A 110450-nucleotide genomic window follows, 5' to 3' on the forward strand; every position below is an offset into this window, starting at 1 on the left:
GCATTGACGAAGCGCAGCCGGGCGGGCGCGGCACCCGCGGCGGGCGCGGTGCGGCAGCGGCCGGTGGCGCTGGCCTCGCCGGCGATCCGGAAGCGGTAGAACCAGGGCCGGCCCGGCGTCAGGCCGCCCACCTCCACATGTACCGCATGGGCCAGTTCCGGCCGCGCGAGCGCGGTGCCGGCGGCGGCGATGCGCGCGAAACGCTCGTCCTCGGCGACCTCCCATTCGACGGCCAGGGCGGCGCGCGGCAGGCCGCCATCCGGGGCATGGGGTTCGGGGGCGAGGCGCGTCCAGATCACGAAGCCGTCCGGCGCGGGTTCCCCGCTCGCGACGCCGAGGGTGAAGGGAAAGCCGCGGAAGGAGGGCTGGGCCAGGGCGCGCCGCGGCATCGGCCCGAGCGCGGCCAGGGCGGCGAGCCCTGCGGCGCCACGCAGCGCCCCGCGGCGGGAAAGGTCGAGGATGTGCCGGCGCAGGCTGTCCACGGCGTGCCCCTGGGTTGCGGCACAGCCCGCGGCGTGCCTGTCCGGCGCAGCCTGCGCGACGCCGGCCGGCGGCGCCAGTCGGTGTTCGCGCCATGTCGCCGCAGCGACCGCGCCGGGGACGCCGGACGAAGGGGGGCAGGATGGCACACGGTCCCCTTCGGTGGCTGGCGGTGGCCGTCGCCTTCGGCGCATGGCGGCGCCGGCGGCGCGCCGTTCGGCCGACCCGGCCCGCCACGGCCTCAGGCCGCCAGGGGCTGGGCGGGGCGCGGCGCCTTGCCGTCGCGGGCCTGTGCGCCCGACCGGCGCAGGAACCGGCTTTCGAACCAGCGATGCGATGCGGCGGCGAGCGCCAGCGTGACCGCCATGGCGACGAAGAATAGCCCGATCCGCCCCGGGACGCCGAAGGCAGCAAAGGGCAGCAGGGCCTGCAACGCCATCAGCACCGGCAGGTGGAACAGGTAGCCGCCATAGGAAACCCGGCCCATCGCCTGAAGCCCCGGCACCCGGCACGGCGCCAGTGCCCAGCGGCGGCCTGCCAGGATGGCCAGCAGCGCGGCTGCGGCGGCCGAGACCGGCAGCAGGTAGACCGTAACTTCCCGCCCGTCGCCCACCAGGATGCCGGAGACGATGTTGCGCAGCGCTTCCGTCCCCACCCCGTGCCGGGCGATGCCGAGCGCGAGGAAGGCGCCGACGTGGGCGACCGCGATCAGGGCGGCCGCGGCCGCAGCGAGGTGCGCCGCGCGCGGCCGTATCGCGCCCGCATGCCGCGCGAGCGCGATCAGCGCCCCCGCCGCGAAGGCGTCGAAATGCGCGGGCGCGAGGGCATAGGCCGCGAAGGCCGCGCGGCCTTCGCCCCAACCGGCGCCGAGCGCGGCGGTCGCCGCAACGTGGCGGATCGCCGGCGCCGCGACGGCAAGCACGACCAGGGCCCAGACCATCATCCGCCGCGAAGGCAGCAGCAAGACGAGAGGCAGCACCAGGTAGAACTGCTGCTCCACGGCAAGCGTCCACAGATGCCCGAAGCCCGTCCAGGCTTCCGGCCCGCTCCAGTCGACCAGGATCATCCGCATGTTGAAGGTGAAGGTGGCGAGCCATGGCAGGTCCTGGATCCAGCCCCGATGACCGGTCCAGGCAAGCCATCCGACGGCCAGGCCGAGATAGGCGAAGTAGAGCGGCCAGATCCGCAGGGCGCGGCGGCGGTAGAAATCCCGCACGGCTCGCGCGGCCGACCGCCCCCGCCCCTGCGCAAGCCAGGAGGTGGTCACGGCGAAGCCCGAGATGACATAGAACGCCCAGACGCCCATCCATCCAAAGGGCAGGATGCCCGAATGGATGGCGACCACCGCCGTCATCGCGATGCCCCGCAGGGCATCGACTTCCGGGATGTAGCCAGGCGCTCTGAGCTGCGGCCCGGCGGTAATCGGGATGGACGGCGCTTGGTCCATTCCACCCTGCTAGGGCGTGTCAGGACCCGGGCGCAATGAAGGCGCCAAGAAACTCTTCGCGTCATCGCAGCTGGCGTTCGGGGCTCGGGCGCCGGGCTTGCCCCCGCCGGCACTTTCCGCCATACCCCGCCCCGCCGGACGGGGGCGACCCCGCCCGGTAATTCGCACGCGGCGCACCCTTCCCATACCAGGCAGGGTCCGGTCCCCGGAAACGGGGGAATGCGCCGCGGAGGCCCAACCGGACTACAGGAAGGAGGCTCGCCCCATGGCGATGCGTGAAGTTTCCCTGCGCGCCCTGCTCGAGGCAGGCGTTCATTTCGGCCACCATACGCGGCGCTGGAACCCGCGGATGGCGCCTTACATCTTCGGCATCCGCAACCAGGTCCACATCCTGGACCTGCAGCAGACCGTGCCGCTCATGGAGCGTGCGCTGAAGGCCGTGCGCGACACCGTCGCCGCCGGCGGCCGCGTGCTGTTCGTCGGCACCAAGAAGGCGGCGGCCGACTACGTGGCGGAAGCCTCGACCCGCTGCGGCCAGTACTACGTCAATCACCGTTGGCTTGGCGGCATGCTGACCAACTGGAAGACGATCACGGGCTCGATCAAGCGCCTGAAGCAGATGGACGAGCGTCTGGGCAGCGACACCAGCGGCCTGACGAAGAAGGAAGTCCTGATGCTGACGCGCGAGAAGGAGAAGCTCGACCGCGCGCTCGGTGGCATCAAGGAGATGGGCGGCCTGCCCGACATCATCTTCGTGATCGACACCGTGAAGGAGAAGCTCGCGATCGAGGAGGCCAACAAGCTCGGCATCCCCGTCATCGCCGTGGTCGATTCCAACGCCGACCCCGAGGGCGTGACCTACCCGATCCCGGGCAACGATGACGCGATCCGCGCCATCACTCTGTATTGCGACATGGTCGCCTCCGCCGTGCTGGACGGCATCTCGGCCGAACTCCAGGCGTCGGGTGTCGATGTCGGCGCGGCCGAGGACCTGGCCCCCGAGGCGTTGCCCGAGGTCGAGGCCGAACTTGAGGCCCCGGCCGCCGAAGCGGCCCCTGCCGATGCGACCCCTGCCGAGGTCGCGCCCGAGCAGCCGCAGGCCTGAGCCTTGCCCGCCGGGGCCCTCGCGGCCCCGGCACCTTCCTTCACCTGGCAACCACGGAGCATTCCGATGGCCGAGATCACTGCGGCGATGGTTCGCGAGCTGCGCGAGAAGACCGGCGCGGGCATGATGGACTGCAAGAAGGCGCTCGTCGAAGCCGCCGGCGACATGGAGGCGGCTGTCGACTGGCTGCGCAAGAAGGGCCTGTCGGCCGCGGCCAAGAAGTCCGGCCGCGTCGCCGCCGAGGGTCTGGTGGCGGTCGCCTCGGCGCCGCGCACGGCCGCGATGGTCGAGATCAACGCCGAGACCGACTTCGTCGCCCGCAACGAGCACTTCCAGGCGTTCTGCGCGGCGGTCGCGGAACTCGCGCTGACGGTCGGCGACGACATCGAGGCGCTGAAGGCCGCGCGCTACCCGGGCTCGATGGACCTGGTCGAGGGCGGCACGGCCTTCCGCACGGTGGCCGAGCAGCTGACCCACCTGATCGCGACGATCGGCGAGAACATGTCGATCCGCCGCGCCAAGCGCCTGCACGTCGAGCAGGGCACGGTCGCGACCTACGTCCACTCGGCGGTCAAGCCCGGCATGGGCAAGATCGGCGTGCTCGTGGCGCTCGAAGGCGCGTCCGAGGCCGCCGTGATGGAGACACTCGGCCGCCAGATCGGCATGCATGTCGCCGCCGCCCGGCCCGAGGCGCTCGACGTTTCGGCGGTCGACCCGGCGGCGCTGGTGCGCGAGCGCGACGTGCTGAGCGAACAGGCCCGCGCGTCGGGCAAGCCCGAGGCGATCATCGAGAAGATGGTCGAGGGCCGCATCCGCAAATACTACGAGGAAGTGGTGCTGCTGGAGCAGGTCTGGGTCCATGACGGGGAGACCCGCGTGAAGGAAGTGGTGAAGAAGGCCGGCGCGACCATGACCGGCTTCGCGCGCTTCCAGCTTGGCGAGGGGATCGAGAAGCAGGCATCGGACTTCGCGGCCGAGGTCGCGGCCGCTGCCGGCCAGGGCTGAGGCTTCCGGGCGCCGCATGGCGCCCGGGCACCGGCGCGGGCGGGCGCTTCCGCCCAGCGCCGCCTTATTGTCGCCCCCCGGGGCCGGCCAGTATGGTGCGGCCCCCACCCCTCCAGCCGGATGCGTGAACCCCCGAGCATGAGCGACAAGCCAGCCTACAAGCGCGTCATGCTCAAGGTGTCGGGGGAAGCCCTGATGGGCGAGCGCGACTACGGCCTGGACACCGCCGTCTGCCGCCGCATCGCCGAGGACGTGAAGGGCGTGGTCGACCTTGGCGTCGAGGTCTGCATGGTGATCGGCGGCGGCAACATCTTCCGCGGCGTGGCCGGCGCGGCCGCCGGCATGGACCGCGCCCAGGCCGATTCGATCGGCATGCTCGCCACCGTGATGAACGCGCTCGCCATGCAGTCGGCGCTCGAGAAGGCGGGGGTCTCGACCCGCGTCCAGAGCGCCATCCCCATGACCAGCGTCTGCGAGCCCTTCATCCGCCGCCGCGCCGTCCGCCACATGGAGAAGGGCCGCGTGGTGATCTTCGCTGCCGGCACGGGCAACCCGTTCTTCACGACCGACACCGCGGCGGCCTTGCGGGCGGCCGAGATGGCCTGCGACGCGCTGCTCAAGGGCACCCAGGTGGACGGGGTGTATTCCGCCGACCCGCGCAAGAACCCGAACGCGGAACGCTACGTTACGCTCACCTACCTGGACATGCTGGCGCGGGACCTCGCGGTGATGGACGCTGCCGCGATCAGCCTAGCGCGCGAGAACCACCTGCCGATCATCGTCTTCAACATCCACGAGCCCGGCGCCTTCACCGCGGTGATGAAGGGCGAGGGTCGCTTCACCACGGTCCACGAGGACCGGCACTGACAGGGAGGGGCTTATGGCCGCCGACTTCCAGGCCCTGAAGCAGGACCTGACGCGCCGCATGGACGGCGCGATGGAGACGCTGAAGAAGGAATTCCAGGGCCTGCGCACGGGCCGCGCCAGCCCCGCGCTGCTGGAACCCATCCGCGTCGAGGCCTATGGCTCGGTCACGCCGCTGAACCAGGTGGCGAACATCTCGGTCGCCGGGCCCGGGCTGCTGTCCGTGCAGGTCTGGGACAAGGCGGTCACCAAGGCGGTCGAGAGCGCGATCCGCGAGGCGAACCTCGGCCTCAACCCGCAGGCCGAGGGCCAGGTGATCCGCGTCCCCCTGCCGCCGCTGACGCAGGAGCGCCGCAATGAGCTCGCCAAGGCCGCCGCCCGCTACGCCGAGAGCACCCGCGTCGCGATCCGCGGCGTCCGCCGCGACGGCATGGAGCAGGTCAAGGGCTGGGTGAAGAAGCACGAGGCCAGCGAGGACGAGGCGAAGCGCGCCGAGGACGAGATCCAGAAGCTCACGGACCAGTACGTGAAGCAGGTGGACGCGACCCTCGTGGACAAGGAAAAGGACATCCGCACGGTCTGACGACGGGCGGCAGCGGAGGGTTTCCTTGGGCACAGGCAGGCGCGCGGCCGGGCGGGCAGGGGTGGGGATGGCATGAGCGCCGCCTCCGAGGCCGTCGCCGCGCCCGCCGCGCCGGCGGATGGGCCGCTGCATGTCGCGATCATCATGGACGGCAACCGCCGCTGGGCGCAGCGGCGCGGCCTGCCGGTGGCGCTCGGCCACAAGGCGGGCGCGGAAGCGGCCCGCCGGACCGTCGAGGCGGCGGCCGAGCAGGGCGTGTCCTGGCTCACGCTGTTCGCCTTCTCCTCCGAGAACTGGCGCCGCCCGATGGAGGAGGTCTCCGCCCTGACCGGGCTGCTCCGCCTCTATCTCCGGAGCGAGGTCGCGAGCCTGGTGCGCGAGGGCGTGCGGCTGCGGGTCATCGGCGACTATTCGCGCTTCGGCCCGGAGATGGCGCGCTCCATCCTGGCGGCCGAGACGGCGACCGCGGGCGGCACCCGTCTCAACCTGAACGTTGCGCTCTCCTACGGCGCGCGGGACGAGATCCTGGCCGCGGTGCGCGCCGCCGCCGCGGCGATCGCCGAAGGGCGCCTCGCCCCCGGCGCGCTCGACGCGGCAGCCTTCGGGCGCCTGCTGCATACGGCGGGGATGCCCGATCCCGACCTGATCGTGCGCACCTCCGGCGAGCAACGGCTGTCCAATTTCATGCTCTGGCAGGCAGCCTACGCAGAATTCGTGTTCCAGGACGTCCTCTGGCCCGACTACGGGGCGGAGCACCTGGCTGCCGCAATCGGCGATTTCCGGCGGCGCGACCGGCGCTTCGGAGCCCGGCCCTGAGCACGACGGCCGGACCGGCCGCGGCGCCGCGGCGCTGGCGGGACCTGCGCAAGCGCTTCCTCTCGGCGCTGGTGCTGGGCCCGGCGGCGCTGGCCTGCATCTGGCTCGGCGCCACGCCATGGACGCTGCTGATCGCGCTGGCCGTGGCGCTGCTTACCTGGGAATGGGTGCATCTCTGCGGCCTCAGCACCCGCGTTCTGCCGGGCCTGGCGGTGCCAGTCGCGGTGCTTGCAGCGGGCATCCTGGCGGTCGCGGAACATCCGCGTGCGGCGCTGGTCGCGCTGCTCGTCGGCTGGGCGCTGACCTGGTGGACGGCGGCCCGGATGCGCGATGCGGTGGCGCCGCGGCATCCGGCGGGCTGGCTCGCGGCCGGCGTGCTCTACATCGGCCTCGCGGGGATCGCGCTGATCGAGCTCCGCCACGACAACCAGGCGGGACGGGCCAACGTGCTGTTCCTGTTCCTGGTGGTCTGGGCGTCGGACATCGGTGCCTACATGGCCGGACGGGCCTTCGGCGGGCCGAAGTTGCTGCCCGCGGTCTCGCCCAACAAGACCTGGTCCGGGGCCGCCGGAGGGCTGGCCGCGGCCGTGCTCGTGGGCGTCGCGGCGGCGGCCGTTCTGGCGCCGGGCGGCGCGTCCCGAGCGGCCGCCGTCGCGGCCATGCTGGGCGTCATGGCGCAGGTGGGCGACCTGGTCGAAAGCTGGATCAAGCGGCGCTTCGACGTGAAGGACACCTCGAGCCTCATCCCCGGGCACGGCGGGCTCCTCGACCGGCTGGACGGCGTGATCGCGGCCGCACCCGTCGCGGCGCTGCTGGCCTTCATGCTCGGCCAGGGGCAGCCTCTCTGGCGATGACGCGATCGGTCACCATCCTCGGCTCGACCGGCTCGGTCGGGCGCAGCACCGTGGCCCTGCTGGACGAGGCGCCGGCCGGCGCCTTCCGGGTGGAGGCGCTGGTCGCGAACCGTGATGCGGCGGGGCTGGCGGCGCAGGCGCGGCGGCTTCGGGCGCGCGTCGCGGTGGTGGCGGACCCCGCGGCCTGGCCCGCGCTGCGCGACGCGCTGGCCGGCAGCGGGATCGAAGCGGCGGCCGGCGAGGACGCCGTGCTGGCCGCCGCCGACCGCCCGGCCGACTGGACCATGGCGGCGATCGTGGGCGCCGCCGGGCTGCCGGCGACGCTCGCCGCGCTCGGCCGCGGCGGCGTGCTGGCGCTGGCCAACAAGGAAAGCCTGGTCTGCGCGGGGGAGATCGTGCTGGCCGCCGCGCGCCGGTCGGGCGCCACGCTGTTGCCGGTCGATTCCGAGCACAACGCCATCTTCCAGGCGCTCGAATCGCGGGGCGGCGGCGCGGACCCCTACGCCACGGTCGAGAAGATCGTGCTGACCGCCTCCGGCGGGCCCTTCCGCACCATGGCGGTCGAGGCGATGGCCGCGGTCACGCCCGAGGCGGCGATCCGGCACCCGGTCTGGTCCATGGGCGCCAAGATCAGCATCGATTCCGCCACCATGATGAACAAGGGCCTCGAGCTCATCGAGGCGGTCCGCCTGTTCCCGGTGCCCGAGGACCGCATCGAGGTGCTGGTCCACCCGCAATCGACGGTCCATGGCCTCGTGCAGTACGCGGACGGGTCAGTGATGGCGCAGCTCGGCACGCCGGACATGCGCACCCCCATCGCCCATGCCCTGGCCTGGCCGGCGCGCATGGCGGCCTCGGTGCCGCGGCTCGACCTGGTCACGCTGGGGCGGCTCGAGTTCTTCGCCCCCGATCCCGTGCGCTTCCCGGCGCTGCGCCTGGCGCGGGAGGCCTTGCGGGCGGGCGGTGGGGCGACCACCATATTGAATGCTGCGAACGAGGTTGCGGTCGGGCTGTTCCTCGGCCGGCGCCTCGGCTTCCTGGAGATCGCCGCGGTGGTCGAGGAGACGCTGGCGCGCCTTGGGGCGCCGGACGCGTCGGGCCTCGGCGCCATCCTGGCACTGGATGCGGCGGCACGGCTTGAGGCGGCAAGGATCGCCGCGGACCGGGCGGCGGCCTGACGGCCGTTCCGCCCAAGACGGAACCTGACGATGGATTTCCTGCCCGACCCGTTCCGCACCATCCTGGCCTTCCTGGTGGTGCTGGGCGTGCTGATCTTCGTCCACGAACTCGGCCATTACCTGGCCGCGCGCTGGCGGCGCGTGCATGTGGAACGCTTCTCGATCGGCTTCGGCCGCGCCATCGCATCGTGGCAGGACAAGCGCGGCTGCGAGTGGCGCGTCGGCTGGATCCCGCTCGGTGGCTACGTGAAGATGCACGGCATGGAGCATGCCGGGGACACGCAGCCCGAGCCCGGCAGCTTCCGCCCCGGCGAGAGCTTCCATGAGAAAAGCGTGGGCGACCGCGCGATCGTCGTCGCCGCCGGCCCTGCCTTCAATTTCCTGCTCGCCGCCGTGCTGTTCGCGGTGCTGTTCGCGACCGTCGGGCGGCCGGTCGGCAGCACGGCGGTGCAGACGGTCGTCGCGGGTTCGGCCGCCGAGCGCGCGGGCCTCCAGCCCGGGGACCGCATCCTGGCGTTGGACGGGGAGCGCGTTTCGCGGTTCGAGGACCTGCAACAGCACGTCCAGCCGCGTGCCGGCCAGCCGATCGAGGTGCTGGTCCGCCGCGGCGAGAGCGAGGTGAAGATCGTCGCGACGCCCGCGGCGCGGCCGGAGGACGGGCGCGGCATGCTCGGCATCACCGGCGGCGTGCTCGAGCGCGAGCGCCTCGACCCGTTCAGCGCGATGGTCTCCGGCACTTGGCACATGGTCTCCCTGTCCGGCCAGACGCTGACCGGGGTCTGGCAGATGATCACCGGGCAGCGCGGCTCGGAGGAGATCGGCGGGCCGCTGCGGATCGCGCAATTGTCAGGACAGGTGGCGGAGATGGGCGCCGTCTCGCTGCTCACGTTCATCGCGCTGCTGTCGATCAACCTCGCGCTGATCAACCTGTTCCCGATCCCGATCCTGGATGGCGGGCACCTGGTGTTCTACGCGGCCGAGGCCATCCGCGGCCGGCCCTTGACCGCGCGGGCCCAGGAATACGCCTTCCGCGGCGGCTTCGCCCTGCTCATCACTCTCATGGTCCTGGCCACATGGAACGACCTGACGCAGCTCGGCGTGGTGCGCTGGGTGACGGGGCTGATGGGCTGAGCGACCGTTTGAGAGTGCGCCTTCGGGCGCGTTCTGATGTCCGGCACCGCCCGCATCCCCGCCCCCCACGACAATATCCTGGACGGGTGGCCGGGTTGGGGTGCGGACCGGTGCCGGCATTGTCAAACGGTCTCTGACGACCGGCGGCCGTCCCGGCCAAACGCGCCCCCGATGGCCGGGGGTGGCGGGGGGGTGGCGGCTCGGCTAGTGTGCGGCCCCTTCGTCAGCCCCCAGATCAGGTGCCGATTCGTTGTCCAGGCTGCGCACCCTCCTCCTCGTCCTCGCCACGCTCGCGATGGCGGTTCCTTCCTCGGCGCAGGCGCCGGGACGCGTCGCGGCCATCGAGGTGCAGGGCAACCAGCGCATCGAGGCCGACACCATCCGATCCTACATGCTGGTGCAGCCCGGTGAGCCGGCCGACCCCGACCGGCTCGACCGCAGCCTGCGCGCGCTGTTCGCGACCGGCCTGTTCCGCGATGTCGAGATCCGGCCCGAGGGCAACCGCGTCATCGTGCGCGTGGCCGAGAACCCGATCGTCAACCGCGTCGGCTTCGAGGGCAACCGCCGCGTCACGAGCGACGCGCTGCGGAGCGAGGTGCAACTCCGCCCGCGCGGGGTCTTCACGCCCGCCGCGGCGCAGGCCGACCGCCAGCGCATCCTCGAGATCTACGCCCGCCGTGGCCGCTTCGGCGCGAGCGTCGAGCCCAAGATCATCGAGCTCGACCAGAACCGCGTCGACGTGGTGTTCGAGATCACCGAGGGCGAGGTCGCGCTGGTCGCGCGCATCAACTTCGTCGGCAACCAGGCCTATTCCGACGGCCGGCTGAAGGAGATCGTGGCGACGCGGGAGCAGGCCTGGTACCGGCTGCTCTCGTCCTCCGACACCTACGACCCCGACCGCCTGACCTTCGACCGCGAATTGCTGCGCCGCTTCTACCTGCGGCAGGGCTATGCCGACGTGCAGATCACCGGCGCGGTGGCCGAACTGGCACCCGACCGCAGCGGCTTCTTCATCACCTATACGATCGAGGAAGGCCCCCGCTACCGGATCGGCACGATCGACGTGACCAGCACGCTGCGCGGCGTGGACACCGACGCGCTGCGGCGCGAGCTGCCGGTCTCGGCCGGCGACTGGTACGACGGCGACGCCGTGGAGCGCGCCGACAACCTGCTGACCGAGGTGCTCGGCACGCGCGGCTTCCCCTTCGCGAATGTCGAGCCGCGCGTGACGCGCAACCGCGAAGCCGGCACCGTCGACCTTGCCTTCGAGATCAGCGAGGGCCCCCGCGCCTTCGTCGAGCGCATCGACATCACGGGCAACACCCGCACGCAGGACCGCGTGATCCGCCGCGAGTTCCGCGTGGCGGAGGGCGACCCGCTGGTGGTGAACCAGGTGCGCCGTTCGCGCGACCGCATCCGCAGCCTCGGCTACTTCTCGGACGTGCAGATCAACACGACGCCGGGCTCGGCGCCCGACCGCGTGATCCTGAACACCCAGGTGACTGAGCGCGCGACCGGCGAATTCACCATCGGCGGCGGGTTCTCGACCGATGCGGGCCTGCTGGCCGACATCGGCCTGCGCGAACGCAACCTGGTCGGCACCGGCATCGATGCCCGCGTCAACCTGACGCTGGCGCAGCGGCGCAGTCAGGTCGACCTGTCGGTGACCGACCCGCAGTTCCTCGAGCGCAACCTCGCGGCCGGCGCCGACGTCTTCCTCGTGCAGCGCGACCTGCGCGAGACCTCCGGCTACCAGGAGCGGCGGGCAGGCTTCGCGCTCCGCATGGGCTACGAGATCAACGAGCGGCTACGCCAGTCCTGGGCCTATTCGCTCGTGGACCGCGACCTCTATGACGTCGATCAGTTCGTGTCGCGGTTCATCCGCGAACAGGAAGGCCGGACCCTGCTCAGCCAGGTCTCGACCACCCTGACCTACGACCGCCGCGACAGCCGCATCCAGCCGCGCGACGGCTACGTGGTGCGCGTGGGCGCGGACTGGGCGGGCCTCGGCGGCGATGTCTCCTACGTCCGGTTCCGTGCCGACGGACAGTATTACATCCCCTTCGAGCGCCTGCTGGGCGACCCCGAATACGTGCTCGTGCTCGCGGCCGGCGCTGGCTATCTCTCGCCCTACGGCGACAAGGACAGCCGCATCGTCGACCGCTTCTTCCTGGGCGGCGAGAACCTGCGCGGCTTCGCCCTCGGCGGGGCCGGGCCGCGCGACGTCTCGACCAACGACAGCCTTGGCGGCCAGACGCTCTGGACCTCCTCGGCCGAGTTCCGCTTCCCGCTGCCGATCCCGTCCGAACTCGGCTTCATCGGCCGGGCCTTCGTGGATGTCGGCGCCTTGACGGGGCTGCCGTCCTCGGTCACGGGACCCGAGGTGCGCGACGACTCCGACCCGCGCGTGGGCGTCGGCATCGGCATCTCCTGGCGCAGCCCGATCGGGCTGATCAACATCGACCTCGCCCAGGCGGTGGTGAAGAAGGACTACGACGAGACGCAGGTCTTCCGTCTCGGCTTCGGCACACGTTTCTGATCGAAGGAGGCCGCACCACATGGCCCGTTACCTGACAGTCGCTCTTGCTTGCGCGTTCCTCGCCTTTCCGGCCGCCGCACAGCAGCAGCAGCAGTGGTTCGTGCCCGGCCAGCAGCAGCAGCAGCAGCGCCCCGCCCAGGCACAGCAGCGCCCGGCCCAGGCGCCGGCGCAGCAGCCTGTGCAGGCGCCGCCGGCCCTGCCGCAGGGCGTGCCGCCGCCGGCCGCCGTGATCGGCATCGTCGACGTGCCCGAGATCCAGCGCGTCTCGACCGCCTTCACCCAGGTGCGCGAGGAGATCGAGCGCCGCCGCGCCCGCCTGAACGACGACCTGCAGCGCGAGCAGCAGCGCTGGCGCGACGAGCAGCAGCGCCTGGCCGCCGAGCGCGGAGGCCTCGCCCCCGAGGCGCTCCGCACGCGTGAACGCGAACTGCAGGACCGCATCACCGACAGCCAGCGCACGCTGCGCGACCGCGCCCAGGACATCGAGCGCGTCGCGCAGACCTCGCTGCGCGAGATCGAGCAGGCGCTCGGCGTCATCATCCGCCAGGTGGCGGCGAGCCGCAGCGTCAACCTCGTGCTGCCGCGCCCGCTCGTGATCTTCAACGAGCCGCCCTTCGACCTGACCGCCGAGGTCGCCGCCCAGCTGAACCGGATGCTGCCCCGCGTGGCGGTGCCGGACGAGGTCGGGGCGACACCCGCGCCCGCACCTGCACCCGCCGCGCCGCGCCAGGGCGCGCAGCGTCCGCAGCAGCGGAACTGAGTGATGGGCGCGGATCCGCGCTTCTTCCCGGCGCGCGGACCGCACCGCCTCGCCGAGATCGCCGAGGCCGCGGGCGCGCGCCTTGCCGGCAATCCGGCGCGCCTGATGGCCGGTGTCGCGCCGCTCGCGCTCGCGGGGCCGGATGATGTCGCCTACTGCGAGGGTCGCCGCCACGCCGCCGCGCTGGCGGTGACGCGCGCCGGCGCGGTTCTGGTCGCCGCCGATGCGGAAGCGACCGTGCCCGAAGGCTGCATCGCGCTGGTCTGCGAGGCGCCGCAATTGGCGTTCGCGCGCGTCGCCGCGCTGTTCCACCCGCGTCCGGCCCCGGTCGCCGGCATCCACCCGACCGCCTTCGTCGAGCCCGACGCCACGATCGGGGAGGGGACCGAGATCGGGCCCTTCGCGCTGGTCGGCGCGGGGGCCGAGATCGGTCCCGGCTGCATCATCGGCCCGCATGCGGTTGTGGGCGCGGGATGCGTGCTCGGCGCGGGGTCCATCCTGCGCGCGCATGCCAGCCTGCTGCATTGCGTGGCCGGCGCCAGTGTCGTGCTGCACGAAGGGGCCCGCGTCGGCAACGAGGGCTTCGGCTTCGTCACCACGCCGAAGGGCGAGCATGTGACCGTGCCGCAACTCGGCCGCGTGATCCTGGGCGACGGCGTCGAGATCGGCGCCAATTCCTGCGTCGACCGAGGCGCGGGCGGCGACACCGTGCTCGGGCCGGGGACGCGCCTCGACAACCTCGTGCAGGTCGCACACAACGTCCGTACCGGGCGGGGCTGCGTGATCGTGGCGCAGGTGGGTATCGCGGGCTCGGCCGAACTCGGCGACTACGTGGTGGTGGCGGCGCAGGCCGGCATCATCGGGCACATCACGCTGGGCGACCGCGCGCGGGTCGGCGCGCAGGCGGGCGTGATGAACAGCGTGCCGGCGGGCACCGACGTGGTCGGCAGCCCGGCCTGGCCGGCGCGCGAGACATTGAAGGCCTTCGCCTGGCTGCGGCGCAACGCGGCGGGCAAGACGGACGCAAAGGCGGGCGGGACGCCATGAGCAACGAAGCACTGCCCGAAGGGACGGGCGAGGTCGGAACCCTCGAGATCGCGCAGATCATGCACGCGATCCCGCACCGCTACCCGTTCCTGCTGGTGGACCGTGTGGTGGAGCTCGTGAAGAACGAGTCCTGCATCGGCATCAAGAACGTCACGATCAACGAGAACTTCTTCCAGGGCCATTTCCCGAGCATGCCGGTGATGCCCGGCGTGCTCATCATCGAGTGCATGGCCCAGACCGCAGCCGTCCTGGTGGTCACGACGCTCGGCCCCGACTGGGCCGGCAAGCTCGTGTACTTCATGACCGTGGACCAGGCGAAGTTCCGCAAGCCCGTGGTGCCCGGCGACCAGATGCGCGTGCACGTGAAGAAGGAACGCCAGCGTGGCAACATCTGGAAGTTCAGCGCCGAGGCGAAGGTGGACGGCAAGGTGGTGGCGGAAGCCACCTACGCCGCGATGATCCTGGACAGGTGAGCATGGCCGACATCCATCCGACCGCGGCGGTCGCACCCGGCGCGGTCATCGGCGAAGGCTGCCGGGTCGGTCCCGCCTGCGTCGTCGGCCCCGAGGTGGTGCTCGAGGCCGGCGTCGACCTGCTCTCCCACGTCGTGGTCGACGGGCGGACGCGGCTCGGCGCCGGCGTGAAGGTCTATCCCTTCGCGACCATCGGCATGGCGCCGCAGGACCTCAAGTACAAGGGCGAGCCCACGGGCTGCGAGATCGGCGCGCGCACCCTGGTGCGGGAACACGCCACCATCCATCGCGGCAGCGTGGGCGGCGACGGGATGACGCGCGTCGGTGCCGACTGCATGATCATGGCGGTCGCCCATGTCGCACATGACTGCGTGCTGGACGACCGCGTCATCCTCGCCAACAACGTCATGCTCGGCGGCCACGTCCGGATCGGGGACACGGTTTTCGTCGGTGGCGGCACCGCCATCCACCAGTTCGTGCGCATCGGCCGCCAGGCCGTGATCGGCGGCATGAGCGGCGTCGAGGCCGACGTCATTCCCTACGGGTCCGCCATGGGCAACCGGGCGCGGATGATCGGGCTGAACCTGATCGGCCTGAAGCGCCGCGGCTTCACCCGACCGCAGATCCACGCGCTGCGCGGCGCCTTCCGGCTGCTGTTCAAGGAACCCGGCGTGTTCAGCGACCGCCTGGCCGACGCCGAGGCGCGCTGGCCCGACGACGCGCTGGTCGCCGAGATCGTCGCCTTCATCAAGGCGGAGTCGCGGCGCGGCCTCTGCAAGGCGGGCCGCGACCTGGATGCGGGCGATGAGGACGACGCGGCCTGACCGGCGCCGCCATGGCTGACCCGCTCGGCGTGATTGCGGGCGGCGGCCTGCTGCCGGTGCGCGTGGCCGAGGCGGTGGCCGCCTCCGGCCGGCCGGTGGTGGTCGCGGTGCTGCAGGACCATGGCGATCCGCGCGCCTATCCGCGCTTTCCCCATGCCGCCTTCCGCTGGGGCCTGGCGGCGCAGATGCTGGCCTGGCTGAAGGGGCACGGGGTGCGGCAGATCGTCCTTGCCGGCACGGTCGCGCGGCCCTCGATCCTGTCGCTGCGGCCGGACGCGGCGGGGATGAAGCTGCTCGCGCGCGTGGGCAAGGCCGCCTTCGCCGGCGACGATTCCATCCTGCGCGCGGTGATGAAGGTGCTGGCCGAGGACGGCTTCGAGGTGATCGGCGCGCAGCAGGTGCTGGGTGGGTTGCTGCCGCCCGCGGCGCTGCTGGCCGGGCCGGCGCTGGATGACCTCGCGCGCGCGGACATCCAGCGCGGGCTCGCGGTCTGCCGGGCGCTCGGTGCCGTGGATGTCGGGCAGGGCTGCGTCGTGCAGCAGGGCCTCGTGCTGGCGGCCGAGGCCATCGAGGGGACGGATGCGATGCTTGCCAGGGCCGGCGCGCTCCGGCGCGAGGGTCCGGGCGGCGTGCTGGTCAAGGCGCTGAAGCCCGGCCAGACCCCGCTCGCGGACCTGCCGACCATCGGCCCCCGCACGGTGGATGCGGCATGCGCCGCGGGGCTGCGCGGCTTGGCCTTCGAGGCCGGCGGCACCATCCTCCTCGAGCGTGACGCCACCATCGCGCGGGCCGCCGCGGCAGGGTTGTTCCTGCTCGCGTTCGACCCCGCGGAATTCACGGAAGGACAAGGACGATGACCGAAGGCCGCTTCCTGCACACCATGATCCGCGTGGGCAACCTCGAGCGCAGCGTGAAGTTCTACACCGGCCTGCTCGGCATGAAGGAACTGCGCCGCCGCGACGTGCCCGACGGCAAGTACACGCTCTGCTTCCTCGGCTACGGCGAAGGCAACAAGGACGGCCAGGGCGAGATCGAGCTCACCTACAACTACGGCGTTGAGACGTACGACCTCGGCAACGCGTTCGGCCACCTGGCCGTGGGCGTGCCCGACGTGGCCGCGGCCTGCCAGGCGGTGCGCAACGGCGGCGGCAAGGTGACGCGCGAGGCGGGGCCGGTGAAGTTCGGCACCACCATCATCGCCTTCGTGGAAGATCCGGACGGCTACAAGATCGAACTGATCCAGCGCTAGGCTGCGAAGGGGCGACGCACGGCGTCCGTCCGGAACGCCGTGCGTCGCCCCATCCCGGGGGCGCAGGGACATGGCCAGCATCGCCGCCGTCGTCATGGTGCGGGACGAGGAGGACGTCCTTCCGGGCTTCCTCTCACACGCCCTGGCCCTGTTCGACATGGTCCTGGTGGTGGAGCACCTGTCGCGCGACGCGACGCCCGCCATCCTGGACGGCGCCGAGGCCGCGGGCCATCCGGTCTCGATCTGGCGGATGACCTGTCCCAGCCACTGGCAATCTGCCGTCATGACCGCCCTGACGCAGGAGGCCTTCCGGCGTGGCGCCGACTGGGTCTTCCCGCTCGACGCCGACGAGTTCCTCGACGTCGCGGGGCCGCGGGAGCTTCGCGAAGGCCTCGCGGCGCAGGCGAGCCCGCTTCTCAGCCTGCGGTGGCGCCATGCGATGCCGCTGGCCGATCCCTTCGCGCCATCGGCGCGCTGGATCGCCAATCCGACGCCGGCACGGCCGGGCCTCGGAAAAATCGCCATCCATCGCAGGATCGCCGATGCCCTGCCCGGCTTCCGCCTTGGCGCCGGCAACCATCACTTGGTCGGCACGGCCTTCGCGAAGCCGACCTCGGGTGCGCATTTCGGGGTGCTCTGGCACCTGCCGGCGCGCAGCCGCGCGCAATTCCTCGGAAAGCTCGCCCGCGACCTCGGGTCCCATGTCGCGACCGACGGGCGCCCCATTCCCGACCTGTCGCTGGCCCTTCAGGTCAAGCAGCGGATGTTCGCGCGCCTGCAGGAGGCACCCGAGGACACCGCCATGCTCCAGCGCATCGCGCTCCGGTACTGGGAGCAGGGCGCGGCCTGCCTCGACGACAGGGAGCCCTGGCCCGATTCCGTGCCGGTGACCCCGCGCCTCGCGATGCTCGACGCCGCGATTCCTCGCGGATGGCTGCAGCCGCTGCTGGAGCCCTCGGGCGACGTGCCGCCCGGCACGCGGCTCGTTCGCGCGCGCCTGACCCCGGAGGGTGGCGTCGCGATCACGCCCGCGCCCTCGGCGGCGCAGGCTGGCGACAGGGCGGAGGAATGGCTGCAGCGATATTTCACGCCGGGCTTCCGTCTCGCGCGGTTCCTGGCGAAGCGGCGCGTCATGGCGGGCATGAAGGCGGCGCGGTCCGGCGCCGGCCTGTCCGCGGCCGGCACGCGGCCGAGGTGAGGCCCCGGCCACCCTCCGGCGAGATGCGTGGCGGATGGACGGCGATGCCGCTCGGATGCGACGCTCAGCCATGACCACCTGCGACCTGCACCGCGCCTGATCCACGCCGCATGGATCCGTTCTCCCTGCTTCGCGGCGTCCTCGACACCGCCGAGGATGCCGCCCGCGCCCTGGTGGGGCGCGAACGCATCCGCCTGGCCGTCACGGGCCTGTCGCGCGCCGGCAAGACGGTCTTCCTCACCTCCCTGGTCGCGAACCTGCTGGCGGCCGGCCGCGGTGCGCGCACGCTGCCGCTGCTGAGCGACGCCGCCGGCGGGCGTATCCGCCGCGTCTTCGTGGTGCCCGCGGGCACCGAGACGGTGCCGCGCTTTGACCCCGACGCGCATCTCGGCGCGCTGGCCGCCGAGCCGCCGCGCTGGCCCGAACGCACCGAGGATTTCTCGACGCTCTCGATCGCGATCGACGTCGAGCGCCGCACCTCGCTCGGCGGCCTGCTGCCGGAGCGCCGCCTCACCCTCGACCTGATCGACTATCCCGGCGAATGGCTGCTCGACCTGCCGATGCTGCGCCAGGACTACGCCGCCTGGTCGGAGGAGACGCTGGCACGGCTGAAGCGCGGCATCCGCGCGGGCCCGGCGGCCGAGTTCCTCCGCTTCGTCGAAGCCCTGCCTTCCGAGGCGGCGGCCGAGGATGCGCTCGCGCGGCGCGGCTACACGCTCTACCGCGATGCGCTCCGCGCCTGCCGCGACACGCACGGCTTGCGTCTGCTCCAGCCCGGCCGCTTCCTGAACCCCGGGCCGCGCGGGGAAGCGCCGCTGCTCTGGTTCTTCCCGCTGCCGGCCACCGCCCGTGGCGGCCTCGCCGCGCTCTGCGCGCGCCGCCACGCGGCCTATCTCGACGACCAGCGCAGCACCTTCCTCGACCCGTTCTTCTCCCGCTTCCAGCGCCAGGTCGTGCTGGTCGACGTGCTGGGCGCGCTGCATGCGGGGGAGGAAGCCTTCCACGACACCGGCGATGCGCTGTCGGCCATCGCTTCGGTCGTCTCGGGCGCGGGCTGGCTCGAACGGATGCTGGGCGCCGCGCCGACGCGCGTTGCCTTCGCCGCCACCAAGGCGGACCACGTGCCGTCCCGCGCGCGTGACGCGCTCGCCGCGCTTGTCGAGCACATCGCGCTCGGCGCCCGCGGACGGGCGGCGCAATCGGGTGCCGCCGTCTCCTGCCACGCCGTCGCCGCCATCCGCTGCACCGAGGATACGGTCACGCGGCTCGAGGGTCATTCCGTCGCCGCCGTGCGCGGCGTGCTTTTGCAGGACGGGCGCGGCGCCACCATCTATCCGGGCGAGGTGCCGATGAAGCCGCCCGAACCCGCCTTCTGGGATGCCGGCCTGTTCACCATGCCGGAATTCCGCCCGCCCCGCCTCGACCCCGCGGGCAGCAGCGGCATGCCGCATCTTGGCCTCGACGCGCTACTCGCCTGGCTGATCGGGGATGCGCTGTGACCGCCCCGGCCCCGCGCATCATCCGCGATGATGGCGCGAGCCCCGCGCCGCGGCTCGATTTCGGCTGGGAGAAGTCGGTCGCGCCGGTGGCGCCGCCGGGCGCGGGCGGCTGGTCGTCGCTCGCGCTGGCCGTGGCGGGGGTCGCGCTGCTGCTGTTCGGCTTCTCGGTGCTGGAGGCCGCGAATTTCGTGGCCGCGCAATTCGCGCGCACGGCCGCGCTTGGCTGGCTGACGCTCGCGGTTGCCGTCGCCGGCTTCGGGCTGCTTGGCCTTGCGACATGGCGGGAGGCGCGGGGCTACTTCTCCCTGCGCTCGGTCGACCGCGCCCGCGCCGCGGCGGCGCGCGGGGATGCGGCGGCGTTCCGGGCGGAGCTCGCGGCCTGGCAGGCGGCCCTGCCGCCGGGACGCGCACGCCCGGGCGACCTTGCCGACCTTTCCGTCGAGGGCATCGCCGCGCTGGTCGAGGCCAGGACGCTCGTGCCGATCGCCCAGGACGCGGCGGCGCTCGGCCGCGCGGCGGCGCTGCAGGCCTTCGCGGTGACGGCCGTCAGCCCATCGCCGGCGCTCGACGCGCTGGTCTTCGCCTGGCGGGGCGTGCGGCTGGTGCGCCAGGTGGCAGCGCTGCATGGGTTCCGGCCGGGCATCGCGGGCACCGCTTCCCTCCTGCGGCGGGTCGCGCTGGATGCGGCGATGGTGGCGGCGACCGATGTCGCGGTGGATGCGGCGGTCCGCGCGCTGCTCAGTTCCAGGATTGCGGAGCACGTGGCGGGCGAAGCCGCGGCCGGGGCGGTCGCGGCGCGGCGGATGGTGCTGCTGGCGCGCGCGGCGGACGAGGCCTGCCGGGTGCTGCCGCGACGGGGGTGACAAGGTCGGCGGAGGGGAACCTCCCCCGATCCGGGACGCCACGACGTTGCTGCGCAACGCCGCGGAGACCCCAAGCCCTACCTTCTCTGACACCTGGCGCCATGCATCCGGAGGTCGGTCCCAGGTGCCAGAGAAGGTTGTGGGGGGTCCGGGGGGAGAAGTTCCCTTCTCCCCCCGGCCTTCCATCATAGCGTGACGTTCGCGGCCCGCGCCACTTCCCGCCACTTCGCGATCTCGCTGCTGATGAAGGCGGCGTATTGCTCCGGCGTGGTCGGGTCCGCGACGGCGCCCATCTCCTCGATCCGCCGCACCATGGCCGGGTCGCGCAGGATCGCGCCGACATCGGCGCTGATGCGCGTGATGATGGCGGGCGGCGTCGCGGCCGGGGCGACCAGCCCGGACCAGCCCACCGCCTCGAAGCCGGGAAAGAGCGTCTCGGCGATCGTGGGCACCTCCGGCAGGGCGGAGATGCGCGCGCGCGTCGTCACCGCCAATGCCTTCGCGCGGCCCGACCGGATATGCGGCAGCGCGGACGCCACCGAATCCATCATGAGCGCGACATTGCCCGCGATCAGGTCCGTGACGCCCGGCCCCGAGCCCCGGTAGTGCACGATGTTGAGCCGGAGCCCGGTGCGCAGCATCAGGAGTTCCGTCGCCATGTGCTGCGACGTCGCCGGCCCGGCCGAGGCGCAGTCGAGCGCGCCGGGGCGCGCCCGCGCCGCCGCGGCGAAGCCCGCCGCGTCCGAGAAGGGCTGCGCCGGATGCGCGATCAGCACCAGCGGCGCGATGAAGATGTTGGAGATCGGCGCGAAGTCGCGCTCCGCGTCATAGGGCAGCCGCGCCACGACTGAAGGGTTCACGCCGAGCGTGCCCGAGGTTCCCGTGATCAGCGTGTAGCCGTCCGGCGTCGAGCGCGCGCCGGCCTCGAGCGCCGGCGCGCCGGCGCCGCCCGCGCGGTTCTCGACCACGACGCGGTGCGGCCAGCGCTTCGAGAGTTCCTCGGCGACCAGGCGCGTGAAGATGTCCGCCGCCTGGCCCGGCGGGAAGGGGACGATGATGCGCACGGGGCGCGTCGGCCAGTCGCCCTGCGCGCGGGCGTGTGCCGCGAACAGGGGCAGCGATGCCGCGCCGAGCAGGGCGCGGCGACGAAAGCCATGATGCATGTCGTGATCCTCCCAAGTGCGCCGATGCTATCCGCTTGGACGGGCATCCTCCAGCCTCGCCTGTTCGCGCCGCGTTGCCGTGCGTCGATGGATCGCGGCGCGCCGCTCACGCAGCAGGTCGAGCACCTTCTCCGCCCGCCGGGCCGCGGCCAGGGCGCCGCGCTCGGCCTCGAGTGCTGCCTCGGCGTGGGCGAGGGCGGCCGCCTCCGCATGCCGCGCCGCCAGTCCGCGGGCGAGGAAGGCGCCGTAGGTCGGCGCCACCGCATCGGGCGTCTCGGCGCGGAGCGCGGCTTCCGCCTCGGCGGCCGCCGCACGCTGGCGTGCCAGCGCCTCCGCGGCCTCGGCCATCCGGCGCCGGGCGGCCTCCACCTCGATCCGTCGCAGCCTGGCCAGCATCGGCAGCGGGTCGTGCGGCACGCGGGGATCCTCCGTCGCCGCATGTTTCAGGAGGCGGCGTGGCCGGAGTCTGCCGCGCCGATCCTTGCCGCATCCTGAAGGTGCCCCCCGACCCCGGGTAGGCCGGATCAGGGGCGGCACCTGATCCCGAGGCGCTGGGCGGCCGGCAGGTATCGCAGACGGCCCGTCGCGCCCCGCGCGGGCGGAGGCCCTTGCGCGCAACAACGCATGCATTAAAGTATCCGTATGGGGTCCCGCATGGCGCGCCTCGCTTCCCCGGTCCGCGTCGCCGTGCTCGGCGCAGGCTATTTCGCGGCGCTGCACCACGAGGCCTGGTCGCGGCTGCCGGAGGCGCGGCTCGTTGGCATCGCCGACCTCGACCCGGCGAAGGCCGCCGCGGCCGCTGCCCCGCATGGCGCCGCGGCCTTCGACGCGCTGGCGCCCATGCTGGCCGCAACGGCGCCCGACCTGCTCGACATCGCGGCCCCGCCGCCGGCCCATGCCGCGGCGATCCGTGTCGCCATCGCCGCCGGCATCCGTGCCGTGATCTGCCAGAAGCCCTTCTGCCGCGACCTCGAGGAAGCCGAGGCGGTGACCGCTGAGGCCGAGGCCGCCGGCACCCTCCTGGTCGTGCACGAGAATTTCCGGTTCCAGCCCTGGCACCGCGCCGCCCGCGCCGAGATCGCCGCCGGACGGCTGGGGGAGGTGTATGGCGCGACCTTCCGCCTCCGCCCGGGGGATGGCCAGGGGCCCGACGCTTATCTTGCGCGGCAGCCCTATTTCCGGCGCATGCCGCGCTTCCTGCTCCATGAGACCGGCATCCATCTGATCGACCTGATGCGCTTCCTGCTCGGCCCCATCGACGCCGTATTCGCGGATCTGCGCCGCATCAACCCGGCCATCGCGGGGGAGGATGCGGGGATGCTGTTGGCACGCCACGCATCCGGCGCGCGCTCGCTGTTCGACGGCAACCGCTGCGCCGATCACGCTTCCGCCGACCGCCGCCTGACCATGGGCGAGATGTGGATCGACGGCGCCGAGGCGTCGCTCCGCCTCGACGGGGAAGGGCACCTGTTCCGCCGCGCCCGCGGCGCGACCGCCGAGGCCCCGGTGCCCTTCGCCTGGCAGCGCCGCGGCTTCGGCGGGGACTGCGTGCTGCTGCTGCAGGCCCATGTCCTCGACCACCTGCTCGGCCGCGGGCCGGTCGAGAACGCGGCGCGCGACTACCTGCCGAACCTCCGGATCGAGACCGCCGCCTATCGCTCGGCCGAGGCCGGCGCATGGCAGTCCCCGTGAGCGCCGCGCGCGGCGAGACCGCGGCCGCCCGCGCCTTCCGCGAGATCCGCGCCCGCATCCTCTCGGGCGCGCTGCCGGCCGGCGCCCTGGTGCTGGAGGGCGAGATGGCCGTGGCCCTCGGCCTCTCGCGCACCCCGGTGCGCGAGGCGATGGTCCGCCTGGCCGACGAGGGGCTGGTGCACCTGCGCCCGCGGCACGGGATGCAGGTGAAGCCGCTTTCGGCCGATGACATGCGCGAGATCTACGACGTGCTGACCGAACTCGAAGCCGCCGCCGCGCGGCGCTGCGCCGAACGCGGCCTCGACGCCGCCACGCTGGCGTCGCTTGAATCCGCGGTCGCCGCCATGGACGCGGCGCTCGCCCGCGACGACCTCGATGCCTGGGCCGATGCCGATGCCGATTTCCACCGCCGGCTGACCGAGGCCTCCGGCAATGCGATGCTGGCCGCGGTCGTCGCCTCCTTCGCCGACAGGGCCCATCGCTGGCGGATGGCGACGCTGCGGTTGCGCCCGCGCCCCGATGCGTCGAACGACGACCACCGGGCTGTCGTCGCCGCGATCCGTGCGCGCGACCCGGCCCGCGCCGAGGCCATCCATCGCGCCCACCGGGCTGGCGCCGGCGAGATGCTCGCGCGCCTGCTCGAACGCCTCGCCTTCGCGGGCGACTGAACCCACAGGAACGACAACCATGCCGCTGCCCTCCAACACCCTTCGCATCGCCGTCATGCCTGGCGACGGCATCGGCACCGAGGTGACCGCTGCCACCCTCGCCGTCCTCGAGCCGCTGGCGCGGCGGCACGGCATCGGCCTTGCCATGGAGGAACTCCGCGCCGGCGCCTTCTGCTACCGCGACACCGGCACGGCGATGAGCGAGGAAACCTTCGCGAAGGCTGCGGGCGCCGACGCGATCCTGCTGGGCGCCATGGGCTGGCCCGAGATCCGCACCGCGGACGGCACCGAGATCGCGCCGCAGCTCGACCTTCGCTTCCGCCTCGACCTCTATGCCGGCGTCCGGCCGTTCCGCGCGCTGCCGGGCGTGCCCGTGGCGCTGGCCGACCCGCGTGCGCGGGGGATCGACCTCGTGATCGTGCGCGAGAGCACCGAGGGCCTGTTCTTCTCCCGCGACCGCGGCACCGTGACGCACGACATGGCGGAGGAGACGCTGCGCATCACGCGCCGCACGACCGAGCGCCTCGCGCGCTTCTCCTTCGGCCTTGCGCGGCGGCGGGCCGAGCGTCGGGGCAAGCCCGGCACCGTGACGCTAGTGGACAAGGCCAATGTCTTCCGCGCCTTCGCCTTCATGCGCGGCATCTTTGCCGAGGTCGCACCGGAATTCCCCGACGTCGCGCACGGCGCGCACTACGTGGATGCGATGGCGCTCGACCTGGTGCGCCATCCCTGGGCCTTCGACGTGCTGCCGACCGAGAACATGTTCGGCGACATCCTCTCCGACCTCGGTGCCGGGCTGGTGGGCGGCATGGGCTTCGCACCCTCGGCCGACATCGGCGACACGCATGCGGTGTTCCAGCCCGCGCACGGCACCGCGCCCGACATCGCGGGCAAGGGGCTCGCGAACCCGACGGCCACGATCCTCTCGGCAGCGATGATGCTGGACTGGCTGGCCGGGAAGGGCGCGGGTCAGGCCTATGCCGATGCGGCGGCGGAACTCGACGCCGCGGTGGATGCGGCCTTCGCGAACGGCCTGCGCACCCCGGACATCGGCGGCAAGGACGGCACGGCGGCGGCGGCACGGGCAGTGGCGGAGCGGATCGGGGGCTAGCGACGCCTCACGGCTGCAACGGGGTGAGGTGCGGGCCCCGCACCCCGTCGTCCAGGGCGCGCAGCACCTCGGGGAACAGGTCGACGAGCTCGGTTGCGACATCCTCCGCCGGACGCAGCGGGGCGCGGCCGAGCAGCCGCTGCAGGAGCGGCCGGTCCTGCCGGAACCAGGCGCCCGGCCCCATGCCACGGCCCGGCTGCAGGCGGCCGGAGCCTGGGAGCCAGCCGGCGAAGACCTCCTCGGGCGGGAAGCGCCGGCCCTCGATCGTGAAGCCTTCGGCCGGGCAGGCACCGTAGTCGAGGACGAAGCGCGGGCGACCGTATTTCTCCCACTGGATCTCGAGGATCTGCACCTGCACGCCGACGGTCCGGCGGAAGGTCAGCGTGGCGGGCATCCGGCGCCGGTCGGGGCGGAAGCCCGCGGCCCCGGCCACCGGCACGAAGGCGGCGGCCACGGCGCGGCGCAGGTCCGTGGTCCGCCCCATCGCGCGATCAGCTCTTGCCCTGCAGCCAGACCGCGTCCGCCGCGAGTTCCGGCCAGCCGATCGGGCGCATGGCCGCCTCGGCCTCCGGCGCCGCTGCGTCCCACCGCCCGGCCGTGATGCGCCGCCCGGTGGTGCCCCGGGCGGCCTCCGACAGCAGCCACGCCAGCGGCGGGCCCATCACCGCCGGCCGCAGCATCTGCTCGCGCGGCCAGGTCGCACCGGCGCCGATGAAGGGCGTATCTGTCGGCCCGCCGGGGATCAGCACGTTCACCGTGATGCCGGTCCCCGCGAGCTCCTCCGCCCAGACCGCCGAGGCCGCTTCCAGCGCCGCCTTGGTGGACCCGTAGGGCAGCACGCGGAGCATGGTGCGGAAGGAGGTGGTGTTGTTCACCACGCGCCCCCAACCGGCCGCGCGCATCATCGGCAGAGCTTCCCGCACCAGCAGCATCGGTGCGCGGACGTTGATGGCGAAGAAGCGGTCCCAGGTGGCGGCGTCGAGTTCCTCGATGGAAGGCAGGCGGGTCTCCGCGTCAGGACGGAGGCTCGACACGCCGATGCCGGCATTGTTCACCACCGCGTCCACGCGGCCGAAGCGCGCGACGGCGGCAGCGACGCCCTCCCGGCAGCCCTCCTCGCTTCCGACGTCGGCCAGGATCGGCTGCAGCGCCGCGCCGGGATGCGCTGCGGCCAGCGCGTCGAGCGCCGCGCGGTCCCGGTCCAGGGCAGCGACGGCATGCCCCGCCGACAGCGTCGCTTCCACCATGGCCTTGCCGATGCCGCCCGCGGCGCCGGTGATCAGGACGATGCGCCCCATGCCCCTTGTTCCTCCCGAAATCGGCCCCAGCCTGGATCAGCGGCGGCGAATGGGCCAGGGCTGACCTGCCGCGGCCCCGAGGCTATTGTCCGCCGCGAAACGAAAGAGGCCAGTCATGCGCGTACTCATCGCCGGTGGCGGAATCGGGGGACTGACCCTCGCGCTGTCGCTCCACCAGGCCGGGATCGATTGCGCGGTCTTCGAGCAGGCGCCGGAGATCCGCCCGCTCGGCGTCGGCATCAACGTGCTGCCGCATGCGATGCGCGAACTGACCGAACTCGGCCTGCAGGAGCGGGTCGCCGCGGCCGGGATCGTCACCCAGGAACTCGCCTACGCCAACCGCTTCGGCCAGATGATCTGGTCCGAGCCGCGCGGTCGCCACGCCGGCTATGCCTGGCCGCAGGTCTCGATCCACCGCGGCCGGCTGCACATGGTGCTGCTGGAGGCGGCGCGGGAGCGCCTGGGCGATGCGCGCATACACCTCGGCGCGCAGCTCGAAGGCTTCGACCAGGACGATCGCGGCGTGACCGCGCGCTTCGCGAACCGCGCGACGGCGCGCGGCGACGTGCTGGTCGCGGCCGACGGCATCCACTCCATGGCGCGCGGCCATTTCTACCCGGATGAAGGGCCGCCGCTCTGGGACGGCGCGATCCTGTGGCGCGCGACCAGCATCGCCGATCCCTTCCTGACCGGCGCGACCATGGTCGGTGCCGGCAACCGCGACGTGAAGTTCGTCGTCTACCCCATCGCCGATCTGCCGGACGGCAGGAAGCTGACCAACTGGATCGCCGAGATCCGCGTGGACCCGAACCAGGCGTGGAAGCGGGAGGACTGGAACCGCCCCGGCCGGATCGAGGATTTCATCGGCACCTTCGATTCCTGGCGCTTCGACTGGCTCGACATCCCGGCGCTGATCCGCTCGGCCGAGGCGGTCTACGAATTCCCGATGGTCGACCGCAACCCGCTGCCGCGCTGGACGCATGGGCGCGTGACGCTGCTGGGCGACGCGGCGCATCCGCTCTATCCGATCGGCTCGAACGGCGCGTCGCAGGGCATCCTCGACGCGCGCACGCTGGCGCTCAAGCTCGCGACCGTGGCCGATCCCGCCGCCGCGCTCGAGGCCTATGAGGCGGTGCGCCGGCCGGCCACCGCCGCATTGCTGGAGGCGACGCGCGGCGACGGGCCGGACGTGGTGCTCGACATGGCGGAGGCCCGCGCGCCCGAAGGCTTCACCGATATCGAGGCGATCTTCCCGATGGCCGAACGCGCCGAGGTCGCCGCGCACTACAAGCGCCTGGCGGGCTTCGAGCCCGCGACGCTGAACGCGCGCCCCAGCCTCTCGCCGCCACGGAGGGCCGCATGAGCACGCACTACCTTTCCATCCGCCCCGACTGGCTCGCCGCGCGGCGGGAGGAGATCCTCGACCCCGGCCAGCGCATCGTCGACCCGCATCATCACCTCTGGGACCGGCCGGGCTGGCGCTACCTGCTCGACGATATCCTTGCCGACATCCGCACCGGCCACGACGTGCGAGCGACCGTGCTTGTGCAGGCCCGCGCCTTCCATCGCGCCGACGGCCCGGAGGAATTGCGCCCGGTGGGCGAGACGCAGTTCGCCGCCGGCATCGCCGCGATGTGCGAGAGCGGCGCCTATGGCGATGTCCGCGTCTGCCAGGGCATCGTGGGCTTCGCGGACCTGACGCGCGGCGCCGCGGCCGGGGCGGTGCTGGATGCGCACATCGCCGCGGGCAATGGCCGCTTCCGCGGCATCCGGCACATCGCGACCTGGGACCCCGACCCGGAGATGCTGAACCCGGCCTATACGCCGGCCGAGGACATGCTCGACAGCCCGGGGTTCCGCGCCGGCATCGCTGAGCTGGGGAAGCGTGGCCTGTCCTTCGATTCCTGGATGTACTTCCACCAGATCCCGAAGCTCGCCGCCCTGGCGCGCGCCGTCCCGGCCGTGCCGATGGTGCTGAACCATTGCGGCGGCATCCTCGGCATCGGGCGCTACGCCGGGCGGCGCGACGAGGTCTTCGCGCAATGGTCGGACAACATGGCCGAGCTCGCGGCCTGCCCCAACGTGATGGTGAAGTGCGGCGGCCTCGGGATGCGCCTTCCGGGCCTCGGGCTCGACGAGGCGCCCGTCGCGCCGTCCTCGGAGATGCTGGCGGCGGCGTGGCGCCCCTGGATGGAGCGCTGCATCGAGCTGTTCGGCACGGGCCGCTGCATGTTCGAGAGCAACTTCCCCGTGGACAAGGGCGGCTATGGCTACGCCGCCGGCTGGAACGCCTTCAAGCGCCTCGCGGCGGGCGCGAGCGCGGAGGAGAAGGCGGACCTGTTCTGGCGGTCGGCGACGCGCTTCTACCGGCTGGAGGGGTAGGGCCGGGGGGAGAAGAGAACTTCTCCCCCCATGGGTCGCGCTGTCGTCGCTGCGCGACGCCGACGCGACCCATCCCCCCCCTAAACCTTCTTTGCCATCTGGCGCCCAACCTTCCAGGACAAGCACCCGGTGACAAAGAAGGGAGGGGGATCGGGGGAGGTTCCCCTCCCCCGACCTTCCGACAGACCCACCGACACCTACCTGGCGCGGATGACGCCTCAGGCGCGCCGCATCCCGGTCGGGTAGATCCGTCCGCCCGACGCCTTGCGCATCGCCTCCAGCACGAAGCCGCCGGGCATCCCGATGGTCTCATGCAGAGGCGGCGCATCGCCCGCGTTGTCGAACGCGGCCATCAGCGGCGCGCCCTCCATCCCCTCGGTGCCGAGGCCCAGCATGTGCAGCAGCGTGGGCACGATGTCGGTCAGGTCGGCCGCTTCCTGCGCCACCGCGCCGCCGCGGAAGGGCCCGCCCTGCATCACCAGCACGGTCGCGAGTTCCGCGCGGTGCAGCCCGCCATGCATGCCACCGCCATCGGGCACGTCCGGCGCGTCGAAGGGCGCGGTGCCGGCCAGGCCCCATTCGTCCGCCGCTTCCGACCCCGCGAAGGTCGCGACCAGGTCGGCGCTGCGCGCATGCGCGCTGCCGAGGGCTGCCAGCGGGAAGGCGCTGCCTTCGGGCAGGATGGCCGGGTCGCGCGCCAGCAACGGCCCAGCCCAGGGCTGCGTCGCGAGGAACGCCGCGATCTGCGGCGCCAGCGCCACGTCGCGCAGCCAGAGGCCCGGTGCGGCGGCGGGGGCCACCACCACGTCGACATCGGGCGCCATGCCCGTGCCGGCGCGGAAACCCGCGCGTTGGAGTTCGGAACGCAGGCACATCTTGCCGCGCCCTGTGACATGGCCGTGGTCCGACAGCACGATGACCGCGATCTCCGCCGCATCGGGCTGCGCGTCGCGCCAGGCGACGATGCGGCCCAGCACCTCATCCGCGGCCCGCAGCGCGGCCAGCGTCTCCGGCGCGCCAAGGCCGCACCAATGGAAGGCGACATCGGGCTCCGACAGCCAGAGCAGCGCGACATCCGGCGCGTGGCGCGGCAGGACATGCTCGAGCAGCACGCGGCCGGCGAACTCGACCCGCGCGGTATTGGGCGCCCCGTGCGGCGGCGTGGGGCCGAGCGCGGCCCGCACCTCCTCCGCGGTCTCGCTGCCCTCGTCCTCCACGTTCCAGCGGAAGGCGCCGAGGCGCCCGGCGGCCGGGTGCAGCAGCCGCGCCGCGCCCGCGGTGCCGGCGCTGACCAGCGCGAAGCTCATGCCCGCGGGTGCCAGGCGTTCCGCGAGGCTCGGCCGCTGCAGAGGCGACTCGGCGCCGGCCGCCATGGCGAGCACATCCTCCACCAGCTTGGTGCGCAGCAGCCGGTCGGGCGCCGCCGCGGCATCGAACAGCGTGTTCGCCACCATGCCATGCCCGCCCGGCCGGCAGCCGGTGATGAGGGAGGGCGTGGCGACGCGCGTTTCGGAAGGGAAGACGCTGCGCGCATTGGCGAAGCGCGTCCCGGCGGCGGCCAGCGCCGCGAGATGCGGCGTGCGCGCCGCATCCACCATGTCGGGCCGGAGCCCGTCGAGCGCCACCATGATGCAGCGGGTCATGCCGTCTCTCCCCCGTTCGGCGAGGCGTCCCTTTCGCCCGGCAGCGGCGCCGCGCAAAGGGACGGTTGCGTGACAGGCGTCAGCCGAGCATCGGCTCGAAGCCGAGGCCCGGCGCCGTGGGCAGCGCGATGGCGCCGCCCTGCGGGACAAGGTGCGGCCCGTAGGGCGCGCGCTCGAGGTCGGCGAAGTAGATCTCGATCGGCTCCGCCTCCTCGACGGCCGCGAGGACATGCAGCGTCGCGAGCAGCCCCGGGCCGAAATAGGGGCAATGGGGCACGAGGCGCACGCCCATCCCGCGCGCCAACTCCGCGACCTCGAGCAGCGCCGAGACGCCGCCGACCTTGGTGACGGAGGGCTGCGCCACGTCCACCGCCCGCGCCTCGAGCATGCGGCAGAAATCCTCGACCGTGCCGTTGCACTCGCCGGCCGCGATCGGCACGGGGGAGGCGGCGCGGACGCGCGCGATGGCCGCGATGTCCTCGGGCGGCCAGACCGGTTCCTCGACCCAGGCGGCGTTCCATCCCGCGACGGCCTCGCAGAACTCGATCGCCTCGGCCTCGGTGTCCCAGGCGCAGTTGATGTCGAGCATCAGCGGCACGTCTGGTGCCGCGCGATGGGCGGCGCGGATGCAGCCGAGGTCGACCTCGTGCAGCTTGATCCGGCGATAGCCGCGGCGCAGCGCCTCCTCGACATTGCGCGCGACATCGTCCGCCCGGCCGTAGCGCAGCAGGCTGGCATAGGCCGGCACGACCGGGCGCGCGGCATCGCCCAGCAGGGCATGCAGCGGCACGCCCGCCGCCTTGGCGCGGATGTCCCAGAGCGCGATGTCGATCGCCGAGATCCCGAAGGTGACCGGCCCGTTGCGCCCGAAATTGTGGAAGCGGCGCGCGAGCATGCGCGTCAGCGCCGCGATGTCGCGCGCATCCTGGCCGATGCAGGCGGGACCGATGAGCCGGTCGATGGCGTCCTTCGTCGTCTCCGCCAGCGTGAAGCCGAAACCTTCCCCCCAGCCATGGTGGCCGGCATCGGTCTCGACGCGGACCAGCAGCGTGTCCATCGCGCGGAGATGGAGGTTGCCGCCGACGCCCGATTCACCCGCGCCGTAGGTGAAGCCAGTGCGGTCGTGATGCGTGGTGACGCTGGTGATGCGCATGCCCGTCCCTTCCGTGCGCGACGTATCGGGGGGATACTCGCACCGACAGCCGGCGCGCATAAGCCGGGCAAGGAGGATACGCATGGACCGCAGGACATTGCTTGGCGCGATGGGCGCACTGCCGCTCCTGGCCCCCGCCGTGGCTCACGCCGCCTGGCCCGAGCGGCCGATCCGCATCATCGTCCCCTTCGCCCCCGGCGGGCCTTCCGACATCCTCTCCCGTCTTCTTGCGCCGAAGATGAGCGCGACCCTCGGCCAGCCCGTGGTGGTCGAGAACCGCCCCGGCGCCGGCGGCGTGACGGGCGTGGACGCCGCCGCGAAATCGGCGGCGGACGGCTACACCATCGTTCTCGGCAGCGCGGGCGGGCTTGCGATCTCGCCCCATCTGGGGCGCGGCACGCCGTACGATCCGCTGCGCGACCTCGTGCCGCTGACGCTCGGCGTGCTGGTGCCGGAACCCCTGGTCGTGCCGGCGGCGACCGGCTTCACGAGCTTCGCGGAGCTGATCGCCGCGGCCCGAGCGCGGCCGGGCGCGCTGAACTACGGATCGGCCGGGCCGGGCGGCATGCCGCATCTCGCGGCGGAGCTGCTGCGCGCCTCCGCGGACATCGACGTCACCCACGTGCCCTATCGCGGCGGCGCGCCGCTGGCCTTGGCGCTCGTGCAGAACGAGGTGCAGCTGGGCTTCGCCGATCTGCCGGTGCTGCTGCCGCACATCCGCTCGGGCGTGCTGCGCGCGCTGGCGGTCGGCGCGGAGCGCCGCGTGCCCTGGCTGCCCGACGTGCCGACGACGACCGAACTCGGCCACCCCACGGTGCGCGCCGACAACTGGCATGGCTTCGTCGCACCCGCGCGCGTGCCCGAGGATGCGCTGGCTGCGCTGCACGGCGCGCTTTCCGGCGCACTGAAAGACCCCGAGGTCGCCCGCGCGCTGGATGCGCAGGGCGCCATCCCGGTCGGCAACAGCCGGGAGGAATTCGGCGCCTTCCTCCGCGCCGAGAACGAGAAGTGGAGCGGCGTCATCCGCCGCGCGAATATCCGGATCGACTAGAGCAATATCCGATCAGAGGGAGTCATCCGATCGGGCGCTGCTCTAGGCGCGGATCGTCTGGAGCACCTCGAAGCCCTCGAACTGCGGCGGGCCGAGGGTGGTGGGCTTCGACACCGCGCCCGCGCCGGCATGGGCGCGGCGGAACTGCTCGGACCGCGTCCAGCCCTCGAAGGCCTCCTTCGAGGCCCAGACGGTCAGGGAGGAATAGAGGATGTGGTCCGCCGCCGCCGGCCCCTTCAGCAGGTGGAAGGTCATGAAGCCCGGGACCTCGTGCAGGTGGCTCTCCCGTGTCAGCCAGGCCTGCTCGAAGGCAGGGGCATGCTCGGGGATGACACGGAAGCGGTTAGCGGCGACGAACATGGCGATGTCCTTCCGAGGTTCACCCGCATTGCGGCGGGGTGGCGTCGATCGCGCAAGGGGGAGGGCGGCATGAGCGACCGCGCAGCACTCGAGGCCGTTGCCGACTGGCACCATGCCTGGTTCACCGGAATCGTGCTGATGGCGGTCTCCCGCCGCGGCGCGCCCGATGCGGCGGAGCTCGTCCGCCGCATCTTCCGTCGCCAGCAGGGCGAGAAGTTCCTCGCAGGGCTCGCCAAGCTAGGCCTCGCGGGCCTGCCGCCGGCGGTGGCGGCGGCGCGCTACCACTACCTGTCCAACTTCATCGGCGGCGTGGGCGTCGAATACGTGGAGGAAGGCCCGCGCAAGGCCTGGATCCGCTACCCGCCGCCGCGCTGGGTCTGGCCCGGTGCCACGATCTGCGGCATCCCGTCCGAGGTGAACGCCGCCATGCTGCACGGCTGGCACGCCAACAACGGGGTGCTGCTCGGCGCCCCCGGCCTCGGCTTCGTCTGCACGGGCCAGACGGTCGACGGCGATCCGGGGCTCGAGGGCTATTACATCGAGCACGACCGCCCGCTCGCCGGGCATGAACGGCTGCGCTTCGCGAAGCAGGAGGCGATGCCGCGCTTCGACCCCGCCGCCGCGCCGCGCCTGCCCTCGGCCGACTGGCCGGCCGAACGGATCGCGAAGGCGCGGCGCAACTACGCGATGGAATACTGCCGCACCGCCCTGCAGGAGGCGGCGGCGCTGTTCGGCCCCGAGGCGGGCGGCGGGCTGCTCGGCCACGCCGCGCGGCTGGTCGGCATGCAGCACGTGCACGCGGTTGCGGCGGCGCTGGGCGCCGAGGGCTTCGCCGCCTTCGTCCAGACCCTGGCCGCGGCGACCGGCGACCGCGCGTTCGTGGCGGAGGCCGCCGGCGGCTTCATCGTCTCGCAGCCGGAGGTGGCGCTGCTGCGCGGCATCCCCGACCCCGGCGGTGTGCTCGTCAGCGCCTGGTCGGGCCTGCTGCATGGCGCGCTCGCGGCGCTCGACCGCTTCGCGCGGCTCGACCTGCGGATCGACGGCGCCGCCTGTCCCGCCCCGACCGGCGCCGCCTGAAGGCCGGCACGGCCGGACTGCACGGCGATCACGCGCCCCGGCCGGCGAGCCACCCCTGCACGACGCGATGATAATCCCCGAGGCCTTGCCGGGTGCCCACCATCCGGTTCATGGCCCGCCAGCGGCGCAGCACGCGCGCCGCGTCCGCGGCATGCTGCCCGAAGCCGAAGCCATCCTGCGCGATCGCCGCCAGCGCGCGCGCGTATTCCGCGTCGAAGCGCTGCCAGGGCGTGTCCGTCGCCTGGCCGGGCCTGAGTTGGTAGCGATAGGCCAGTGCCTCCGCGACCGGCGCCTCCCCGCCCAGGGCGGCGAGCGCGCGCAGGTCGAACAGCACGTCGTCGATCAGCCGGAAATCGGGAAAGGGCCGCACCAGGTCGCGCCGCACGACCAGATGCAGCGACGCGAAGGCATGCCGCCAGCCGGCGAAGCCGATGCGCGTCGTGCCCGGCGCCGGCACGCGGCGCAGCTCCGCGCCGCCCGGGTCGCGCACGATGGTCGGCACGACCACGGCGCCGGCATGCCGCGCCACGCGAAGCGCCTGCGCGATGGCATCCGGCGGGCCCTCCAGCGCGTCGTCGCCGTCCAGCATCAGCACATACGCGCCCGCGGCGATGGCGAGCCCCCGGTTGCGCGCGGCATGCGCGCCGGTCGCAACCGGCCCGACCGCCGTGAAGCGGAGCCGCGGGTCGGGCGGCAGCAGGGGCGCGTAGTCGGTCCCGTCATCGGAGGTGACGACGATCTCGACCGCCGCGCCCCCGGCGCGGTCGAGGGCCGATGCGACCGCGCGGGGCACCTCCGTCCACAGGCGATGGGCGGCGATCAGGACGGAGAGGTCGGGGGCCGGCATGGCCCGGAATTCCCACAGGACGCGGCGCGGGGGAAGCCGCGCCGCGCCGGAATTGTCCACAGGAAATCCACATCCGAATGGGATTGACTGTGACTTCGGAACCTAACTAGAACAATATCCAAGTTGCCGGTTTGTTCCGCCCGAGTCGCGCGGCCGGCCTGAGGAGGAGGGGCTGGATGCTCACGCGCAAGCAGCACGAGCTGCTGATGTTCATCGACCGCCATCTGCGCGACACGGGCTTCTCCCCGTCCTTCGAGGAAATGAAGGCGGCGCTCGCGCTGAAGTCGAAATCCGGCATCCACCGGCTCATCACGGCGCTGGAGGAACGCGGCTTCCTCCGCCGCCGCGCGCACCGTGCCCGCGCGCTCGAGGTCATCCGCCTGCCCGAGAACCTCGCGCCGCGCGCCAAGAATGCCGCCCGCGCGCCCGAGGCGCCGCTCGGCCCTAATGTCATCCGCGGCCCCTTCGGCACCCATGCCCCCACGCGCCCGGCGCCTGAGGCCGAGGACAACGCTTCCGTCACCCTGCCGCTGTTCGGCCGGATCGCCGCGGGCGTGCCGATCGAGGCGCTGCGCGACAACGGCGCGTCCGTCGCCGTGCCCGCTTCCCTGCTCGGCACCGGTGAGCACTACGCGCTTGAGGTCGCGGGCGATTCCATGGTCGATGCCGGCATCCTGGACGGCGACACCGTCATCATCCATCGCGCCGAGACCGCCGAGAACGGCGCCATCGTCGTGGCGTTGGTGGACGAAAACGAGGTGACGCTGAAGCGCATCCGCCGGCGGGGCAATTCCATCGCGCTGGAGCCCGCCAACCCGCGGCATGAGACGCGCATCTTCGGCCCCGACCGGGTGAAGGTGCAGGGGCGCCTGGTCGGGCTGTTGCGGCGGTACTAACGCGGAAGGACAGGGGGAGAAGGGCACTTCTCCCCCAGGACTCGTCTCAACCTTCTTTGGCACCTGGCGTCCGGCCTCGCGGGACGGGTGCCAGAAGACAAAGAAGGGAGGGGGTTCGGGGGAGGTTCTCCTCCCCCCACCTTTGTACCGATCTTTGTAGATGTCCCGGACCGCCGCGATCATTCGACAGGCGCAGGGGGCAGGTCGTCCCCGCGCGCCCGCGGCACCGGCACCGGCGGCACCCAGGGCCGCGCGCCGCGCCAGTCGCGGTCGGACACGACCTCGGCGCCCGTTTCGGTCAGCCGGACGGCGTGCGCGCCGTTCCGCCACACGGCGAAGCGGTCCACCACCTGGCTGCCGGCGCAGCGCCCCCGCACCGGCTCGGCCGAGACGACGACCGCGGCGCGGCCGCACTGCGTATCCGCCGGGGTGCCGCGCAGCAGCACCGCCGCGCCCTGCAGGGTGCAGGCGCCGGGCGTGCAGCGGATGGCGCCGCCGGCCGCCTCGCCCTCGGTTGGCAGCGGCTGGGCCTCCACGCCGCCGAGGGCGCGTGCCCACTGGTCCCGCACGAAGCCGGATGCGCCGCGCTGGCGTTCGACCCAGAGCACACCCCCGGCGACCACGCCGATTAGCCGCGCATCGGCCGAAACCAGCAGGTCGGGCTGCCGGTGCAGTGCCGGGCTCGCCAGCGCCACGGCCAGCGCCGGCACGCCGAGCCAGCGCCAGCCCTTCCGCCACAGGCACAGCCAGCAGAGCCCGACGCCATAGAGCGCCAGCCCCCAGCCCGGCATGGGCCGCGCGCCCTGCGCCGCGCCGGGCCAGGCGGCGACCTCGCGCGCCACGGCGAGCACGCCCTCGACCCCGAGGCCCATCAGCCACAGCCCCGGCCCGTCGAGGCCGAGCGGCATCAGTACCGCCGCCAGCATGCCCGCCGGCATCACCAGCACTGAAGTCAGCGGCACCGCGACGGCATTCGCCGCGACGCCGTACCATTGCAGCCGACCGAAATGCGCGAGGCCGACCGGCGCCGTCGCCGCGCCCGCCAGCACCGAGGTCGCGACCAGCCCTGCCGCGAAGATCGCCGCTCGCCGCCACCAGGCACCGTCGCCGCGCAGCCGCGCCATCGGTGCCCGCAGCGCCTCCCACCCCGCGATCAGCGCCAGCACGGCGGCGAAGGACATCTGGAAGGACGGCCCGAGGATCTGCGCCGGCGCGATCAGCAGCACCGCCGCGGCGGCAAGCGCGAGGCTGCGCATCGAGATCGCCTGCCGCCCCGCCAGCAACGCCAGCGTCACCAGCGCGGCCATGGCAAAGCTCCGCTGCATCGGCACCTGCGCGCCGGTGAGTAGCATGTAGAAACCGCCGGCCGCCAGCGCGGCCACCCCCGCCACCACCTTGCCGTCCACGCGCAGGGCAAGGCGCCGCCACAGCGCGACCAGTAGCCGCACGATCCAGAAGGTCACCCCCATCACGATCGCGATGTGCAGCCCCGAGACGGAGAGAAGGTGCGCGAGCCCTGAATCCCGCATCGCGGCGAGGTCGGCGCGCGGGATGGCGCTCTGCCCGCCGGTCAGCAGGGCGGCGGCGACGGCGCCGGCGGCGCCGGGGATGGCGGCGGTTACGCGCGCCTCGACCGTGGCGCGCAGGCCCGAAAGTGGCGGCGCCGCGCCGGCGCCGTGTGCGACCTCCGCCGGGGCGATCGCGAAGCCCGACCCGCCCTGGCCGGCGAAGAAGGCGGCGCGCTGGAAGTCCCAGCCGCCGGGATAGGCGGGCGCCGATGGTGCCCGCACCAGTGCGCGGACGGTCAGCCGGTCCCCCGGCGCCGGCCGCGCCGGGTCGTTCGCGCGCAGCCGCACCCTTATCGTGCGCGCACCGGGCGGTTCGCCGGCCACGAGGCGCACCTCGGCCAGGGTCACGCGGCGGCCTTCGGGCAGCAGGTCGACATCCTGCACGATGCCGTCGAGGACGACGGCGCGCATCGGCGGCACCAGTGGCGGCGGCGCCGCGGCGGCATGCAGCAGCGCCGCGCCGAAACCGAGCCAGGCCGCCGCGAGGAGCCCGATCGCCCAGCCCGCCAGCTGCGCCCGCCGCGCCACCGCCCAGGCCAGCACCGCCAGCAGTGGCGCGGGGAGCGCCATCCAGGCCGGGGGTTCGGCGCGGAGCGCGAAGTAGCCGAGCACGCCAGCCCCCATCGCCACCGCCAGCCAGGGCGCGAGCCGTCCGCGCTCGGCCGCGAGCAGTGCGCCGGGCCAGCCGCCAGCGGCGGGGGCGACGCCGGCCCATCCGGCCGAAATGCGCGCACTGGTGCTAGGCAGGTCGATCTTCCGCAACTTTCCGGTTCATACTAGATCGGAATCCGGTCGCACGGCAGCGGTCTCGCCGTGCCGCCGTGCCCGACCGCGCGGCCCATGCCGTGCGGCCGCCCCCGCCCGCGCGCGGGCGGGTTCACCCCGGGTGGCGCTTCTGGTCTAAGGAAGCCCTTCGCGACCGAGCCGAGGCCTCATGACCGTCCGCACCCGTTTCGCCCCTTCGCCCACCGGCTACCTGCACATCGGCGGCGCGCGCACCGCGTTGTTCAACTACCTGTTCGCCCGCCACCACAAGGGCGCCTACCTGCTGCGCATCGAGGACACGGATCGCGAACGCTCGACCCAGGCGGCGGTCGACCAGATCCTGGAAAGCCTCGCCTGGCTCGGCCTCTCGCCGGACGAGCCGCCGGTCTTCCAGGCGAGCCGCGAGGCGCGCCACGCCGAGATCGCGAACGCGCTGCTGGCCATGGGCCACGCCTATCGCTGCTGGGCGACGCCGGACGAACTGGCGCAGATGCGCGAGCAGGCCGCCGCCGAAGGCCGCCCGCCGCGCTACGATCGCCGCTGGCGCGACCGCGAGCCGGGGCCGGAGCAGCACGACGCGCCATACGCCATCCGCATCAAGGCGCCGCTGGACGGCGAGACGGTGGTGCACGACCTCGTGCAGGGGGAGGTGCGCGTGCAGAACACCGAGCTCGACGACATGATCATCCTGCGATCGGACGGGACGCCGACCTACCTGCATGCGGTGGTGGTGGACGACCACGACATGGAGATCACGCACGTCATCCGCGGCGACGACCACCTGACCAACACCTTCCGGCAATGCATGGTCTACGACGCGATGGGCTGGCGACGGCCGCATTTCGCCCACATCCCGCTGATCCACGGCGCCGACGGGGCGAAGCTGTCGAAGCGCCACGGCGCGGTGTCGGTGCTCGAGTTCCGAGAGCAGGGCTACCTGCCGGAGGCGGTCTGCAACTACCTGCTCCGCCTCGGCTGGGGCCATGGCGACGAGGAGATCGTGCCGCACGACCGCGCGGTCGAGCTGTTCGACGTCAAGGACGTGGGTCGTGCCGCGTCGCGCATGGACTACGCGAAGCTCACGCACCTGAACGGCGTCTATCTTCGCCAGGCGGAGGACGACCGCCTGACGCGGGAGGTGCTGCTGATCCTGGCCAAGCGCGGCGTGCTGTTCGGCACGGATGGCGGGCAGCGCGTGGGAATGCTGATGCCCGACCTCAAGGACCGCGCGCGGACGCTCGAGGAACTGGCCGGTTCTGCGGCCTTCGCCGCGCATGAGGGCCCGCCGGCGATGGAGGCGAAGGCGCTCGCGCTGCTGACGCCCGAGGCGCGTGCGCGGCTCGCGGACCTGGCCGAGTTCCTCTCGGCCGCCCCGTGGGAGAAGGCGGACCTCGAGGCGTGGCTGCGCGACTACGCCGAGGTCAAGCAGGTCAAGCTGAAGGACGTTGCGCAGCCGCTGCGCGTGGCGCTGTCGGGCAGCACCACCAGCCCGCCGATCAACGCGGTGCTCTGGGCGCTCGGGCGGGATGAGAGCCTGCTCAGGATCATCGCCGCGGCCAATGGGTGAGGTCGGGGGAGGAGAACCTCCCCCGATCCCACTCCCTTCTTTGGAACTTGGGACTGATCGTCGGACTGGCGCCAAGTGCCAAAGAAGGAGGGGGGATCGGGGAGAGTTCTCTCCCCCCGACCTTCACACCCCGAGATCGCCGAGAACGATCGCCTCCACCTCGCTGCCCGCCGCCAGCGCCGGCGCGAAGGGCGCGCGCAGCACCAGCGCATCCGCCCGCGCCAGCGTCGCCAGCATCGAGGAATCCTGCACCGGCGCGGGCGTCGCCAGCATCCGCCCCTCGGCGTCCAGCGACAGCGCGGCGCGCAGGTGGTCCGCGCGCCGGTCGTTCTCCGCCAGCGGCGCGGCCGTCAGCACGCGCCGTGTCGGCGGCGGCGCGCCCGGCAGGCCCGACAGCCGCGCGATCGCCGGGATCAGGAACACCACGCCGCAGACCATGGCCGAGACGGGGTTGCCCGGCAGCCCCAGCACCGGCGTGCGGCCGAGCCGGCCCCAGATGAGCGGCTTGCCCGGCCGCATCGCGATCTTCCAGAAGCCGAGCTCGAAGCCTTCGCCGCCCAGCGCCTGCTGGATCAGGTCGTGCTCGCCCACGCTGGCGCCGCCGGTCGTGACCAGCAGGTCGAAGGCGTGGGCGGCGGCGGCGGCCTCGGCGATGGCGCGCGTGTCGTCGGGCGCGATCGGCAGCACGACCGGATCGCCGCCCGCGCCCTTCACGAGCGCGGCCAGCGCATGTGCGTTGGAGGAGACGATGCCGCCCGGCGGGATCGGGTCCCCCGGCAGCGCGATCTCGTCGCCGGTCGCGAGGATGCCGATGCGCGGGCGGCGATGCACCGCGAGCCAGGGGTTGTTCGACGCCGCGGCCAGGCCGATGTCGCGCGCCGTAAGGCGCCGCCCGGCCGACAGCACCTCGGCGCCCTCGGCGAAGTCGAGGCCCCGCCTTCGGATCCAGCGCCCGGTCTGCACCGCCTCGTTCACGCGGACGGTGCCGTCGGCGGCGGTCGCGTCCTCCTGCAGCAGGATCGCGTCCGCGCCGTCGGGCACGAAGCCGCCGGTGAAGATGCGCACCGCTTCCCCGGCGCCGACGCGGCCCGCGAAGGGGCGCCCGGCCGGGGCGGCGCCGGTCATGCGCAACACCGCGCCCGCGGTCGCGTCCGCCGCGCGCACGGCGTAGCCGTCCATGGCCGATACATCGGCCGGCGGCTGCGTCAGCCGCGCGGAGACAGGGCGCGCCAGCACGCGCCCCGCGCCCTCGGCCAGCGCGACCGTCTCGGCTGCGGTCGGCGTCAGCGCGGCGAGGATGCGCGCGCGGGCGTCCTCGACCGGCAGCAGGTCATTCGCCACGGAACTCGCCCGACTTGCCGCCGGCCTTGTGGACCAGGCGCACATCCTCGATGCGCATGCCACGGTCCACCGCCTTGACCATGTCATAGACGGTGAGCGCGGCGACGCTGACCGCGGTCAGCGCCTCCATCTCGACGCCGGTCTTGCCGGTGAGCTTCACGGTGGCCTCGATCGCGACGGCGTCCTCGCCTTCCGGTTCGAGATCCACCGTGACCTTGCTGATCATCAACGGGTGGCAGAGCGGAATGAGGTCGGAGGTCTTCTTCGCCGCCATGATGCCGGCGATGCGCGCGACGCCGAGAACGTCGCCCTTACCCGCGCGGCCCTCGCGGATCAGCGCCAGCGTGGCCGGCTGCATCACGATGCGCCCGCGCGCGGTGGCGCTGCGCACCGTCTCGTCCTTGGCCGAGACATCCACCATAGCGGCGCGCCCGGCGGCGTCGAAATGGGTCAGCGCCATGGAGCGGCGCTCAGCGCGCGTTGACCAGGTCGCGCGCGGCGGCGGTGACGTCGTCCTGCCGCATCAGGTGTTCGCCCACCAGGATGCAATGCGCCCCGGCCATCGCCATGCGGCGCACGTCGGCGGGGGTGCGGATGCCGCTTTCCGCCACCGGCAGGCGGTCGGCGGGCACGAGCGGCGCCAGCGCCTCGGTCGTCGCGATGTCGGTCTGCAGCGTGCGCAGGTCGCGGTTGTTGATGCCGATGAGCCGCGTGTTGAGACCGAGTGCGCGATCGAGCTCCTTGCGGTCGTGCACCTCGGCCAGCACCGCCATGTCGAGCGAACGGGCAAGTTCCAGCAGTTCCGCCGCCATGTCGTCCGACAGGCAGGCCATGATCAGCAGGATGGCGTCGGCGCCCATCGCGCGCGCCTCGAAGACCTGCCAGGGGTGGATCATGAAGTCCTTGCGCAGCACGGGCAGGGAACAGGCCGCGCGCGCGCCTTCCAGATGCTCCCGCGCGCCCTGGAAATAGGGGGCGTCGGTCAGGATCGACAGGCACGCGGCGCCGCCCTCCTCATAGGCCTTCGCCAGCGCCGGCGGGTCGAAGGGGTCGCGGATCAGCCCGCCGGAGGGCGATGCGCGCTTGATCTCGGCGATCAGCCCCGTGCGGCCCTCCCCGATCCGGGCGCAGAGGGCACCCACGAAATCGCGCACCGGGGGCGCATGCGCCGCGGCGCGCTCGATCTCGGATTGCGAGGTCGCGGCCATGCGCTCGGCAACCTCCTTCTCCTTGTCGGCGACGATGCGGACCAGGACATCGGGGACCGAGACGATGCCGGCGGCGGTGGTCACGACATGGGGGGCGTTCATGCGGCGGCGTCCTTGGGGGGGCAGAGGGCGCGGAGGCGCGTGAGTACGCCAAGCGCCGTCCCTTCGTCTATCGCGCGGGCGGCCAGCGCCGCGCCCTCGCGCAGGTCGGCGGCGCGGTCGGCCACGATCAGCGACGCCGCGGCGTTCAGCAGCACGACATCGCGGTAGGGTCCGGGCGCGCCGCGCAGCAAGGCTTCGAGCGCCGCGGCATTCTCGGCCGGGTCGCCGCCCTTGAGCGCCGAGGCGGGCGCGCGCGCCAGCCCGGCATCCTCCGGCACCACGGTGAAGTCGCGGAGCGACCCGTCGGGCTCGAGGGCCACCACCTGGCTCTCGCCGGCGAGCGTCAGCTCGTCGAGCCCCTGGCCATGCACTAGCCACGCGCGCTCCGTGCCGAGGCGGCCGAGCGCCTCGGCCATCGGGCGCAGCCATTCGGGGGCGAAGGCGCCGGTCATCTGGCGCCGCACGCGCGCGGGGTTCGCGAGCGGGCCCAGCAGGTTGAAGATGGTGCGCGTGCCGAGTTCCACCCGCGGCCCGGCCGCATGGCGCATCGAGGCATGGTGCCGTGGCGCCATGAGGAAGACCATGCCGGCGTCGCGCAGCACGCCCGGCAGGCGCTCGAAGGGCAGGTCGAGCGAGATGCCGAGCGCCGAGAGCGCGTCCGCCGCGCCCGAGCGCGAGGACAGCGCCCGGTTGCCGTGCTTGGCGACCGGCACGCCCGCGCCCGCCACCACCATGGCCGCCGCCGTGCTGATGTTGAGCGTGCCCGCCGCGTCGCCGCCGGTGCCGACGATGTCCATCGCATCGGCCGGCGCCTCGACCGCCACCATGCGCGCGCGCATGGCACGCACGGCGCCGGTCATCTCGGCCACCGTCTCGCCGCGTACGCGCAGGGCCATCAGCAGGCCGGCGATCTGCGCGGGCGTCGCCTCGCCGCCCATGATGATGCCGAAGGCGTCCTCGGCCTCGGATTCCGAAAGGCGTTCGGCGGCGGCGAGGCGCGCCAGGATGGGCTTGAGGGACATGGCGCTCAGGCAGGGACGGGCAGGCGGGCGCCGGCGAGGGTCAGGAAGTTGCGCAGCAGGTCGTGGCCATGGGCGGAGGCGATGCTCTCCGGGTGGAACTGCACGCCCGAGATCGGCAGGTCGCGATGCTTCAGGCCCATCACCAGCCCGTCCTCGGTCCAGGCCGTGACGTCGAGGCAGTCGGGCATCGAGCCGCGCTCCACGATCAGGGAATGGTAGCGCGTGGCCGCGAAGGGGGAGGGGATGCCGGCGAAGACGTCGCGCCCGGCGTGATGCACCTGCCAGACCTTGCCGTGTACGGGTTCCGGGGCGCGGATCACCCGGCCCCCGAAGGCCTGCCCGATCGCCTGGTGGCCTAGGCAGACGCCGAGCACGGGCAGCCGCGCCTCGGCGGCGAGCGCGATCAGCGGCAGGCAGATGCCCGCTTCGTTCGGCGTGCAGGGGCCGGGAGAGAGCACGACCGCCTCGGGCTTCATCGCGAGAACGCCCTGCGGGTCTATCGCGTCGTTCCGCCGCACCTCCACCTGCGCCCCGAGGTCGCCCAGGAAGTGGAAAAGGTTGAAGGTGAAACTGTCGTAGTTGTCGATCAGCAGGATCATGGCGCGTGATCCTTGGACCCGACGCGCGGGGGAATCAAGGTCGGCGTCTGGCGACCCGGTTCCCCTCGGCGTGGCGAGAGACTGAAGCAAGATCCGATCAGATGGATACATCCGATCGGATATCTCGCTTTAGAAGGCATATGGTCCCGAACAGCTTATGCCCGATCGGCGGAACCGCTCAGCGGTTCCATCCGATCGGGCGCTCCTCTAGCCTGCGCGGGGGCCGGAGGTCGCCGAACACCGGCACGGCGCATCGGCCGGACGACCCCGGCGTGGCGCCGCCGCGCGCGGCCCGCGAAGGGGAGGATGCGGTGGTCCGGGAGAGCCAGGCGTGACGGAACTGCTTGACGGGCTGACATGGACGGTGCCGGTCGCGATGGTCGTGCTGGCCGTCGCGGGCGAGGTCGTCCGCCGGACCGGGCGGCCGTGGCTCGGGCGCGGCATGATCTGGGCGGCGCTGCTCGCCAGCGCGGCCTGGACGCTCCTGCACCTGGCCGAGATGATGGCCATCGTCGGGCGCTGAGGCCCCGCGTCACGCTTCCGGCGGCAGGTCCCCGGTGCGCACCAGGAAGGCCGCGCGCGCCGCAGCCGCCTGCCAGTCCCCCCCGCCATCGGGGCATCGGAGGATGCGCAGCGTCGGGTACCAGACGCTGTCCTCCCGCCCCGGCTGCCAGCGCCAGTCGGCGTGGCGCCCATGGGCCAGCATCAGCACGGGCTTGCCGAGCGCCCCCGCGAGGTGGACCGCGGCCGTGTCCACCGTGACCACGAGGTCCATCGCCGCGATGGCCGCCGCCGTGTCGAGGAAGGCGTCCGCCCCGACGTCCAGTTCCGGCCCGAGCCGGTCGAGGGGGAAGGGCGCATCCTGCTCCTCGCCCGGCCCCTTCTGCAGGGACACCAGGCGCGCGCCCTCGATCCGTGCGAGCGGCGCGAAGGCGGCGAGCGGCGCCGAGCGGTGGCCGTCCACGGGCGCGGCCGGATTGCCTTGCCAGGCGATGCCGATCCGCAGCCCCTCCGGGCCGATGCGCCGGCGCCAGCGTTCCAGGCGGTCCGGATCGGCCGCGAGGTAGGGGATCCGCCCGCGATACTGCTGCGGCCGCAGGCCGAGCGCACGCGGCAGGTTCAGCAGCGGCAGCCAGGCCGATGCGGCAATTCCGCCGGGATCGGCCGCAGGCCGGAGTTCGATCCCCTCGCAGAGCGGCGCGAGCAGACGATGGAGCCGCCGGTCGAGCACCGCGTGGACCCGCGCGCCGCGGTCGCGCAGCAGGGGCAGGTAGCGGGCGAACTGGATTGTGTCGCCGAGGCCCTGCTCCCCCATCACCAGCACCGCCCCGGGCGCCTCGCCGCCGCGCCAGGGCGCCACGGGCTCGGGGCCGCGCGGCCCCTGGCGCGTCACCTGGGGGTAGGCCTCCGGCATCAGGCGGAAGCGCACCTCGAAGGCGTCCCACGCCTCGGCCCAGAGGCCGGCGGCGAAGCAGGTCCGCGCATGCGCCACCTGCAGGCCGAGGTCGTCCGGCGCCAGGGCGCGCAGGCGCCGCAGCGCCACGGCCGCTTCCAGCGCGCGGCCGGACTCCCGCGCGTCCTCGATCAGCCGGAGGATCGGGTCGAGGTCCGGCCCCGCCACGGCGTCAGCGCCGGCCGGAGGCGAAGCGCACCGCCTCCTCGGCCGCGCGGAACAGGGCGCGCGCCTTCTGCACCGTCTCCTCATATTCCGCCTTCGGGTCGGAATCGGCCACCACGCCGGCGCCGGCCTGCACGTACATCGTGCCGTCCTTCACCAGCGCGGTGCGCAGCGCGATGCAGGTGTCCATGCCGCCATCGGCGCCGAAATACCCGATGCCGCCAGCATAGAGGCCGCGGCGGGAGGGCTCGAGTTCCTCGATGATCTCCATGGCGCGGATCTTCGGCGCGCCGGTGAGCGTGCCCGCCGGGAAGCCGGCGCAGTAGGCATCGAGCGCGTCGAGACCGTCCCGCAGCCGGCCCTGCACCTCGGATCCGATGTGCATGACCTGCGAATAGCGCTCGACCTGGAACTGCGCCGTCACCTTGACGGAGCCGATCGCGGCGACGCGGCCGACATCGTTGCGGCCGAGGTCGAGCAGCATCAGGTGCTCGGCGCGTTCCTTCGGGTCGGCCAGTAGCTCGGCCTCCAGCGCGCGGTCCTCCTCGGGCGTCGCGCCGCGGCGGCGCGTGCCGGCCAGCGGGCGGACGGTGACCGTGTTGTCGCGGCAGCGCACCAGGATCTCGGGGCTCGCGGCCACGACGGAGAACCCGCCGAAATCCCCGAACACCAGGAAGGGCGCGGGATTGATCCGGCGCAGCGCGCGATAGAGGGCGAAGGGCGGCAGCGCGAAGGGCGCGGAGAAGCGCTGCGCCGGCACGATCTGGAAGGCGTCGCCGGCCCGGATGTATTCCTTGGCGCGCTCGACCGCCGCGATGTAGCCGGCCTCGGTGAAGTTGCTCGCGGGCGCGGGCTGCGCGGGCAGGCTTGCGGGCGGGGCGGCGCGCGGCACAGGCCGGTCGAGCGCGGCCTCGGCCTCATCGAGGCGCGCATTCGCCGCCTCCCAGGCGGCCTGCGGCTCGGCGCCGGGCCAGACCGGGGCGCAGAGGGTCAGCGTGTCCCGCACATGGTCGAAGACCGCCATCAGGGTCGGGCGGGTCAGCACGGCGTCGGGGATGCCGAGCACGTCGGGGTTGGTCGCCGGCAGGCGCTCGATCAGCCGGACCATGTCGTAGCCGAGGTAGCCGAACAGCCCCGCCGCCATGGGTGGGAGGCCCGGCGGCACGGGCATCCGGCATTCGGCGATAAGGCGGCGCAGGCTGTCGAGCGCGGGCGCTTCGTCGGCCACGAAGGCGTGCGGAGCCGACAGGGCGTGGCGGTTGATCTCGGCCTGGCCGTCGCGGCAGCGCCAGACCAGGTCGGGGGCCAGGCCGATCGCCGAATAGCGGCCGCGCGCGGCGCCCCCTTCGATCGATTCCAGCAGGAAGGCGTTGGCTTGCGCGCCGCCGGTCAGCTTCAGGAAGGCGCCGACGGGCGTGTCGAGGTCCGCCACGCGCTCGCGCACCAGGATGCTGCCGCGCCCTGCCTCGAGCGCCGCGCGGAGGGCGGCGAAGCCCGTCCCGTTCATCGGCCGGTCACCTGTTCCAGCAGGTTCCGGTTGACGGTCACGCCGGCGCGGGCGCGCAGTGCGACGGCGAATTGCTGTTCGAGCTCCTCCTGCATCGCCTCCTCGACCTCGGCCCTGACGCGGCCGAGGCCGAGCGGGTCCGACGCCGGGTCGAAGCGCACGATGTCGACCAGCCGCGCGACCGCGAAGCCGTCCCGCGTCTCGGCCATTGTCGCGCCGTCGGGCGCGGCCTCGAACAGCGGCGCCACCAGTTCCGGCGGCAGCGGCGCGGCGGTGGCGGGGTTGCGGCCGAAGGGGCCGAGGCGGGCCAGCGGCAGCCCGGCCTCCTGCGCCGCCTCGGCCGCGCTGCGGCCGGCGCGGAGGGCGGCGAGCAGCCCGGCGGCGCGCTCCTCGGCCGCCCGGCGGCGCGCCTCGGCCAGGTAGCCTTCGCGCACGGCGGCCTCCACGGTCTCGAAGGGTCGGAGCGCCGGCGGCGTCACGTTGCGGATCTCGATCGCCACGAAGGCGTCGCCCATCTCGGCCATGCGGGGCGCGTCGCCCTGCCGCGCGGCGAAGACCGCGCGGAGCAGCTCCTCGCGCTGCGCGTCGGGCAGGGGCAGCGCGACCGTCTCGCCCGCCGGGTCGCGCCCGGAGGCATCCAGCGTGACGGTCACGAGCTGCAGGCCGAAGCGCTGCGCGGCCTCGGCGATGCCGGAGCCGCCGGCCAGCGCGTCCTCGACGCGGTTCGCGCGCTCATAGGCCTGGTCGGCCGCGCGGTCGCGGGCGACCTCGCGGCGCAATTCCTCGCGCACCTCGGCCAGGGTCCGGGTGGTCGCCGGCTCGATGCGCTCGACCTGCAGGACATGCCAGCCGAAGGGGCTTTGCACCGGATCGGCGACGCTGCCGGGGGCGGCGGCGAAGGCGGCCTCGGCCACCGCCGGGATCGGCAGCGTCGCGCGGTCCAGCAGGCCGAGGTTGGCCGCCGAGCCACCGGCCGCGGTGGCCGCGGCCTCGACGGCCTCGAACTCGGCCCCGCCGCGCCAGGTGGCGGCCAGTTCGCGCGCCGCCGCTTCCTCCGGCAGCACAGCCTGGCGGATCGCCCGGCGCTCCGGCGTGTCGTACTGCGCGCGGCGCTGCTCGTAGGCCTCGGCCAGCGCGCTGTCGGGCACCTCGATCTCGGCCGCGACGGCGTCCGTCGTCAGCAGGGCGATCGCCGCCTGGCGGTACTCGGGGGCGGAGAAGCGGGCCGGGTTGTTCTCCTGCCAGCGGCGGAGCTGCGCTTCGGTCGGGGCCTCCGGCTCGGGCATGGCGGCCAGCGGGACCACGACCACGTCCGCCACGCGCCGCTCCATCGCCCAGGCGAGCAGCGGCGCGGTCATCGCATCGGGTGCGCTGGCGCCGGCGCGCACCGCGCCGGCCAGCTGCTGGCGCAGCACGTCGCCCGCGATGATCTGGAGGAACTGCGCCTCGTTCAGGTCGTTCTGCCGGAGCAGGCTGTCGAGCAGCGGGCGGGAAAAGGCGCCGTCCGAGCCGGTCAGGCCGGGGATGGCGAAGACCGCGTCGCGCACCGTGCCGGCGGGGGCGGCCAGGCCCATCCGCCGGGCCTCGACCCGCAGCGCCCGGTCCGAGACCAGCTGTTCCAGCGCCGAGGCGGCGACGGCGCGGCGGATGTTCTCGTCCGCCTCGAAGCGGCTGCCGAGCTGGCGGGCGATGCGGCTCATCTCCCGTCGCGCGGCGGCCTGCGCCTCGGTCAGCTCGATCTTCTCGCTGCCCACGGTCGCGACCGCGGTCTCGCGGCCGAGGTTGCGGACGACGTCCTCGATCCCCCAGACGGCGAAGGACAGGACGAGAAGGGCGAAGAGGATCTTGGCGACCCAGGTGCCGGCCATGCGGCGGAGCGCGGTGAGCATGGCGCGTCCTTACCCGCGTGCCGGGGGCGGCGGAAGGGGCTCAGGGCATGGACAGGGCCGAAGGGCACCGGTAACCGGGTCGCCAGGTTCGAGGAGATGCCCATGACCCCCGGAGTGCGCCCCCTGATCGCCGGCAACTGGAAGATGCACGGGATGGCCGCCGATGGGCTCGCCCTGGCGCGGGCGGTGGCGGCGGGGGCCGGGGGCCTGCCGGCGGACCTCGTCGTCTGCCCGCCCGCCACGCTCCTCGCGGCCTTGGCCGCGGCGCTGGCCGGCGGCCCGGTCGCGGTCGGCGGGCAGGATTGCCACGCGGCCGCCAAGGGCGCCCATACCGGGGACATCGCGGCGCCGATGCTGGCCGATGCGGGGGCGCGCTTCGTCATCCTCGGCCATTCCGAGCGCCGGGCCGCCTACCGCGAGACCGACCCCACGGTGCGCGCCAAGGCCGAGGCCGCGATCGCCGCCGGGCTGACCCCCATCGTCTGCGTCGGCGAGCCCGAGGACGACCGCCTGCTCGGCCGGGCCGAGGAGGTGGTCGCCGAGCAGGTCGCGGGCAGCCTGCCGGAAGGCTTCGGCGCGGCCGGCGGGGTCGTCGCCTACGAACCGGTCTGGGCGATCGGCACCGGCCGGACGCCGACCGAGGCCGACATCGCCGCCATGCACGCCATGATCCGCGCCCGGCTGGTCGCCGCCTTCCCGGGGGCGGGGGCGACGCTGCGCATCCTCTATGGCGGCTCGGTGAAGCCCTCGAACGCGGCCGCGATCCTGGCGCTGCCGCATGTGGATGGCGCGCTGGTGGGTGGCGCGAGCCTTGTGGCGGAGGATTTCCTCGGGATCGCGCGCGCCGCGGCCTGAGCCCTCGCCAGGACGCTCGCGTCATCCCTACTGGCAGCGCCCGGCCGCCTCCGCTAAAAGCCCCGGCACCATGACCACCGTCCTGCTCGTCCTCCATCTTTTCGTCACCCTGGCGCTGATCGGCGTCGTGCTGCTGCAGCGCAGCGAGGGCGGCGGCCTCGGCGTCGGGTCGTCCGGCGGCGGCATGGGGTCGTTCATGGGCGGGCGCGGCACCGCGAACCTCCTGACGCGCGCGACGGCGATCCTCGGCGCGCTGTTCTTCTCGATCGCACTGACGCTCGCCATCCTGAACAAGGGGGCGTCGCAGCAGAACCGCTCGATCCTCGATTCGCCGCCGGCCAGCGTGCCCAGCCTGCCCGCCGCCCCGGCCGTGCCCACCAACTAGTCCAGTCTTCGCAATCACTTCCGGGCGCTTGGCCGCCCCGCCAATCGCGCGGGTGGCGGCATCACGCGCGAGTTGTTATGGAGGGCGCCCATGGCGCGGTTCGTCTTCATCACCGGCGGCGTGGTCTCCTCCCTCGGCAAGGGCATCGCCTCCGCCTCCCTCGGCGCGTTGTTGCAGGCCCGTGGCTACAAGGTCCGGCTGCGCAAGCTCGACCCCTACCTCAACGTCGACCCGGGGACGATGAGCCCCTACCAGCACGGCGAGGTCTACGTGACCGACGACGGGGCCGAGACCGACCTCGACCTTGGCCACTATGAACGCTTCACGGGGGTGCCCGCCCGCAAGCCGGACAACTGGACGACCGGGCGGCTCTACCTCGACGTGATCGCGGCCGAGCGCCGGGGCGACTACCTCGGCGGGACGGTGCAGGTCATTCCGCACATCACCGACAAGATCAAGGAAGTCATCCAGGCCGAGACCGACGGCTACGACTTCGTGCTGGTCGAGATCGGCGGCACGGTCGGCGACATCGAGAGCCTGCCCTTCCTGGAAGCCATGCGCCAGCTGGCCAACGAACTCGGCCCGCAGCGCAGCCTGTTCGTGCACCTGACGCTGGTGCCCTACATCCCGTCGGCCGGCGAGCTCAAGACCAAGCCGACGCAGCACAGCGTGAAGGAGCTGCTCGGCCTCGGCATCCAGCCGCAGATCCTGCTGTGCCGCTGCGACCGGCCGATCCCGGAGAACGAGCGCCGGAAGATCGCGCTGTTCTGCAACGTGCGCCCGGAAAGCGTGATCCCGGCGCTCGATGCCTCGACCATCTACGAGGTGCCGCTCGCCTACCACCGGGAGGGGATGGACCGGGAAGTGCTCCGCCATTTCGGCCTCTCGGCCTATGGCGAGCCCGATCTCGGCCGGTGGGAGCGCATCGTGCAGGCGGTGAAGGAGCCGGAGGGCGAGGTCACCATCGCGATCGTCGGCAAGTACACGAACCTGCTCGACGCCTATAAATCCCTGTCCGAGGCGCTGACGCACGGCGGCATCGCGCACAACGTCAAGGTGCGGCTCGACTGGGTGGACAGCCAGATCTTCGAGGACGACGCCGAGGCGGTGGCGCGGCTCGAGCATGTGCACGGCATCCTGGTGCCCGGCGGCTTCGGCGAACGCGGCACCGAGGGCAAGATCGAGGCGGTGCGCTTCGCGCGCGAGCGCCGCGTGCCGTTCTTCGGCATCTGCTTCGGCATGCAGATGGCCGTGATCGAGGCGGCGCGGAACCTGCTCGGCATCCGGGGCGCGTCCTCCACGGAATTTGGCCCCTGTGCCGAGCCGGTGGTCGGGCTGCTGACCGAATGGCTGCGCGGCAACGAGGTCGAGCGACGGGATGCGCGCGGCAACCTCGGCGGCACGATGCGCCTCGGCGCCTATCCGGCCGCGCTTGCCGAGGGATCCCTGGTGCGGGAGGTCTATGGCGGCGCTGGGGCCATCGAGGAACGCCACCGCCACCGCTTCGAGGTCAACGTCGCCTTCAAGGACCGGCTGGAGGCGGCGGGGCTGCGCTTCTCGGGCATGTCGCCGGACGGCGTGCTGCCCGAGATCGTGGAGTACCCGGACCACCCCTGGTTCATCGGCGTGCAGTACCACCCGGAACTGAAGTCGAAGCCGTTCGACCCGCATCCGCTGTTCGCGGGATTCGTGGGGGCGGCGGTGAAGCAGGCGCGGCTGGTGTGACGCGGGCGGGGATGGGCCTTGCCCCTCCCCTGAACCCCACCCCACCAAAGGCCGAAAGGCCTTTGGGAACCGTCACCTGGTGCCGTGCAACTCGGTGAAGACCGTGTTGACAGGCGTTCGGGCGAACACCTAGCGTCGCGTCATGCACGGGCTTCACCTCAGCACCGCAGGCCGACGCCGCCGCAATGTCCTTGCGGCGGCTCGCGTGGCTGCGTGCAGACAGGCCCCTGCCCCGGTGAGGCCCGCCCCGTAGCGGTCCACCTCCAAGGGGCCATCGGCCCGCATCTTCAGACCCCCGCAGCCCCCGGCTTCGGGGGTTTTTCTTTGCCCCCACCCCAGCAACAGGACACCAGGATGAGCATTCGCATCGGCATCGTCGGAATCAGCGGTTTTGGTGGCGGCGAGGCGATGCGCCTGGTCGCGAATCACCCGTCTTTCGAACTCGTCTACGCCGCAGGCGAGGGCAGCGCCGGCAGCCGATTGGTTGACCGCTTCCCTGGCGTGCCGGCCAGGCTCGCCGGGCTGGTGATCGAGAAGTGGGACCCCGCGATCCTGCCGCAGCTCGACCTGCTCTTCGCCTCTCTCCCCACCGGCAGTTCGGCACAGGCGCTGGCGCGCGTCCCCAGGGAGGTGAGGATCGTCGACATCGGCGGCGACCACCGATACGCCGAAGGTTGGGCCTACGGCCTCGCCGACGTCTGGCCAGCGCGGATCGAGGGTCAGGCGCGCGTTGCCAATCCCGGCTGCTTCCCCGCGGCGACGCTGAACGCATTGGCGCCGTTGCTGGTGAACGGACTCATCGAGCCCGGCAACATCGTGATCGACGCCAAGACCGGCATCTCCGGTGCCGGTCGTGGCGGCGCCGACAACAGGTTCGGCTTTGCCGAAAGCAACGAGAACCTGGCGCCCTACGGCCTGCTCCAGCACGTCCACATGCCCGAGATGGCCAGCACGATCGAGCGGCTGAGCGGCGGCAACGCGGCCGGGCTCGTGTTCACGCCACACCTGGTGCCCATGACCCGCGGCGTGCTCGTCACCATCTACTGCCGTGGCAGCGCCACCACCGGGCAATGCCTGGACGCGGCCCGGCGCTTCTACGCCGATCGGGCGTTCGTCCGCGTCACCGACACGCCGCCGCAGACCAAATGGGCGACCGGCTCGAACCTCTCATTCGTCAGCTATGCAGCCGATCCGAAGCGCAACCTGGTGATAGCGATGGGCGTGGTGGACAATCTGGGCAAGGGCGCGGCCGGCCAGGCCATACAGAATGCGAACCTGATCTGCGGCCTGCCGGAAACCGCAGGGCTGGAAGGCCTCCCGGTCTGGCCGTGAGGCCTCTCGCGGATCCGTCTTGTCCGTCGCTGCCGCGCCTCGGCGTTGCGCGGAGGGGACAAGCCGGCAGGGACGCCAGGCGTCGTCGGGGTGAACCGCCGATGCCTGGCCCTCATGGCGACCGCGGCTGCAGTCCGGGCCCCGAACCTCCGCGGGAGAGGTAGCCGGGCTTGCCTGCGCCCGCAGGAGGGTTCGCCAAGGCCTCTCGGCCTTTGCCGCGGCGCGGGCGAGACGGGCGGACGCCCTCTCGCCACCAGTGCCGCCAAGGCCCTAGAAGCTCAGTAGTCTAGCGAAACAGAGGCTCCTGATGCGCCACGTCAAAGTCGGCCCCGTCACCATCGGCAACGACAGGCCGCTCGTGTTCCTGTGCGGCCCCTGCCAGATCGAAAGCCGCGCCCATGCGCTCGAGATGGGCGCCGCGCTGGCCGAGATCGCCGCCGCTGCCGGCGTGCCGCTGATCTACAAATCCTCCTTCGACAAGGCGAACCGCACCTCGGTGAATGCCGCGCGCGGCATCGGCATGGCGGAAGGCCTCGCGATCCTGGCCGAGGTGCGCGACACGACCGGCCTGCCGACGCTGACCGACGTGCACGCCTCCGAACAATGCGCGCCCGCGGCCGAGGCCGTGGACGTGCTGCAGATCCCGGCCTTCCTCTGCCGCCAGACCGACCTCCTGCTGGCGGCCGGGGCGACGGGGCGCGCGATCAACGTCAAGAAGGGCCAGTTCCTGGCGCCCTGGGACATGGTCAACGTCGCCGCCAAGATCGCCTCCACCGGCAATCACAGCATCCTGCTCTGCGAACGCGGCTCCTCCTTCGGCTACAACACGCTGGTTGCCGACATGCGCTCCCTGCCGATCATGGCGCAGACCGGATACCCCGTGGTGATGGATGCGACCCATGCCGTGCAGCAGCCGGGCGGGCAGGGGACCAGCAGCGGCGGGCAGCGCGAATTCGCGCCCGTCCTGGCGCGCGCGGCGGTCGCGGTCGGCGTCGCAGCGGTGTTCATCGAGACGCACCCCGACCCCGACCATGCGCCGTCCGACGGGCCGAACATGATCCCGCTGCGGCAGATGCCGGCGCTGATCGCCCGCCTCAAGGCCTTCGACGCGCTCGCCAAGTCGGGCTGAGCCATGGCGCGCCCGCCCGGCCTGCCGCCCATGCCGCGCCGCCCCATCGTGGCGGCGGTGCTCGCGGCCGCGATGGCGTTCGTGCTCTGGTGGTCCGTCCCTGCGGCGTTCCGCACTATGGCCGCCGCGGGCTGGAACCCGGAGGTGGTGCTGGTCGCCCTCGGCGCGCACGCGATCTTCGTGGCCGCCTTCGGCTGGATCGTCTGGCTGTTCTGGGCCGGGCGGCGTCCGGGGGATGGCGGGTAGCGACCCGCGGCCGCGCGGCGCAAGGCTTCCTTCACCCCCGCGGGCGTAGTCAGGCGAGGTCGCATCCCGGGGGTTGCATGCGGATCGCGTATCTCGACGACGGAAGCGCCGTGCCCGACTACGAGCCTGGCGACCTTGTGCGCCTGCTCCGGGACGAACCCGGCGATCCGGTCACGGCCCATGCCGGCGAATGGGGGGAAGTGATCCGCAACCGCGGCATCGCCGGCGTCGATGTCCGCCTGGCGGGGCATTCCCGGCCGCGCACCGACCCTCTTCCGATCGCGACGGGCCTGCCATCGCGCATCCTGGCCCCCTGCGACCGGGCAGGCCTGCGCATCGAACTCCAGCGCGACCTGCGCCAGACGCGCCGCAACGGCTGACACCGGCGTTCGAGGTCTTCGAGCGCTTGCATCGACCTTTGAATGCCCTCGGGCGCGTCGTGCCGAAGGCGCGCCTGCGGTGTGACGTGGAACCCTCAGGTTTCCCTGGCTTTCGCCGGATGTCTGGCGGGCCGCATGCGCGGCCCTCGGCTTCGCCGCACCTGCGGCGGGCGCCATTCGGCGCCTCGGCCCCGCGGACGGCAGGTCAGACCTTCGGTCGCCTAGTATGACAGGCCCGGCGCTGGTCCGGCCACGCCGGGACCGCACCCTGTCCCGATGCCTTCATGGCCGTCCGGCGCGATGTCGACGCGCTGGCGCAGACCCGGCTTCGCGACCCGCGCGGCGCCGAACGGGATGCCTTACCGACCGCCATGCATTCCCGACCCGACCACGCGGACGCCGATCCCTGCCCCCGCGCCGCCAGCCGGACCGCCCCGGCTGGTCGCAGCGGTCGAGGCCACCCATGCCCGCCCCGGTCCTGCCGCAAGGGCGTCGCCTGCTGTAGGCTCTGCCGAACACCGAGGAGGGTCGCCATGCGCCGCCGGAACCTGCCTGTCCTGCTGCTGCTGCTGTCCGGATGCACCGCCGCGCCCTTCGCGCCCCTGCCCCCGGCTGCGCAGCACGCCGCGCTCGTCACCGCCGCGGACCTGCGGATCGGGTTGGTGGTGGACCACCTCGCGGCGCGGGAACGGGCGGAGGTCGAGCAGGCGGCCTCGCTCCGCTTCGCCGCTGGCGGCACGGTGCCGCGCAGCCTGCCCCCGCTCGCGACGCCCGTGGCCGGGGCGGTGCTCGACCCCGGGATGGACCTGGTCGCGATCCAGGCGCGGCGCGTCGCGGCGCTGTCGCTCGGCACGGCGCCGGCCGACCAGACGGAGGCCGCCGCCGCCCTCGGCCGCGTCGAGGCCGCCTTGGCCGGGCTGCGCGCCGTGCCGGCCCGTTGGCCCTCCGAGGCCGAGCGCCGCCGCGGGCTTGAGGGGTTGCGGAGCCTGGCCGCCCCGGTCCCGTCCGGCATGGACGCCGCCCGGCTGGCCGTCGAACGCCAGGCGGCGCTCGAGGCCGGCGTCGCCTTGCTGCAGGCGGTGATGGGCCAGGATGGGCGCGCGGCGCTGCGCGGCGCGCTGGCGCAGCGCCACGAGGCCTGGCGCGCCGCGCAGCGCGGCGTGCTGGAGGCGGCCCGCACCGACCGCAACCTGACGCCGGCCGACCGCATCGCGCTCTGGAACCGCGTGCAGGCGGCGCTGGCCGGGGATCCGCCGGACCTGCCGGCGGCCGAGGTGGTGGCCGCGCTCGGCGCGCTGCCGGCCGCACATGCCGCAGCCGGAGCGGGGGATGCGGCGGGCCTCGCGGGGCTGCAGGCCGCGACGGCGCGCCTGCAGGGCGTGATCGTGCAGGCGCGCTGACGGCAGGCCGCGCGGTTTCGCGGCGCCGGACCTTTTCGCCGCCGCCGCCCCGGTGTAGCCACGCCCGGAACCTTCCCCGGAGCCCGCCCGCATGGCCGCAATCGCCGACATCATCGCCCGCGAGGTCCTCGACAGCCGCGGCAACCCGACCGTCGAGGCCGAGGTGGTGCTGGAGACCGGGGCGCGCGGCCACGCCATCGTGCCCTCCGGTGCCTCGACCGGCGCGCATGAGGCGGTGGAACTGCGCGACGGCGACAAGTCCCGCTACGGCGGCAAGGGCGTGCTGAAGGCCTGCGCGAATGTCGAGGGCGAGATCTTCGACGCGCTCTCGGGCATCGACGCCTTCGACCAAGTCAAGATCGACGAGACGCTGATCGAGCTGGACGGCACGCCGAACAAGGGGCGGCTCGGCGCCAATGCCATGCTGGCGGTGAGCCTGGCGGTCGCCAAGGCGGCGGCGGTCGACCTCGACATCCCGCTCTATCGCCATGTCGGCGGCGTCTTCGCGCGCACGCTGCCGGTGCCGATGATGAACATCATCAACGGCGGCCAGCATGCCGACAACCCGATCGACATCCAGGAATTCATGATCATGCCGATGGGCGCCGGCACGATCGCCGACGCCGTGCGGATCGGGTCCGAGGTGTTCATGGCGCTGAAGCGTGCGCTGCACGATGCCGGGCATTCGACCAATGTCGGCGACGAGGGCGGGTTCGCGCCGAACATCGGCTCGGCCGACGAGGCGCTGGGCTTCATCGCCAAGGCCTGCGAGGCGGCCGGCCACCGGGTGGGCGAGGATGTCGTCTTCGCGCTCGATTGCGCGGCGACCGAGTTCTTCCGCGACGGCCGCTACGCCATGGAGGGCGAGGGCAAGACCCTCGATGCCGGCGGCATGGTGGACTATCTGGCCGGGCTTTGCGCCAAGTGGCCGATCGTCTCGATCGAGGACGGCATGGCCGAGGACGACTGGGACGGCTGGAAGGCGCTGACCGACCGGCTCGGGGCCAGGGTGCAGCTGGTCGGCGACGACCTGTTCGTGACGAACCCCGAGCGCCTGCGCCAGGGCATCGAGCGCGGCACGGCCAACGCCATCCTGGTGAAGGTCAACCAGATCGGCACGCTGACCGAGACGCTGGAGGCGGTCGAGACCGCCCACCGCGCCGGCTACCGCGCGGTGATGAGTCACCGCTCCGGCGAGACCGAGGATGCGACGATCGCCGACCTCGCCGTCGCCACGAATTGCGGGCAGATCAAGACCGGCTCGCTGTCCCGCTCGGACCGGCTGGCCAAGTACAACCGGCTGATCCGGATCGAGCAGGGGCTGGGTCCCGCGGCGCGCTACGCGGGGCGTGGCGCCATCCGCCGCTGAGCCAACGCACGGGTCAGATGGCGCCGGCCGGCATCATGCGCCAGGCCACCGGGCGAAGATGCCGTGCCGGGGTGGGCTGGCTACGCGCATGCATCTTGGCGAAGCCGCAATCCCTTCCCGGTGGCGCAGCCGGGGGGGCGCCGAAGAAAAGGCGCCGCGACCGCACCTTCGTGCTGGACAAGAAGGCGGCGCATTGATTCTCTTGCGCCGTCTCAGTTTATGGAGCCAACCGCCTGATGCGGCTGCTGTCGGCCATGAAGCGCCTGGCCAGGGCCATGGTGCTTCCGGTGCTGTTCCTCTCGGTCACGGGCTATTTCGTCTGGCATGCCCGGCATGGGGAGCGGGGCACGCTGGCGCATGAGCGGCGGCTCGAGCAGATCCGCCATGCGCGTGCCGACCTGGCGGCGGCGGAGGCCGAGCGCGACGCGCTGGAGCGGCGCGTCGCCGGCCTGCGCGGCGACCGGCTGGACCGCGACCAATTGGACGAGCGGGCCCGCTCGCTGCTCAACCTCGTCGCGCCGAATGAGATCGTTGTGCCCTACGGGCCGGAGCGGCGGCTCTACTGATACGGGGCCTGCGGAACAATTCGGCGATGCGGCGGGGGGTTCCCCGCCACGCTGATGCGCGGAGACGGCCCGATATCGTAATTTTATTGCGCGCCTACCTCGCTTCGCGTGTTCCGGCAAGGACTTAACCGTGAATTGGTTAATCGCCGTATTGCATTGCAATAACACGCTTTTTTCGGCGCGCTCGGCTTGCGCGCTGGCCGGACGCCGCCCTATGTGACGCAAAGATCGCCTTTCCGGAGGAGCGCCGCATGGCCAAGGCCGCCGATACCAGCCCCAAGCGCCGTGGGCGCGCCAAGGAACCGCCGATTTCCCGGGACGACCTGCTGCGGGCCTATCGCGACATGCTCCTGATCCGCCGCTTCGAGGAAAAGGCGGGCCAACTCTACGGAATGGGGCTGATCGGCGGCTTCTGCCATCTCTACATCGGGCAGGAAGCGGTCGTGGTCGGCATGCAGATGGCGCTGAAGCCGGGCGACCAGGTCATCACCTCCTACCGCGACCACGGGCACATGCTGGCGACCGGCATGGAGGCGCGCGGCGTGATGGCGGAGCTCACGGGCCGCATCGGCGGCTATTCCAAGGGCAAGGGCGGGAGCATGCACATGTTCTCGCGCGAGAAGGGCTTCTACGGCGGGCATGGCATCGTGGGCGCGCAGGTGAGCCTCGGCGCGGGCCTCGCCTTCTCGAACTGGTACCGCGAGAGCGACAACGTGGCGGTCGCCTATTTCGGCGAGGGCGCCTCGAACCAGGGCCAGGTCTTCGAGAGCCTGAACCTTGCCGCGCTGTTCAAGCTGCCCTGCATCTTCGTGATCGAGAACAACAAGTACGGCATGGGCACGAGCGTGGAACGCGCGAGCGCGTCCCGCGACCTGTCGCAGAACGGCGCCCCCTGGGGCATCCCCGGCGAGCAGGTGAACGGCATGGACGTGATCGCGGTGCGGGAGGCGGCCGAGCGGGCCGTGGCGCACTGCCGCGCCGGCAAGGGTCCCTACCTGCTCGAGATGAAGACCTACCGCTATCGCGGCCATTCCATGTCCGACCCCGCCAAGTACCGCACGCGGGAAGAAGTGCAGAAGATGCGCGAGACGTCGGACTGCATCGAGACGGTGCGCAAGACGCTGCTGGAGCAGCTCGGCGTGGCCGAGGCGGAGCTCAAGGTGATCGACGACGAGGTGAAGGCGATCGTGCAGGACAGCGCCGACTTCGCGCAGGAGAGCCCGGAGCCGCCGGAGAGCGAGCTCTGGACCGACGTTCTCGTGCCAAGCGCCGCCGGTGGCGGCGCGTCCAGCGAAAGGGCGAAGTGAGATGGGTGCCGTGATCCTGATGCCGGCGCTCTCGCCGACCATGACCGAGGGCAAGCTCGCGCGCTGGCTCAAGAAGGAAGGCGACGCGGTGCGTTCCGGGGACGTGATCGCCGAGATCGAGACCGACAAGGCGACCATGGAGGTCGAGGCGGTCGACGAGGGCACCATCACCTCGATCCTGGTGCCCGAGGGCAGCGAGGGCGTGCAGGTGAACAGCCCGATCGCGGAACTCGACGGCGGCGCCGGCGGCGCGGCCGAGACCGCGCACGGCATCACCAACAAGAACGCGCGCGAGAACGAGAAGATGATCGCCGATGCTGGCACCGCGCTTCGCGCCGACCCCACCGTCCCTGCCGCACCCCGCGCGCCCGAGATGCAGCCCGAGCGCGACTGGGGTCCCACGAAGCCCATCACGGTGCGGGAGGCGCTGCGCGACGCCATGGCCGCCGAGATGCGCGCCGACCGCGATGTCTTCCTGATCGGCGAGGAGGTCGGCCAGTACCAGGGTGCCTACAAGATCAGCCAGGGCCTGCTCGACGAATTCGGCCCCAGGCGCGTGATGGATATGCCCATCACCGAGCACGGCTTCACCGGCATGGCGGTGGGCGCGGCCTTCACCGGCCTTAAGCCGATCGTCGAGTTCATGACCTTCAACTTCTCGATGCAGGCGATCGACCAGATCATCAACTCGGCCGCCAAGACGCTCTACATGTCGGGCGGGCAGCTCGGCTGCCAGATCGTCTTCCGCGGGCCGAACGGCGCGGCGTCGCGCGTCGCCGCCCAGCATTCGCAGTGCTACGCGTCCTGGTACGCGCATTGCCCGGGGCTGAAGGTGGTCGCGCCCTGGAGTGCGGCGGACGCGAAGGGCCTGCTGCGCGCCGCGATCCGCGACCCGAACCCGGTCATCGTGCTCGAGAACGAGATCATGTACGGGCAGACCTTCGACTGCCCGACGGCCGAGGATTTCGTCTTGCCGATCGGCAAGGCGAAGGTCGAGCGGCCTGGCACGGATGTCACCATCGTCGCCTTCTCGATCATGGTCGGCATGGCGATGCAGGCGGCCGAGAAGCTGGCCGAACAGGGCATCAGCGCCGAGGTCGTGAATCTCCGCAGCCTCCGACCGCTGGATACCGAGACCATCGCGAACTCCGTCCGCAAGACGAACCGCCTGGTGACGATCGAGGAAGGCTGGCCCTACGCCGGCATCGGTGCCGAGGTCGCGATGCAGATCATGGAGACCTGCTTCGACCACCTCGATGCGCCGCCGGTGCGCGTGCACGGGCTCGACATCCCGATGCCCTATGCCGCGAACCTCGAGAAGCTCGCGCTGCCCCGCCTCGAGCAGGTGGTCGAGGCGGCGAAGCGCGTCACGTACAAGTGAGGGGCTGAGACCATGGCGACGAACATCCTGATGCCGGCACTCTCCCCCACCATGACGGAGGGCAACCTGGCGCGCTGGCTCAAGAAGGAGGGCGACACGGTCAAGGCCGGCGACGTCATCGCCGAGATCGAGACCGACAAGGCGACGATGGAAGTCGAAGCGGTCGACGAGGGCATCCTCGGCAGGATCCTGGTGCCCGACGGCACCCAGGGCGTGAAGGTCAACGACGTCATCGCCGTGCTTGTCGAGAAGGGCGAGGATGTCCCCGCCGACGCCTCGTCCGGGCCGAAGCCGAAGCCCGCGGAGGCGCGCGCGGCTGAATCCGGCTCCGAGCCCGAGGGCAAGCCGGAGCCGAAACCGGCCGCGAAACCCTCCGCGCCGCAGGACGCGCAGCGCGAAGCCGCGGCCCCGCCGACGAGGGCGGACGGGGAGCGCATCTTCGCGAGCCCCCTCGCGCGGCGCATGGCGCAGCAGGCCGGGCTCGACCTGGCCGGCGTGAAGGGGTCCGGCCCCAACGGCCGCATCGTGAAGGCGGATATCGAGGCGGCGCTGTCGCGCGGCCCCGCCGCGGCGCCCGCGCCGGCGGCCGCCCCCGCGGCGAAGCCCGCCGCCGCGCCGGTCGCGGTGACGGCCCCGCATACCGCGGTGCCCAACAGCAGCATGCGCAAGGTGATCGCGCGCCGCCTGTCTGAATCGAAGGCGACCATCCCGCATTTCTACGTGACGATGGACATGGAGATCGACGCGCTGCTGAAGCTGCGCGCCGACCTCAATGCGCGCTCGCCCAAGGATGGGCCGGGCGCCTACAAGCTGTCGGTCAACGACCTGGTGATCAAGGCGACCGCCGCGACGCTCCGCCGCTTCCCCGCCTGCAACGCGACCTGGACCGAGGATGCGATCCTCCAGTACCACGATGTCGACATCTCGGTGGCGGTGAGCATCCCCGAAGGGTTGATCACGCCGATTGTGCGGAGCGCCGACCGCAAGGGGCTGGCGGCGATCAGCGCCGAGATGAAGGACCTCGCCGCGCGGGCGAAATCCGGCAAGCTGAAGCCCGAGGAATTCCAGGGCGGCGGCTTCTCCATCTCCAACATGGGCATGTATGGCGTCTCGGACTTCTCGGCGATCATCAACCCGCCGCAGGCCGGCATCCTCGCCGTCTCGGCCGGGCTGCAGAAGCCGGTGGTGAAGGACGGCGCGCTGGCGATCGCAACGGTGATGACCTGCACGTTGTCGGTCGACCACCGCGTCATCGACGGCGCGCTGGCGGCGGAATTCATCCAGGCGCTGAAGCGCACGATCGAGGATCCGCTGAGCCTGCTGCTGTGACGACACCGGCTATCCGGGAGGCGGTGCCCGCCGACGTGCCGACCATCGCCCGCTTCGTCCGCGCGCTGGCCGAGTACGAGCGGCTTGCCCATGAGGCGCGCGGCACGGAAGCCGACTTCCACGCCGCGCTGTTCGGCACGCCGCGGCGCGCCGGCTGCCTCATCGCGGAGGTGGACGGCGCGGCCGCCGGCATGGCGCTCTATCACTGGACCTTCTCCACCTTCCTCGCGAAGCACGGGCGGTGGCTCGAGGATCTGTGGGTCGAGCCAGCCTATCGCCGCCGCGGCATCGCGCGCGCCCTGTTCGCGCGGCTGGCGGCCGACACGCTGGCCGAAGGCGGCGGGCGCCTCGCCTGGAGCGTGCTCGACTGGAACGCGCCGGCCATCGCGACCTACGACGCGATGGGCGCCGAGGCGCTGAAGGAATGGATCACGCGGCGCCTGGCCGGCGACGCGCTCGCAACCCTTGCGAAGGAGGCCGCGTGATGGCCGAGACATTCGACCTGGTGGTGGTGGGCGGCGGCCCCGGCGGCTACGTGGCCGCGATCCGCGCGTCACAGCTCAAGATGAAGGTCGCGCTGGTCGAGCGCGAGAACCTCGGCGGCATCTGCCTGAACTGGGGGTGCATCCCGACCAAGGCGCTGCTCAGGGCCAGCGAGATCAACCACCTGCTGCACAGCCTCGACGCCTATGGCTTCGCGGCCGACAATGTGCGCTTCGATTTCGCGAAGGTGGTGAAGCGTAGCCGTGGCGTCGCAAGCCAGCTCAGCGGCGGCGTGAAGCACCTGCTGAAGAAGAACAAGGTCACGGTCTTCGACGGCCACGCGAAGCTGGCCGGCCCCGGCAAGCTCGCCGTGACCAAGGACGGAAAGCCGGTGGCCGAGCTCGCGGCCAAGCACATCATCCTCGCCACCGGCGCGCGCGCCCGCGTGCTGCCGGGCATGGAGCCCGACGGCAAGCTGATCTGGTCCTACCGGGAGGCGATGGTCGCCCCCGCGCTGCCCAAGCGGCTCATCGTCATCGGCTCGGGCGCGATCGGCAGCGAGTTCGCGTCCTTCTACCTCAACATGGGTTCCGAGGTGACGCTGATCGAAGCCATGGACCGCATCCTGCCGGTCGAGGATGCGGAGGTCTCCGCCTTCGTCCACAAGGCCTTCGAGAAGCAGAAGATGAAGGTCATCGTGGGCGCCAAGGTGCAGGGCGTGCGCAAGGAGGGCGACAGCGTCGCCGCCATCGTTGAAGCCGGCGGCAAGGTCACAGAGATCAAGGCCGACCGCCTCATCAGCGCGGTCGGCATCGTGGGCAACGTCGAAGACCTCGGCCTGGAAGGCACCAAGGTCCAGGTGGACCGCACGCATGTCGTCACCGACTCCATGGGCCGCACCGGCGAACCCGGCATCTACGCCATCGGCGACCTGACCGGCCCGCCCTGGCTGGCGCACAAGGCGTCGCACGAGGGCATCATCACCGTGGAAGCCATCGCGGGCATGCATCCGCACGCCATGGACGTGCTCAACATCCCTGGCTGCACCTATTGCCGCCCGCAGGTCGCGAGCGTCGGCCTGACCGAAGCCGCGGCCAAGGCGAAGGGCTACGAGCTGAAGGTCGGCCGCTTCCCATTCATCGGCAACGGCAAGGCGATCGCGATGGGCGAGCCCGAGGGCTTCGTGAAGACGGTGTTCGACGCCAAGACCGGCGCGCTGCTCGGCGCCCATATGGTCGGGCCGGAAGTGACCGAAATGATCCAGGGCTACGGCATCGCCCGCACGCTGGAGACGACCGAGGCGGAGCTCATGCACACCGTCTTCCCGCACCCGACGGTGTCGGAAGCGATGCATGAATCGGTGCTCGACGCCTATGGCCGCGTCATCCACATCTGACTGGCGGCGCCTCAACCAGGCCAACTGGGACGAGCGCACGGCCTTCCATCTCGGCCCGCGCGGCTACGATCTATCCTCGCATCGGGCGGGACGTGGCCGGCTCGATGCGATCGTGGAGGCGGAGATCGGCGATGTCTCCGGCCTGTCGATCCTGCACCTGCAGTGCCATCTGGGCGACGACAGCGTGGCCCTGGCGCAGCGCGGGGCGAAGCGTGTCGTGGGCGTGGATTTCAGCCCGCCGGCGCTGGCCGCGGCACGCAGCCTCGCCGCCGAATGCGGCCTGACCAATGCGCGTTTCGTGCTCTCGGACGTGCTGGCCGCGCCGGCCGTCCTGCCGGGCGAAGCGGGCGCCTTCGACCTCGTCTTCACCAGCTGGGGCACGATCTGCTGGCTGCCGGACCTCGAGGCCTGGGCAGCGGCCATCGCCTTCGCGCTGCGCCCGGGTGGGGCGCTCTACTTCGCCGACATGCACCCGGTGGCGCGGGTCTTCGACGATGGCGGCGCCTGCGCCGATGGCTTCCCCGGCTGGCGCTTCCCCTATTTCGAGCCCGGCCCCTGGCGGCTCGACGATCCGGCCGACTACATGGATGCTGAGGCGCGGCTGACCAACAGCCTCACCGTCGAGTTCCAGCACCCCCTCGCGTCCATCCTGGCCGCGCTGCGCGGGGCGGGACTCGGCCTTGACTGGCTGCGGGAGCATCCGTGCCTCGTCTGGAAGCCCTTCGCCGGCTGCCTGCGCGACGCGCAGGGCCTCTGGACCTGGCCGGACCGGCCATGGCTGCCGCTGGCGCTCAGCCTGCGGGCGGTGAAGGCATGAGGCCCTCGTCGTCGCCCGCAAGCGGATCTATATGCCGGTCATGACCACGCGCGTCGAAATCGACCATCGCAAGGGCGCCGACCGGCACCCGGAGAAGGCGCACCGCCCGGACAACCCCATCCAGCGCAAGCCCGCCTGGATCCGGGTGAAGGCGCCGACGCACCCAATCTACCACGAGACCCGCGCCCTGATGCGCGAGCACAAGCTGGTCACGGTCTGCGAGGAAGCGGCCTGCCCCAACATCGGCGAATGCTGGTCGCAGCGACACGCCACCATGATGATCATGGGCGAGACCTGCACGCGCGCCTGTTCCTTCTGCAATGTCGCCACCGGCATTCCGAAGGCGCTCGACGCCGATGAGCCCCGCCGCGTGGGTGAGGCCGTCGCCGCGCTCGGGCTGAAGCACGTGGTCGTCACCAGCGTCGACCGCGACGACCTGGCCGATGGCGGCGCCGAACACTTCGCGCGGACCATCCGCGCCATCCGCGCCGCCGCGCCCGGCACCACCATCGAGATCCTGACGCCCGACTTCTTGCGCAAGGAGGGCGCGCTGGAGGTGGTGGTCGAGGCCCGGCCGGATGTCTTCAACCACAACCTCGAGACCGTGCCGGCGCTCTACCCCACCATCCGCCCAGGCGCGCGCTACTACCATTCGCTGCGGCTGCTCGACCGCGTGAAGCAGCTCGACCCCTCGATCTTCACGAAGTCGGGCCTGATGGTGGGGTTGGGCGAGAAGCGGATCGAGGTGCTGCAGGTGATGGACGACCTGCGCTCCGCCGATGTCGATTTCCTGACCATCGGCCAGTACCTGCAGCCCACCGTCAAGCACGCCGCCGTCGACCGCTTCGTCCCGCCCGACGAATTCGAGGACTACGCGAAGGCGGCCCGCGGCAAGGGCTTCCTGCTCGTCTCGGCAACGCCGCTGACCCGCAGCAGCTACCATGCCGACCGCGACTTCGCGGCGCTTCGCGACGCGCGCGCGGCCAGGCTGGCGCGCGCCTGACATGCCGACCCACGCCGAGCGCAAGATCCTCCGCTACACGCCGGAGCAGATGTTCGACCTGGTGGCCGATGTCCGCCGCTACCCGGAATTCCTGCCCTGGTGCGTCGGCGCGCGCGTGCTGACGCGCGACGAGCAGGTGCTGGTCGCCGACCTCACCATCGGCTTCAAGATGTTCCGCGAGACCTTCCGATCCCGCGTCGGCCTCGAGCGCCCGGGCCACATCCACGTCACCTACGAAACGGGACCCTTCCGCTACCTCAACAACCACTGGCGCTTCCGCCCGGTGCCGGAAGGGGTGGATGTCGACTTCTTCGTCGACTTCGAGTTCCGCTCCCGCATCCTGCAGATGGCGATCGGCGTCGTGTTCAACGAGGCGGTGCGCCTGATGGTGCGCGCCTTCGAACGGCGCGCCATGGCGCTCTATGGCCGGAATGCCGTGCCGGTTCCCTCGGGCCGCCCCGCGCCCTCCGCCAGCGGCTGAGCCTCAGCCGAGGGCTGACAGCGCCTCGAGCACCGCCGCGGGTGGGACCGCGGCGTGGTCGTGCGCCTGGATCGCCGGCTTCCAGCCGAGGCCGAGGGTCCGGCAAATGCCCGAGAAGTACCTAACGTGCAGGATCTGCGGCACCGGGCGTTTCTGCGGATTCGGCAGGATCTCGACCAGCCCGGCGCCGGGCCTGGCCCAGATCATGTGCGCCAGGCCCGCCCCGTGCTGCCCGACCACGCGCCAGGCGCGGGAGAACAGCATCATCTGCTCGAACAGGTCGCAGTCCTCGAGCCGCACCGCGACGGTGTCGCCGACCGCCGCCAGCGCCTCCTGCACCTCGGCCAGGTTCGGCACGCTGCGGCGCGACGCGCCCGAGCCCCGGACCTCCGACGCGCCCGTCTGGTAGAAGGCCGGGGCGGGCGCGCGGTCCACCAGCAGCACCATCCGGTCGGAGGCGGCGGCCGGCCATCGCGCCGCGGCGGCGGCGATCCGGTCCGCATAGAGGGCCTGCATCGTCTCCCGCACCCGCAGGAAGCGGTCGCGCCGATAGGCCTCGGGATGGTCGAAGCCGGGGGCGATGAGCCGGGCCAGCCGGCCATCCGCGACATTGGCCGCGATCACGGAGGACAGCACCATGTGCGGGCTCGTCAGGCCGATGCGGAAGTCGTCGAGCTGCTCCAGCAGGCGGTTCATCGGCCCGCAGTCCCGCAGCACGAACCTGTGCCCGTGCCGGAGCTCGTGGCAATGCTCGATGAAGGGCAGCATGTAGCCGAGCAGGAAATGGTAGAAATGCTGGACCGAACCGCCGAGATTCGCCGGCACCAGCATCAGCCTCGGCCCCTCGCGGGGCTCCTCGTCCTCGATCGGCGCGATGCCCATGGGCACGGCACTCACCGTGGCGCGCCCTCCCCGATCCGGTGCAGCAGGCGCCCGCCGTCGGCCAGCGCGATGACGACCAGGATCTCGTCCGACCGGGGCGCATCGCCCAGGCTGACGGTGATCGCGTCGAAATGCCCGCGCGACCAGGCGTCGTCCTTGTGCCCGAGCGGCAGGTCCAGCGCCGCCCCCGGCGCGCCGATCTTGGCCGCCGAGGGGATCAGCGCCGCACCGCCGCCGATCGCGGCCCTGAGCGGCGCGCCCATGCGCGGGTGCAGCAGCGCGTGGCCGTGCTCGATCTCGCCTGCCAGCCCGACCACCGCGCCCTTGCCATAGGAGACCGCCGGCCCGTCGAGCAGGCGCAGCAGGTCGGGCGCGACGCGCGCGGCGAGTTCCGCCCCGGCATCGACCAGTTCCGAGAGATCCTCGGCGAAGCGCCCGGCGAAAGGGTTGGCGATGGCGACGAGCGCCACGGCCCGCACCACCGGCCGCGCCCCCTCCCGGCCCATCTCCGAAAACGCCTGCTCGCGCAACAGCGCGAGCTTGCGGATGGCTACCATGCCCCGTCCCCCTCTGGCCGGATCGTCGCGCAGGCGGCATCCTCCGCGCAACAGCCCAGCAGGACGCCACACCCATGGTCCACGCCCCGAACCGCCCGCCCGCCGGCGCGCCGCCCGTGCGCATCAACCTCTATTCCGACACGCAGACGCGCCCGACGCCCGCGATGAAGGACGCGATGATGCGGGCCGAGGTCGGCGACGAGCAGCATGGCGACGACCCGACCGTGCATGCTCTCTGCGACCGCATGGCGGCGCTGATGGGCAAGGAGGCGGCCGTCTACCTGCCGTCCGGCACTATGTGCAACGTCATCGCCATCCTCACGCACTGCTCCAAGGGCGACGAGGTCATCGCGCACGAGACCAGCCACATCCTGCACAGCGAGGGCGGCACCCATGCCGCGCTGACCGGCGTGCAGATCATGCCGATGAAGGGCCCGCGCGGCATGTTCACGGCGGAGGACGTGCGCGCCGCGATCCGGCCGAAGACCCGCTACGCGCCGCCGCAGCGGCTGCTCGAGGTCGAGCAGACGGCCAATATCGGCGGCGGCGCGGTCTGGCCGCTGGCGCAGCTCAACGCCGTGGCCGACGTGGCGCACGAACAGGGCTGGGCGACGCACATGGACGGCGCGCGGCTGATGAACGCCTGCGTCGCCGCCGGCATCGCGCCGGCCGACATGGTCGCGAACTACGATTCCGTGTGGCTCGACTTCACGAAGGGCCTCGGCGCGCCGCTCGGCGCCGTGCTGTGCGGGACCGATGAGTTCATCGGCCGCGCCTGGCGCTGGAAGCAGCGGCTCGGCGGCTCGATGCGCCAGGCGGGCATCTGCGCCGCCGCCTGCCTCCACGCCCTCGACCACCATGTGGACCGGCTGGCGGAGGACCATGCGAATGCGAAGGCGCTCGCGCGCGGGCTGCGCCAGGTCCCGGGCGTGGTGGTCGAGGAACCGGACACGAACCTCGTCTTCTTCGACATCAAGGGCGCCGGCATGACCGTGGAGAAGCTGCAGGCGAAGCTGCAGATGCGCGGCGTCGCGGTCTCGGGCCTCGGCGGCCGCGTGCGGGCCTGCACGCATCTGGATGTGACGGCGCCAATGATCGAGGAAGCGGTGGCCGAGATCCGGGCGGCCCTCACCGCCGCCTGAAGTCTCGAACACGCCCTGAGGCCACCGCGCCAGCGCCGTGTTTCCTGCCGGGGGAGATCCGCATGAGCTCGATGCCTGTCGCGTTCTTCGCCTTCTTCATGCTCTTCCCGATTGTCATGATCGGGCTCGGCATCGGGATCGCCGTCTGGTCGAAATACGTCGCGCGCACCATGGCCCGCATGCGACCGGTCGAGATAGCGGACCTCGTGCCCGGTTATCGCGTGATCTGGGGACATGTGGGGGACGGGAACCTGCGGGCCCCGCTCTCGGGCCGCCGCTGCGCATGGTTCGAGGCCTGGGTCGAGGAACTCCGGCCATCCGAAACCCTCCAGCGGCGCAAGCACGAGCAAGCGCCACAATGGGAACGCGTCTTCCTCGACAGCAGCGACCAGCCGCTGCGGGTGACGGACGGCAAGGCGTCGTGCCTCGTCGCCCCGGAAGGCGCGCGCGTCTACGAAACCGCCTGGAGCGCCTGGGAAGGCGAGAGCGCGACGCCCGACCGCAGCGCCGGCGAGCCGGAACTGAACCCGGGCAGCTACAGCCCGCCGACGCTGCGCGTGACGTCCACCTTCAACTCGGTCTTCGGCTCCTCCCCGGTGCGCTATCGCTATGTGGAGCGCTACATCTTGGCGGGCGACCCGATCTTCGCCATGGGCGAGGCCGAGCCACGCCGCGCCCGCCGCCCCGCTGCCGGGGGCGACGGAGCCGCCGTGCCCGCCGCCTTCCGCATCCGCAAGCCCGAGACGCGCCAGCCCTTCGTGATCTCAGCGCAGGATCCCTCGGAGGTCCTTGCTGAAAACCAGCTCGCCGCGACCGGCGGGATCATCCTCGCGGTGATGGGCGCGGGCGGCGCCTTCATACTGTGGAAGCTGCGCCACGGCTGAACCGGACGGGCGCGGCCCCTACAGCATCCGGGTCCAGGACGCCTGCGGCCCGATGTCCATGTGGGTGAAGGACCCGTACCAGCCGATGCCCATGAAGCCGAGGTAGTGGGACAGCGTCGTGGCCTGCGTCACCACGTCGGACTGGGACAGGCCGGGCACCACGATGTCCGCCGCCATGCCCCGCATGTGCAGGCTGTTGGGCGCGGCATTCGGCAGGGACGCATTGGTCGCCGGCGTCCGGTAGCCGGAGATCAGCCGGAGCGGCCGGGTGTAGCCGAAGCGTTCCTGCAGCAGGGAGAGCATGTCGACCAGCAGCGGCGGAATAGGGCCGGGTGTCTCCGCCCGCAGGTCTCGGAACAGATGCTGCAGCCGCGCGAAGGCCGGGCCGCTGTAATCCTGCCCGGCGCGATAGGCGACCGCCACCTCCTCGCCGGCATTGTTCTGGATCCAGATCCAGCGTTCTCGGGCGGGGGTCGATGCACGCGCGGCCCCGCCGCCGGCCGCGGCGAACGCCGCCGCGCCGGCCAGGAGGCGCCGCCGGGATAGGGCTGCGGTCATGGGCCTCTCAACGAATCCTTAATTTGAGACTAAGCGGTCGCGGACTCCGCAGGCAAGGCTGAACCGGGCTCAGCCCGGCGCCGCGGCCATTCTGTCCGCCAGGTGCAGCGCCGCGGCCACGGTCGCCGCGCGCACCGCTGTCCGGTCGCCGGGAAAGTCGTGTCGTTCGACCGTGGTCGGCCCGCCGCGCCGCGCGCAGCCGATGAAGACCAGCCCGACCGGCTTGCCCGGCGTCGCGCCGCCCGGCCCCGCGATGCCGGTGCAGGACAGCGCGATGTCGGCGCCGGCGGCGGCCAGCGCGCCCTCGGCCATCTCGCGCGCCACGGGCTCGCTCACCGCGCCATGGGCGGCGAGCGTCTCCTCCCGCACGCCGACCATCCGCGCCTTGGCGGCGTTGGAGTAGGTGACGAACCCCCCCGTCACGACGGCCGAGGACCCCGCGATGGCCGTCAGCGCCGCGGCGATCAGCCCGCCGGTGCAGGATTCCGCCGTGGCGAGCGTCAGGCCCCGCGCCTCCAGCGCGGCGAGCAGGTCCCGCGCGGCATCGAGCGTCGTCTCCGGCAGCATGGTCACGCCCCCCAGGCGGCCAGCGCCAGCAGGGCCGCCCCCGCCATCGCGCCGGCCAGGATGTCGTCCAGCATCACGCCCGTCGCCCCCGGCAGCCCGTCCGCCCAGGATACCGGCCAGGGCTTCAGGATGTCGAAGGCCCGGAACAGCAGGAAGGCGAGGCCGACCCAGAACCAGCCCGCGCCCGCGGGCAGCGCGGCCAGCGCCAGCAGCATCCCCGCCGCCTCGTCCACCACGATCCAGCCCGGGTCGGAATCGGCGGCCGGCAGGGCGCTGACCGCCCACCAGCCCGCGAGCGTCGCCGCGGCCGCCAACGCCAGGCAGGCCGTGGGCCCGAGCAGCGCCGCCGGCAGCACCACGAGCGACCCCCAGCTGCCCGGTGCCGGCCGCAGCCGCCCGACGCCGCCGAGCGTCGCGACCGCCATCGCCGGCGTCACGGCACCGCCTCCAGGAAGGCCTCGAGCGCATCGGCGGCCGGTGCCTCCCCGAGCGTCGGCGAGTGCCCCGTCCCCGGCAGCGCGACGACGGCCATGTCCGGGCGCAGGCGGCGCATCTCGGCGACCGTCGGCGGGGTCAGCAGCGTGCTCGCGTCCCCCCAGACCAGCATCAGCGGCAGCCGGTCGAGCCCGCGGAACATGGCCCAGAGGTCGGGTGCCCGCCCGGCCGAGGCGCCCACCACCTGCTCCCCGATGCGCGTGTCCCAGCGCGGGTGCCAGAGCCCGTCCGGGCCTTCCGCATAGGTCCGGCGCGTGAAGGCCTCCCAGCCTGCCTCGTCGAGCAGCGGCATCGGTGGGTGGCGTTCCCGGTACCAGGCGGAGGCGGCGGCGAAGTCGCGGAATGCGTGGTCGCTGCCGATCAGGTCCAGCACCTTCTCCCGGCCCATCGGCGCGATGGCCGGGCCGATGTCGTTCAGCGCCACGGCGGCGAGCGCCGCCGGGCGCATCGCCGACATCGCCATCGCGACCAGCCCCCCGAAGGAGGTGCCGACCACCGCGACCCGGTGCAGGTGCAGCGCCGCCATGGCATCCAGCACGTCGCGCACCAGCAGGTCCGGCCGGTAGCGTGCCGGGTCGGCGGCGCGCCCGCTCTCCCCGTGCCCGGCATAGTCCAGTGCGACGATCCGCCGCCGGCCGGCGTGGCGCGCCACCACCGTTTCCGCATCGAGCGCCGTGCGCGAGATGCCCGAGAGCACCAGCAGCGGCGTCCGCCCGGCCGGCCCTGCCCATTCCAGCGCCGAGAGCCGTAGCCCGTCGCGGGCCGAGACCGTGACCCGCTGCGGCGCCGCCATCAGCGCGGGGCGCGCATGAAACGCGCCAGCGGATGTTCGAGCGCCAGGCTCGCCGGGTCCTGCGCACGGTAGACGACGACGTTCTCGATCACGCGCTGGACGTAGTTGCGCGTCTCCGAGAAGGGGATCTGCTCGATCCAGTCGATCACGTCCGTATCCGCCCCGCGCGGATCGCCATAGGTGCCGAGCCACTGGTCGACGCGCCCGGGCCCCGCATTGTAGGCGGCGGCGGCGAGCGGCAGGGCGCCGTCGTAGCGGTCCAGCATCTGCTCGAGATAGGCGGCGCCGAGGCGCATGTTGACCTCCGGCTCCGCCGTGAGCTGCCCGACGCTGACGGACATGCCGAGCCGCCGCGCCACCAGCGTCGCGGTCGAGGGCAGCAGTTGCATGAGCCCGCGCGCATTGGCGCTGCTGACCGCCTCGCGGTCGAAATTGCTCTCCTGCCTGGTGATGGCGTTGATGAAGGCGGGCTCGGGCGTCGTGACGGGCGGCCGGTAGGGGGCGGGCCAGCCCTCCGGCAGCAGGATGTCGCCCTCCGCCCCGGCGCGGCGCGCGACCCAGACGGCGTGGTCGGGCCGGCCGATATGCTTGGCCAGCCGGGCGGCCAGCATGCGGTCGGTGCCGTCCGCGGCCAGGTCTTCGAGCCGCAGCAGGAAGATGCGCGCGCGGCGCGTGTCGCCGAGGTCGGCCAGTGTCAGCACGGCGCGGGCCAGTTCCCGCCCGGCGAAATCGGCCGCGCGCGGCGTCGTGACCGGCGGCACCGGCGCCGCCGCGACGCGCGCCGAGAGCCGGGCCTCGTCCTCGCCGAGCGCGAGCGCGGCCAATTGCCCGTAGAAGGCGACCGGCAGGCCGGCGGCCTCGGCGTAGCGGGCGCCGGCCGCGGTGCCCTCGCCCCGCGCCGAAAGCGCGCGGCCCTGCCAATAGGCGCTCCGCGCGCGCGTGATGACCGACCGGCTGCCCTGGCCGACCGCCGCGAAATGCCGTTCGGCCAGCGCCGGGTCGTTCAGGCGCCGCAGCGCGATGAAGCCCGCCAGGAATTCGCCGTCCTGGCGCGGCTCGCCCCGCTCCGCCTGGCCGTGCGCGGCGGCGATGCGATAGGCCTCGCGCGGCTGGCCGAGCCTGAGCAGCTTGCGCGAGAGCACCTGGCGCTCGGCCCAGACGGCCCGCGCGGCATCGCCGGAGAGGTCCCGTTGCAGCCCCTCGGCGGCGATCCAGACGGCGGCGGCCTCCTGGTCCCGGTCGCGGCGGCGGAGCAGGCGCGCGGCCTCGTAGGCCCAGCCGATGTCGGCGGGGCGGGCGGCGAGCAGGCTGTCATCCTCCCGCGCCAGGGCGAGCCGTGCATCGGCCGCGCTGCGCCGCGCGCCCGACAGGCGCTGCGCGGCGCGGGACGCGCCGCCGAAGTCCCGCGCGAAGGCGAGGCGGTCGAAGCGGCGCCAATGGTCCTCCTCCCGCAGCGCGCTGCCGAAACGAAGCAGCAGCGTCTCCTCGGAGAGCGCGTCGCCGGCCGTTCCGGTCCAGGCACGGCGGACGACCGCCTGCGCATCGGCGCCGCGGCCGGCGCGGGCCAGCGCCTCGGCGTGGCGGAGCGCGCCGGCGAGGCTGCGAGCCGGGTTGCGGTCGAAATGACGGAGCGCCAGCGCATCGTCGGAGTCGCCCGCCAGCGCTTCCTCCGCGCGGCGGTTCAGCGTGTCGGGGAAGGGCCAGTCGGGGTTCTCGGAGATGAAGGCCACGAGTTCGGCCGCCGTGGCCGGGCCCTGGCGGTTCACCAGCCGCAGCCAGAGCGCGATCTTGCCGGCGACCGGGTCGGCGGCGGCGGCCAGGCCCTCGGCCTCGGCCCAGCGCCCCGCGCTGGCGGCGAGAAGGGCCAGGCGGCCTGCGGCGCGCGCGCCGTCCGGCGCCCAGGGCTGCGCGGCGGCCGGCGGCGAGAGGAAGGGGAGGAGCAGGGCGGCGAGGATCGTGAGGCGTCGCATGGCCGCCTTCCTACCCGATCCCGCCCCGGCTTGTCCCGCGCGCCGGTCCCGGAGCCTTGTCCCGGGGGGGCCGCGCGCCTAGGTTCGCCCGTCTCGACAAGCGGAGGGCTGCGTCATGTTCAGGGGTTCGATGGTCGCGCTGATCACGCCGATGCGTGCCGACGGCTCCGTGGACGAGAAAGCCTTCCAGGACCTGGTGGAATGGCAGATCGCCGAGGGCACCGAGGGCCTGATCCCGGTCGGCACCACCGGGGAAAGCCCGACCCTTTCGCATGCCGAGCACAAGCGCGTGGTCGAGATGTGCGTCGCGACGGCGAAGGGGCGCGTGCCCGTCATCGCCGGCGCTGGGTCCAACAGCACTGCCGAGGCGATCGACTTCGCACTGCACGCCAAGAAGGCCGGCGCGGACGCTACGCTCGTGGTCACGCCCTACTACAACAAGCCGACGCAGGAAGGGATGTTCCTGCACTTCATGGCGATCGCGGATGCCGCCGACATCCCGATGTTCGTCTACAACATCCCCGGCCGCAGCGTGGTCGACATGTCGGTCGAGACCATGGCGCGGCTGGCGAAGCACCCGAACATCGTGGGCGTGAAGGACGCGACGGCGAACCTCGTGCGCCCGCTGCACACGAAGCGCGCCTGCGGCGCCGACTTCATCCAGCTGAGCGGCGAGGACCACACCGCGCTCGCCTTCAACGCCTCCGGCGGGACGGGCTGCATCAGCGTGACCGCCAATGTCGCGCCGCGGCTCTGCGCCGAGATGCAGAAGGCCTGGCGCGAGGGGCGGGTCGCGGAGGCGACGGCGATCCAGGACCGGCTCGTGCCGCTGCACGACGCGCTGTTCTGCGAGACCTCGCCCGGCCCGGTGAAGTACGCGGCGAGCCTGCTCGGCAAGGGCACCGACCATTGCCGGCTGCCGCTGGCGCCGGTCGCCGACGGCACGCGGGCGCGGGTCCGGGATGCGATGGTCTCGGTGGGGCTGCTGAACTGATCGGCGCCCCCGAGGCCACCCACGCCGCCAACGTTTTGCGGCCCGGGGCCTTGCCTCGGGCCGGGAGCGCACCGCGCGACCGCGCCCAGACCATCCGCCGGACCGGGCGCACCCGCGCACGGCGCGAAGGCCAGCCGCGCGGATGCGCGGCGCCCGCCGTCTGAGGGTCATCAAGAGTGGCTGAGAAGAAGAAATCGGGCCTGATCTCGCACGGCATTGCCGCGCAGAACCGCAAGGCGCGCTTCGACTACAAGATCGGCGAGATGATCGAGGCCGGGCTCGCGCTGATCGGCCCCGAGGTGAAGTCGCTGCGCGCCGGCCGCGCGACGCTGGCCGAGGCCTGGGCCGGGGAGCGGGACGGCGAGATGTGGCTGTTCAACTGCTACATTCCCGAATGGCAGGCCGGCAGCTTCATGGCGAAGTTCGAGCCGCGCCGGCCGCGCAAGCTGCTGCTGCACAGGAAGCAGGTGGAGGCGCTGACAGGGGCCATCACGCGGGAGGGTGCGACACTCGTGCCGCTCGACATCCATTTCAACGACCGCGGCCGGGCGAAGGTGCTGCTGGGCGTGGCCGAGGGCAAGAAGAAGCACGACAAGCGCGCCGCCATCGCGGAGCGGGACTGGCAGCGCGACAAGGCGCGCCTGATACGGAACAAGGGGCGGGAATAGCCCCGTCACACCAGCGGCCGCACGCCTTGACCCGTGAAGCGGTCGCGCGGCCGCTGGCATGGCCTTGATGTCGCGCGCAGCCGCCACACCAACCCTGCGCGCAGATACGTCCGGCAATAGCGCCGGGCGTATCAGCCGGCCCCGGCACGCATCAGCGCCGCGCGGTAGAATTCCCGCACGGCCGCGAAGGGCCGCCCCTCGGACTCCAGCAGCGCCTGCACCTCGAACAGGTAGGGCGCCGCGACGGGCCGCTCCAGCAGCAGGCGGCGCACGGGCCTCAGCGGCGCGACCACGATGCCGAAGGGCAGGTCCGTCGCCTCCAGCGCGCTGGCCATGCCCGGCGCCAGCCGCGCATCGACCCACCAGACGTCGCAATCCGACAGCGCCACCGCCCCGCGCATGAGCGTGACGGAACGATGCCGCGGCCGCTCCGGCGCATCGAGCAGCCACGCGAGGTCGGGTGCGCCCGGCAGGGGTGCGCGGCGGTGGCTCGTGACGGGGCCGCGGCCGATCCCGTGCTCCTCGCACCAGGCCTGGAGGCAGCGGGTCGCGCTTCCGGCCTCGGCCAGGCGGCGGCGGAAGGCGGAAAGGGGCAGGTCGAGGTCGCTGGGCAGCATGACGTTGCGCCCACATGTGGCATGCCTGGGCGGAACGGACAGCCCTTGCATCCGTGCCCGCGGGGCGCACGTAATCGGCCGCGAGGAGATCGCGATGGACCAGGACGACATCCCGACGACGGGCGCGGTGAAGGACAAGCTGATCCGCACCAAGGAACGCTGGGCCGAGGAAGGCCGGCTTCTGACCGGCACGACGGCCGACCCGGCGCGCGACCGCCTGCCGCCGGGCCAGACGCTTGTGAAGGACTGGCCGGTGCTCGACCTCGGCGTGCAGCCGGACGTCGCGCGGGAGAAGTTCCGGCTGCGTGTCGAAGGCCTGGTCGAAAGCCGCATCGCGCTCGACTGGGACGCCTACATGGCGCTGCCGCAGTCCGAGATGGTCGTGGACATCCACTGCGTCACGCAATGGAGCCGCTACGACAACCGCTTCGCCGGCGTGAAGGTCGCGGACATCCTCGCGCTCGCGAAGCCGAAGCCGGAGGCGCGCTTCGTGAGCCTGACCTGCTACGACGGCTACACGACGAACCTCGCGATCGAGGATTTCGCCGCCCCGGACGTGATGTTCGCGCATGCCTGGGAAGGCGCGCCGCTGACCCGCCAGCACGGCGCCCCGGTGCGGCTCGTGCTGCCCCGCCTCTATTTCTGGAAGAGCCCGAAATGGATCACGCGGGTCGAGTTGCTCGCCGAGGACCGCCCCGGCTTCTGGGAGGTGCGCGGCTACCACAATCGCGGCGACCCGTGGATGGAGGAACGCTATGGCTGAGGCGCTGCGCCGAACCGTCCTTGCCCTGCCGCTGATGGCCAGCGCCGCCGCCGCCGCCGAGCCCGACGCCTGGTCCTTCCGCTTCCCCGCGCTGGAGGGCGGCGAGCACGACCTGGCTGCGTGGCGCGGGCGCGTGCTGCTGGTGGTGAACACGGCGTCCTTCTGCGGCTTCACGCCGCAATATGCCGCGTTGCAGCGGCTGCACGAACGCTACCGGGAGCGTGGCCTGGTCGTGTTCGGCGTGCCGTCCAACGACTTCAACCAGGAAGCCGCCAGCGCCGCGCAGGTGCGCGAGTTCTGCGACGCGCAGTTCGGGATCGACTTCCCGCTGGCCGCGATCTCCCGCGTGCGGGGGGCCGATGCGCACCCCTTCTTCCGCTGGGCCGCGGTGCGGGCGGGCGGCGAGCCGCGCTGGAACTTCCACAAGTACCTGGTGGCGCGGGACGGGCAGCGCGTGCGCGGCTTCGCGACGCGCGTCGCGCCGGATAATATCGAGATGACGCGGGCGATCGAGGCCGCGCTGGCCGCGCCCGGCGCCTGACGCGTCGCGGCGTTGGTCACCCGAGGCGCGGCAGCAGCGCCTCCACCACGGCCTCGAACATCTCGGGCGTCAGGCGCCTCGTTGAGGTGTTGTACCGGCTGACATGGTAGGAATCCGCCAGCAGCAGCCCACCGGGCAGCGCATGGACCGCGCCGTGGGCGAAGGCGACGCGGCTGGCCGGGATGCCCTTCGCGCGCAGCAGCGCGGCATGCGCCACGACGCCCAGCGCCAGCACCGCGCGCAGCCCCGGCATGGCGGCCAGTTCCGCCTGCAGGAAGCCGTTGCAGGTGCGGATCTCGGCCGGGGTCGGCAGGTTCTCCGGCGGCACGCAGCGCACGGCATTGGCGATGCGGCAGCCGGTCAGTTCCATCCCGTCATTCGGGTCTTCCCGGAATTCGCCGCGCGCCAGGCCGAACTTCAGGAGCGTCCCGTAGAGCAGCCGCCCGGCATAGTCGCCCGTGAAGGGCCGGCCCGTGCGGTTCGCCCCACGCACCCCGGGTGCGAGGCCCAGCACCAGCAGCGGCGCGGCGCGCGGGCCCCAGGACGGCACGGGCGCATTGTGCCAGTCGGGATTGGCCGCCCGGTTCGCGGCCCGGTATGCGACCAGCCGCGGGCAGGCGGGGCAATCGGCGGAAGGCGCGGCGCCAGGCGCGGGCGGCGCCGGCGCGGCGGTCATGCGTCCTCCGCGGCCGACGTGTCGGCATAGGGGTCGGCCGGCGTTGCCCGCGCGGTCCGCGCCGCGGCTGGCGGCGGCGCGGTGGTGGGGCGTGCGCGGGCCTCGACCTGCCGTCGGGTGAAGTCCTGGCCGATCTCCTCGATCTCGAGGAAGGCATCCGCCTGCCGGCGCAGTTCGTCGGCGATCATGGGCGGCTGCGACCGGACGGAGGAGACGACGGTGACCCGCACCCCCATGCGCTGCACCGCCTCGACCAGCCGGCGGAAATCCCCGTCGCCCGAGAACAGCACCGCATGGTCGAGGTGCGGCGCCATCTCCAGCATGTCGACCGCCAGCTCGACATCCATGTTGCCCTTGAGCCGCAGCCGCCCCGACGGGTCGGATTGCTGCTTGGCCGGCTTAGTCACCACCTGCCAGCCATTGTAGGCGAGCCAGTCGGTCAGCGGGCGTAGGGGGGAATAATCCTCCGTCTCTATGAGGGCGGTGTAGTAGAAGGCCCGGACCAGGTAGGTCGAGCGCCCGAAATAGTCGAGCATGGCGGCGAAATCGATCTCGAACCCGAGCGCGCGTGTCGTGTGATAGAGGTTCGCCCCATCCACGAAGATGCCGACACGTTCCATTCCGCCAGCACGCCGCATGATCAGATCCGCCCTGGGCCATCGCTCCGCGTCCCGGCAGGGACGCGTCCGCGCGTCCGCTACACCCATCGGGCACGCCTGTCATGGCCGCTGAGGCGGCGCTGGTCGCGATCGGCGCCAACCTGCCCCGGCCCGGCGGCGGCACGCCGATCGAGACCTGCCGCTGGGCGGTGGCGCGGCTGGGCGCAAGCCCCGGCCTGCGGGTCCGCGCGGTTTCCTCCTGGTGGGAATCCGCGCCGATTCCGCCCGACCCGTCCGCGCCGCCCTTCGTGAACGGCGTCGCGCTGGTCGACGCGGCCCTGACGCCCGAGGCGCTGCTCGCCGCCCTGCACGCCATCGAGGCCGAGGCCGGGCGCGCGAGGCCCTACCCCAATGCGCCACGGGTGCTCGACCTCGACCTGATCGACCTCGGCGGCCGGGTCCGCGCCGGGCCGGCCCCGGTGCTGCCGCATCCGCGCGCGCATCTGCGCGCCTTCGTTCTGCGCCCTCTGGCGGAGGTCGCGCCCGGCTGGGTGCATCCGGTGACGGGGGAGGCGGTCGAGGGCCTGATCGCCGCGCTTGCGCCGCAGGCGATCCGCCGCCTGGAGCCCGCCTGAGCGGGCTTTCGCGGCCCGGCGGCGGTCCTTGGGCCGGAGCGCCCCCGCGCGGGGCGGGCTGGCCGCTTGCGCTGCGGTGCAGCGCCGCCTATGTGGAGAGGTTACCGGAGAATTCGGGCGCCCGGAGACCTCATCCGCGCGCCCCCAACGTGTTTGGAGCCTCCTTATGGCGCGCGTCACCGTCGAAGACTGCATCGAGAAGATCCCGAACCGCTTCGAGCTCGTCCTGCTCGCCGCCCAGCGTGCGCGCAACATCAGCCGGGGCGAAGCGATCGAGGTCGACCGCGACAACGACAAGAACCCCGTCGTCGCGCTGCGCGAGATCGCCGAGGAAAAGGTGGAACTCGCCGCGCTCGAGGGCGACCTCATCAAGTCGCTGAGCCGCGCGCCGGAGCCCGAGCCGGCCGAGGAGGAGGTGATGGACATCATCGCCACCGACGAGAACATCTTCGGCATCATGGAAGTGCAGGAGGAACCCCTGCCGGAATCCGCCGCCGAGGACCTCTCGCCCGACGACATCGAGGCCGCGATCGCCGCCGAACTGGCCGGCAAGCGCTAAGGCGGCGCAGCGTATGGGCCAGGGCGCCGTCGGCACCCGACCAACCGGCCCCGTGCTGGCCCCCGAGGGGCTGCGCGCCGACGCGGCGCCGAGCCCTGGCGTCGAGCTGGCGCGCCAGGTCCTCGCCTACGACCCGCGCGCCGACGGCGCATTGATCGAGGCGGCCTGGCGCCTCGCCGAGGAAGCCCACGCGCCCCAGAAGCGCGAGGACGGCCAGCCCTACATCGTCCATCCGCTGGCCGTGGCGCAGATCCTGGCCGGCTACAGGCTGGACGCCGCGACCGTCGCGACCGCCCTGCTGCACGACACGGTCGAGGACACCGGCGTCACGCTGGCCGAGATCGAGCGCCGCTTCGGCAAGGAGATCGCGCGCCTCGTGGACGGCGTCACCAAGCTGACGCGGCTCGAGATCCAGTCCGAGCGCACCAAGCAGGCGGAAAACTTCCGCAAGCTCGTGCTGGCCATGAGCGAGGACATCCGCGTCCTCATCGTCAAGCTGGCCGACCGGCTGCACAACATGCGCACCCTGGGCGCGGTCGGGAAGCCCGAGAAGCGCCGCCGCACGGCGCGCGAGACGATCGAGATCTACGCCCCGCTCGCCGAGCGCATCGGCATGGACGCGCTCAAGACCGAGATCGAGACGCTGTCCTTCCGGGAGATGAACCCGGATGCGTGGCAGACCATCGCGGCCCGCCTGACCTACCTGCGCGGCCAGGGCGCCGACCTGATCGAGGAGATCGAGCACGACCTGCGCCGCGTGCTGCGCGAACAGGGCGTGGACGCGATCGAGGTGCTGGGGCGGGAGAAGTCGCCCTATTCCATCTGGCTCAAGATGCAGCGCAAGAACGTGGCCTTCGAGCAGCTGTCGGACATCATGGCCTTCCGCGTCATCGTGAAGGACAAGGGCGACTGCTACGGCGCGCTTGGCGCCATCCATTCCGCCTATCGCGTGGTGCCCGGCCGCTTCAAGGACTGGATCAGCACGCCCAAGACCAACGGCTACCAGTCCCTGCACACGGGCGTGACGGTGCCCGAGCGGCGCAACGCCAAGATCGAGGTGCAGATCCGCACGCGCGACATGCACGACATCGCGGAATTCGGCGTCGCCGCGCACTGGATCTACAAGCAGGGCGAGAGCATCGCCGGCAACCGCAAGCGCTACCCCTGGGTGCGCGACCTGCTCGAGATCCTGGAAAGCGCGGCCGACCCGCAGGATTTCCTCGACCACACCAAGCTCGAACTGCATCGCGACCAGGTCTTCTGCTTCACGCCGAAGGGCGACCTGATCGAATTGCCGCGCGGCGCGACCCCGGTCGACTTCGCCTACCAGGTGCATTCCCAGGTCGGCGACAACACGGTCGGCGCCAAGGTGAACGGCAAGATCGTGCCGCTGCGCCATGCGCTCGAGAACGGCGACCAGGTCGAGATCATCACCGCGCGCGGCGGCAGTCCGAACCCGGCCTGGGAACGCTTCGTCGTCACCGGCAAGGCGCGCGCGCGCATCCGCCGCTTCGTCCACGCCCGCCAGCGCGCGCAGCAGAAGGAAGACGGCCGCGCCGCCATCGCCAAGGTGTTCCGCGCCGCCGGGCTCGACTTCTCGGACAAGATCGCCGAACCGGCGGTCCGGGCGCTGAAGCAGCCGGACTTCGAGACGCTCTGCGTGGTGGTCGCGACCGGGCAGTTCTCTCCCCGCGACGTGCTGCACGCGGCCGTGCCGGAACTTCGCGCGCCCGCGCGCACCGTGGACCAGATGCCGCTGGCGCGGCCGCGCGGGCGGCTCGGCGCGGGGCCGACGCTGACGCCCGGCAAGGCGGAACGCCCCTCGGCCGCACGGCGGGAAGCGGCGATGGGCGTCACCGGCCTCGTCGCCGGCATGGCGGTGCATTTCGCCGGTTGCTGCCACCCGCTGCCCGGCGACCGCATCGTCGGCATCGTCACGACCGGCCGGGGCGTCACCATCCACAAGCACGACTGCCATGGGCTCGAAGCCTTCGCCGCGACGCCCGAGCGCTTCATCGACGTGGACTGGGAATACGACGACGGCGCGCGCGGCGCCCATGTCGGCCGGATCGAACTGACCGCCGAGAACAATGCCGGCGCGCTCGCGGGACTCACCACCGCGATCGCACGCCAGGAGGGCGCGGTGAACAGCCTGCGCATCCTGAACCGCGTGGGCGACTGGTGCGAGGTGCTGGTGGATGTGGAGGTGCGCGACACCGGCCACCTGGCCGCCATCCTGGCCGCGCTGCGCGCCTGCCCGGGCGTGACGCAGGTGGACAGGGCGCGCGGATGACGCCGGATGCCAGAAGGCCGGGGGAGGGGAACCTCCCCCGGTCCCCCTCCCTTCCTTGGCACCTGGCGCGCGCCGGGGGCGGCGCGCCCCGTTCTCCGACAGAAAAGGGAGGGGGTCCGGGGGAGTTCACTCCCACGGCCTTCCGCTGCCCATGATCATCGGCATCGGCTCCGACGTGCTCGACATCCGCCGCCTCGAGAAGACGATCGAGCGCCACGGCGACCGCTTCCTCGAGCGCATCTTCACCCCGCTCGAGCGCGCCAAGGCCGAGCGCCGGACGGAGCGCATCCGCGCCGCCACCTATGCCAAGCGCTTCGCGGCCAAGGAGGCGGCTTCGAAGGCGCTCGGCACCGGCTTCCGGGCCGGGGTGTTCTGGCGCGACCTCGGCGTGGTCAACCTGCCGTCCGGCCAGCCGACGCTCCGCATGACGGGCGGTGCGGCCGTGCGGCTCGCGGCCATCACGCCGCCCGGCCACCGGGCCGAGATCGCGCTGACCATGACCGACGAATTCCCCTATGCGCAGGCGATGGTCGTCATCACCGCCGTCCCGCTTCCTTGACAGCGCCGCCCCGCGCTGGTTTCCCTGCCGCGCCCGCGCCACCCGGCCGGCGCGGAACCCCCTGACCAGGCCGTCGAAGCACCCCATGCCCAAGAAGAATTCCGGCGGCTGGCTGGAGAGCATCAAGACGATCCTCTATGCGGCGCTGATCGCGATCGGCATCCGCACCGTCGCCTTCGAGCCCTTCAACATCCCCTCGGGCTCCATGATCCCGTCGCTGCTGGTCGGCGACTACCTGTTCGTCTCGAAGTATTCCTACGGTTATTCGCGGCATTCGATGCCGTTCAGCCCGAACCTGTTCGACGGCCGCATCTTCGGCCGCCTGCCGGAACGCGGCGACGTCGCCGTGTTCAAGCTGCCGCGCGATGGTTCCACGGACTACATCAAGCGCATCGTCGGCTTGCCGGGCGACCGCATCCAGGTCCGGGCGGGGATCCTGCACATCAACGGGCAGGCCGTGGCCCGCGAGCTCATGGGCCCCTTCACGGTCGAGGGGGACGGGCCGCGCATCACCGTCCGGCGCTTCCGCGAGACGCTGCCCGGCACCGACGGCCGCCGCGGCGTGACGCATGAGATCCTGGAGGCGACCGACGACGGCGTCTTCGACAACACGATCGAGTTCCGGGTGCCGGAAGGCCATGTCTTCGCCATGGGCGACAACCGCGACAACAGCCTGGACAGCCGGGCGCAGGATGCGGTCGGCTTCATCCCGATCGAGAACCTGGTCGGGCGCGCGGAGTTCATCTTCTTCTCGGTCGACGGCTCCGCTGCCTGGTGGGAGGTGTGGGGATGGCCCTTCGCGATTCGCTGGAGCCGGCTGTTCTCCGCGGTCCGATGAGCGGGATCGAGGATCGCCTCGGCCACCGCTTCGCCGACCCCGAGCTGCTGGCGCATGCCCTGACCCACCGCAGCGCCGCCGATGCGCGCGGCGGGCAGCTCGATTCGAATGAAAGGCTGGAGTTTCTCGGCGACCGCGTGCTCGGCCTGCTGATGGCCGAATGGCTGACCGAACGCTACCCGGAGGAACGCGAGGGCAACCTGACGCGCCGCCTCTCGGCGCTCGTGGCCTGGGAGACGCTGGCGCGGCTGGGGGAGGGGATCGGCCTCGGCGAGGCGATCCGCATTCCGCCCGGGGAGGAGCGCGCCGGGCTGCGCGCCCGCCAGACCGTGACGGCCGATGCGCTGGAGGCTCTGCTCGGCGCCATCTATCGCGACGGCGGGCTCGATGCGGCGCGGGCGGTGGTGCGGCGGCACTGGGCGCCGCTGCTGGATGCCGCGCCGAAGCCGCCGGTTTCGCCCAAGAACCGGTTGCAGGAATACACGCTCGGCCGGGGGCTCGGCCTGCCGGAATACCGGCTGGTCTCGGCCGCCGGGCCGTCGCATGCCCCCTTCTTCGTGGTCGCGGTCAGCGCCGCGGGGCGGGAGGCGGAAGGCGCGGGCGACACCAAGCGCGCGGCGGAACTCGCCGCCGCCGAGGCCTGGCTCACGGGGATCGAACCATGACGCGCTGCGGCCTCGTCGCCATCGTGGGCGCGCCCAATGCGGGCAAGTCCACCCTCGTGAACCGCCTGGCCGGCACCAAGGTCACCATCGTCTCGCCCAAGCCGCAGACCACGCGCTTCCGCATCCGCGCCGTGGTGATGCACGAGGGCAGCCAGATCATCCTGGTGGACACGCCCGGCATCTTCGCGCCGCGCCGGCGGCTCGACCGCGCCATGGTCGCCGCCGCCTGGGGCGGCGCGCAGGATGCCGACATCGCGCTGCTGGTGGTGGATGCGCGTGCCGGGCTGACCGACGCGGTGCGCCGCATCGCCGAGGGCCTGGCGAAGTCGCGCGTCCCCGCCTGGCTCGCGCTCAACAAGACAGACCTGATTCCGGCGCAGCGCCTGCTGCCCCTGACCGCGGAGCTGAACGCCATCCTGCCCTTCGCCGAGACCTTCATGATCTCGGCCGAGAAGGGGGACGGGCTCGACCGCCTGGCCGACCTGCTGGCGCGGGCGATGCCGCCCGGCCCCTACCTGTTCCCCGAGGACGAGCTGACGGACCTGCCGAACCGCATGCTCGCCGCCGAGATCGTGCGCGAGCAGATCCTGCGCCAGACGCACCAGGAGGTGCCGCACCACGCCTCGGTCGAGACCGAGCAATGGACCGAGAACGACGACGGCTCGGTGCGCGTGGACTGCACGATCTACGTCTCCCGCAAGACGCAGAAGGCGATCCTGATCGGGGAGAAGGGCAGCCGAATCCGCACCATCGGGCAATCGGCGCGGATCGAGCTCACGAAGCTGCTGGAACGCCCGGTGCACCTGTTCCTCAACGTGAAGGAACGGGAGGGCTGGGACGAGGAACGCGCGCGCATCCGCGCGATCGGGCTGGACGACGCGGGATGAGCGTGGAGTGGACCGCCCCGGCCGTGGTGCTGGAGGTCCGCCCGCATGGCGAAGGCGGCGCCGTCGTCTCGCTGCTCACCGAGGAACACGGCCGCCACGCCGGCCTCGCCAAGGGCGGTGCGTCGCGTGCCCAGGCGGGGCTCTGGCTTCCGGGCAACCTCATCGAGGCGCGCTGGATCGCCCGCCTGCCCGACCAGCTCGGCGCGTTGAGCGGGGAGATGGTCCACCCCGCCGCGGCCCTGGCCATGGAGGACCCGCTGGCGCTGGCCGTGCTGTCCTCGGCCTGCGCCATCGCGGCCGATGCGCTGCCGGAACGCGAGCCCCATCCCCGTGCCTTCCACGCCCTGGTGTCGCTCATCGGGCATCTGGCCGGCGGTGCCGAGGGCGTGCTCGCCGACTATGTGCGGTGGGAGGCCCTGGTGCTGACCGAACTGGGCTATGGGCTCAATCTCGAATCCTGCGCGGTCACCGGTGTGACCGAAGGCCTCACCCATGTCTCCCCGCGCACCGGGCGTGCCGTCAGCGCCGGCGCCGCCGCGCCCTTCACCGGCCGCCTGCTGCCCCTGCCGGCCTTCCTGCGGGATGGCGAGAACCCCGGCGACGCCGCCGCCTGGGATGCCGGGCTCCGCCTGACCGGCCATTTCCTGGAACGCGACGCCTTCGGCGCCCGCCATCGCCCGGTGCCCGAGGCGCGGCATCGGCTGGCGGACCGGGTGGCGGTGCTGGCGGCATCGGTGTAAGCCCGCGCCCACGAGAACGAAGCGCGAATCACCCCCATGCCCGACGACATCAAGACCCCGATCGACGACGGCGGCGCGACGCGCGAGACGCGGCTCGCGGATGCGCTGTCGGAACGCTACCTGGCCTACGCGCTCTCCACCATCACGGCACGGTCCCTGCCGGATGTGCGCGACGGCCTGAAGCCCGTCCATCGACGCCTGCTCTGGGCGATGCACCAGCTGCGCCTCGACCCCGCCGCCGGGTTCAAGAAATGCGCCCGCATCGTCGGCGACGTCATGGGCAAGTACCATCCGCATGGCGACAGCAGCATCTACGAGGCGCTGGTTCGCCAGGCGCAGGACTTCGCCGCGCGCTACCCGCTGGTCGAGGGCCAGGGGAACTTCGGCAACATTGACGGCGATAACGCCGCGGCCATGCGCTACACGGAAGCGCGCCTGACCGAGGTCGCGCAGGCGATGCTGGATGGCATCGAGGAGAACGCCGTCGATTTCCGCGCCACCTACGATGGCGAGGAACGCGAGCCCATCGTCCTGCCCGCCGCCTTCCCGAACCTGCTGGCGAACGGCGCGGCCGGCATCGCGGTCGGCATGGCGACCTCCATCCCGCCGCACAATGCGGGCGAACTCTGCGCCGCCGCGCTGGAACTCGTGCGCAACCCGTCCGCCACCACGGCGGACCTCCTGCGCCACATCCCCGGCCCCGACTTCCCGACCGGCGGCGTCCTGGTCGAACCCGCCGACGCCATCCGCGAGGCCTACGAGACCGGCCGCGGCGGCTTCCGCGTGCGCGCGCGCTGGGAGCGTGAGGCGCTCAAGAACGGCACCTGGCAGATCGTTGTCACCGAGATCCCCTACCAGGTCCAGAAGGCGCGGCTGATCGAGCAGATCGCGCAGCTTCTCGAGGAGAAGAAGCTCCCGCTGCTGGGCGACGTGCGCGACGAGAGCACCGACGTTGTCCGCCTGGTGCTGGAGCCCAAATCCCGCACGGTCGAGCCCGCCGTGCTCATGGAGACGATGTTCCGCGCCACCGCGCTGGAATCCCGCTTCCCGCTCAACATGAACGTGCTGGACGCCGAGCGCACGCCGCGCGTGATGGGGCTGCGCGACGTGCTGCGCGCCTGGCTCGACCACCGCCACGTGGTGCTGGTGCGCCGCACGGAACACCGCCTGGCGGCGATCGCGCGGCGCCTCGAAATCCTCGACGGGTACCTCATCGCCTACCTCAATCTCGACGAGGTGATCCGTATCATCCGCAGCGAGGACGAGCCGAAGCCGGTGCTGATGGCGGCCTTCTCGCTGACCGACCTGCAGGCGGACAGCATCCTCAACATGCGCCTGCGCTCGCTCCGCCGGCTCGAGGAGATGGAGATCCGCAAGGAGCACAAGAAGCTCAGCGCGGAGCAGAAGAAGCTGCAGGGCCTGCTCGGCTCCGACCGCAGGCGCTGGGACGCGATCGCCGACGAGATCGAGGCGACGCGCGCGAAGTTCGGTGACGGCGCGCTGGGCCGCCGCCGCACCGAGACCGGCCGCCTGCTGCCCGCCGTGCTGGTCGACGAGACCGCCTTCGTCGAGCGCGAGCCCATCACCGTCATCCTGTCGGAGAAAGGCTGGATCCGCGCGCAGAAGGGCCACATCCCGCTCGAGGCCGAGATCCGCTTCAAGGAAGGCGACAGCCTGCTGGTCGCACTCCATGCCGAGACCACGGACCGCATCGTCGTCTTCGCGACCAACGGCCGCGCCTACACGCTCAAGGCCGATGTCCTGCCGCGCGGCCGGGGCGACGGCCAGCCGGTGCGGCTGATGGTGGACCTGACGAACGAAGATGCGGTCGTCGCGATGTTCGTCCACCGCGACGCCGCGCGCTTCCTGGTCGCGGCCTCCGACGGCAAGGGCTTCATCGTGAAGGGCGAGGATCTGCTGGCCGAGAAGCGCACGGGCAAGCAGGTGCTGAACCTCGAGCCGCCGGTCGAGGCCGCGCTCTGCGTGCTCGCCGATGGCGACAGCGTCGCCGTGATCGGTGAGAACCGGAAGCTGCTGGTCTTCCCCATCGAGCAGGTGCCCGAGATGACGCGCGGCCGCGGCGTGCAGCTGCAGGCCTACCGCGACGGCGGGCTGTCGGACGCCAAGGTGTTCACCCGCGCGGACGGGCTGACCTGGACGCTTGGCGGGCGGACGCGCACCGAGACGGATCTTCGCCCTTGGCTCGGCAACCGGGCGGGGGCAGGGAAGGCTCCGCCGAACGGGTTCCCGCGGGGGAACCGCTTCGAGTAAGGCGCGATCCGCGGCGCGTGTGTCGCGAAAGGCCGGCGGCGCAACGATGTGCGCGGTGCGCCGCCGTGCCGCAGGAATGGATAAGAATTCCGTCGATCGGTCACGGCACCCGGCCGGGTGGTAGTGTCCCGGACCTCGAGTCGAGATCCCTGGACGGCACGGTGACAGAAGGCCCTCATCGCGAAGGCTTGTTCCGGCTGCACGGTGCGGCCGCGTCCAGGACACCCCTGTCCGTGGCGGTGCTCGCGCTGCTGGCGCTGTTGCTCGCCGCCCTCGTGCCGGCGCGCGCGGACGCGCCGGTCGTTGCGCTGCGCGTCGGGAGCCATGCCGATTTCGGGCGGCTCGTCTTCGACCTGCCACCACAGATGACGTATCGCGTCGAGCAGCAGGGCGAGCGCATCGCGGTGCAGTTCGATGGCCCGGCCGCGATCCGGCTCGGTGCTGCCCGCAGCGCCGTGCGCAACGTCGTCTCGGTGCGCGAGGCGGATGGCCTGGTGCTGGTCGAGGCGGAGCCGGGCGCGCGGTTCCTTCACTTCAGGCTCGGCAACCGTCTGGTGCTCGACTTCCGCGACGGCGAGACCGGCGCCGCACGACCCGAGCGCGCGGCGCGTGCCACCGTGCCCGGACGCGCCGAGGCCGCCGCGCCGGCGGCGCGCCCGGAGGCGCCCGCCACTGCCCGGCTCGTCGTCGCGCCGGCCGTCCTGCCGCTGCCTCCGCCCCTGCCGCCGGAGGCAGGTGTCGCGCAGCGGACGGCGCCGCCGGAGGCTCCCGTTGCGGCGCCCCCCGCGTCGGCGTCGCTCCCCGCGCCGCGCGTCGCGACGGCCATGATCGAACCGACCGCTCGGCCGTCCGCCACCCCCGAACGGAGCGCCGCGCCGCGCACCGGTGACACCCCGCGCCCCATGGCCGCGGCGCCTCCGCCTGCGCCGGCGGCCGCGCTGCCGGCTACGACGGCAGCGCCCCCGTTGGCGCCCCCTTACGATCGGGCCGCCGTGCTGCCGGACAGCGCCCCCGCGGCCGATGCGGCTCCGCCGGCGCCGCCCGTCGCGGCGGCCGCGCCCGGGCCGACCCTGCGCCTCGCCATCATCCCTGATCGGGGCGCCACCCCGGGGGGCGGCGCTGCTCCGGCCTCCGCGGCCGGGGCATCCCCGCCCGCCGACGCCACGCGTCGGCCGGCCGGCGATGCGGCCGCTCCGGTGCCGGAACGGCTTGCCAGCCTGCCGATCCCGCCCAGCCTGCGGGCGGAGGGTCCCGCGTCGGCGGAGGGCGGCGAGGTCGCCTTCGCGCGCCCCGTGCCCGCGCGCCCCGGCGAGGAGCGCGGCGGGTCAGATATCGCCGCTGCCCTGGCGGTGCTCCATCCGGTGACCGCGATGGGCGGCTGGCGCCAACTGCTCGAGCGCAACCTGCGCCACCTCGGATATGGCCCGGAAATCCGGCCGATGCAGGAGCGCCCGTTTCGCGACGCGGTGCGCGCCTACCAGCGGCAGATCGGCGCCGACCCGACGGGAACGCTGACCATCGCGCAGAGCGAACGTCTGATGCGCGCACAGCGCCGGCTTTCCGAAACGGGCATCTCCGCCGGCCCGATGATGTTCGTCGCGACCGAGATCGAGGTCGCCATCGCCGGCACCTGGACCGTCATCGACGGCCGCGCGGCGCATCCCGTCAACCGCTCCCGCATCAGCTGCCAGCGTCGGGCCGGGACCTGCGTGGAGGCGGCGGCGCGCGTCGCCCTCTCCGATGACAAGGCCGGCGGCATGCTGGCGAGCGACCTCATCACCTACCGGATCGTCGAATGGTTACCGACGATGATCCGCGCCGAACTCGCCGAGCCCTGCGTGACGCGAACCCTGCTGCTGCGCCTGTACAGCCGCGAGGTCGTCCTTCTCGACCGGCCGGATCCGCATCCTGCCTGCCGCACGGACACCACGCTGTCGGTTGGCATCCAGGTGCTCGGCCCCGGCGCGGAGCCGATCGCGCAGCATTACGATGAGCGGCGTGCATCGGCGGCCGCGGATCTCAGCCCGGCCCTCCGCGACCTGCTCGAGCGCGCCTCCGCCGGCCGGGCAGAGACTGCCACCATCGCCTCGCGCCGCTGAGGCCGCGCCGCTAGCCTCAGCCCGGCCGCACCAGCACGTGCCGCTTCCGCCCTGCCGGGATCTTCGCCGCCCCGTCCCGCAGGTCGGATGGCGCGACGCCAGCGGCGGCATCGGTCACTACGACATCGTTCAGCCGGAGCCCGTTCTGCGCGACCAGTCGCCGCGCCTCCCGCTTCGACGCCGCGAGCCCCGCATGCACGGCCAGGTCGATGAAGCGCGCGGGTAGGGGCGCGACGATGGCCGGCAGCGTGTCGGCCGCGGCACCTTCCTCGAAGGCCGCCGCGCCGTCTCCCCCGCCGCGCGCCCGTGCAGCAGCGCCGCCGCCTCGGCCGCCTGCCTGAAGGTTGCCAGCTGCTCGTTCTCGAGCGCCGTGTCGACCGTGAGGCGGGTGCGGGTCTGCGCCTCGGCCGCGGGGGCGAGGCCGATCAGGGCGCAGGCGAGCAGGGCAAGGCGGCGCATGGGTGTGGCCCCCTCCAACTTCTCAGGGTGCCTGGCGCGTCGCCGGCGTCATACCAAGCGCACGAAGTTCCAACTTTCGGCCCGAAGGGCCGAGGCCGCGGATGCGGCCCGCCGGTTGTCCGGCGAAGCCAAGGGCCGCGGATGCGGCCCGCCCGGCGTCTGAGGGGCACGAAGGTGAAACCTTCGTGCGCCAGGTATCAGTCCCGTGACGGTCGCGTTGCCGTTCGGTGGTAGGTCCATCCGGCGCCCGCACAGGACCGGCCGAGCCGCTCCCGGTCGCCGCCTCCCGCCGACGACCGGAGGCCGGCGGGGGACGAAGCGCGGCAGGGCGCGCCCGGCGGATGCTATCCGCGCAGCCCCAGCCGCGCGATCACCGCGTTCCAGCGCACCGCCTCGCGCGCCTGGTGCGCACCGAAGGCGGCGGGCGAGGTCCCGAGGATCTCGGTGCCCGCCACATCGAGTCCGCCGCGCGCCGCCGGGTCGGACTGGACCGATGCACGGATGACCTCGGCGAGACGCTCCGCCGCGCTGCGCGGGAAGCCCGCCGGGGCGACGACGCCGATCCAGCCGTAGAAGGCTGCATCGGGCAGGCCGGCCTCCTCGAAGGTCGGCACATCGGGCAGCGCGCTCAAGCGGTGCTCACCGGACTGCACCAGGGCGCGCAGGCGCCCGTCCTGGACGTGCGGCAGCGCGGCAAAGGGCTGATTGAGCATCGCCTGCACGTGCCCCGCCACCAGGTCGAGCGTCGCCTGCGGAAAGCCGCGATAGGGCACGTGCGTGATGTCGAGCCCGAGCCGTGCCTTCAACTCCTCCATGGCCAGGTGCGTGATCGTCCCTGGCCCGATCGAGGCGTAGCTCAGCACCCCTGGATACGCTCGCACTCGCGCGACGAACCCCGGCCAGTCGTTCACCGGCAGCGAAGGGTGCACCGTGAGCACGAGGGGCACGCGGCCGATCAGCGTGACCGGCGTGAAGTCGCGCGCGGGGTCATAGGGCAGGCCGGGGTTCATCGCCCGCGCCGTGGTGGTCGGCCCGCCGTTCACGAAGCCCAGCGCGTGCAGGTCGCGCGCCTGCGCCACCGCGCCGGCGGCCAGCGTCCCTCCGGCGCCCGGCCGGTTCTCGACAACGAAGGGCTGCCCGAAGGCGGCGGCAAGATGGGGCGCGAGGCCACGCGCAAGCAGATCAGGCCCCGCCCCCGGCGGCTGCCCGACCAGAAGCCGCACGGGCCGGTCCGGCCAGCGCGATTGCGCCGAGGCCCGCCGGGCCGCGACCAGGCCGAGCGAGGCGCCGACCACGCGCCGCCGGCGCAGATGACCGAGCGCGAGGCGCAGCGTGCGATTAAGGGGACGAGGCGATGGGGACATGGGGCACTCCTTCCGGGATGTGATCCGGGGTGGGTGCTCCGCGCCTTGATGGTTGTTCTGCTTGCGGGGCAGGCCGAGGATGCCCGAGCGACGGGCCGATTGTCCAGGTCGGCGCGCGGGCCGCGGGGTGTGGCCCGCGCGCCCTCGCGGGTGCGCCCCCCCCGGACGGCGCGCCCTACCCCGGCCGCACCAGCACGTGCCGCTTCCGTCCCGCCGAGATCTTCGCCGCGCCGTCCCGCAGGTCGGATGGCGCGACGCCGGCGGCGACATCGGTCACCACGACATCGTTCAGCCGGAGCCCGTTCTGCGCGATCAGCCGCCGCGCCTCGCCCTTCGACGCCGCGAGCCCCGCCTGCACGACCAGGTCGATGAAGGGCGCGGGCAGCGCCGCGACGATGGCCGGCAGCGTCTCGGCCGCGGCACCTTCCTCGAAGGCCCGCCGCGCCGTCTCCGCCGCCCTCTCCGCTGCCGCGCGGCCGTGCAGCAGTGCCGTCGCCTCGGTCGCCAGCACCTTCTTCGCCTCGTTCACCTCGGCGCCCTGCAGCGCGCCGAGGCGCCGGACCTCGTCCATCGGCAGGTCCGTGAACAGCGCCAGGAAGCGGCCGACATCCGCATCCTCGGTGTTGCGCCAGTACTGCCAGTAGTCATAGGGCGACAGCCGGTCGGGGTTCAGCCAGACCGCGCCGGCCGCCGTCTTGCCCATCTTGGCGCCGGAGGCGGTCGTCAGGAGCGGCGTGGTCAGCGCATGGGCCTCGGCGCCCGCCATGCGGCGGATCAGGTCGGCGCCGAGGACGATGTTCCCCCACTGGTCCGACCCGCCCATCTGCAGCACGGCACCGTGCCGGCGATGCAGTTCCAGGAAGTCATAGGATTGCAGCAGCATGTAGTTGAATTCGAGGAAGCTCAGCGGCTGGTCGCGTTCCAGGCGCAGCCGCACGCTGTCCATGGTCAACATGCGGTTGACGCTGAAGTGGCGCCCGACGTCGCGCAGGAACGGGATGTAGTGCAGCGCGTCGAGCCATTCCGCGTTGTCGAGCATCATGGCGCCGGCGTCGAAATTGAGCAGCGCCTCGAAGGTACGGCGGATGCCCGCCTTGTTCGCCTCGATCGTCGCCTCGGTGAGCAGCTGTCGCGCCTCGTCCTTGCCGGACGGGTCGCCCACCTTGGTCGTGCCGCCGCCGATGAGCGCAATCGGTCGCCCGCCGGTCTTTTGCAGCAGGCGCAGCAGCATGGTCGGCATCAGGTGGCCGACATGCAGGCTGTCGGCCGTGCAGTCGTAGCCGATATAGGCGACGAGCCCGCCCTTGCTCAGCGCGGCGTCGAGCGCCGCCTCGTCCGTCGTCTGGTGGACGTAGCCGCGCTCCTTGGCGATGCGCAGGAAATCGCTGTTCGGGCCGCTCATGGTCATGCTGCTCGCTTGCGGGGACATCCGCCGGAAGGGCGCTCGGGCTAGCGCATTTTGCGCCGATGCGAAACCGGCGCCGCCCGGCCACCCGCGTCAGCCACCTGGAATGGCGGGTCGCCTGGGGTGCGGGCTGGTGCCGCTGCGGGCAAAATGCGCTAGCACGTCAGTCGCATGCTGAGAACCATCGGGCTGATGAGCGGCACCTCCCTGGACGGGGTGGACGCCGCCTACGTCGAGACGGACGGCGAGACGATCGCCCGTCTCGGCCCCCGGCTCACGCTTCCCTACGACCCGAAGCTGCGCCGCGCGCTGCGCGCGCTGCTCGACCGGGCGGAAAGCCTGTCGGAGGACGATCCGGACCTCCGCGACGCCGTCCGGCGCATCACCGACCGCCATGCGGAAGCGGTCGAGGCGCTCGGCCTGGAGGCGGACCTGATCGGCTTCCACGGCCAGACCATCCTGCACCGCCCGCCGGTCGCCGGGCGCAATGTCCGGCCGTTCACCTGGCAGGTGGGCGACGCGGCGGCGCTCGCCAAGCGCACCGGCATGACGGTCGCGTATGACTTCCGCTCGGCCGACGTGGCGGCGGGCGGGCAGGGTGCGCCGCTGGTGCCGGTCTTCCACCGCGCGCTGGCCGCGCCGCTGCCGAAGCCGCTCGCGATCCTGAACCTCGGCGGCGTCGGCAACGTCACCTGGCTCGGCGAGGGGGGCGAGATGCTGGCCTTCGACACCGGCCCGGCGAACGGTCCGCTCGACGACTGGGCGCGCCAGCACACGGGGAAGGACTACGACGCGGCCGGCCGTCTGGCGCTGGCGGGGCAGGCGGATGGCGCCGTGCTCGGCCGGCTCATGGCGCATCCCTACCTGGCCGCGCCGCCGCCCAAATCCCTCGACCGGCTGGATTTCGACCGGGCACTGAAGGAGGCCGGGGCGGCGGAGCTCTCGGCCGCCGACGGCGCGGCCACGCTCTGCGCCTTCTGCGCCGTCTGCGTCGCCGCGGCCGCGCGGCTGTTTCCGGAGCCACCCCTGCAATGGCTGGTCGCCGGCGGCGGGCGGCGGAACCCGGCCATCATGCGGGCGTTGCAGGGCGCGCTCGAGGAACCGGTCCGCCCCGTCGAGGTCGCGGGCTGGGACGGCGACGCGCTGGAGGCGCAGGCCTTCGGGCTGCTCGCGGCGCGCGTCTCGCGCGGGCTGCCCATCACCTTCCCCGGCACGACGGGGGCGCCGCGGCCGATCGCGGGCGGGCGGATCATCGGCTCCCTGTTGTAGTAGGGTGCCGAGCATGGCCTGGTCCTTCCCCATCGCGACGGTGCGCGGCACCGTCATTCGCATCCATGTCACCTTCTTCCTGCTGCTCGCCTGGATCGGCGCGGTGCATGCGCGGGATGGCGGCGCCAGCGCGGCGCTGGCGGGCATGGCCTTCATCGCGCTGGTCTTCGGCTGCGTGGTGCTGCACGAGCTCGGCCACGCTGCCGCGGCGCGGCGCTACGGCATCGCGACGCCCGACATCACCTTGCTGCCCATCGGCGGCCTTGCGCGGCTGGAACGCATCCCGGAGGAACCCTGGCGGGAGATCGCGATCGCGGTCGCGGGGCCGGCGGTCAATGTCGGCATCTGCCTGGTGCTGGCGCTGCTCGCCGGCGGCATCCCGCCCGCCATGGAGGGCCTGGCCCCCGAGGACCCGCGGGCGGGCTTCCTGGCCCGGCTGTTCTGGGTGAACGCCTTCCTCGTGCTGTTCAACATGATCCCGGCCTTCCCGATGGATGGCGGGCGGGTGCTGCGCGCGGTGCTGACCTTCCGCCTCGGCCACCGGCGGGCGACGCGCGTGGCGGCCTCGGTCGGCCAGGCGGTCGCGATCCTGCTCGGCTTCGCGGGGCTGTTCGGCGCGCCGCTGCTGATCTTCATCGCGCTGTTCGTCTGGCTCGGCGCGGCGGGGGAGGCGGCGGAGGAGGAACTCCGCGCCGCGACCCGCGACCTCAGCGCCGAGGACGCGATGGAGACCAGGTTCGAGGCGCTGCCGCCCGAGGCCGACATCGCAGCCGCGGCCGAGGCGCTGCTCCGCACGCCGCAGCAGGATTTCCCCGTGGTGGACGGGACGGGGCGGGTGCTCGGCCTGCTGACGCGCGATGCCATCATCCATGCGCTGCGGCAGGCGGGGTCCGCGACGCCGGTGGCCGATGCCATGCAGGACCTGCCGCGCGTGCCGCGCCGCGCCCCGCTGCAGGAGGCGATGCAGGCCCTGTCCGGCGGCCCTGCCGTGGCGGTCGAGGACGCGCAAGGGCGGCTCATCGGCCTGCTGACGCCGGCTAACCTCGCGGATCTCATCGCGCTGAAGGCGTAACCGGCACCGCCCCGCACCCCGACCCGACCATCCATCCAGGATATTGTCGCCGGGTGGCCGGGTGGGGGGCGCGGGCCGGTCCCGACTCCGCCGACGCGAAAAACGCTCCAGGCGCCGCGGGTCAGTTTCCCCCGACCAGGCGCCAGGCCTCCCGCAGTTCCTGCTCCAGCAGGACCGGCTGCGGCAGGATCAGCCCGCCCTTGGCCTGCTCCAGAAGCCGCTCCCGCTGCAGTGCGGCGATGGCGCGCGAGACCACCTCCCGCCGGGTCCCGATGCGCGAGGCGAGTTCGTGGTGGGTCCGTGGCGGCGAGACGATCCGCCCGCCCTGCGTCCTTGGCCGCGCCAGGCGCAGAAGCTGTGAAATCAGCCGGGCCCGGACCGGCAGCACGCTCAGCTCGAACAGCCTCGTGTCCTTTTCCCTGATGAGGCCGACCAGGGACCGCATGAGGTGGAGGGAGGCGGCCGGGGTCGCGAGGACGAAGGCAAGGAACGGGGCGGCGGGCAGGGCGCAGACCTTGCTGCTCGTCAGCGCGACGATGCCGGCGGAACGCGTCGCGCCATCGATCACCGCCAGTTCCCCGAACACCGCGCCCGGCCCGATGTCGTTCAGGATCAGCTCCTGCCCGCCGCTGCCGCGGCTGACGACCCGCAGGGTTCCTGTCGCCACGAAGTAGACGTCGCGCGGCGCGTCGCCGTGCTCGAGCACGGTCTGGCCCTCGGAGAAATGCAGCCAGCGGGCCGTCGCCGCGAGACCGGCCAGCGCCTCGTGCGGGAAAGGGCGGAAGAACGGCAGTTGCGTCAGGTCGTCCATCGCGCGGACCTCCGCGCGCGAGACTGGCCGCGCACGGACGGGCCGGCAATCCGGACATGTGTCGCACTTCGCCTGGATCCCCTCGGTGACTTTCGGCACCGCGGGCCGCCGCTCTTTGGCGTGGGATCCCACTCGGCGCGGTTGAGTCAGGGACGCACGATGATGACATCGGACGGATCGCTGAACGAACGAACCGGAAGGCCTGAGTTGCCAGTTGCCGGTTCGGCCGCCGCCCCGGCCCCCAGCCGCCGTCGCGTCACGACCGGACGTGCATGCCGCTGCAACCCCGAAAGGAGATCTGCCATGACCCCGCAACGTCTTGCCAGCCTGATCGCCTTCGCGCTCGCCGCCGTCCCGGCCGCCGCCTCAGAATACACGCGGTTCGAGTCGCTGCAGGTCACGCATTCGGTGCAGGGCGACGAAGGGCCGGCCTGCACTCGGCTCGCGCTCCTGAACCTGCCCGCGGGCTGGTCCTCCGGCGACGCCGCGGTCGTGCTGCTGACGATGGCGCAAACGGCCGCCCCGCTGCGCGACCAGCTGGTTTCCATGCTGATCGAGGAGAATACCGCCGTGGTCGAGCTGACCTCCGGCGGGCCGGCCTCGTGTGCCGGCGACACCGCCGGAACCTCCCGTCTCGCGCCCCCGCCCGACGTCGCCGGCGAACTGCTGGGCGCGCTGGACGCTGTGACGCGGGTGGGCGGCGCCGGCCTGGTGGTCGCCATCGGGTACGGCTCCGGCGCGCACCAGGTGCTGGCTGCGACCACGGAGCGCGAGGCATCGGTCAGGCTCGGCCCCGACGGGCCGCGCTTCGCCGCGACCCTGGCGCTCGGCGACGGCACGCCGCGCTTCGCGCTCGGCGCGACGCAGGTGCCGCGGGAACGCGCCTCCGAACGGCTCGCGCTGCTCTGCGGCTCCCTGGGCCACGTCGCCGATGGCCTGCGGGAGGACGGGCGCGCCGAACTGCGTGCGGCCTCCGCCGCCTGCAACGCCACGCTGGCGGTCGCGGCGAACCCTACCGCGGTGACGGTCAGCTTCGTGCCGCCTCGCCGCTGAACGACACGGGTGCAACACAGCGCACGCAGGGCCTGCGTGCGCCTCCTCGAGGAGCAGGACCAATGAACAGCCCATCCTTCGCCCAGGGCACGAAGCTTGCCTCGGACCCGATCCCGGCCCTGCCCCTGGTGGGCGGCATCGGGGCGTTCCTCAGGGTCGGGCCCGGGGCTCGACCAGCCGCGACGCCGGCCCCTCGCGACGCCGTGGACTGCGCCGCGGCGCGGCTGCGCGCCCTCGGGCCGTGCGGCGGCACCGTCGAGGCTGAGCGCGCGGCACGCGCCCTGGCCGCCGCATTTTGCGCCAAGGTGCTGCGCGGTGTCGTCGCACGGGTCCGCGTCCGGCACATGACAACCCGCGCCCGGCACGGCGACTGATGGTCCCGGCGCGCCAGGGCCGACCGCGCCGCGCCGCGCGCGGTCGCCTGCGGCGATGCCTGGCGCGGCCCGTGCGGGCATGCCTGCGCGGGCCGGCGATCCTGCTGGTCGTCCTGCTCGCGGCGATGCCGGCCCCGGCGCGCATCCTTCTCGAGCATCTCGGCCTGGCGAGCATGATCGAGGACGGGTCGGGCCGGGCGGTCGGGCTTTTGACGACGCCTCCGGGTGCCACCGACGGCGCGGCGCCGCATGCGGCGGTGCTGATCGTGCACGACTCGCTGGGCCAGGACGGGCGCAGCGCCCGCTATGTCGAGCAACTGGTCGGGGCCGGCCTGGCCGTCCTGGAGATCGCGGCGGAACCGGGCGAAGCCGATGCCGGCCTGGTCGTCCGGGCTTACGCGGCATTGGCCCGCCATCCGACGATCGACCCCGCGCGGATCGGCCTGCTCGCCTTCGGCGAGGGCGCGCGCGTCGCCCTGGCCGCGACCCTCGACGAGGACCCCTTCGCGGCGCGCGTCGTCCTCTATCCGGGTTGCGCCGCCCTTTTGCGCGACCTGCCCGGGCGCGCCGCCCCTTCGCATGGCCGCCTGCTGCTCATGCACGGGCTCGAGGACGCCGCGAACACGGAGGCCGACTGCACGGCGCTCGCCGCACGGCTGCCGGGGGCCGTGCCGTCGCGGCTGCGCTCCCTTCGCGACGCCACCTATGCCTGGGACTTTCCCTCCGCGGACCCGCAGGCGCCCTGGCTCCATCCGGCGCCGGGCGGCGAGGGTCGCGTGCGGGTGCAGCCCTGGCCGGCGCTCGCGGAGGTAACGGCCGCGGAGGCCGCCGCCTTCCTGGCGGCCATGGCGCGTCCCCGGGGAATGCCGGCGGGCGCGCCCGCCGTGGGGATGCGGTGACTGCCGGACGCCGCCGGGCGCCGCACCGCGCCGCCGACCCTGGCGCCGGCGCTGGCGCCGTCCTAGCCTCCGACCGTTCCATGGTGAGAGCGCCGCACCGCACATGACGCCTGACCATTCCCGCCCCGGCCGGTGGCGGCTTGCGGCCGCGACGGGGCTGCTGCTGCTGCTGCCCCTGGATGCCCACGCCCAAGGCGACTCCGCGCCGGCCGGCACCGTGCCTGCCTCCGCCGAGCAATGCCTGTCCTGCCACGGCCCCTTCGGCCGGCCGGACAACCCCGACTATCCCATCATCGGCGGGCAGAACGCCGCCTACCTCGCCGCGGCGCTGCGCGCCTATCGCGCGGGGCAGCGCACCAGCGAACTCGCGGCCACTATGGCAGGGTTCGCGGAGCCGCTGGACGACCCGACGATCGACGAACTGGCCGCCTTCTTCGCCGGGCTGAGGTCGCTGCGATGACGCGCCTGTTCCGCCTCGCGCTCCTGCTGTTCGCGCTGCTGGCGGCGGGGCCGCTCCGCGCGCAGGTCGTGGCGCTGGACAGCGCCGAGGGCACCGCGCGGTTCCAGCGAGCGATCCCCGGGCCGCAGGCGCTCGGGCTGCTCGCGCATCTCGAGACGGAGATGTTCCTCACCTTCTGCGGGCCGGCCTCGCTCGCCACGGCGCTCAACTCGCTCGGGCTGCGCGACCCGTCGCCGGCGGCCTTCTATCCGCACCGGCGGATGACGCAGACCTCGCTGTTCACGCCGCCCAACCTCGCCGTGAAGAGCTACGCCGCGGTGCAGGCCGGCGGCCTGACGCTCGAACAACTCGCCGCCTTCGCGCGCAACCTCGGCGCCACGGCCGAGGCGGTGCACGCCGACGCGCTGGATGCCGCGACGCTGCGCGCGCGCCTGGCGGAGGCGCTGGCCGACCCCGCGCGGCGCGTCATCGTCAACTATTCCCGCATCCCGCTCGCGCAGGATGGCGACGGCCACATCTCCCCGGTCGCGGCCTATGACGCCGCGAGCGACAGCGTGCTGATCCTGGATGTCGCGCGCTACAAGTATCCGCCGGTCTGGGCGCCGGTCGCGGACCTGCTGGCCGCGATGCAGCGCCTCGACACGGAGTCGGGACGGCCGCGCGGCCTGCTGCTGCTGACCGCGCGGGGCGGCGGATGAGGCGGCGCGACCTGCTGGCGGCCACGGCCGCCGCACCGCTGGCCGGCGCGCGCGGCGCGTCGGCGGCGGCGGGCGAGGACTTCGCGGAGGCCGCCATGGCGCTGGCCGGCAGCGGCGCCCTGCCGCCCTTCGTGATGGATGCCGCACGGCGGATGCTGGAAGCCGAGTTCGGCGCCGCCACGGTCGCTGACCTCGTCGGGGCCGTCGGCGCTTGGCGCCGCGGCGCCGCGCTGCCCGCGGCGCTGGAGCCGCCGGCGCAGCGGCTTCTCGTCATCCTCTACACGGGCGAGACGGCGGCGGCCGACCCGCGCGCGCGCGCGGGCCACTATCCCTGGGCGCTGGCCTGGCAGCTGCTCCGCTTCGCCAAGGCGCCCGGCCTCTGCAGCGGCGGCTTCGGCGACTGGGCCCGCACGTGACCGCGGACGCGACCGAGGCCTGCGACGTCGCCATCGTCGGCTCGGGCGTGGCCGGGGCCCACGCCGCCCTTGCACTGGCGCAGAAGGGCCTCGGCGTGATCGTGCTGGAAGCCGGCCAGCGGCGCAGCCGGGCCGAGCTGACGCGCACCTTCTTCGCGAACCCGGTGAAGGGCCCGCAATCGGCCTATCCGCCCGACCCCTTCGCGCCCTTCCCCGAAGACGGGCGCTACGACGCCTTCTATACCCAGGGCGGCGCCATGCCCTTCATCGGCGCCTACCTGCGGCTGGTCGGCGGCACCTCCTGGCACTGGACCGGCTTCGCCGACCGGCTCAGGCCGAGCGACTTCCGCATGCGGTCCCTCTTTGGGGTCGGCCGGGACTGGCCGATCCCCTACGCGTCGCTCGAGCCGTACTACGAGCGCGCCGAGGCGGAATGGGGCGTCTCGGGCGACCCGCGCTTCACCTGGGGCGCGCCGCGGCGCGGGCCCTTCCCGCAGCCGCCGATCCCACCGAGCGCGCTCGACCTTGCCATCGCGCCGGTGCTGGCGCGGCTCGGGCTCTCGGCGGGGCTGTTCTCGCATGCACGCAACTCCGTGCCATTCGACGGTCGGCCGGTCTGCTGCGGCAACAACACCTGCGTGCCGATCTGCCCGATCGGGGCGAAGTACGACGCCTCGGTCCATGTCGCGAAGGCCGAGGCGGCCGGCGCGCGGCTGATCGACCGCGCCCGGGTGGATTTCATCGAACTGGATGCCGCGCGCCGCGTGGCGGCGCTGGTGGCCAAGCGCCCCGACGGCAGCACGCTCCGCGTCACGGCGCGGCACTACCTGCTCTGCTGCCACGCGATCGAGACGCCGCGCCTGCTGCTGGCCAGCCGCCAGGCACAGGCGCCGAACGGGGTCGCGAACGGCAGCGACAATGTCGGGCGCTGGCTGCTGACCCAGGCAAACCAGGACATCCAGGGCCTCACGCGCGACCCGGTGCTGCCCTATCGCGGCCCGCAGCAGACGAGCGGTATCGAGCAACTGCGCGACGGCCCCTTCCGCCGACACCGCGCAGCAGTCGGCACGTCGTTCATGAACAGCGGGTGGTCGGGCAACAGCGACGCCACCGACGTCGCGCGCGACCTGATCGCGCAGGGCCTGAAGGGCAGCGCACTGGCAACCGCGCTGAACCTGCGCGTCGCGCGCCACCTCCGCCTCAACGCCTCGGCCGAGACGCTGGCGCGGCGCGAGAACCGGGTCGAGCTCGACCCCGTGCAGCGCGATGCGGCCGGCATCCCGCGCCCGCGCGTGACCTTCGCGCTGGATGACTACACGCGGCGCGGCCTGGCCGAGGCGCTGCGCCTGAACCGGAAGGTCTTCGAGGCGCTGGGCGCGACGGAGGTGCGCTGGAACGCGCCCTACCTGTCGAACGCGATCATCGCGGGCACGACACGGATGGGCCGCGATGCCCGCCATTCGGTGGTCGATCCCGACCTCCGCACGCACGAACATGCGAACCTGTCGATCCTCGGGCCGTCCACGCATGTCAGCGCGCCGGTGAACGCGCCGAGCCTGACCGTCGCCGCGCTCGCCTACCGCCTGGCCGACCGGCTGACCGCGCCGGGCGGGCTCGGCTGACGCGCTGTGGCCGCGTCAGGCGGCAACCGGCGACGGCTCGTCGCCCGCCGGCAGCCCGGCGCGGCGCAGCCCCTCGACCAGCGCGTCCACCGCGCCTTCGCGCTTGATCGAGACGCTGTAGTAGCGACGTAGGCTCGACTGCGTCTCCCGCGGGCTGAGCGCGAGCAGGCGCCGCACCGCCTCCCGGCCCTCGTCGGGCCGGTCGAGCAGGCCGAGGCAGGCGGCGCGGATCCGCCAGGCCGGGACGTAGTCCGCCTTCTCCTGCAGCGTGCGGCCGGTCCAGTCGAGGCTGTCCTCGTAGCGACCGGCGGTGAAGGTGGCGAAGGCGGCCGCGAGGAACTTGTTGTAGGTCTGCGCGTCCACCGGGCTCAGCCGGTGCGCGCGCTCGAGATGCGCGAGCGCCACGTCGCTGTCGCCGAGATAGGCGCGCGCCATGCCGCTGTAGGTGAGCGCATCGGCGGAACTCGGGTTGATCCGGAGCGCGCGGTCGATCAGCGCGATGCCGTCCGAAACCTCGCCGCCGGCCAGCGCCACGACGATCCCGCCCATCCAGAGCACCTCGGGATCGTCCGGCGCCAGTTCGGTCGCGCGGCGCCCCATGCGCGCGCCCTGCGCGATCGAGGGATGGTCGGGCGGCACCCAGCCCTGGACCTTGCGGTGCAGGCGGCAGCGCGCGCCGAGCGCCAGGTTGCGCGCGTGGTCGGGATCCAGCCGCAGCGCGCGGTCGGTGAGCTCCAGCGCCGTCTCGATGTCGTCCCGCGTCATCCGGTAGAAATGCCCGGTGGCGCGCAGGAACAGGTCCTGCGCCTCGATGTTCTCGGGCGGCCGGCGCCCGACGCGCTCGACCTCGGCGAACAGCAGGCGAGGCTCGATCACGGCGGCGACGCCCTCGGTCACCTTGTCCTGCAGCGCGAACATGTCCTCGACGTCGCCGTCGAAGCGGTCTGCCCAGATCTGGATGCCGGTCTCGGCCTCGACGACGTGGCCGGTAATGCGCATGCGGTTGCCGGCGCGCCGCACCGTGCCGTCCAGCACGTAGCGCACGCCGAGTTCCCGGCCCACCTGGCTCACCGGCACGGCGCGGCCCTTGTAGGTGAAGGATGACCCGCGCGCGATCACGAAGAAGGACCGTACGCGCGAGAGGGCATTGATGATGTCCTCCACCATGCCGTCCGCGAAGTATTCCTGTTCGGGGTCGCCGCTCAGGTTCTGGAAGGGCAGCACGGCGATCGAAGGCTTGTCCGGCAGCGGAGGATGGGCCCGCGGCGCCCCGGCCTCGGCGCCGAGGACGCGAAAGCAGCGCACGCGCTGGTCGAAGCCCCGCAACTCCAGCGCGCCGAGGTCCTCGAACGCCTGGTCCACGGTGCCGCGGACCGCCTCGTGCAACGGCCCCGTCACGACGATGCCGCCGGGCTGCGCGATGTTCTGCAGCCGCGCCGCCAGGTTCACCACGGCGCCGAAGACCTTGCTGCCGCTGAACACGGCCTCGCCGGAGCTGATGCCGACGCGGCACAGCACGCGCTGGTCCTCCGGTTCGTCCCGGCTGGTGTCCTTGAGCGCCTGCTGGAAGTCGAGAGCCGCGCGCAGCGCCGCCGGCGCCGTGGCGAAATGGGCGATCAGCCCGTCCCCGGCGATGCTGGCGACACGGCCCTCGTTGGCCGAAATGGTCTGGCGGATGTGCCGGATGGCAGCGGAGACCCGGGCATAGGCCCGTTCCTCGTCCCCTGCCAGAAGGGCGGTATAACCCGCGATATCGGCGGCCAGAATGGTCGCGGCCCGACGCTCAGTCATTCCGATCCACAGCCCCAGGCGAAAGATAATGCGTGACGCAGGAAGCAGACAAGGCGCGGCGCCGATGGAAGCCGGACCGCGGCCGGACAGAACCCCCGTGGCAGGGCGGCGAAGACCGCCGGCCCTGGCCGCCGCGTGCCGGTGGGTGCTGCTTGTCGCCGCCATGCTGCATCCCGCGCCGCCCGCCGCGGGCCAGCACGCCGGACACGGCCCCGCGCTTGGCAACGTGCACATGCCGGTCGGCTGCAACGCCCCGGCCCAGCAGGCCTTCGACGAAGGCCTGCTGCAGCAGCATTCCTTCGGCCATGCGGCGGCGCGCGACGGCTTCGCGCGGGCGCTCGCCGCCGATCCGGCCTGCGCGATGGCGCGCTGGGGCCTGGCGCTGGCGACGCTCGACAACCTGTTCGCGGTGCCCGCGGCGGATGACATGGCGCGCGCCGCGGAGGTGCTCCGCGACGCGCCGGCCGCACCGGCACCCTGGAACGGCTGGATCGCCGCGCTGGACGCGCTGGTGCAGCCGGGCGGCGCGCCGTGGCAGCCGAGGCTCGCGGCGTTCGCGACGCGCATGGAGAGGCTCGCCGCGGCCAGTCCCGGCGACGACGAGACGCAGGTCTTCCACGCGCTGGCGCTGCTGATGGCGGCGCCCTCCGACGACCCGGTCGCCGCCGCGCACCGCCACGCCGCGGCGATCCTGGAGCCGATCTGGGCGCGCCAGCCGGACCATCCCGGGGTGATGCACTACCTGATCCATGCCTACGACACGCCGGACCTCGCCGGGCGCGGCCTGCCGGCGGCCATCCGCTATGCGGAGATCGCCTCCGCCTCCGCCCATGCCCAGCACATGCCGTCCCACATCTTCACGCGGCTCGGCAGCTGGCCGGCCTCCATCGAGGCCAACCGCCGCTCGGCCGCATTGGCGCGCGCGGCCGGCGAGGCCAATGACGAACTCCATGCGCGGGACTACCTGATCTACGCGCTGCTGCAAACGGGCCGGGGCGCCGCCGCGCGCGCCGCCTGGGCCGAGGCCGCGGCGGTGGTGCCCCGCCTGAACGCGACGCATATCGCGGGGCCATTCGCCGTCGCGGCGATGCCGGCGCGCCTAGCGCTCGAAACCGGGGACTGGCGGAGGGCATCGGACCTGCCGCTCGCCGCCGGCGGGTTTCCCCAGGTTGCCGCGCTGACGCATTTCGCACGCGGCGTCGGGCTCGCCCGGAGCGGACGGCCGGACGCCAGCGCGGCCGAGGCCGCCGCCATGGAGCCGCTCGAAGCCGCGCTGCGCGCCTCCGGGCAGGCGGACTGGGCCGCGCAGGTCGGGGCGCAGCGCCGGGCGGTCGGCGCCCTGGCCGCCATCGCGCGGGGCGACGCGGATTCGGGCCTCAGCGACTTGCGCCAGGCGGCGGACGCCGAGGATGCGCTGCTCAAGAGCGTCGTGGTGCCAGGCCCGCTCGCGCCGCTGCGCGAAGTGCTGGGCGAGGTGCTGCTCGGCCTGGCGCGCCATGCCGAGGCCGACGCCGCGTTCCAGGAGGTGCTGCGGCTCAACCCGAATCGCTTCCGCGCCCTGGCGGGCGCGGCGGCGGCGGCCGAGGCCGGTGGCAGGGCGCCGGTCGCAGTCGCCCGCTACCGGCTGCTGCTGGCCCTGGCGGCGGGGGCGGACGAACCGCGCGCGGAGCTTGCCGAGGCGGCCAGGATCGTCCGCCGGGACTGACGCCGAGCGCACGGAGGCTTCGCCTTCGTGCCCCTTTCGCGGGGGAGCCGGCGGGCGGCAGCCACGGCCTCGGCCCTTCGGGCCGCGTGTCGGGACTTCGTGCGCCGAGTATGACGCCGGCGCGGTCAGCGGAGCGCGAGGTCCATCGCGCGCGTGTTGTCGACCAGCTTGTCGGCCAGTTGCAGCATCAGCGCGCGCTGCACGAGAACGGCCAGCGCCGGGTCCTCGGCCTCCATGCGCCGGAGCGCGGCGGTCGGCAGGCGCCAGACGCGCGACGGGGCAGCCGCGATCACCGACGCGGTCCGCGCGCCGCCGCGCAGCAGCGCGAGTTCGCCGAACAGGGTTCCGGCGCGCATCGTCCGCAGGTGGCGCGGAGGCTCGCCGGACCTGAGAAGCACGGCCGACATCCGGCCGTCCTCGAGGTAGTACATGCCGTCCGCCGGCGCGCCCTCGCGGATCAGTACGGTCCCCGCCGGGATCTCCGCGGCCTCGACGAAGGGCGCGAGACGCGCCTCGGTGACCGCCGCGCCCTCGATCGAGTTGAGGTAGTCGACGAAGCCGAGGCGCTCCTCGCCGGCCGCGGCGCCGGCCTCGGCCAGGAGCATGTCCTCCGCCCGCTCGAGCGCACGGTCGGCGCTGTCGGCCTGCAGCCGGACCGCCTCCGCCAGTACGCCATGCGCGGCGAAGCGCTGCGCGACGGCGGGTCGCAGCGCGCTCAGCACGCAGCCTGCCCCGGCACCGGCGAGCAATCCCTCGATGCGGCGGAACACCTCGACCGCCGAGCTGTCGAGTCCGACGACGTGCTGGAAGTCGAGCAGCACGTAGCGTGCGCCGCCGCCGACCCGCGCCGCCAGGGCTTCGCGCACCGCTTCCGCATTGAGGAAGAACAGGTAGCCCTGCAGGCGGAACAGCACGATCGCGCCCCCGTGCGCCTGCAGCGCATGCGTCTCGGCGGCCGGGCGCGCGACGCTGCTGCGCAGTTCGTCGCCGCCGACCACGCCGCGGATGACCGGCACGCGCCGGTAGGCCCAGACGAACATCACGAGCGCCAGTCCCAGGCCGAGCAGGAGGCCCTGGAGGATCCCGAGGACCGCGATGACCGAGGCAACCAGCAGGAGGATGGCGGCTTCGTGCCGCGGCAGGGCGCGGCATTCGCGGATGGACCGCAGCACCAGCCACTCGAACCCGAAGGCCATGATCAGGGCCGCCAGCACCGGCCGCGGCACCAGCCCGAGCAGGTCGGATCCCTGCAGGAGCACGACCGACGCGCACAGCACGGGAACCAACACATTCCATCGGCTCGTTGCGCCGAACCGGGCGAGCAGGGTCGAGCCCGACGCGCTGTGCCCCGTCGGGATTGCGCCGGCCAGGCCGGAGACGATGTTGGCGGCCCCCGCGATGGCCATCTGCCGGTTGACGTCCAGCTCACGCCCCAGCGCGGCCTCGGTGCCCGTCACCATCAGCGCGACGGTCACTGCGGTCAGGAGCATCGACGACACGAGATAGGGCAGCAGGGCGCGGATGGCATGCCAGTCGATGAGGAGGAAGGCGCCCGACGGCGGGGCGGTCAGCACCATGCCGTCCTGGAAGGGCCCGAGCAGCCACCCCGACGCCTGCGCCTCCGCCACCGGCTGGCCGATCAGCATGCGCACGGCGTGGTAGGCGAGGCAGGCCAGCACGAACAAGGCGGGCATTCCTCCCAGGCGGCGGGCGACGTGCGGCAGGACCACGAGCGACCCGGCGATGCCGACGCAGACGGCGAGCCGGAGCGCCGCCCCGTCCGGCAGGCCGTCGCCGAGGATGGCGGTGCCCAGCTTCGTCCCGGTCGCCATGGCGAAGGCGGCCAGCATGAAGATCGCGCCGATGCCGCAGAAGAAGCCGCTGCTGACCGGGTGCGGCAGGAATCGCACCATGGCGCCGAGCCGCATCCTGGCGATCAGGCAGACCGCGAGGCCCGCCGCGACCGTCATGGCGGCGCTCGCGACCAGCGCGGCGCCGAGGCGCAGGCCTTCGTCCGCCACGCCGCGCGCCGCGAAGTGGGCTTCCATGCCATGGGTCGCGGCGGCGTGGAGGATGGCGGTCGCGCCGAAATAATTGACAACGAGCCCGCCGATCCTGGTGCCCATGGCGATGACGAGGTTTGCCGCGATCAGGCCGAGCAGCAGCGCCGAGATGAACAGCCGCGTCGCGAACGGATCGGCGGTTGGCGCAATGAGTTCCGCGTAGGCGATCGTATTGGCGATGGACCAGACGGCCACGGTGGAGGCGGCGAGCATGCTCGCGCCGCCGCTCCGCGCCCGTCCAACGGCCTTTGCGAGGACCGTTGCGGTCGACGCCATACGCGAGCCTCCTCGAGATGATGCGGCGGCGAATCTCGCGCACGCGTCCCCTGACCGCCCGAAGGGACCCGGGAAGCCGCGCTCCGACGTCAGGATATTGGCAGGCGGCGATGCGCGGCGATAGCGCCAGGCCCTGCCCAGGGCGAGGCCTGTCGTGACCCGCATATCACGGACGGCGCATCCTCGCGTCGTCTCGCATGCGCAGGACCACGTCCTGCGCGAGCGCACGCGGCGGCGTCCCCGGCCATGGCCGAGGGCATCGGCCGCCCCTTGGGGCCCGCGGCCGTTCACCGGCGCGGAATGTGATCTGGGTCAATGCAGGTCGCGATCCGATCGGGCTTGATTGTCCCGAGGTTCCCACCTGCCTGCCCCCGATGATCGGAGGGGCGGAAGTCCTGACCGGCGGCGGCGGCCTCCGGACATGCGAAGGGCCCCCGGAAGATCCGGAGGCCCCGTCGGAGACGCGCGGGCGCTGGACCGCCGCTCAGTCGGCGGCGAGCGCCATGCGGCCGCGGTTCAGCACGCTCATCACATGGTCCTCGGCCGCGTCCACGGCGCGATCCGTCTGCTCGGGCGTGTAGACGTGCCCGGCGCCCGGCATGACGCGGTAGTCGATGGTGATGCCCTTCTGCGTGTTGAGCTTGTCCACGAGCTTGCGCACCGACGGCTCCGGAACGAGCTCGTCGTCGGCGCCATGCAGGATCAGGCCGTTGCAGGGGCAGGGGGCGAGGAAGCCGAAATCGTAGTGCGACGCCGGGGCGCTGAGCGACACGAAGCCGCCCATTTCCGGCCGGCGCATCAGCACCTGCATGCCGACATAGGACCCGAAGGAATACCCCGCGACCCAGAGCATCGACGCGTTCGGGTTCACCGCCTGCAGGAAGTCGAGGCCGGAACAGGCGTCGGAAACCTCCCCGATGCCGCCGTCATAGCGACCCTGGCTGCGCCCGACTCCGCGGTAGTTGAACCGGAGCACGGAGAAGCCCATCGCCTGGAAGCGCTGGTAAAGGCTGTAGGTGACCCGGTTGTTCATGGTCCCGCCGTGCAGCGGGTGCGGGTGGAGGATCAGGGCCACTGGCGCATTGGGCCGCTTCGCATGATGGTATCGTCCTTCGAGCCGACCATCCGGCCCCGCGAACATGACCTCGGGCATCGTGCGTCCAATTCCAATGCGCTTCGCGACAAGGCCGCCGGTCCGGCGCCGCGCGGGGCGGAACCGGTATGGTGCGGCGGCCCCGCCGCATGTTTGGGGAACCTCGTGTCGGCGGTGCGGGGGCACCGGCCAGGGCCACGAATCAACGGGATGCAAACCTTGACCGAACCGATCCAGGAGCCATTCTCTCCACGGACACCGCCGACGAGAGAGCGACTCAACTCCTTGATATTCAAAGAGTAGATTGCCTGTGGCGCCGAGGAGGAGGTTCCCGTCTCCCCTCGACGGTCGCAGTATACGGAGGCGGCCCGCATTCGCATAACAGAATCGCCACATGACAATCATGTGTAAAACCGGGACCTGGGCTGCGAGGAGGTCGGAGTAGGCCATGCGACTGTCCACCCGCGGACGCTACGCCGTGATGGCGATGGTGGAGATGGCCGCCCGGGAACGGCAGGGCGCCGGCTGCGCGGGCGCGCGCCCGGTCACGCTCGGCGAGATCGCCGGCGCGCAGCACCTCTCGGTGGCCTACCTCGAGCAATTGTTCGCGCGGCTGCGCCGCGCGGGGCTCGTCGCCTCGGCCCGCGGCCCGGGCGGCGGCTACCGCCTGGCCCGCCCAGCCGCCGAGATCGCCATCGCCGAGGTGGTCGAGGCCGCCGACGAGCCCATCGTCGCGACCCGATGCGAGGAAGGCGGCCCCGGCTGCATCGCCGGGGATCGTTGCCTGACGCACGACCTATGGGCCGAGCTCGGCGACCAGATCCGCCTGTTCCTGCGCGGCATGACGCTGGCCGAGGTGGTGGACGGCAAGATCCTCGGCCGCGCCCAGGCGCCCGCCGGCCCGGACGAGGCTCGCGGCCGGCCGGATGCCGAGGCCGCGCAGTAGCGCCATGCCCGTGCTCGGCCTCGATGCCAACGCGACCGAGCCGCTCCGCCCCGAGGCGCGGGACGCCGTGCTGCGCGCGCTCGACCAGCCGGGCAACCCGTCCTCGGTCCATGCCGAAGGCCGCGCCGCGCGCCGGCTGCTGGAGGAGGCGCGCGCGGCGGTCGCCACCGCCTTCGGCGCAAAGCCGCAGGATATCGTCTTCACCGCCGGCGGCACCGAGGCGAACGCGCTGGCGGTGCGCGGCCTGGCGCCAGGGCGCCGCGTGCTGCTGGGCGCGACCGAGCACCCGGCCGTGCTGCGCGCCGCACCCGCGACGGCCGAGACCATCCCGGTCCTGCCCGACGGCACCGCCGACCTGGCGGCGCTGGAGGCTTTGCTCGGCGCCGGCGGCCCGGC

Annotated in this window: 110 protein-coding genes (2 of these 110 running past the window's edge); 74 read left to right on the forward strand and 36 right to left on the reverse strand. The window is 72.8% G+C overall.

Going from position 1 to position 110450, the window contains the following annotated elements; translation table 11 throughout:
• Both E8M80_RS08200 and E8M80_RS08205 read right to left on the reverse strand, forming a co-directional pair.
• Positions 1-482 carry the beginning of an alkaline phosphatase gene (locus E8M80_RS08200; RefSeq protein ID WP_206035592.1) on the reverse strand. It extends 1120 nt beyond the left edge of the window, so the window shows 482 of its 1602 coding nt (coding positions 1-482); the start codon lies at positions 480-482; the stop codon falls past the left edge of the window.
• Between the two features lie 239 nt (positions 483-721).
• Positions 722-1927, reverse strand: coding sequence for an acyltransferase (locus tag E8M80_RS08205; RefSeq protein ID WP_137125193.1), 1206 nt, complete (start codon positions 1925-1927; stop codon positions 722-724).
• 265 nt (positions 1928-2192) lie between these two features.
• Here E8M80_RS08205 and rpsB point away from each other — a divergent pair, with 265 nt between their 5' ends.
• The 18 genes from rpsB to E8M80_RS08295 all read left to right on the forward strand — a co-directional run bounded on the left by rpsB (position 2193) and on the right by E8M80_RS08295 (position 19915).
• On the forward strand, positions 2193-3032 hold the full coding sequence (gene rpsB / locus E8M80_RS08210; RefSeq protein WP_137125194.1) for a 30S ribosomal protein S2: 840 nt from the start codon (positions 2193-2195) through the stop codon (positions 3030-3032).
• A 66-nt stretch (positions 3033-3098) separates the two neighbouring features.
• Entirely contained in the window at positions 3099-4037 is a 939-nt protein-coding gene (tsf, locus tag E8M80_RS08215; RefSeq protein ID WP_137125195.1) for a translation elongation factor Ts, read from the forward strand.
• Between the two features lie 138 nt (positions 4038-4175).
• Positions 4176-4904, forward strand: a complete 729-nt coding sequence (gene pyrH / locus E8M80_RS08220; protein WP_137125196.1) for a UMP kinase — start codon at positions 4176-4178, stop codon at positions 4902-4904.
• A 13-nt stretch (positions 4905-4917) separates the two neighbouring features.
• A complete protein-coding gene (frr, locus tag E8M80_RS08225; protein ID WP_137125197.1) occupies positions 4918-5484 on the forward strand; it encodes a ribosome recycling factor in 567 nt (188 codons plus the stop codon).
• Positions 5485-5556: 72 nt separating this feature from the next.
• Positions 5557-6300: a polyprenyl diphosphate synthase gene (uppS, locus tag E8M80_RS08230; RefSeq protein WP_137125198.1), complete on the forward strand. Its 744-nt coding sequence runs from the start codon at positions 5557-5559 to the stop codon at positions 6298-6300.
• 71 nt (positions 6301-6371) lie between these two features.
• Positions 6372-7154, forward strand: coding sequence for a CDP-archaeol synthase (locus tag E8M80_RS08235; protein WP_240789947.1), 783 nt, complete (start codon positions 6372-6374; stop codon positions 7152-7154).
• Positions 7151-8332, forward strand: coding sequence for a 1-deoxy-D-xylulose-5-phosphate reductoisomerase (gene dxr, locus E8M80_RS08240; protein WP_170979277.1), 1182 nt, complete (start codon positions 7151-7153; stop codon positions 8330-8332). The genes E8M80_RS08235 and dxr overlap by 4 nt, the downstream gene beginning before the upstream one ends.
• 30 nt (positions 8333-8362) lie before the next feature.
• Positions 8363-9463 (forward strand): RIP metalloprotease RseP, encoded by a 1101-nt coding sequence (gene rseP / locus E8M80_RS08245; protein ID WP_170979278.1) that lies wholly within the window; start codon positions 8363-8365, stop codon positions 9461-9463.
• Between the two features lie 250 nt (positions 9464-9713).
• Positions 9714-12002, forward strand: coding sequence for an outer membrane protein assembly factor BamA (gene bamA, locus E8M80_RS08250; RefSeq protein ID WP_240789948.1), 2289 nt, complete (start codon positions 9714-9716; stop codon positions 12000-12002).
• Between the two features lie 19 nt (positions 12003-12021).
• Positions 12022-12762 carry an OmpH family outer membrane protein gene (locus E8M80_RS08255; RefSeq protein ID WP_137125199.1) on the forward strand — a complete coding sequence of 247 codons (741 nt, stop codon included), beginning with the start codon at positions 12022-12024 and terminating at the stop codon, positions 12760-12762.
• Between the two features lie 3 nt (positions 12763-12765).
• Positions 12766-13809, forward strand: a complete 1044-nt coding sequence (gene lpxD, locus E8M80_RS08260; RefSeq protein WP_137125200.1) for a UDP-3-O-(3-hydroxymyristoyl)glucosamine N-acyltransferase — start codon at positions 12766-12768, stop codon at positions 13807-13809.
• Positions 13806-14282, forward strand: a complete 477-nt coding sequence (fabZ, locus tag E8M80_RS08265; RefSeq protein ID WP_137125201.1) for a 3-hydroxyacyl-ACP dehydratase FabZ — start codon at positions 13806-13808, stop codon at positions 14280-14282. Before lpxD ends, fabZ begins: the two co-directional genes overlap by 4 nt.
• 2 nt (positions 14283-14284) lie before the next feature.
• Positions 14285-15106, forward strand: coding sequence for an acyl-ACP--UDP-N-acetylglucosamine O-acyltransferase (gene lpxA / locus E8M80_RS08270; RefSeq protein ID WP_137125202.1), 822 nt, complete (start codon positions 14285-14287; stop codon positions 15104-15106).
• 11 nt (positions 15107-15117) lie between these two features.
• A complete protein-coding gene (locus tag E8M80_RS08275; RefSeq protein ID WP_170979279.1) occupies positions 15118-15963 on the forward strand; it encodes an LpxI family protein in 846 nt (281 codons plus the stop codon).
• Positions 15960-16355 (forward strand): lactoylglutathione lyase, encoded by a 396-nt coding sequence (gloA, locus tag E8M80_RS08280; protein ID WP_137125204.1) that lies wholly within the window; start codon positions 15960-15962, stop codon positions 16353-16355. The genes E8M80_RS08275 and gloA overlap by 4 nt, the downstream gene beginning before the upstream one ends.
• A gap of 70 nt (positions 16356-16425) precedes the next feature.
• Positions 16426-17553 (forward strand): glycosyltransferase family 2 protein, encoded by a 1128-nt coding sequence (locus E8M80_RS08285; RefSeq protein ID WP_137125205.1) that lies wholly within the window; start codon positions 16426-16428, stop codon positions 17551-17553.
• A gap of 110 nt (positions 17554-17663) precedes the next feature.
• Positions 17664-19052, forward strand: coding sequence for a YcjX family protein (locus tag E8M80_RS08290; protein WP_137125206.1), 1389 nt, complete (start codon positions 17664-17666; stop codon positions 19050-19052).
• Complete coding sequence (locus E8M80_RS08295; protein ID WP_170979280.1) at positions 19049-19915, forward strand: DUF697 domain-containing protein; 867 nt, start codon at positions 19049-19051, stop codon at positions 19913-19915. Before E8M80_RS08290 ends, E8M80_RS08295 begins: the two co-directional genes overlap by 4 nt.
• A gap of 185 nt (positions 19916-20100) precedes the next feature.
• Here E8M80_RS08295 and E8M80_RS08300 read toward each other — a convergent pair whose 3' ends face one another.
• Together E8M80_RS08300 and E8M80_RS08305 are read right to left on the reverse strand one after the other, a co-directional pair.
• Positions 20101-21078 carry a tripartite tricarboxylate transporter substrate binding protein gene (locus tag E8M80_RS08300; RefSeq protein WP_137125208.1) on the reverse strand — a complete coding sequence of 326 codons (978 nt, stop codon included), beginning with the start codon at positions 21076-21078 and terminating at the stop codon, positions 20101-20103.
• A 27-nt stretch (positions 21079-21105) separates the two neighbouring features.
• Positions 21106-21495: a flagellar FliJ family protein gene (locus E8M80_RS08305; RefSeq protein WP_137125209.1), complete on the reverse strand. Its 390-nt coding sequence runs from the start codon at positions 21493-21495 to the stop codon at positions 21106-21108.
• A gap of 237 nt (positions 21496-21732) precedes the next feature.
• Between E8M80_RS08305 and E8M80_RS08310 the strand changes: the two genes are divergently transcribed.
• From E8M80_RS08310 to E8M80_RS08320, 3 genes are read left to right on the forward strand one after another with little or no spacing between them, the layout of a single operon-like run.
• On the forward strand, positions 21733-22770 hold the full coding sequence (locus tag E8M80_RS08310) for a Gfo/Idh/MocA family protein (RefSeq protein WP_137125210.1): 1038 nt from the start codon (positions 21733-21735) through the stop codon (positions 22768-22770).
• Positions 22755-23438, forward strand: a complete 684-nt coding sequence (locus tag E8M80_RS08315; RefSeq protein WP_137125211.1) for a GntR family transcriptional regulator — start codon at positions 22755-22757, stop codon at positions 23436-23438. The genes E8M80_RS08310 and E8M80_RS08315 overlap by 16 nt, the downstream gene beginning before the upstream one ends.
• Before the next feature lie 19 nt (positions 23439-23457).
• Positions 23458-24549: an isocitrate/isopropylmalate dehydrogenase family protein gene (locus E8M80_RS08320; protein ID WP_137125212.1), complete on the forward strand. Its 1092-nt coding sequence runs from the start codon at positions 23458-23460 to the stop codon at positions 24547-24549.
• A 7-nt stretch (positions 24550-24556) separates the two neighbouring features.
• Here E8M80_RS08320 and E8M80_RS08325 read toward each other — a convergent pair whose 3' ends face one another.
• Complete coding sequence (locus E8M80_RS08325; RefSeq protein WP_137125213.1) at positions 24557-25033, reverse strand: hypothetical protein; 477 nt, start codon at positions 25031-25033, stop codon at positions 24557-24559.
• A 7-nt stretch (positions 25034-25040) separates the two neighbouring features.
• Positions 25041-25847 carry an SDR family oxidoreductase gene (locus E8M80_RS08330; RefSeq protein ID WP_137125214.1) on the reverse strand — a complete coding sequence of 269 codons (807 nt, stop codon included), beginning with the start codon at positions 25845-25847 and terminating at the stop codon, positions 25041-25043.
• A gap of 115 nt (positions 25848-25962) precedes the next feature.
• On the opposite strand from E8M80_RS08330, the gene E8M80_RS08335 reads away from it, so the two are divergent.
• Positions 25963-27210, forward strand: a complete 1248-nt coding sequence (locus E8M80_RS08335) for a flavin-dependent oxidoreductase (protein ID WP_137125215.1) — start codon at positions 25963-25965, stop codon at positions 27208-27210.
• Positions 27207-28229, forward strand: coding sequence for an amidohydrolase (locus E8M80_RS08340; RefSeq protein ID WP_137125216.1), 1023 nt, complete (start codon positions 27207-27209; stop codon positions 28227-28229). Before E8M80_RS08335 ends, E8M80_RS08340 begins: the two co-directional genes overlap by 4 nt.
• A 218-nt stretch (positions 28230-28447) precedes the next feature.
• Here the strand turns inward: E8M80_RS08340 and E8M80_RS08345 are convergent, their stop codons facing one another.
• Positions 28448-29872, reverse strand: coding sequence for an alkaline phosphatase family protein (locus E8M80_RS08345; protein WP_137125217.1), 1425 nt, complete (start codon positions 29870-29872; stop codon positions 28448-28450).
• A gap of 79 nt (positions 29873-29951) precedes the next feature.
• Positions 29952-31025 carry a mandelate racemase/muconate lactonizing enzyme family protein gene (locus tag E8M80_RS08350; protein ID WP_170979281.1) on the reverse strand — a complete coding sequence of 358 codons (1074 nt, stop codon included), beginning with the start codon at positions 31023-31025 and terminating at the stop codon, positions 29952-29954.
• A gap of 82 nt (positions 31026-31107) precedes the next feature.
• Between E8M80_RS08350 and E8M80_RS08355 the strand changes: the two genes are divergently transcribed.
• The gene (locus tag E8M80_RS08355) at positions 31108-32076 is read left to right on the forward strand and encodes a tripartite tricarboxylate transporter substrate binding protein (RefSeq protein WP_137125219.1); all 969 of its coding nucleotides are present in this window, start codon (positions 31108-31110) and stop codon (positions 32074-32076) included.
• A 42-nt stretch (positions 32077-32118) separates the two neighbouring features.
• On the opposite strand, the gene E8M80_RS08360 is transcribed toward E8M80_RS08355, so the two are convergent.
• Positions 32119-32436, reverse strand: a complete 318-nt coding sequence (locus E8M80_RS08360) for an antibiotic biosynthesis monooxygenase (protein WP_137125220.1) — start codon at positions 32434-32436, stop codon at positions 32119-32121.
• 69 nt (positions 32437-32505) lie between these two features.
• Here E8M80_RS08360 and E8M80_RS08365 point away from each other — a divergent pair, with 69 nt between their 5' ends.
• Positions 32506-33513, forward strand: a complete 1008-nt coding sequence (locus tag E8M80_RS08365) for a hypothetical protein (RefSeq protein ID WP_137125221.1) — start codon at positions 32506-32508, stop codon at positions 33511-33513.
• 28 nt (positions 33514-33541) lie between these two features.
• Here E8M80_RS08365 and E8M80_RS08370 read toward each other — a convergent pair whose 3' ends face one another.
• Entirely contained in the window at positions 33542-34360 is an 819-nt protein-coding gene (locus tag E8M80_RS08370; RefSeq protein ID WP_137125222.1) for a glycosyltransferase, read from the reverse strand.
• Between the two features lie 176 nt (positions 34361-34536).
• On the opposite strand from E8M80_RS08370, the gene lexA reads away from it, so the two are divergent.
• Positions 34537-35256: a transcriptional repressor LexA gene (gene lexA / locus E8M80_RS08375; protein WP_137125223.1), complete on the forward strand. Its 720-nt coding sequence runs from the start codon at positions 34537-34539 to the stop codon at positions 35254-35256.
• A 179-nt stretch (positions 35257-35435) separates the two neighbouring features.
• Here lexA and E8M80_RS08380 read toward each other — a convergent pair whose 3' ends face one another.
• Positions 35436-37586, reverse strand: coding sequence for a ComEC/Rec2 family competence protein (locus E8M80_RS08380; protein ID WP_305012306.1), 2151 nt, complete (start codon positions 37584-37586; stop codon positions 35436-35438).
• 172 nt (positions 37587-37758) lie between these two features.
• On the opposite strand from E8M80_RS08380, the gene gltX reads away from it, so the two are divergent.
• Positions 37759-39156, forward strand: coding sequence for a glutamate--tRNA ligase (gene gltX, locus E8M80_RS08385; RefSeq protein WP_137125224.1), 1398 nt, complete (start codon positions 37759-37761; stop codon positions 39154-39156).
• Positions 39157-39279: 123 nt separating this feature from the next.
• Here gltX and glp read toward each other — a convergent pair whose 3' ends face one another.
• The 5 genes from glp to E8M80_RS08410 are packed head-to-tail and all read right to left on the reverse strand — an operon-like array spanning position 39280 to position 43428.
• Entirely contained in the window at positions 39280-40485 is a 1206-nt protein-coding gene (glp, locus tag E8M80_RS08390; RefSeq protein ID WP_137125384.1) for a gephyrin-like molybdotransferase Glp, read from the reverse strand.
• Between the two features lies 1 nt (position 40486).
• Positions 40487-40957: a cyclic pyranopterin monophosphate synthase MoaC gene (gene moaC / locus E8M80_RS08395; RefSeq protein WP_137125225.1), complete on the reverse strand. Its 471-nt coding sequence runs from the start codon at positions 40955-40957 to the stop codon at positions 40487-40489.
• A gap of 10 nt (positions 40958-40967) precedes the next feature.
• Complete coding sequence (gene trpC, locus E8M80_RS08400) at positions 40968-41807, reverse strand: indole-3-glycerol phosphate synthase TrpC (RefSeq protein ID WP_137125226.1); 840 nt, start codon at positions 41805-41807, stop codon at positions 40968-40970.
• The gene (gene trpD, locus E8M80_RS08405; protein WP_137125227.1) at positions 41804-42829 is read right to left on the reverse strand and encodes an anthranilate phosphoribosyltransferase; all 1026 of its coding nucleotides are present in this window, start codon (positions 42827-42829) and stop codon (positions 41804-41806) included. The genes trpC and trpD overlap by 4 nt, the downstream gene beginning before the upstream one ends.
• Positions 42830-42834: 5 nt before the next feature.
• The gene (locus E8M80_RS08410) at positions 42835-43428 is read right to left on the reverse strand and encodes an aminodeoxychorismate/anthranilate synthase component II (RefSeq protein WP_137125228.1); all 594 of its coding nucleotides are present in this window, start codon (positions 43426-43428) and stop codon (positions 42835-42837) included.
• A gap of 331 nt (positions 43429-43759) precedes the next feature.
• Between E8M80_RS08410 and E8M80_RS08415 the strand changes: the two genes are divergently transcribed.
• Positions 43760-43951: a hypothetical protein gene (locus E8M80_RS08415; RefSeq protein ID WP_137125229.1), complete on the forward strand. Its 192-nt coding sequence runs from the start codon at positions 43760-43762 to the stop codon at positions 43949-43951.
• Positions 43952-43960: 9 nt separating this feature from the next.
• Here E8M80_RS08415 and E8M80_RS08420 read toward each other — a convergent pair whose 3' ends face one another.
• The 3 genes from E8M80_RS08420 to E8M80_RS08430 are packed head-to-tail and all read right to left on the reverse strand — an operon-like array spanning position 43961 to position 48442.
• Positions 43961-45049: a glycosyltransferase family 9 protein gene (locus E8M80_RS08420; RefSeq protein ID WP_170979282.1), complete on the reverse strand. Its 1089-nt coding sequence runs from the start codon at positions 45047-45049 to the stop codon at positions 43961-43963.
• A 4-nt stretch (positions 45050-45053) separates the two neighbouring features.
• The gene (gene trpE / locus E8M80_RS08425) at positions 45054-46553 is read right to left on the reverse strand and encodes an anthranilate synthase component I (RefSeq protein WP_137125231.1); all 1500 of its coding nucleotides are present in this window, start codon (positions 46551-46553) and stop codon (positions 45054-45056) included.
• Positions 46550-48442 carry a peptidylprolyl isomerase gene (locus E8M80_RS08430; protein ID WP_137125232.1) on the reverse strand — a complete coding sequence of 631 codons (1893 nt, stop codon included), beginning with the start codon at positions 48440-48442 and terminating at the stop codon, positions 46550-46552. Before E8M80_RS08430 ends, trpE begins: the two co-directional genes overlap by 4 nt.
• 114 nt (positions 48443-48556) lie before the next feature.
• Between E8M80_RS08430 and tpiA the strand changes: the two genes are divergently transcribed.
• The 18 genes from tpiA (at position 48557) to E8M80_RS08520 (ending at position 66026) form a co-directional block, all read left to right on the forward strand.
• Positions 48557-49297, forward strand: a complete 741-nt coding sequence (gene tpiA, locus E8M80_RS08435; protein WP_206035598.1) for a triose-phosphate isomerase — start codon at positions 48557-48559, stop codon at positions 49295-49297.
• 70 nt (positions 49298-49367) lie between these two features.
• On the forward strand, positions 49368-49682 hold the full coding sequence (secG, locus tag E8M80_RS08440; RefSeq protein ID WP_137125234.1) for a preprotein translocase subunit SecG: 315 nt from the start codon (positions 49368-49370) through the stop codon (positions 49680-49682).
• 90 nt (positions 49683-49772) lie between these two features.
• Positions 49773-51407 carry a CTP synthase gene (locus E8M80_RS08445; protein ID WP_137125235.1) on the forward strand — a complete coding sequence of 545 codons (1635 nt, stop codon included), beginning with the start codon at positions 49773-49775 and terminating at the stop codon, positions 51405-51407.
• 354 nt (positions 51408-51761) lie between these two features.
• Positions 51762-52739: an N-acetyl-gamma-glutamyl-phosphate reductase gene (gene argC, locus E8M80_RS08450; RefSeq protein WP_137125236.1), complete on the forward strand. Its 978-nt coding sequence runs from the start codon at positions 51762-51764 to the stop codon at positions 52737-52739.
• A 307-nt stretch (positions 52740-53046) separates the two neighbouring features.
• The gene (gene kdsA, locus E8M80_RS08455) at positions 53047-53868 is read left to right on the forward strand and encodes a 3-deoxy-8-phosphooctulonate synthase (RefSeq protein ID WP_137125237.1); all 822 of its coding nucleotides are present in this window, start codon (positions 53047-53049) and stop codon (positions 53866-53868) included.
• A gap of 30 nt (positions 53869-53898) precedes the next feature.
• Positions 53899-54114, forward strand: a complete 216-nt coding sequence (locus E8M80_RS08460; RefSeq protein WP_137125238.1) for a hypothetical protein — start codon at positions 53899-53901, stop codon at positions 54112-54114.
• A gap of 77 nt (positions 54115-54191) precedes the next feature.
• Complete coding sequence (locus E8M80_RS08465) at positions 54192-54494, forward strand: hypothetical protein (RefSeq protein WP_137125239.1); 303 nt, start codon at positions 54192-54194, stop codon at positions 54492-54494.
• Between the two features lie 533 nt (positions 54495-55027).
• Positions 55028-55894: a hypothetical protein gene (locus E8M80_RS08470; RefSeq protein ID WP_137125240.1), complete on the forward strand. Its 867-nt coding sequence runs from the start codon at positions 55028-55030 to the stop codon at positions 55892-55894.
• Between the two features lie 91 nt (positions 55895-55985).
• Positions 55986-57263 (forward strand): phosphopyruvate hydratase, encoded by a 1278-nt coding sequence (gene eno, locus E8M80_RS08475; RefSeq protein ID WP_137125241.1) that lies wholly within the window; start codon positions 55986-55988, stop codon positions 57261-57263.
• 236 nt (positions 57264-57499) lie between these two features.
• Entirely contained in the window at positions 57500-57829 is a 330-nt protein-coding gene (locus E8M80_RS08480) for a septum formation initiator family protein (protein WP_240789949.1), read from the forward strand.
• Between the two features lie 251 nt (positions 57830-58080).
• Positions 58081-59136 carry a pyruvate dehydrogenase (acetyl-transferring) E1 component subunit alpha gene (gene pdhA / locus E8M80_RS08485; protein WP_137125242.1) on the forward strand — a complete coding sequence of 352 codons (1056 nt, stop codon included), beginning with the start codon at positions 58081-58083 and terminating at the stop codon, positions 59134-59136.
• Between the two features lies 1 nt (position 59137).
• Positions 59138-60517 (forward strand): pyruvate dehydrogenase complex E1 component subunit beta, encoded by a 1380-nt coding sequence (locus E8M80_RS08490; RefSeq protein WP_137125243.1) that lies wholly within the window; start codon positions 59138-59140, stop codon positions 60515-60517.
• A 12-nt stretch (positions 60518-60529) separates the two neighbouring features.
• Positions 60530-61846: a pyruvate dehydrogenase complex dihydrolipoamide acetyltransferase gene (locus E8M80_RS08495; RefSeq protein ID WP_137125244.1), complete on the forward strand. Its 1317-nt coding sequence runs from the start codon at positions 60530-60532 to the stop codon at positions 61844-61846.
• The gene (locus E8M80_RS08500) at positions 61843-62331 is read left to right on the forward strand and encodes a GNAT family N-acetyltransferase (RefSeq protein WP_137125245.1); all 489 of its coding nucleotides are present in this window, start codon (positions 61843-61845) and stop codon (positions 62329-62331) included. The genes E8M80_RS08495 and E8M80_RS08500 overlap by 4 nt, the downstream gene beginning before the upstream one ends.
• On the forward strand, positions 62331-63725 hold the full coding sequence (gene lpdA, locus E8M80_RS08505) for a dihydrolipoyl dehydrogenase (RefSeq protein ID WP_137125246.1): 1395 nt from the start codon (positions 62331-62333) through the stop codon (positions 63723-63725). The genes E8M80_RS08500 and lpdA overlap by 1 nt, the downstream gene beginning before the upstream one ends.
• Complete coding sequence (locus tag E8M80_RS08510; protein ID WP_170979284.1) at positions 63703-64542, forward strand: bifunctional 2-polyprenyl-6-hydroxyphenol methylase/3-demethylubiquinol 3-O-methyltransferase UbiG; 840 nt, start codon at positions 63703-63705, stop codon at positions 64540-64542. Before lpdA ends, E8M80_RS08510 begins: the two co-directional genes overlap by 23 nt.
• 40 nt (positions 64543-64582) lie before the next feature.
• Complete coding sequence (gene lipA / locus E8M80_RS08515) at positions 64583-65545, forward strand: lipoyl synthase (RefSeq protein ID WP_137125248.1); 963 nt, start codon at positions 64583-64585, stop codon at positions 65543-65545.
• A gap of 1 nt (position 65546) precedes the next feature.
• Positions 65547-66026 (forward strand): type II toxin-antitoxin system RatA family toxin, encoded by a 480-nt coding sequence (locus E8M80_RS08520; protein ID WP_137125249.1) that lies wholly within the window; start codon positions 65547-65549, stop codon positions 66024-66026.
• 3 nt (positions 66027-66029) lie between these two features.
• Here the strand turns inward: E8M80_RS08520 and E8M80_RS08525 are convergent, their stop codons facing one another.
• On the reverse strand, positions 66030-66923 hold the full coding sequence (locus tag E8M80_RS08525; RefSeq protein ID WP_137125250.1) for a glycosyltransferase 61 family protein: 894 nt from the start codon (positions 66921-66923) through the stop codon (positions 66030-66032).
• A complete protein-coding gene (locus E8M80_RS08530; protein ID WP_137125251.1) occupies positions 66920-67465 on the reverse strand; it encodes an amino acid synthesis family protein in 546 nt (181 codons plus the stop codon). Before E8M80_RS08530 ends, E8M80_RS08525 begins: the two co-directional genes overlap by 4 nt.
• 74 nt (positions 67466-67539) lie before the next feature.
• Here E8M80_RS08530 and E8M80_RS08535 point away from each other — a divergent pair, with 74 nt between their 5' ends.
• Positions 67540-68607 carry a low specificity L-threonine aldolase gene (locus tag E8M80_RS08535; protein WP_137125252.1) on the forward strand — a complete coding sequence of 356 codons (1068 nt, stop codon included), beginning with the start codon at positions 67540-67542 and terminating at the stop codon, positions 68605-68607.
• Positions 68608-68669: 62 nt separating this feature from the next.
• Complete coding sequence (locus tag E8M80_RS08540) at positions 68670-69491, forward strand: GIDE domain-containing protein (RefSeq protein ID WP_137125253.1); 822 nt, start codon at positions 68670-68672, stop codon at positions 69489-69491.
• 18 nt (positions 69492-69509) lie between these two features.
• Here E8M80_RS08540 and E8M80_RS08545 read toward each other — a convergent pair whose 3' ends face one another.
• From E8M80_RS08545 to E8M80_RS08565, 5 genes are all read right to left on the reverse strand, one after another.
• Positions 69510-70049 carry a DUF882 domain-containing protein gene (locus E8M80_RS08545; RefSeq protein ID WP_137125254.1) on the reverse strand — a complete coding sequence of 180 codons (540 nt, stop codon included), beginning with the start codon at positions 70047-70049 and terminating at the stop codon, positions 69510-69512.
• A 69-nt stretch (positions 70050-70118) separates the two neighbouring features.
• Positions 70119-70616 (reverse strand): CinA family protein, encoded by a 498-nt coding sequence (locus E8M80_RS08550; protein WP_137125386.1) that lies wholly within the window; start codon positions 70614-70616, stop codon positions 70119-70121.
• Between the two features lie 2 nt (positions 70617-70618).
• Entirely contained in the window at positions 70619-71053 is a 435-nt protein-coding gene (locus E8M80_RS08555) for a phosphatidylglycerophosphatase A (protein WP_370287296.1), read from the reverse strand.
• The gene (locus tag E8M80_RS08560; protein WP_137125255.1) at positions 71050-71904 is read right to left on the reverse strand and encodes an alpha/beta fold hydrolase; all 855 of its coding nucleotides are present in this window, start codon (positions 71902-71904) and stop codon (positions 71050-71052) included. The genes E8M80_RS08555 and E8M80_RS08560 overlap by 4 nt, the downstream gene beginning before the upstream one ends.
• Entirely contained in the window at positions 71904-73874 is a 1971-nt protein-coding gene (locus E8M80_RS08565) for a lytic transglycosylase domain-containing protein (RefSeq protein WP_137125256.1), read from the reverse strand. Before E8M80_RS08565 ends, E8M80_RS08560 begins: the two co-directional genes overlap by 1 nt.
• 115 nt (positions 73875-73989) lie before the next feature.
• Here E8M80_RS08565 and dapA point away from each other — a divergent pair, with 115 nt between their 5' ends.
• A complete protein-coding gene (dapA, locus tag E8M80_RS08570; protein ID WP_137125257.1) occupies positions 73990-74868 on the forward strand; it encodes a 4-hydroxy-tetrahydrodipicolinate synthase in 879 nt (292 codons plus the stop codon).
• A gap of 176 nt (positions 74869-75044) precedes the next feature.
• Positions 75045-75536, forward strand: a complete 492-nt coding sequence (gene smpB, locus E8M80_RS08575) for an SsrA-binding protein SmpB (RefSeq protein ID WP_137125258.1) — start codon at positions 75045-75047, stop codon at positions 75534-75536.
• A gap of 131 nt (positions 75537-75667) precedes the next feature.
• Here the strand turns inward: smpB and E8M80_RS08580 are convergent, their stop codons facing one another.
• Entirely contained in the window at positions 75668-76153 is a 486-nt protein-coding gene (locus tag E8M80_RS08580; RefSeq protein ID WP_137125259.1) for a hypothetical protein, read from the reverse strand.
• Between the two features lie 94 nt (positions 76154-76247).
• On the opposite strand from E8M80_RS08580, the gene E8M80_RS08585 reads away from it, so the two are divergent.
• On the forward strand, positions 76248-76916 hold the full coding sequence (locus tag E8M80_RS08585; protein ID WP_137125260.1) for a sulfite oxidase-like oxidoreductase: 669 nt from the start codon (positions 76248-76250) through the stop codon (positions 76914-76916).
• Complete coding sequence (locus E8M80_RS08590; protein WP_137125261.1) at positions 76909-77457, forward strand: glutathione peroxidase; 549 nt, start codon at positions 76909-76911, stop codon at positions 77455-77457. The genes E8M80_RS08585 and E8M80_RS08590 overlap by 8 nt, the downstream gene beginning before the upstream one ends.
• A 16-nt stretch (positions 77458-77473) precedes the next feature.
• Here E8M80_RS08590 and E8M80_RS08595 read toward each other — a convergent pair whose 3' ends face one another.
• Positions 77474-78133, reverse strand: coding sequence for a uracil-DNA glycosylase (locus tag E8M80_RS08595; RefSeq protein ID WP_137125262.1), 660 nt, complete (start codon positions 78131-78133; stop codon positions 77474-77476).
• Positions 78130-78753, reverse strand: coding sequence for an NYN domain-containing protein (locus E8M80_RS08600; protein WP_137125263.1), 624 nt, complete (start codon positions 78751-78753; stop codon positions 78130-78132). The genes E8M80_RS08595 and E8M80_RS08600 overlap by 4 nt, the downstream gene beginning before the upstream one ends.
• Before the next feature lie 101 nt (positions 78754-78854).
• On the opposite strand from E8M80_RS08600, the gene folK reads away from it, so the two are divergent.
• The 10 genes from folK (at position 78855) to E8M80_RS08650 (ending at position 90278) form a co-directional block, all read left to right on the forward strand.
• Positions 78855-79367, forward strand: coding sequence for a 2-amino-4-hydroxy-6-hydroxymethyldihydropteridine diphosphokinase (folK, locus tag E8M80_RS08605; protein WP_137125264.1), 513 nt, complete (start codon positions 78855-78857; stop codon positions 79365-79367).
• Positions 79368-79533: 166 nt separating this feature from the next.
• Positions 79534-79926 carry a DNA-directed RNA polymerase subunit omega gene (gene rpoZ / locus E8M80_RS08610; RefSeq protein ID WP_137125265.1) on the forward strand — a complete coding sequence of 131 codons (393 nt, stop codon included), beginning with the start codon at positions 79534-79536 and terminating at the stop codon, positions 79924-79926.
• Positions 79927-79939: 13 nt separating this feature from the next.
• Complete coding sequence (locus tag E8M80_RS08615; protein WP_137125266.1) at positions 79940-82219, forward strand: bifunctional (p)ppGpp synthetase/guanosine-3',5'-bis(diphosphate) 3'-pyrophosphohydrolase; 2280 nt, start codon at positions 79940-79942, stop codon at positions 82217-82219.
• Positions 82220-82370: 151 nt separating this feature from the next.
• Positions 82371-82778 (forward strand): holo-ACP synthase, encoded by a 408-nt coding sequence (gene acpS, locus E8M80_RS08620; protein WP_137125267.1) that lies wholly within the window; start codon positions 82371-82373, stop codon positions 82776-82778.
• Between the two features lie 85 nt (positions 82779-82863).
• On the forward strand, positions 82864-83616 hold the full coding sequence (lepB, locus tag E8M80_RS08625) for a signal peptidase I (RefSeq protein ID WP_137125268.1): 753 nt from the start codon (positions 82864-82866) through the stop codon (positions 83614-83616).
• The gene (gene rnc, locus E8M80_RS08630; RefSeq protein ID WP_137125269.1) at positions 83613-84281 is read left to right on the forward strand and encodes a ribonuclease III; all 669 of its coding nucleotides are present in this window, start codon (positions 83613-83615) and stop codon (positions 84279-84281) included. The genes lepB and rnc overlap by 4 nt, the downstream gene beginning before the upstream one ends.
• A complete protein-coding gene (era, locus tag E8M80_RS08635; protein WP_137125270.1) occupies positions 84278-85168 on the forward strand; it encodes a GTPase Era in 891 nt (296 codons plus the stop codon). Before rnc ends, era begins: the two co-directional genes overlap by 4 nt.
• A 2-nt stretch (positions 85169-85170) precedes the next feature.
• Positions 85171-85908 (forward strand): DNA repair protein RecO, encoded by a 738-nt coding sequence (gene recO / locus E8M80_RS08640; RefSeq protein ID WP_137125388.1) that lies wholly within the window; start codon positions 85171-85173, stop codon positions 85906-85908.
• Positions 85909-85944: 36 nt separating this feature from the next.
• Positions 85945-88179 (forward strand): DNA topoisomerase IV subunit A, encoded by a 2235-nt coding sequence (gene parC / locus E8M80_RS08645; protein ID WP_137125271.1) that lies wholly within the window; start codon positions 85945-85947, stop codon positions 88177-88179.
• Positions 88180-88412: 233 nt separating this feature from the next.
• Positions 88413-90278 (forward strand): hypothetical protein, encoded by a 1866-nt coding sequence (locus E8M80_RS08650; RefSeq protein WP_137125272.1) that lies wholly within the window; start codon positions 88413-88415, stop codon positions 90276-90278.
• A 16-nt stretch (positions 90279-90294) separates the two neighbouring features.
• Here the strand turns inward: E8M80_RS08650 and E8M80_RS26570 are convergent, their stop codons facing one another.
• The 3 genes from E8M80_RS26570 to tyrS all read right to left on the reverse strand — a co-directional run bounded on the left by E8M80_RS26570 (position 90295) and on the right by tyrS (position 93503).
• Complete coding sequence (locus E8M80_RS26570) at positions 90295-90477, reverse strand: S4 domain-containing protein (protein WP_240789950.1); 183 nt, start codon at positions 90475-90477, stop codon at positions 90295-90297.
• A 604-nt stretch (positions 90478-91081) separates the two neighbouring features.
• Positions 91082-92101 (reverse strand): tripartite tricarboxylate transporter substrate binding protein, encoded by a 1020-nt coding sequence (locus E8M80_RS08660; protein WP_170979285.1) that lies wholly within the window; start codon positions 92099-92101, stop codon positions 91082-91084.
• 175 nt (positions 92102-92276) lie between these two features.
• Positions 92277-93503, reverse strand: coding sequence for a tyrosine--tRNA ligase (gene tyrS / locus E8M80_RS08665; protein ID WP_137125274.1), 1227 nt, complete (start codon positions 93501-93503; stop codon positions 92277-92279).
• 177 nt (positions 93504-93680) lie between these two features.
• On the opposite strand from tyrS, the gene E8M80_RS08670 reads away from it, so the two are divergent.
• Both E8M80_RS08670 and E8M80_RS08675 read left to right on the forward strand, forming a co-directional pair.
• Positions 93681-94775 carry an anhydro-N-acetylmuramic acid kinase gene (locus tag E8M80_RS08670; RefSeq protein ID WP_170979302.1) on the forward strand — a complete coding sequence of 365 codons (1095 nt, stop codon included), beginning with the start codon at positions 93681-93683 and terminating at the stop codon, positions 94773-94775.
• Between the two features lie 13 nt (positions 94776-94788).
• Positions 94789-95847, forward strand: a complete 1059-nt coding sequence (locus E8M80_RS08675) for a site-2 protease family protein (protein ID WP_137125276.1) — start codon at positions 94789-94791, stop codon at positions 95845-95847.
• Between the two features lie 121 nt (positions 95848-95968).
• On the opposite strand, the gene E8M80_RS08680 is transcribed toward E8M80_RS08675, so the two are convergent.
• Positions 95969-96658, reverse strand: coding sequence for a Crp/Fnr family transcriptional regulator (locus E8M80_RS08680; protein ID WP_137125277.1), 690 nt, complete (start codon positions 96656-96658; stop codon positions 95969-95971).
• A gap of 303 nt (positions 96659-96961) precedes the next feature.
• On the opposite strand from E8M80_RS08680, the gene E8M80_RS08685 reads away from it, so the two are divergent.
• The 7 genes from E8M80_RS08685 to E8M80_RS08710 all read left to right on the forward strand — a co-directional run bounded on the left by E8M80_RS08685 (position 96962) and on the right by E8M80_RS08710 (position 102180).
• Positions 96962-97711, forward strand: coding sequence for a hypothetical protein (locus E8M80_RS08685; RefSeq protein ID WP_137125278.1), 750 nt, complete (start codon positions 96962-96964; stop codon positions 97709-97711).
• Positions 97712-97773: 62 nt separating this feature from the next.
• The gene (locus E8M80_RS08690) at positions 97774-98085 is read left to right on the forward strand and encodes a hypothetical protein (RefSeq protein ID WP_137125279.1); all 312 of its coding nucleotides are present in this window, start codon (positions 97774-97776) and stop codon (positions 98083-98085) included.
• 71 nt (positions 98086-98156) lie between these two features.
• Positions 98157-98984 (forward strand): dienelactone hydrolase family protein, encoded by an 828-nt coding sequence (locus E8M80_RS08695; protein WP_137125280.1) that lies wholly within the window; start codon positions 98157-98159, stop codon positions 98982-98984.
• 103 nt (positions 98985-99087) lie between these two features.
• On the forward strand, positions 99088-99444 hold the full coding sequence (locus tag E8M80_RS25875) for a c-type cytochrome (protein ID WP_170979286.1): 357 nt from the start codon (positions 99088-99090) through the stop codon (positions 99442-99444).
• Positions 99441-100142: a phytochelatin synthase family protein gene (locus tag E8M80_RS08700; protein WP_170979287.1), complete on the forward strand. Its 702-nt coding sequence runs from the start codon at positions 99441-99443 to the stop codon at positions 100140-100142. Before E8M80_RS25875 ends, E8M80_RS08700 begins: the two co-directional genes overlap by 4 nt.
• Positions 100139-100558: a hypothetical protein gene (locus tag E8M80_RS08705; protein ID WP_137125282.1), complete on the forward strand. Its 420-nt coding sequence runs from the start codon at positions 100139-100141 to the stop codon at positions 100556-100558. The genes E8M80_RS08700 and E8M80_RS08705 overlap by 4 nt, the downstream gene beginning before the upstream one ends.
• Positions 100555-102180, forward strand: a complete 1626-nt coding sequence (locus E8M80_RS08710) for a GMC oxidoreductase (RefSeq protein ID WP_137125283.1) — start codon at positions 100555-100557, stop codon at positions 102178-102180. The genes E8M80_RS08705 and E8M80_RS08710 overlap by 4 nt, the downstream gene beginning before the upstream one ends.
• Before the next feature lie 15 nt (positions 102181-102195).
• Here E8M80_RS08710 and E8M80_RS08715 read toward each other — a convergent pair whose 3' ends face one another.
• Positions 102196-103971: an adenylate/guanylate cyclase domain-containing protein gene (locus E8M80_RS08715; protein ID WP_170979288.1), complete on the reverse strand. Its 1776-nt coding sequence runs from the start codon at positions 103969-103971 to the stop codon at positions 102196-102198.
• A 163-nt stretch (positions 103972-104134) separates the two neighbouring features.
• On the opposite strand from E8M80_RS08715, the gene E8M80_RS08720 reads away from it, so the two are divergent.
• Positions 104135-105676: a hypothetical protein gene (locus E8M80_RS08720; protein WP_170979289.1), complete on the forward strand. Its 1542-nt coding sequence runs from the start codon at positions 104135-104137 to the stop codon at positions 105674-105676.
• 125 nt (positions 105677-105801) lie between these two features.
• Here E8M80_RS08720 and E8M80_RS08725 read toward each other — a convergent pair whose 3' ends face one another.
• Both E8M80_RS08725 and E8M80_RS08730 read right to left on the reverse strand, forming a co-directional pair.
• Complete coding sequence (locus E8M80_RS08725; RefSeq protein WP_170979290.1) at positions 105802-107952, reverse strand: cyclic nucleotide-binding domain-containing protein; 2151 nt, start codon at positions 107950-107952, stop codon at positions 105802-105804.
• 547 nt (positions 107953-108499) lie between these two features.
• On the reverse strand, positions 108500-109168 hold the full coding sequence (locus tag E8M80_RS08730; protein ID WP_137125287.1) for an alpha/beta hydrolase: 669 nt from the start codon (positions 109166-109168) through the stop codon (positions 108500-108502).
• A 388-nt stretch (positions 109169-109556) separates the two neighbouring features.
• On the opposite strand from E8M80_RS08730, the gene E8M80_RS08735 reads away from it, so the two are divergent.
• Together E8M80_RS08735 and E8M80_RS08740 are read left to right on the forward strand one after the other, a co-directional pair.
• Positions 109557-110054 carry an Rrf2 family transcriptional regulator gene (locus E8M80_RS08735; RefSeq protein WP_137125288.1) on the forward strand — a complete coding sequence of 166 codons (498 nt, stop codon included), beginning with the start codon at positions 109557-109559 and terminating at the stop codon, positions 110052-110054.
• A gap of 4 nt (positions 110055-110058) precedes the next feature.
• On the forward strand, positions 110059-110450 hold the 5' portion of the coding sequence (locus tag E8M80_RS08740) for a cysteine desulfurase family protein (RefSeq protein ID WP_137125289.1). It continues 706 nt past the right edge of the window; the window shows 392 of its 1098 coding nt (coding positions 1-392); its start codon is at positions 110059-110061; the stop codon falls past the right edge of the window.

The sequence above is a fragment of the Roseomonas sp. HF4 genome (genome assembly GCF_005222755.1).
Lineage (GTDB): Bacteria > Pseudomonadota > Alphaproteobacteria > Acetobacterales > Acetobacteraceae > Neoroseomonas.

What these genes read in the sequence shown, in the direction of transcription:
- E8M80_RS08205 (WP_137125193.1), bottom strand. Translation starts at nt 1,927, where the DNA reads ATGGACCAAGCGCCGTCCATCCCGATTACCGCCGGGCCGCAGCTCAGA.
- rpsB (WP_137125194.1), top strand. Translation starts at nt 2,193, where the DNA reads ATGGCGATGCGTGAAGTTTCCCTGCGCGCCCTGCTCGAGGCAGGCGTT.
- tsf (WP_137125195.1), top strand. Translation starts at nt 3,099, where the DNA reads ATGGCCGAGATCACTGCGGCGATGGTTCGCGAGCTGCGCGAGAAGACC.
- pyrH (WP_137125196.1), top strand. Translation starts at nt 4,176, where the DNA reads ATGAGCGACAAGCCAGCCTACAAGCGCGTCATGCTCAAGGTGTCGGGG.
- frr (WP_137125197.1), top strand. Translation starts at nt 4,918, where the DNA reads ATGGCCGCCGACTTCCAGGCCCTGAAGCAGGACCTGACGCGCCGCATG.
- uppS (WP_137125198.1), top strand. Translation starts at nt 5,557, where the DNA reads ATGAGCGCCGCCTCCGAGGCCGTCGCCGCGCCCGCCGCGCCGGCGGAT.
- dxr (WP_170979277.1), top strand. Translation starts at nt 7,151, where the DNA reads ATGACGCGATCGGTCACCATCCTCGGCTCGACCGGCTCGGTCGGGCGC.
- rseP (WP_170979278.1), top strand. Translation starts at nt 8,363, where the DNA reads ATGGATTTCCTGCCCGACCCGTTCCGCACCATCCTGGCCTTCCTGGTG.
- E8M80_RS08255 (WP_137125199.1), top strand. Translation starts at nt 12,022, where the DNA reads ATGGCCCGTTACCTGACAGTCGCTCTTGCTTGCGCGTTCCTCGCCTTT.
- lpxD (WP_137125200.1), top strand. Translation starts at nt 12,766, where the DNA reads ATGGGCGCGGATCCGCGCTTCTTCCCGGCGCGCGGACCGCACCGCCTC.
- fabZ (WP_137125201.1), top strand. Translation starts at nt 13,806, where the DNA reads ATGAGCAACGAAGCACTGCCCGAAGGGACGGGCGAGGTCGGAACCCTC.
- lpxA (WP_137125202.1), top strand. Translation starts at nt 14,285, where the DNA reads ATGGCCGACATCCATCCGACCGCGGCGGTCGCACCCGGCGCGGTCATC.
- E8M80_RS08275 (WP_170979279.1), top strand. Translation starts at nt 15,118, where the DNA reads ATGGCTGACCCGCTCGGCGTGATTGCGGGCGGCGGCCTGCTGCCGGTG.
- gloA (WP_137125204.1), top strand. Translation starts at nt 15,960, where the DNA reads ATGACCGAAGGCCGCTTCCTGCACACCATGATCCGCGTGGGCAACCTC.
- E8M80_RS08285 (WP_137125205.1), top strand. Translation starts at nt 16,426, where the DNA reads ATGGCCAGCATCGCCGCCGTCGTCATGGTGCGGGACGAGGAGGACGTC.
- E8M80_RS08290 (WP_137125206.1), top strand. Translation starts at nt 17,664, where the DNA reads ATGGATCCGTTCTCCCTGCTTCGCGGCGTCCTCGACACCGCCGAGGAT.
- E8M80_RS08300 (WP_137125208.1), bottom strand. Translation starts at nt 21,078, where the DNA reads ATGCATCATGGCTTTCGTCGCCGCGCCCTGCTCGGCGCGGCATCGCTG.
- E8M80_RS08310 (WP_137125210.1), top strand. Translation starts at nt 21,733, where the DNA reads ATGGCGCGCCTCGCTTCCCCGGTCCGCGTCGCCGTGCTCGGCGCAGGC.
- E8M80_RS08315 (WP_137125211.1), top strand. Translation starts at nt 22,755, where the DNA reads ATGGCAGTCCCCGTGAGCGCCGCGCGCGGCGAGACCGCGGCCGCCCGC.
- E8M80_RS08320 (WP_137125212.1), top strand. Translation starts at nt 23,458, where the DNA reads ATGCCGCTGCCCTCCAACACCCTTCGCATCGCCGTCATGCCTGGCGAC.
- E8M80_RS08325 (WP_137125213.1), bottom strand. Translation starts at nt 25,033, where the DNA reads ATGGGGCGGACCACGGACCTGCGCCGCGCCGTGGCCGCCGCCTTCGTG.
- E8M80_RS08330 (WP_137125214.1), bottom strand. Translation starts at nt 25,847, where the DNA reads ATGGGGCGCATCGTCCTGATCACCGGCGCCGCGGGCGGCATCGGCAAG.
- E8M80_RS08335 (WP_137125215.1), top strand. Translation starts at nt 25,963, where the DNA reads ATGCGCGTACTCATCGCCGGTGGCGGAATCGGGGGACTGACCCTCGCG.
- E8M80_RS08340 (WP_137125216.1), top strand. Translation starts at nt 27,207, where the DNA reads ATGAGCACGCACTACCTTTCCATCCGCCCCGACTGGCTCGCCGCGCGG.
- E8M80_RS08345 (WP_137125217.1), bottom strand. Translation starts at nt 29,872, where the DNA reads ATGACCCGCTGCATCATGGTGGCGCTCGACGGGCTCCGGCCCGACATG.
- E8M80_RS08350 (WP_170979281.1), bottom strand. Translation starts at nt 31,025, where the DNA reads ATGCGCATCACCAGCGTCACCACGCATCACGACCGCACTGGCTTCACC.
- E8M80_RS08355 (WP_137125219.1), top strand. Translation starts at nt 31,108, where the DNA reads ATGGACCGCAGGACATTGCTTGGCGCGATGGGCGCACTGCCGCTCCTG.
- E8M80_RS08360 (WP_137125220.1), bottom strand. Translation starts at nt 32,436, where the DNA reads ATGTTCGTCGCCGCTAACCGCTTCCGTGTCATCCCCGAGCATGCCCCT.
- E8M80_RS08365 (WP_137125221.1), top strand. Translation starts at nt 32,506, where the DNA reads ATGAGCGACCGCGCAGCACTCGAGGCCGTTGCCGACTGGCACCATGCC.
- E8M80_RS08370 (WP_137125222.1), bottom strand. Translation starts at nt 34,360, where the DNA reads ATGCCGGCCCCCGACCTCTCCGTCCTGATCGCCGCCCATCGCCTGTGG.
- lexA (WP_137125223.1), top strand. Translation starts at nt 34,537, where the DNA reads ATGCTCACGCGCAAGCAGCACGAGCTGCTGATGTTCATCGACCGCCAT.
- gltX (WP_137125224.1), top strand. Translation starts at nt 37,759, where the DNA reads ATGACCGTCCGCACCCGTTTCGCCCCTTCGCCCACCGGCTACCTGCAC.
- moaC (WP_137125225.1), bottom strand. Translation starts at nt 40,957, where the DNA reads ATGGCGCTGACCCATTTCGACGCCGCCGGGCGCGCCGCTATGGTGGAT.
- trpC (WP_137125226.1), bottom strand. Translation starts at nt 41,807, where the DNA reads ATGAACGCCCCCCATGTCGTGACCACCGCCGCCGGCATCGTCTCGGTC.
- trpD (WP_137125227.1), bottom strand. Translation starts at nt 42,829, where the DNA reads ATGTCCCTCAAGCCCATCCTGGCGCGCCTCGCCGCCGCCGAACGCCTT.
- E8M80_RS08410 (WP_137125228.1), bottom strand. Translation starts at nt 43,428, where the DNA reads ATGATCCTGCTGATCGACAACTACGACAGTTTCACCTTCAACCTTTTC.
- trpE (WP_137125231.1), bottom strand. Translation starts at nt 46,553, where the DNA reads ATGAACGGGACGGGCTTCGCCGCCCTCCGCGCGGCGCTCGAGGCAGGG.
- E8M80_RS08430 (WP_137125232.1), bottom strand. Translation starts at nt 48,442, where the DNA reads ATGCTCACCGCGCTCCGCCGCATGGCCGGCACCTGGGTCGCCAAGATC.
- secG (WP_137125234.1), top strand. Translation starts at nt 49,368, where the DNA reads ATGACCACCGTCCTGCTCGTCCTCCATCTTTTCGTCACCCTGGCGCTG.
- E8M80_RS08445 (WP_137125235.1), top strand. Translation starts at nt 49,773, where the DNA reads ATGGCGCGGTTCGTCTTCATCACCGGCGGCGTGGTCTCCTCCCTCGGC.
- argC (WP_137125236.1), top strand. Translation starts at nt 51,762, where the DNA reads ATGAGCATTCGCATCGGCATCGTCGGAATCAGCGGTTTTGGTGGCGGC.
- kdsA (WP_137125237.1), top strand. Translation starts at nt 53,047, where the DNA reads ATGCGCCACGTCAAAGTCGGCCCCGTCACCATCGGCAACGACAGGCCG.
- E8M80_RS08460 (WP_137125238.1), top strand. Translation starts at nt 53,899, where the DNA reads ATGCCGCGCCGCCCCATCGTGGCGGCGGTGCTCGCGGCCGCGATGGCG.
- E8M80_RS08465 (WP_137125239.1), top strand. Translation starts at nt 54,192, where the DNA reads ATGCGGATCGCGTATCTCGACGACGGAAGCGCCGTGCCCGACTACGAG.
- E8M80_RS08470 (WP_137125240.1), top strand. Translation starts at nt 55,028, where the DNA reads ATGCGCCGCCGGAACCTGCCTGTCCTGCTGCTGCTGCTGTCCGGATGC.
- eno (WP_137125241.1), top strand. Translation starts at nt 55,986, where the DNA reads ATGGCCGCAATCGCCGACATCATCGCCCGCGAGGTCCTCGACAGCCGC.
- E8M80_RS08480 (WP_240789949.1), top strand. Translation starts at nt 57,500, where the DNA reads ATGCGGCTGCTGTCGGCCATGAAGCGCCTGGCCAGGGCCATGGTGCTT.
- pdhA (WP_137125242.1), top strand. Translation starts at nt 58,081, where the DNA reads ATGGCCAAGGCCGCCGATACCAGCCCCAAGCGCCGTGGGCGCGCCAAG.
- E8M80_RS08490 (WP_137125243.1), top strand. Translation starts at nt 59,138, where the DNA reads ATGGGTGCCGTGATCCTGATGCCGGCGCTCTCGCCGACCATGACCGAG.
- E8M80_RS08495 (WP_137125244.1), top strand. Translation starts at nt 60,530, where the DNA reads ATGGCGACGAACATCCTGATGCCGGCACTCTCCCCCACCATGACGGAG.
- lpdA (WP_137125246.1), top strand. Translation starts at nt 62,331, where the DNA reads ATGGCCGAGACATTCGACCTGGTGGTGGTGGGCGGCGGCCCCGGCGGC.
- E8M80_RS08510 (WP_170979284.1), top strand. Translation starts at nt 63,703, where the DNA reads ATGGCCGCGTCATCCACATCTGACTGGCGGCGCCTCAACCAGGCCAAC.
- lipA (WP_137125248.1), top strand. Translation starts at nt 64,583, where the DNA reads ATGACCACGCGCGTCGAAATCGACCATCGCAAGGGCGCCGACCGGCAC.
- E8M80_RS08520 (WP_137125249.1), top strand. Translation starts at nt 65,547, where the DNA reads ATGCCGACCCACGCCGAGCGCAAGATCCTCCGCTACACGCCGGAGCAG.
- E8M80_RS08530 (WP_137125251.1), bottom strand. Translation starts at nt 67,465, where the DNA reads ATGGTAGCCATCCGCAAGCTCGCGCTGTTGCGCGAGCAGGCGTTTTCG.
- E8M80_RS08535 (WP_137125252.1), top strand. Translation starts at nt 67,540, where the DNA reads ATGGTCCACGCCCCGAACCGCCCGCCCGCCGGCGCGCCGCCCGTGCGC.
- E8M80_RS08540 (WP_137125253.1), top strand. Translation starts at nt 68,670, where the DNA reads ATGAGCTCGATGCCTGTCGCGTTCTTCGCCTTCTTCATGCTCTTCCCG.
- E8M80_RS08545 (WP_137125254.1), bottom strand. Translation starts at nt 70,049, where the DNA reads ATGACCGCAGCCCTATCCCGGCGGCGCCTCCTGGCCGGCGCGGCGGCG.
- E8M80_RS08550 (WP_137125386.1), bottom strand. Translation starts at nt 70,616, where the DNA reads ATGCTGCCGGAGACGACGCTCGATGCCGCGCGGGACCTGCTCGCCGCG.
- E8M80_RS08560 (WP_137125255.1), bottom strand. Translation starts at nt 71,904, where the DNA reads ATGGCGGCGCCGCAGCGGGTCACGGTCTCGGCCCGCGACGGGCTACGG.
- E8M80_RS08565 (WP_137125256.1), bottom strand. Translation starts at nt 73,874, where the DNA reads ATGCGACGCCTCACGATCCTCGCCGCCCTGCTCCTCCCCTTCCTCTCG.
- dapA (WP_137125257.1), top strand. Translation starts at nt 73,990, where the DNA reads ATGTTCAGGGGTTCGATGGTCGCGCTGATCACGCCGATGCGTGCCGAC.
- E8M80_RS08580 (WP_137125259.1), bottom strand. Translation starts at nt 76,153, where the DNA reads ATGCTGCCCAGCGACCTCGACCTGCCCCTTTCCGCCTTCCGCCGCCGC.
- E8M80_RS08585 (WP_137125260.1), top strand. Translation starts at nt 76,248, where the DNA reads ATGGACCAGGACGACATCCCGACGACGGGCGCGGTGAAGGACAAGCTG.
- E8M80_RS08590 (WP_137125261.1), top strand. Translation starts at nt 76,909, where the DNA reads ATGGCTGAGGCGCTGCGCCGAACCGTCCTTGCCCTGCCGCTGATGGCC.
- E8M80_RS08595 (WP_137125262.1), bottom strand. Translation starts at nt 78,133, where the DNA reads ATGACCGCCGCGCCGGCGCCGCCCGCGCCTGGCGCCGCGCCTTCCGCC.
- E8M80_RS08600 (WP_137125263.1), bottom strand. Translation starts at nt 78,753, where the DNA reads ATGGAACGTGTCGGCATCTTCGTGGATGGGGCGAACCTCTATCACACG.
- folK (WP_137125264.1), top strand. Translation starts at nt 78,855, where the DNA reads ATGGCCGCTGAGGCGGCGCTGGTCGCGATCGGCGCCAACCTGCCCCGG.
- rpoZ (WP_137125265.1), top strand. Translation starts at nt 79,534, where the DNA reads ATGGCGCGCGTCACCGTCGAAGACTGCATCGAGAAGATCCCGAACCGC.
- E8M80_RS08615 (WP_137125266.1), top strand. Translation starts at nt 79,940, where the DNA reads ATGGGCCAGGGCGCCGTCGGCACCCGACCAACCGGCCCCGTGCTGGCC.
- acpS (WP_137125267.1), top strand. Translation starts at nt 82,371, where the DNA reads ATGATCATCGGCATCGGCTCCGACGTGCTCGACATCCGCCGCCTCGAG.
- lepB (WP_137125268.1), top strand. Translation starts at nt 82,864, where the DNA reads ATGCCCAAGAAGAATTCCGGCGGCTGGCTGGAGAGCATCAAGACGATC.
- rnc (WP_137125269.1), top strand. Translation starts at nt 83,613, where the DNA reads ATGAGCGGGATCGAGGATCGCCTCGGCCACCGCTTCGCCGACCCCGAG.
- era (WP_137125270.1), top strand. Translation starts at nt 84,278, where the DNA reads ATGACGCGCTGCGGCCTCGTCGCCATCGTGGGCGCGCCCAATGCGGGC.
- parC (WP_137125271.1), top strand. Translation starts at nt 85,945, where the DNA reads ATGCCCGACGACATCAAGACCCCGATCGACGACGGCGGCGCGACGCGC.
- E8M80_RS08660 (WP_170979285.1), bottom strand. Translation starts at nt 92,101, where the DNA reads ATGTCCCCATCGCCTCGTCCCCTTAATCGCACGCTGCGCCTCGCGCTC.
- tyrS (WP_137125274.1), bottom strand. Translation starts at nt 93,503, where the DNA reads ATGAGCGGCCCGAACAGCGATTTCCTGCGCATCGCCAAGGAGCGCGGC.
- E8M80_RS08675 (WP_137125276.1), top strand. Translation starts at nt 94,789, where the DNA reads ATGGCCTGGTCCTTCCCCATCGCGACGGTGCGCGGCACCGTCATTCGC.
- E8M80_RS08680 (WP_137125277.1), bottom strand. Translation starts at nt 96,658, where the DNA reads ATGGACGACCTGACGCAACTGCCGTTCTTCCGCCCTTTCCCGCACGAG.
- E8M80_RS08685 (WP_137125278.1), top strand. Translation starts at nt 96,962, where the DNA reads ATGACCCCGCAACGTCTTGCCAGCCTGATCGCCTTCGCGCTCGCCGCC.
- E8M80_RS08690 (WP_137125279.1), top strand. Translation starts at nt 97,774, where the DNA reads ATGAACAGCCCATCCTTCGCCCAGGGCACGAAGCTTGCCTCGGACCCG.
- E8M80_RS25875 (WP_170979286.1), top strand. Translation starts at nt 99,088, where the DNA reads ATGACGCCTGACCATTCCCGCCCCGGCCGGTGGCGGCTTGCGGCCGCG.
- E8M80_RS08700 (WP_170979287.1), top strand. Translation starts at nt 99,441, where the DNA reads ATGACGCGCCTGTTCCGCCTCGCGCTCCTGCTGTTCGCGCTGCTGGCG.
- E8M80_RS08705 (WP_137125282.1), top strand. Translation starts at nt 100,139, where the DNA reads ATGAGGCGGCGCGACCTGCTGGCGGCCACGGCCGCCGCACCGCTGGCC.
- E8M80_RS08715 (WP_170979288.1), bottom strand. Translation starts at nt 103,971, where the DNA reads ATGACTGAGCGTCGGGCCGCGACCATTCTGGCCGCCGATATCGCGGGT.
- E8M80_RS08720 (WP_170979289.1), top strand. Translation starts at nt 104,135, where the DNA reads ATGCTGCATCCCGCGCCGCCCGCCGCGGGCCAGCACGCCGGACACGGC.
- E8M80_RS08725 (WP_170979290.1), bottom strand. Translation starts at nt 107,952, where the DNA reads ATGCTCGCCGCCTCCACCGTGGCCGTCTGGTCCATCGCCAATACGATC.
- E8M80_RS08730 (WP_137125287.1), bottom strand. Translation starts at nt 109,168, where the DNA reads ATGCCCGAGGTCATGTTCGCGGGGCCGGATGGTCGGCTCGAAGGACGA.
- E8M80_RS08735 (WP_137125288.1), top strand. Translation starts at nt 109,557, where the DNA reads ATGCGACTGTCCACCCGCGGACGCTACGCCGTGATGGCGATGGTGGAG.